Source organism: Microbacterium jejuense (assembly GCF_039544225.1).
In the GTDB taxonomy this organism is placed as follows: domain Bacteria; phylum Actinomycetota; class Actinomycetes; order Actinomycetales; family Microbacteriaceae; genus Microbacterium; species Microbacterium jejuense.
On sequence record NZ_BAABLG010000009.1, the window covers coordinates 1 to 111,794 of the forward strand.

At 70.6% G+C, this 111,794-nt stretch carries 113 protein-coding genes and 2 tRNA genes (1 of these 115 running past the window's edge); 45 read left to right on the forward strand and 70 right to left on the reverse strand.

Going from position 1 to position 111,794, the window contains the following annotated elements:
- Positions 1–649 (forward strand): nuclease-related domain-containing protein (locus ABEA46_RS15805; RefSeq protein WP_345545773.1); only part of this gene is annotated, 649 nt, incomplete at its 5' end.
- Positions 650–782: 133 nt separating this feature from the next.
- On the opposite strand, the gene ABEA46_RS15810 is transcribed toward ABEA46_RS15805, so the two are convergent.
- Positions 783–962, reverse strand: a complete 180-nt coding sequence (locus ABEA46_RS15810) for a MerR family transcriptional regulator (RefSeq protein ID WP_292873499.1) — start codon at positions 960–962, stop codon at positions 783–785.
- Between the two features lie 117 nt (positions 963–1,079).
- On the opposite strand from ABEA46_RS15810, the gene ABEA46_RS15815 reads away from it, so the two are divergent.
- Positions 1,080–1,724 carry a hypothetical protein gene (locus tag ABEA46_RS15815; protein ID WP_345545778.1) on the forward strand — a complete coding sequence of 215 codons (645 nt, stop codon included), beginning with the start codon at positions 1,080–1,082 and terminating at the stop codon, positions 1,722–1,724.
- Positions 1,725–2,103: 379 nt separating this feature from the next.
- On the opposite strand, the gene ABEA46_RS15820 is transcribed toward ABEA46_RS15815, so the two are convergent.
- From ABEA46_RS15820 to ABEA46_RS15845, 6 genes are all read right to left on the reverse strand, one after another.
- Positions 2,104–2,730 carry a hypothetical protein gene (locus tag ABEA46_RS15820; protein WP_345545779.1) on the reverse strand — a complete coding sequence of 209 codons (627 nt, stop codon included), beginning with the start codon at positions 2,728–2,730 and terminating at the stop codon, positions 2,104–2,106.
- 232 nt (positions 2,731–2,962) lie between these two features.
- Positions 2,963–3,391 (reverse strand): nitroreductase family deazaflavin-dependent oxidoreductase, encoded by a 429-nt coding sequence (locus tag ABEA46_RS15825; protein ID WP_345545781.1) that lies wholly within the window; start codon positions 3,389–3,391, stop codon positions 2,963–2,965.
- A 73-nt stretch (positions 3,392–3,464) separates the two neighbouring features.
- On the reverse strand, positions 3,465–4,388 hold the full coding sequence (locus ABEA46_RS15830; protein WP_345545783.1) for a S1C family serine protease: 924 nt from the start codon (positions 4,386–4,388) through the stop codon (positions 3,465–3,467).
- Positions 4,389–4,466: 78 nt separating this feature from the next.
- Entirely contained in the window at positions 4,467–4,832 is a 366-nt protein-coding gene (locus ABEA46_RS15835; protein WP_345545785.1) for a cupin domain-containing protein, read from the reverse strand.
- Positions 4,833–4,850: 18 nt separating this feature from the next.
- Positions 4,851–5,294 carry a hypothetical protein gene (locus ABEA46_RS15840; RefSeq protein WP_345545787.1) on the reverse strand — a complete coding sequence of 148 codons (444 nt, stop codon included), beginning with the start codon at positions 5,292–5,294 and terminating at the stop codon, positions 4,851–4,853.
- Between the two features lie 104 nt (positions 5,295–5,398).
- On the reverse strand, positions 5,399–5,896 hold the full coding sequence (locus tag ABEA46_RS15845) for a GNAT family N-acetyltransferase (RefSeq protein WP_345545789.1): 498 nt from the start codon (positions 5,894–5,896) through the stop codon (positions 5,399–5,401).
- Positions 5,897–5,912: 16 nt separating this feature from the next.
- On the opposite strand from ABEA46_RS15845, the gene ABEA46_RS15850 reads away from it, so the two are divergent.
- Positions 5,913–6,482 (forward strand): helix-turn-helix domain-containing protein, encoded by a 570-nt coding sequence (locus ABEA46_RS15850; RefSeq protein WP_345545791.1) that lies wholly within the window; start codon positions 5,913–5,915, stop codon positions 6,480–6,482.
- A gap of 4 nt (positions 6,483–6,486) precedes the next feature.
- Here ABEA46_RS15850 and ABEA46_RS15855 read toward each other — a convergent pair whose 3' ends face one another.
- From ABEA46_RS15855 to ABEA46_RS15870, 4 genes are all read right to left on the reverse strand, one after another.
- On the reverse strand, positions 6,487–9,876 hold the full coding sequence (locus tag ABEA46_RS15855; protein ID WP_345545793.1) for an error-prone DNA polymerase: 3,390 nt from the start codon (positions 9,874–9,876) through the stop codon (positions 6,487–6,489).
- Positions 9,877–9,888: 12 nt separating this feature from the next.
- Positions 9,889–11,565, reverse strand: a complete 1,677-nt coding sequence (locus tag ABEA46_RS15860) for a Y-family DNA polymerase (RefSeq protein ID WP_345545795.1) — start codon at positions 11,563–11,565, stop codon at positions 9,889–9,891.
- A gap of 1 nt (position 11,566) precedes the next feature.
- The gene (locus tag ABEA46_RS15865) at positions 11,567–12,289 is read right to left on the reverse strand and encodes a hypothetical protein (protein ID WP_345545797.1); all 723 of its coding nucleotides are present in this window, start codon (positions 12,287–12,289) and stop codon (positions 11,567–11,569) included.
- 69 nt (positions 12,290–12,358) lie between these two features.
- Positions 12,359–13,318, reverse strand: coding sequence for an EamA family transporter (locus tag ABEA46_RS15870; RefSeq protein WP_345545799.1), 960 nt, complete (start codon positions 13,316–13,318; stop codon positions 12,359–12,361).
- 40 nt (positions 13,319–13,358) lie between these two features.
- On the opposite strand from ABEA46_RS15870, the gene ABEA46_RS15875 reads away from it, so the two are divergent.
- Positions 13,359–13,892 carry a MarR family winged helix-turn-helix transcriptional regulator gene (locus tag ABEA46_RS15875; RefSeq protein ID WP_345545801.1) on the forward strand — a complete coding sequence of 178 codons (534 nt, stop codon included), beginning with the start codon at positions 13,359–13,361 and terminating at the stop codon, positions 13,890–13,892.
- Between the two features lie 16 nt (positions 13,893–13,908).
- On the opposite strand, the gene ABEA46_RS15880 is transcribed toward ABEA46_RS15875, so the two are convergent.
- The 3 genes from ABEA46_RS15880 to ABEA46_RS15890 all read right to left on the reverse strand — a co-directional run bounded on the left by ABEA46_RS15880 (position 13,909) and on the right by ABEA46_RS15890 (position 16,615).
- On the reverse strand, positions 13,909–14,406 hold the full coding sequence (locus tag ABEA46_RS15880; RefSeq protein ID WP_345545803.1) for an HNH endonuclease: 498 nt from the start codon (positions 14,404–14,406) through the stop codon (positions 13,909–13,911).
- 348 nt (positions 14,407–14,754) lie between these two features.
- Positions 14,755–15,663 (reverse strand): M23 family metallopeptidase, encoded by a 909-nt coding sequence (locus ABEA46_RS15885; RefSeq protein ID WP_345545805.1) that lies wholly within the window; start codon positions 15,661–15,663, stop codon positions 14,755–14,757.
- A 250-nt stretch (positions 15,664–15,913) separates the two neighbouring features.
- On the reverse strand, positions 15,914–16,615 hold the full coding sequence (locus tag ABEA46_RS15890) for an iron-dependent transcriptional repressor DtxR (protein WP_345545806.1): 702 nt from the start codon (positions 16,613–16,615) through the stop codon (positions 15,914–15,916).
- 129 nt (positions 16,616–16,744) lie between these two features.
- Here ABEA46_RS15890 and serC point away from each other — a divergent pair, with 129 nt between their 5' ends.
- Positions 16,745–17,860: a phosphoserine transaminase gene (serC, locus tag ABEA46_RS15895; protein WP_345545807.1), complete on the forward strand. Its 1,116-nt coding sequence runs from the start codon at positions 16,745–16,747 to the stop codon at positions 17,858–17,860.
- Positions 17,861–17,974: 114 nt separating this feature from the next.
- Here the strand turns inward: serC and ABEA46_RS15900 are convergent, their stop codons facing one another.
- The gene (locus ABEA46_RS15900; RefSeq protein WP_345545809.1) at positions 17,975–18,631 is read right to left on the reverse strand and encodes a TetR/AcrR family transcriptional regulator; all 657 of its coding nucleotides are present in this window, start codon (positions 18,629–18,631) and stop codon (positions 17,975–17,977) included.
- 213 nt (positions 18,632–18,844) lie between these two features.
- Between ABEA46_RS15900 and ABEA46_RS15905 the strand changes: the two genes are divergently transcribed.
- From ABEA46_RS15905 to ABEA46_RS15930, 6 genes are all read left to right on the forward strand, one after another.
- Positions 18,845–20,506 carry an ABC transporter substrate-binding protein gene (locus tag ABEA46_RS15905; RefSeq protein WP_345545810.1) on the forward strand — a complete coding sequence of 554 codons (1,662 nt, stop codon included), beginning with the start codon at positions 18,845–18,847 and terminating at the stop codon, positions 20,504–20,506.
- A gap of 112 nt (positions 20,507–20,618) precedes the next feature.
- Positions 20,619–21,545 (forward strand): ABC transporter ATP-binding protein, encoded by a 927-nt coding sequence (locus tag ABEA46_RS15910; protein ID WP_345545811.1) that lies wholly within the window; start codon positions 20,619–20,621, stop codon positions 21,543–21,545.
- Positions 21,542–22,360 carry an ABC transporter ATP-binding protein gene (locus ABEA46_RS15915; protein WP_345545812.1) on the forward strand — a complete coding sequence of 273 codons (819 nt, stop codon included), beginning with the start codon at positions 21,542–21,544 and terminating at the stop codon, positions 22,358–22,360. The genes ABEA46_RS15910 and ABEA46_RS15915 overlap by 4 nt, the downstream gene beginning before the upstream one ends.
- Positions 22,357–23,340 carry an ABC transporter permease gene (locus ABEA46_RS15920; RefSeq protein ID WP_345545814.1) on the forward strand — a complete coding sequence of 328 codons (984 nt, stop codon included), beginning with the start codon at positions 22,357–22,359 and terminating at the stop codon, positions 23,338–23,340. Before ABEA46_RS15915 ends, ABEA46_RS15920 begins: the two co-directional genes overlap by 4 nt.
- Position 23,341: 1 nt before the next feature.
- Positions 23,342–24,409, forward strand: coding sequence for an ABC transporter permease (locus tag ABEA46_RS15925; RefSeq protein ID WP_345545816.1), 1,068 nt, complete (start codon positions 23,342–23,344; stop codon positions 24,407–24,409).
- A 152-nt stretch (positions 24,410–24,561) separates the two neighbouring features.
- A complete protein-coding gene (locus tag ABEA46_RS15930) occupies positions 24,562–26,886 on the forward strand; it encodes an exo-beta-d-1,3/1,6-glucosidase (RefSeq protein WP_345545818.1) in 2,325 nt (774 codons plus the stop codon).
- A gap of 100 nt (positions 26,887–26,986) precedes the next feature.
- On the opposite strand, the gene ABEA46_RS15935 is transcribed toward ABEA46_RS15930, so the two are convergent.
- Positions 26,987–27,898: a DUF3027 domain-containing protein gene (locus ABEA46_RS15935; RefSeq protein ID WP_345545819.1), complete on the reverse strand. Its 912-nt coding sequence runs from the start codon at positions 27,896–27,898 to the stop codon at positions 26,987–26,989.
- Positions 27,882–28,265, reverse strand: coding sequence for a cold-shock protein (locus ABEA46_RS15940; RefSeq protein ID WP_191172373.1), 384 nt, complete (start codon positions 28,263–28,265; stop codon positions 27,882–27,884). Before ABEA46_RS15940 ends, ABEA46_RS15935 begins: the two co-directional genes overlap by 17 nt.
- A gap of 187 nt (positions 28,266–28,452) precedes the next feature.
- Between ABEA46_RS15940 and ABEA46_RS15945 the strand changes: the two genes are divergently transcribed.
- Genes ABEA46_RS15945 through ABEA46_RS15955 form a run of 3 tightly spaced genes read left to right on the forward strand, consistent with a single transcriptional unit; the run spans position 28,453 to position 32,154 of the window.
- A complete protein-coding gene (locus tag ABEA46_RS15945) occupies positions 28,453–28,716 on the forward strand; it encodes a multidrug ABC transporter ATPase (protein WP_345545823.1) in 264 nt (87 codons plus the stop codon).
- 3 nt (positions 28,717–28,719) lie between these two features.
- Positions 28,720–30,444 (forward strand): helicase-associated domain-containing protein, encoded by a 1,725-nt coding sequence (locus ABEA46_RS15950; protein WP_345545825.1) that lies wholly within the window; start codon positions 28,720–28,722, stop codon positions 30,442–30,444.
- Positions 30,445–30,495: 51 nt separating this feature from the next.
- Entirely contained in the window at positions 30,496–32,154 is a 1,659-nt protein-coding gene (locus ABEA46_RS15955) for a DNA repair helicase XPB (RefSeq protein ID WP_345545826.1), read from the forward strand.
- Between the two features lie 29 nt (positions 32,155–32,183).
- Here ABEA46_RS15955 and ABEA46_RS15960 read toward each other — a convergent pair whose 3' ends face one another.
- Positions 32,184–32,636 (reverse strand): Clp protease N-terminal domain-containing protein, encoded by a 453-nt coding sequence (locus ABEA46_RS15960; RefSeq protein WP_345545827.1) that lies wholly within the window; start codon positions 32,634–32,636, stop codon positions 32,184–32,186.
- Entirely contained in the window at positions 32,629–32,844 is a 216-nt protein-coding gene (locus ABEA46_RS15965) for a helix-turn-helix domain-containing protein (protein WP_345545829.1), read from the reverse strand. Before ABEA46_RS15965 ends, ABEA46_RS15960 begins: the two co-directional genes overlap by 8 nt.
- Positions 32,845–32,945: 101 nt before the next feature.
- On the opposite strand from ABEA46_RS15965, the gene ABEA46_RS15970 reads away from it, so the two are divergent.
- Positions 32,946–33,311, forward strand: coding sequence for a VOC family protein (locus ABEA46_RS15970; RefSeq protein WP_345545830.1), 366 nt, complete (start codon positions 32,946–32,948; stop codon positions 33,309–33,311).
- 49 nt (positions 33,312–33,360) lie between these two features.
- On the opposite strand, the gene ABEA46_RS15975 is transcribed toward ABEA46_RS15970, so the two are convergent.
- The gene (locus ABEA46_RS15975; protein ID WP_345545832.1) at positions 33,361–33,777 is read right to left on the reverse strand and encodes a hypothetical protein; all 417 of its coding nucleotides are present in this window, start codon (positions 33,775–33,777) and stop codon (positions 33,361–33,363) included.
- A gap of 61 nt (positions 33,778–33,838) precedes the next feature.
- On the opposite strand from ABEA46_RS15975, the gene ABEA46_RS15980 reads away from it, so the two are divergent.
- Complete coding sequence (locus ABEA46_RS15980) at positions 33,839–34,387, forward strand: TetR/AcrR family transcriptional regulator (RefSeq protein WP_345545834.1); 549 nt, start codon at positions 33,839–33,841, stop codon at positions 34,385–34,387.
- A 32-nt stretch (positions 34,388–34,419) separates the two neighbouring features.
- Here ABEA46_RS15980 and ABEA46_RS15985 read toward each other — a convergent pair whose 3' ends face one another.
- From ABEA46_RS15985 to folE, 4 genes are all read right to left on the reverse strand, one after another.
- Positions 34,420–35,127 carry a pyrimidine reductase family protein gene (locus ABEA46_RS15985; protein ID WP_345545836.1) on the reverse strand — a complete coding sequence of 236 codons (708 nt, stop codon included), beginning with the start codon at positions 35,125–35,127 and terminating at the stop codon, positions 34,420–34,422.
- Position 35,128: 1 nt separating this feature from the next.
- Positions 35,129–35,944 carry a dihydropteroate synthase gene (gene folP, locus ABEA46_RS15990; protein ID WP_345546112.1) on the reverse strand — a complete coding sequence of 272 codons (816 nt, stop codon included), beginning with the start codon at positions 35,942–35,944 and terminating at the stop codon, positions 35,129–35,131.
- A gap of 83 nt (positions 35,945–36,027) precedes the next feature.
- Positions 36,028–37,248: an NAD(P)/FAD-dependent oxidoreductase gene (locus ABEA46_RS15995; RefSeq protein WP_345545837.1), complete on the reverse strand. Its 1,221-nt coding sequence runs from the start codon at positions 37,246–37,248 to the stop codon at positions 36,028–36,030.
- 28 nt (positions 37,249–37,276) lie between these two features.
- Complete coding sequence (gene folE, locus ABEA46_RS16000; protein WP_345545838.1) at positions 37,277–37,873, reverse strand: GTP cyclohydrolase I; 597 nt, start codon at positions 37,871–37,873, stop codon at positions 37,277–37,279.
- Between the two features lie 118 nt (positions 37,874–37,991).
- Here folE and ABEA46_RS16005 point away from each other — a divergent pair, with 118 nt between their 5' ends.
- From ABEA46_RS16005 to ABEA46_RS16020, 4 genes are all read left to right on the forward strand, one after another.
- Complete coding sequence (locus tag ABEA46_RS16005; protein ID WP_345545840.1) at positions 37,992–38,678, forward strand: helix-turn-helix transcriptional regulator; 687 nt, start codon at positions 37,992–37,994, stop codon at positions 38,676–38,678.
- Positions 38,679–38,742: 64 nt separating this feature from the next.
- On the forward strand, positions 38,743–39,435 hold the full coding sequence (locus ABEA46_RS16010; protein ID WP_018172550.1) for a response regulator transcription factor: 693 nt from the start codon (positions 38,743–38,745) through the stop codon (positions 39,433–39,435).
- 154 nt (positions 39,436–39,589) lie between these two features.
- Complete coding sequence (locus ABEA46_RS16015; RefSeq protein ID WP_345545844.1) at positions 39,590–41,227, forward strand: sensor histidine kinase; 1,638 nt, start codon at positions 39,590–39,592, stop codon at positions 41,225–41,227.
- A 155-nt stretch (positions 41,228–41,382) separates the two neighbouring features.
- Entirely contained in the window at positions 41,383–41,670 is a 288-nt protein-coding gene (locus ABEA46_RS16020; RefSeq protein ID WP_345545846.1) for a WXG100 family type VII secretion target, read from the forward strand.
- Between the two features lie 74 nt (positions 41,671–41,744).
- On the opposite strand, the gene groL is transcribed toward ABEA46_RS16020, so the two are convergent.
- From groL to ABEA46_RS16045, 5 genes are all read right to left on the reverse strand, one after another.
- Complete coding sequence (gene groL / locus ABEA46_RS16025) at positions 41,745–43,364, reverse strand: chaperonin GroEL (protein ID WP_345545848.1); 1,620 nt, start codon at positions 43,362–43,364, stop codon at positions 41,745–41,747.
- A gap of 185 nt (positions 43,365–43,549) precedes the next feature.
- On the reverse strand, positions 43,550–43,750 hold the full coding sequence (locus ABEA46_RS16030) for a cold-shock protein (protein ID WP_045298154.1): 201 nt from the start codon (positions 43,748–43,750) through the stop codon (positions 43,550–43,552).
- A gap of 132 nt (positions 43,751–43,882) precedes the next feature.
- Complete coding sequence (locus ABEA46_RS16035) at positions 43,883–44,452, reverse strand: LytR C-terminal domain-containing protein (protein ID WP_345545851.1); 570 nt, start codon at positions 44,450–44,452, stop codon at positions 43,883–43,885.
- 85 nt (positions 44,453–44,537) lie between these two features.
- Positions 44,538–44,786, reverse strand: coding sequence for a DUF3263 domain-containing protein (locus ABEA46_RS16040; protein ID WP_345545852.1), 249 nt, complete (start codon positions 44,784–44,786; stop codon positions 44,538–44,540).
- 9 nt (positions 44,787–44,795) lie between these two features.
- Entirely contained in the window at positions 44,796–45,797 is a 1,002-nt protein-coding gene (locus ABEA46_RS16045; RefSeq protein WP_345545853.1) for a DUF2332 family protein, read from the reverse strand.
- Between the two features lie 105 nt (positions 45,798–45,902).
- Between ABEA46_RS16045 and msrB the strand changes: the two genes are divergently transcribed.
- Together msrB and ABEA46_RS16055 are read left to right on the forward strand one after the other, a co-directional pair.
- Positions 45,903–46,307 carry a peptide-methionine (R)-S-oxide reductase MsrB gene (gene msrB / locus ABEA46_RS16050; protein WP_345545855.1) on the forward strand — a complete coding sequence of 135 codons (405 nt, stop codon included), beginning with the start codon at positions 45,903–45,905 and terminating at the stop codon, positions 46,305–46,307.
- Positions 46,307–46,843 carry a nitroreductase family protein gene (locus ABEA46_RS16055; RefSeq protein WP_345545858.1) on the forward strand — a complete coding sequence of 179 codons (537 nt, stop codon included), beginning with the start codon at positions 46,307–46,309 and terminating at the stop codon, positions 46,841–46,843. Before msrB ends, ABEA46_RS16055 begins: the two co-directional genes overlap by 1 nt.
- A gap of 19 nt (positions 46,844–46,862) precedes the next feature.
- Here the strand turns inward: ABEA46_RS16055 and aceE are convergent, their stop codons facing one another.
- The 5 genes from aceE to uraD all read right to left on the reverse strand — a co-directional run bounded on the left by aceE (position 46,863) and on the right by uraD (position 53,015).
- Positions 46,863–49,583: a pyruvate dehydrogenase (acetyl-transferring), homodimeric type gene (gene aceE, locus ABEA46_RS16060; RefSeq protein WP_345545859.1), complete on the reverse strand. Its 2,721-nt coding sequence runs from the start codon at positions 49,581–49,583 to the stop codon at positions 46,863–46,865.
- Positions 49,584–49,647: 64 nt separating this feature from the next.
- Entirely contained in the window at positions 49,648–51,204 is a 1,557-nt protein-coding gene (locus tag ABEA46_RS16065) for a nucleobase:cation symporter-2 family protein (RefSeq protein ID WP_345545860.1), read from the reverse strand.
- 88 nt (positions 51,205–51,292) lie between these two features.
- Positions 51,293–52,195 carry a factor-independent urate hydroxylase gene (gene pucL / locus ABEA46_RS16070; RefSeq protein ID WP_345545862.1) on the reverse strand — a complete coding sequence of 301 codons (903 nt, stop codon included), beginning with the start codon at positions 52,193–52,195 and terminating at the stop codon, positions 51,293–51,295.
- Positions 52,195–52,521 carry a hydroxyisourate hydrolase gene (uraH, locus tag ABEA46_RS16075; RefSeq protein WP_345545864.1) on the reverse strand — a complete coding sequence of 109 codons (327 nt, stop codon included), beginning with the start codon at positions 52,519–52,521 and terminating at the stop codon, positions 52,195–52,197. Before uraH ends, pucL begins: the two co-directional genes overlap by 1 nt.
- On the reverse strand, positions 52,518–53,015 hold the full coding sequence (gene uraD / locus ABEA46_RS16080) for a 2-oxo-4-hydroxy-4-carboxy-5-ureidoimidazoline decarboxylase (protein ID WP_345545866.1): 498 nt from the start codon (positions 53,013–53,015) through the stop codon (positions 52,518–52,520). Before uraD ends, uraH begins: the two co-directional genes overlap by 4 nt.
- A gap of 101 nt (positions 53,016–53,116) precedes the next feature.
- Here uraD and ABEA46_RS16085 point away from each other — a divergent pair, with 101 nt between their 5' ends.
- The gene (locus ABEA46_RS16085; RefSeq protein WP_345545867.1) at positions 53,117–53,896 is read left to right on the forward strand and encodes an SDR family oxidoreductase; all 780 of its coding nucleotides are present in this window, start codon (positions 53,117–53,119) and stop codon (positions 53,894–53,896) included.
- 124 nt (positions 53,897–54,020) lie between these two features.
- Here the strand turns inward: ABEA46_RS16085 and bcp are convergent, their stop codons facing one another.
- From bcp to ABEA46_RS16140, 11 genes are all read right to left on the reverse strand, one after another.
- Complete coding sequence (gene bcp, locus ABEA46_RS16090; protein WP_345545869.1) at positions 54,021–54,494, reverse strand: thioredoxin-dependent thiol peroxidase; 474 nt, start codon at positions 54,492–54,494, stop codon at positions 54,021–54,023.
- Positions 54,495–54,536: 42 nt separating this feature from the next.
- On the reverse strand, positions 54,537–55,451 hold the full coding sequence (locus ABEA46_RS16095; RefSeq protein ID WP_345545871.1) for an HpcH/HpaI aldolase/citrate lyase family protein: 915 nt from the start codon (positions 55,449–55,451) through the stop codon (positions 54,537–54,539).
- A 55-nt stretch (positions 55,452–55,506) separates the two neighbouring features.
- Positions 55,507–56,859 carry an allantoinase AllB gene (gene allB, locus ABEA46_RS16100; RefSeq protein ID WP_345545873.1) on the reverse strand — a complete coding sequence of 451 codons (1,353 nt, stop codon included), beginning with the start codon at positions 56,857–56,859 and terminating at the stop codon, positions 55,507–55,509.
- A complete protein-coding gene (locus ABEA46_RS16105) occupies positions 56,856–58,025 on the reverse strand; it encodes a glycerate kinase (RefSeq protein WP_345545875.1) in 1,170 nt (389 codons plus the stop codon). The genes allB and ABEA46_RS16105 overlap by 4 nt, the downstream gene beginning before the upstream one ends.
- 22 nt (positions 58,026–58,047) lie before the next feature.
- The gene (gene gcl, locus ABEA46_RS16110; protein ID WP_345545877.1) at positions 58,048–59,841 is read right to left on the reverse strand and encodes a glyoxylate carboligase; all 1,794 of its coding nucleotides are present in this window, start codon (positions 59,839–59,841) and stop codon (positions 58,048–58,050) included.
- A 21-nt stretch (positions 59,842–59,862) separates the two neighbouring features.
- Positions 59,863–60,741: a 2-hydroxy-3-oxopropionate reductase gene (locus ABEA46_RS16115; RefSeq protein WP_345545879.1), complete on the reverse strand. Its 879-nt coding sequence runs from the start codon at positions 60,739–60,741 to the stop codon at positions 59,863–59,865.
- Positions 60,742–60,809: 68 nt separating this feature from the next.
- Complete coding sequence (locus ABEA46_RS16120) at positions 60,810–61,634, reverse strand: hydroxypyruvate isomerase family protein (protein ID WP_345545881.1); 825 nt, start codon at positions 61,632–61,634, stop codon at positions 60,810–60,812.
- 184 nt (positions 61,635–61,818) lie between these two features.
- Complete coding sequence (locus ABEA46_RS16125) at positions 61,819–62,631, reverse strand: bifunctional allantoicase/(S)-ureidoglycine aminohydrolase (protein WP_345545883.1); 813 nt, start codon at positions 62,629–62,631, stop codon at positions 61,819–61,821.
- Entirely contained in the window at positions 62,628–63,917 is a 1,290-nt protein-coding gene (locus tag ABEA46_RS16130; protein ID WP_345545885.1) for a DUF6986 family protein, read from the reverse strand. Before ABEA46_RS16130 ends, ABEA46_RS16125 begins: the two co-directional genes overlap by 4 nt.
- Entirely contained in the window at positions 63,914–65,518 is a 1,605-nt protein-coding gene (aceB, locus tag ABEA46_RS16135) for a malate synthase A (protein ID WP_345545887.1), read from the reverse strand. The genes ABEA46_RS16130 and aceB overlap by 4 nt, the downstream gene beginning before the upstream one ends.
- 26 nt (positions 65,519–65,544) lie before the next feature.
- Positions 65,545–66,981: an NAD-dependent malic enzyme gene (locus tag ABEA46_RS16140; protein ID WP_345545889.1), complete on the reverse strand. Its 1,437-nt coding sequence runs from the start codon at positions 66,979–66,981 to the stop codon at positions 65,545–65,547.
- Between the two features lie 187 nt (positions 66,982–67,168).
- Between ABEA46_RS16140 and ABEA46_RS16145 the strand changes: the two genes are divergently transcribed.
- Complete coding sequence (locus tag ABEA46_RS16145; protein WP_345545891.1) at positions 67,169–67,927, forward strand: IclR family transcriptional regulator; 759 nt, start codon at positions 67,169–67,171, stop codon at positions 67,925–67,927.
- A gap of 21 nt (positions 67,928–67,948) precedes the next feature.
- On the opposite strand, the gene ABEA46_RS16150 is transcribed toward ABEA46_RS16145, so the two are convergent.
- Positions 67,949–68,914, reverse strand: a complete 966-nt coding sequence (locus tag ABEA46_RS16150) for a DMT family transporter (protein WP_345545893.1) — start codon at positions 68,912–68,914, stop codon at positions 67,949–67,951.
- Positions 68,915–68,994: 80 nt separating this feature from the next.
- Here ABEA46_RS16150 and ABEA46_RS16155 point away from each other — a divergent pair, with 80 nt between their 5' ends.
- The 3 genes from ABEA46_RS16155 (at position 68,995) to ABEA46_RS16165 (ending at position 70,912) form a co-directional block, all read left to right on the forward strand.
- Positions 68,995–69,654: a hypothetical protein gene (locus ABEA46_RS16155; RefSeq protein ID WP_345545895.1), complete on the forward strand. Its 660-nt coding sequence runs from the start codon at positions 68,995–68,997 to the stop codon at positions 69,652–69,654.
- 45 nt (positions 69,655–69,699) lie between these two features.
- A complete protein-coding gene (locus tag ABEA46_RS16160; protein ID WP_345545896.1) occupies positions 69,700–69,975 on the forward strand; it encodes a hypothetical protein in 276 nt (91 codons plus the stop codon).
- Positions 69,976–70,510: 535 nt separating this feature from the next.
- Positions 70,511–70,912: a hypothetical protein gene (locus ABEA46_RS16165; RefSeq protein WP_345545898.1), complete on the forward strand. Its 402-nt coding sequence runs from the start codon at positions 70,511–70,513 to the stop codon at positions 70,910–70,912.
- Positions 70,913–70,966: 54 nt separating this feature from the next.
- Here the strand turns inward: ABEA46_RS16165 and ABEA46_RS16170 are convergent, their stop codons facing one another.
- From ABEA46_RS16170 to ABEA46_RS16180, 3 genes are all read right to left on the reverse strand, one after another.
- Positions 70,967–71,170 carry a hypothetical protein gene (locus tag ABEA46_RS16170; RefSeq protein WP_345545899.1) on the reverse strand — a complete coding sequence of 68 codons (204 nt, stop codon included), beginning with the start codon at positions 71,168–71,170 and terminating at the stop codon, positions 70,967–70,969.
- Between the two features lie 215 nt (positions 71,171–71,385).
- Positions 71,386–71,461 (reverse strand) — tRNA-Thr (locus ABEA46_RS16175).
- A gap of 57 nt (positions 71,462–71,518) precedes the next feature.
- On the reverse strand, positions 71,519–72,469 hold the full coding sequence (locus ABEA46_RS16180) for a DsbA family protein (protein WP_345545900.1): 951 nt from the start codon (positions 72,467–72,469) through the stop codon (positions 71,519–71,521).
- A 227-nt stretch (positions 72,470–72,696) separates the two neighbouring features.
- Between ABEA46_RS16180 and ABEA46_RS16185 the strand changes: the two genes are divergently transcribed.
- A complete protein-coding gene (locus ABEA46_RS16185) occupies positions 72,697–73,800 on the forward strand; it encodes an ABC transporter ATP-binding protein (protein WP_345545901.1) in 1,104 nt (367 codons plus the stop codon).
- 86 nt (positions 73,801–73,886) lie between these two features.
- Positions 73,887–75,197 (forward strand): DUF4032 domain-containing protein, encoded by a 1,311-nt coding sequence (locus tag ABEA46_RS16190; RefSeq protein ID WP_345545902.1) that lies wholly within the window; start codon positions 73,887–73,889, stop codon positions 75,195–75,197.
- Between the two features lie 54 nt (positions 75,198–75,251).
- Here the strand turns inward: ABEA46_RS16190 and ABEA46_RS16195 are convergent, their stop codons facing one another.
- From ABEA46_RS16195 to cysS, 3 genes are read right to left on the reverse strand one after another with little or no spacing between them, the layout of a single operon-like run.
- Entirely contained in the window at positions 75,252–75,896 is a 645-nt protein-coding gene (locus ABEA46_RS16195; RefSeq protein WP_345545904.1) for an NAD(P)-dependent oxidoreductase, read from the reverse strand.
- Positions 75,897–75,924: 28 nt separating this feature from the next.
- The gene (gene rlmB, locus ABEA46_RS16200; protein WP_345545906.1) at positions 75,925–76,929 is read right to left on the reverse strand and encodes a 23S rRNA (guanosine(2251)-2'-O)-methyltransferase RlmB; all 1,005 of its coding nucleotides are present in this window, start codon (positions 76,927–76,929) and stop codon (positions 75,925–75,927) included.
- Positions 76,922–78,349: a cysteine--tRNA ligase gene (gene cysS / locus ABEA46_RS16205; protein WP_345545907.1), complete on the reverse strand. Its 1,428-nt coding sequence runs from the start codon at positions 78,347–78,349 to the stop codon at positions 76,922–76,924. Before cysS ends, rlmB begins: the two co-directional genes overlap by 8 nt.
- Before the next feature lie 71 nt (positions 78,350–78,420).
- Between cysS and ABEA46_RS16210 the strand changes: the two genes are divergently transcribed.
- Positions 78,421–79,350 carry a DMT family transporter gene (locus tag ABEA46_RS16210; RefSeq protein WP_345545908.1) on the forward strand — a complete coding sequence of 310 codons (930 nt, stop codon included), beginning with the start codon at positions 78,421–78,423 and terminating at the stop codon, positions 79,348–79,350.
- A 54-nt stretch (positions 79,351–79,404) separates the two neighbouring features.
- The gene (locus ABEA46_RS16215) at positions 79,405–79,872 is read left to right on the forward strand and encodes a GNAT family N-acetyltransferase (RefSeq protein WP_345545909.1); all 468 of its coding nucleotides are present in this window, start codon (positions 79,405–79,407) and stop codon (positions 79,870–79,872) included.
- 4 nt (positions 79,873–79,876) lie between these two features.
- Here ABEA46_RS16215 and ispD read toward each other — a convergent pair whose 3' ends face one another.
- Positions 79,877–81,046, reverse strand: coding sequence for a 2-C-methyl-D-erythritol 4-phosphate cytidylyltransferase (ispD, locus tag ABEA46_RS16220; RefSeq protein WP_345546114.1), 1,170 nt, complete (start codon positions 81,044–81,046; stop codon positions 79,877–79,879).
- 117 nt (positions 81,047–81,163) lie between these two features.
- Complete coding sequence (locus ABEA46_RS16225) at positions 81,164–81,646, reverse strand: CarD family transcriptional regulator (protein ID WP_018172589.1); 483 nt, start codon at positions 81,644–81,646, stop codon at positions 81,164–81,166.
- A gap of 161 nt (positions 81,647–81,807) precedes the next feature.
- Here ABEA46_RS16225 and ABEA46_RS16230 point away from each other — a divergent pair, with 161 nt between their 5' ends.
- Complete coding sequence (locus ABEA46_RS16230) at positions 81,808–82,275, forward strand: DNA modification methylase (protein ID WP_345545912.1); 468 nt, start codon at positions 81,808–81,810, stop codon at positions 82,273–82,275.
- Between the two features lie 97 nt (positions 82,276–82,372).
- Here ABEA46_RS16230 and ABEA46_RS16235 read toward each other — a convergent pair whose 3' ends face one another.
- Positions 82,373–83,056, reverse strand: a complete 684-nt coding sequence (locus ABEA46_RS16235) for a response regulator transcription factor (protein ID WP_191172435.1) — start codon at positions 83,054–83,056, stop codon at positions 82,373–82,375.
- Positions 83,053–84,369 (reverse strand): sensor histidine kinase, encoded by a 1,317-nt coding sequence (locus tag ABEA46_RS16240; protein WP_345545915.1) that lies wholly within the window; start codon positions 84,367–84,369, stop codon positions 83,053–83,055. The genes ABEA46_RS16235 and ABEA46_RS16240 overlap by 4 nt, the downstream gene beginning before the upstream one ends.
- A 167-nt stretch (positions 84,370–84,536) precedes the next feature.
- On the opposite strand from ABEA46_RS16240, the gene phoU reads away from it, so the two are divergent.
- A complete protein-coding gene (gene phoU, locus ABEA46_RS16245; protein WP_345545917.1) occupies positions 84,537–85,217 on the forward strand; it encodes a phosphate signaling complex protein PhoU in 681 nt (226 codons plus the stop codon).
- 100 nt (positions 85,218–85,317) lie between these two features.
- Here the strand turns inward: phoU and ABEA46_RS16250 are convergent, their stop codons facing one another.
- Entirely contained in the window at positions 85,318–86,067 is a 750-nt protein-coding gene (locus ABEA46_RS16250; RefSeq protein WP_345545919.1) for a phosphoglyceromutase, read from the reverse strand.
- Between the two features lie 63 nt (positions 86,068–86,130).
- On the opposite strand from ABEA46_RS16250, the gene ABEA46_RS16255 reads away from it, so the two are divergent.
- Positions 86,131–86,967 carry a class I SAM-dependent methyltransferase gene (locus tag ABEA46_RS16255; protein WP_345545921.1) on the forward strand — a complete coding sequence of 279 codons (837 nt, stop codon included), beginning with the start codon at positions 86,131–86,133 and terminating at the stop codon, positions 86,965–86,967.
- Positions 86,968–87,020: 53 nt separating this feature from the next.
- Here ABEA46_RS16255 and ABEA46_RS16260 read toward each other — a convergent pair whose 3' ends face one another.
- The 4 genes from ABEA46_RS16260 to ABEA46_RS16275 form a co-directional block, all read right to left on the reverse strand.
- Entirely contained in the window at positions 87,021–88,133 is a 1,113-nt protein-coding gene (locus ABEA46_RS16260; RefSeq protein WP_345545923.1) for an FUSC family protein, read from the reverse strand.
- A 7-nt stretch (positions 88,134–88,140) separates the two neighbouring features.
- Entirely contained in the window at positions 88,141–89,247 is a 1,107-nt protein-coding gene (gene ygfZ / locus ABEA46_RS16265; protein ID WP_345545925.1) for a CAF17-like 4Fe-4S cluster assembly/insertion protein YgfZ, read from the reverse strand.
- Positions 89,247–89,849 carry a nitrobindin family protein gene (locus tag ABEA46_RS16270; RefSeq protein ID WP_345545926.1) on the reverse strand — a complete coding sequence of 201 codons (603 nt, stop codon included), beginning with the start codon at positions 89,847–89,849 and terminating at the stop codon, positions 89,247–89,249. The genes ygfZ and ABEA46_RS16270 overlap by 1 nt, the downstream gene beginning before the upstream one ends.
- Positions 89,850–90,001: 152 nt before the next feature.
- Complete coding sequence (locus ABEA46_RS16275; RefSeq protein WP_345545928.1) at positions 90,002–90,292, reverse strand: hypothetical protein; 291 nt, start codon at positions 90,290–90,292, stop codon at positions 90,002–90,004.
- 130 nt (positions 90,293–90,422) lie between these two features.
- On the opposite strand from ABEA46_RS16275, the gene ABEA46_RS16280 reads away from it, so the two are divergent.
- The 7 genes from ABEA46_RS16280 (at position 90,423) to pstB (ending at position 98,677) form a co-directional block, all read left to right on the forward strand.
- A complete protein-coding gene (locus tag ABEA46_RS16280; RefSeq protein WP_345545930.1) occupies positions 90,423–91,121 on the forward strand; it encodes a response regulator transcription factor in 699 nt (232 codons plus the stop codon).
- A 90-nt stretch (positions 91,122–91,211) separates the two neighbouring features.
- Positions 91,212–93,377 carry an RNA degradosome polyphosphate kinase gene (locus tag ABEA46_RS16285; protein ID WP_345545932.1) on the forward strand — a complete coding sequence of 722 codons (2,166 nt, stop codon included), beginning with the start codon at positions 91,212–91,214 and terminating at the stop codon, positions 93,375–93,377.
- Positions 93,374–94,312: an NUDIX hydrolase gene (locus tag ABEA46_RS16290; protein ID WP_345545934.1), complete on the forward strand. Its 939-nt coding sequence runs from the start codon at positions 93,374–93,376 to the stop codon at positions 94,310–94,312. Before ABEA46_RS16285 ends, ABEA46_RS16290 begins: the two co-directional genes overlap by 4 nt.
- Before the next feature lie 160 nt (positions 94,313–94,472).
- Positions 94,473–95,603, forward strand: coding sequence for a phosphate ABC transporter substrate-binding protein PstS (locus tag ABEA46_RS16295; protein ID WP_345545935.1), 1,131 nt, complete (start codon positions 94,473–94,475; stop codon positions 95,601–95,603).
- Between the two features lie 152 nt (positions 95,604–95,755).
- Positions 95,756–96,775: a phosphate ABC transporter permease subunit PstC gene (pstC, locus tag ABEA46_RS16300; protein ID WP_345545937.1), complete on the forward strand. Its 1,020-nt coding sequence runs from the start codon at positions 95,756–95,758 to the stop codon at positions 96,773–96,775.
- The gene (gene pstA, locus ABEA46_RS16305; protein ID WP_345545938.1) at positions 96,772–97,878 is read left to right on the forward strand and encodes a phosphate ABC transporter permease PstA; all 1,107 of its coding nucleotides are present in this window, start codon (positions 96,772–96,774) and stop codon (positions 97,876–97,878) included. Before pstC ends, pstA begins: the two co-directional genes overlap by 4 nt.
- A gap of 19 nt (positions 97,879–97,897) precedes the next feature.
- Complete coding sequence (gene pstB / locus ABEA46_RS16310; RefSeq protein WP_345545940.1) at positions 97,898–98,677, forward strand: phosphate ABC transporter ATP-binding protein PstB; 780 nt, start codon at positions 97,898–97,900, stop codon at positions 98,675–98,677.
- Positions 98,678–98,751: 74 nt separating this feature from the next.
- Here the strand turns inward: pstB and ABEA46_RS16315 are convergent, their stop codons facing one another.
- The 8 genes from ABEA46_RS16315 to ABEA46_RS16350 all read right to left on the reverse strand — a co-directional run bounded on the left by ABEA46_RS16315 (position 98,752) and on the right by ABEA46_RS16350 (position 105,292).
- Positions 98,752–99,639, reverse strand: coding sequence for an aminodeoxychorismate lyase (locus ABEA46_RS16315; RefSeq protein ID WP_345545941.1), 888 nt, complete (start codon positions 99,637–99,639; stop codon positions 98,752–98,754).
- A 182-nt stretch (positions 99,640–99,821) separates the two neighbouring features.
- Positions 99,822–100,460, reverse strand: coding sequence for a DNA-directed RNA polymerase subunit beta (locus tag ABEA46_RS16320; protein WP_345545942.1), 639 nt, complete (start codon positions 100,458–100,460; stop codon positions 99,822–99,824).
- 86 nt (positions 100,461–100,546) lie between these two features.
- Entirely contained in the window at positions 100,547–100,954 is a 408-nt protein-coding gene (locus tag ABEA46_RS16325; protein WP_345545943.1) for a VOC family protein, read from the reverse strand.
- A 63-nt stretch (positions 100,955–101,017) separates the two neighbouring features.
- Positions 101,018–101,365: a helix-turn-helix transcriptional regulator gene (locus ABEA46_RS16330; protein ID WP_345546116.1), complete on the reverse strand. Its 348-nt coding sequence runs from the start codon at positions 101,363–101,365 to the stop codon at positions 101,018–101,020.
- A gap of 98 nt (positions 101,366–101,463) precedes the next feature.
- Positions 101,464–102,081, reverse strand: coding sequence for an anti-sigma factor domain-containing protein (locus tag ABEA46_RS16335; RefSeq protein WP_345545945.1), 618 nt, complete (start codon positions 102,079–102,081; stop codon positions 101,464–101,466).
- Positions 102,082–102,143: 62 nt separating this feature from the next.
- Positions 102,144–102,929 (reverse strand): anti-sigma factor, encoded by a 786-nt coding sequence (locus ABEA46_RS16340; RefSeq protein ID WP_345545946.1) that lies wholly within the window; start codon positions 102,927–102,929, stop codon positions 102,144–102,146.
- Positions 102,929–103,531: an ECF RNA polymerase sigma factor SigK gene (gene sigK / locus ABEA46_RS16345; RefSeq protein WP_345545947.1), complete on the reverse strand. Its 603-nt coding sequence runs from the start codon at positions 103,529–103,531 to the stop codon at positions 102,929–102,931. The genes ABEA46_RS16340 and sigK overlap by 1 nt, the downstream gene beginning before the upstream one ends.
- Before the next feature lie 30 nt (positions 103,532–103,561).
- Positions 103,562–105,292: a cytochrome c biogenesis protein CcdA gene (locus tag ABEA46_RS16350; RefSeq protein ID WP_345545948.1), complete on the reverse strand. Its 1,731-nt coding sequence runs from the start codon at positions 105,290–105,292 to the stop codon at positions 103,562–103,564.
- A gap of 209 nt (positions 105,293–105,501) precedes the next feature.
- Between ABEA46_RS16350 and ABEA46_RS16355 the strand changes: the two genes are divergently transcribed.
- From ABEA46_RS16355 to ABEA46_RS16365, 3 genes are all read left to right on the forward strand, one after another.
- On the forward strand, positions 105,502–106,167 hold the full coding sequence (locus ABEA46_RS16355; RefSeq protein ID WP_345545949.1) for a fasciclin domain-containing protein: 666 nt from the start codon (positions 105,502–105,504) through the stop codon (positions 106,165–106,167).
- A 183-nt stretch (positions 106,168–106,350) separates the two neighbouring features.
- Positions 106,351–107,673: a serine/threonine-protein kinase gene (locus ABEA46_RS16360; RefSeq protein ID WP_345545950.1), complete on the forward strand. Its 1,323-nt coding sequence runs from the start codon at positions 106,351–106,353 to the stop codon at positions 107,671–107,673.
- Positions 107,674–107,745: 72 nt separating this feature from the next.
- A tRNA-Lys gene (locus ABEA46_RS16365) sits at positions 107,746–107,818 on the forward strand.
- A gap of 46 nt (positions 107,819–107,864) precedes the next feature.
- Here ABEA46_RS16365 and ABEA46_RS16370 read toward each other — a convergent pair.
- Positions 107,865–108,740: a CPBP family intramembrane glutamic endopeptidase gene (locus ABEA46_RS16370; RefSeq protein WP_345545951.1), complete on the reverse strand. Its 876-nt coding sequence runs from the start codon at positions 108,738–108,740 to the stop codon at positions 107,865–107,867.
- Positions 108,741–108,885: 145 nt separating this feature from the next.
- Between ABEA46_RS16370 and ABEA46_RS16375 the strand changes: the two genes are divergently transcribed.
- Positions 108,886–111,794 carry the 5' portion of a nitrate reductase subunit alpha gene (locus ABEA46_RS16375; protein WP_345545952.1) on the forward strand. The gene runs 796 nt beyond the window's last position, so 2,909 of the gene's 3,705 nt are visible here — the first part of the coding sequence; the start codon lies at positions 108,886–108,888; its stop codon lies beyond the right edge, outside the window.

Below are 111,794 nucleotides of genomic sequence, written 5' to 3' on the forward strand. Positions count from 1 at the left end.
GGTACGGCTTGGTCACTGGGACATCCTTCCAGAGAGGACGAATCCTCAAAGTTCAGACGTCAACCAAACCCGGGGCAGTCCCGACCATCCGAAGCTCGGCGGGTTTATCCTCGCGCTCACCGATGACCCGCAGAGCACCAAAGCGTGGGAACGCGGCGCCATCGGTGAAGAGGTCCTGGCGCGGCGTCTCGCCGACCTGCCCGACACCTTCCGGGTCCTGCATGACCGTCGCATCCGAGGCACTCGAGCGAACATCGACCACATTGTGATTGGCCCGACTGGCGTCTGGGTGATCGACGCGAAGAGGTACGTGGGCAAGCGTCCCGTTCTGCAGGTGGAAGGCGGCATCATCCGACCGCGCGTCGAGACTCTGCATATCGGCGGACGAGACCGCACCAAGCTGATCCAAGGCGTGCAGTCCCAGCTCGAACGAGTGACTGCGGCCCTCGGAGAGGCAGCGCCTCCGGTAACTGGCGTGCTGTGCTTTCTCGAAGCCGACTGGCCATGGATCGGCGGCTCCTTCAGTGTCGATGGCGTCCATGTTCTCTGGCCGCGCCTGCTGGTCCAACGCATGACGGACGCGCCACCGCAGCCCATCGACGTCGACCTCATCCACACCCAACTGGCCAGCGCCTTCCCCAGCGCGTAGTGCGGCCACCGGGGCTGGAGTCAGCGCTTTGAGCAAGCCCGACGAGGGAGGGCCCCGGCTGACCCGTGCTTGGGATCACGCCGTGCGCGCCGGCTGCCCGCACCATTGGGCTGCACCGCGCGTTGCGGGGCGGTCAGGCGTCGACGCCGAAGGCGCGCAGCAGCGGGACGCGCGGGATCATCCGACGCGGGCCGAGTTGGACCGTGGGGATGGTCCCGTTCTCGATGCCGAGCTTGATCGTGCGGTAGTCGACGCCGACGAGCTTCGCGGCATCCTTCATCGTCAGAGCCAGGCAATCCTGTGATCGGTTCATCACCCTTCCTTCCTTTGAGCCAGCAGTGTCAGTCTTACTTCGTCGCAAAGTACCACGCCTGAGCCAAGATCGACAGTCTTCTTCGCGATTCGGCGTAGACCTGGAATAGTGGGCTTCATGGCAGACGTCAAGGCGTATGACTTCAGCGACGAACGCGTTGACCTCGGCAGCGGGGTGACGCTGCCGAAGTCCTGGCGCGCGCGTGTGTCGGGCGAGCAGGGCGTGCCCGGCACGATCACTGTCCGCGTGGAGTGGGATGCCAGGCTCGGACGCACCGCCGTCGTGTTCGCCGCCCTCGAGCGCGAAGCAGAGGGCGTCGACATCACCAGCCAGGTGCTCCGCGAAGTGCGAACGCACTGGATCATGACGATGTCAGCTCTCGATGCCGTCACCGTCGACGTCGGCACCGCGGAGGGCGACAAGCTCGACCGCATCCCGGTGCGCGGCTATCTCAGTCGCGTACTGGCGCAGAAGGAGCGCGAGCCCCTTGAGTCGCTCCACACCGCGATCGCCGTCTATCGCGTCGCGACAGCAATCAGCTTTCCGCCGCTGAAGCTCGTCGCCGACACTCTCCAGATCAGCCAGAGCACCGCGACCCGCCTCATGAGCCGCGCACGCGACTCGGGGCTGGCTCCAGACATTCGCATTCAGGAACCCCGTCGGGCGCCGGCGGTAGACCCATACAATCCGGGCGGGCCATTCGGCCCAGCGGCGCCTCACGCTGGGCCGACTCAGCCCGGAGGTCCGTCGATCGGACTCTGAGCCGCCCCGCCGACGCCTCCGCTTGGCGGGCAGTCCGGGGCCAGCGACGTCAGATCCTGTCGAGAGCAGAATGCTCAGTAGTAGCGCTATTTGGCGACTTCTGTTCTGCAATGTGCTCATTTGACTTGCGTCGCCCTACGTCTCGACTTCGACGCCCGCGGAGCCGTCCCCTCGGGCGCCCGCGATCGCTGGTTTTCCGGGGATTCTTGCCCGCATTTTGACCGCAAACGGTTTGCCGCAACCTGCTTTCAGCGGTCGCTCAATGTTGTCCCGGTCCTGCAGAATCCGCGTAATTCCGCGGTTCTTGCCGGTATGGGTTCGATTGAGCATTATGCTCAGTCGTGTTCGAGTCCCTCCAGGGGCTTCGTGCTTCTCTGCCTCAGATCTTGACGGGGAAGGTGAGCATGATGATGACCCCCACAACACCCACCACGATCCCCAGGCCGAGCAGGACGCGACGGATCCAGGGGGCGGCATCGCGCTGTGACATAGCGGTCAGGAACAGGACCAGTGCGAACAGCACGGTCAGCAGCGAGTAGTTGTCGCCGCGCTGGTTGTTCTCCAGCGCCTGCTCGAACTTGGCATCGGCAGTGGCCGCCAGCTCCACGGCTTCGTCGGTACCCGGTGGGACGTACTCATCGAGCACGAACGGGCCACGTTCGGTGCGACCGCCAGCCTCCCAGGCGCTGAAGGCGACAGCGAACTCCGGGGTGAAGCGCTCTTCGATGAACACCCGAAGTTCGTCGTTGCCGGCTTCTTCAGCGAGCACCCACTGGGTGAACATCGACAGGTCGTACAGCCGCGCGTCCCGCGCCTGCCCCTCCGCGGCTGTCGCCTGGATGCGGGCACTGGAAGCCTGGCTGAACGCGATCGACATCTCGCCGCCCCACTTGGAGGCCTCGAACCCGCACCACGCGGTGAGCACCGCAGTGACAGACAGCACGAACACCGTCACGATGTCGAGGATCCGGCTCTCGCGGTGTGGCGCTGTGCTGCTGTCTGACATCCGATCCCCGCTTCCCTCGACCAAAGCTCGCGTTCGGCTCAGTCTTGCGGACGAGGGCCGCGCACGGCGAGCGCTTGTGGAGCGCCTCGGCGACCGCGATACTGTCACGGCTGCGAGAACACGGCGGAACATCGGGCAGCCCTCGACACATACGCGCGATGCGCGATGCGCGAGCGGCCGTCTCCGACCGCTCGCGCATCTCATCTCGCAGATCGGCTGCCCGGCGGTGCGACTAGGCGCGGCGCAGCTGCAGCACGGGGATCGTGCGGATGCCCCGCGTCTTCACCTCGTACTCGCCGAAACTGGGGTACCGGCGCACCTGCTCGGCGTAGATCCGGTCGCGATCGGCGCCGCGGACCTCGCTGACCGTGACGGGGTACCGTTCCTCGCCGACCTCGACGCTCCCCGTGCCGGCATCGCGCAGGTTGTAGTACCAGGCAGGATTGGTGGGGGCGCCGCCCAGGGTCGCGAACACGTAGATGCTGTCGGGATCGGACTCGTCGGCGAGGTACATGACCGGGGTCACGTGCTCGTTGCCGCTCTTGCGTCCGCGATGGTGCATGAGCACGATCGGGGCGCCTTCGAAGTAGCCGCCGACCTTGCCCTTGTTCGCGCGGAACTGCGCGATCGTGTTCGCATTCCAGTCGTCGTGGTCTGACACTGCGCGTCCTCCGTGGTTGTGGGGTGGGGTTCACCGAGCGTAGCCAGCCCGGCAGGGGGAAGGATCGTCCGCGTCACCCGACGCGCAGCTCCTCGGGCTCGACGACGACGTCGACGAGTGCGCCGTTGCGCCAGACCGTCATCTCCATGCGGCGCCCGATGGCCCCTTCGACCATGCGCCGCTGCAGTGCGGTCGGATTCGCGATCTGCACGCCGTCGAGCGACAGCACGATGTCGCCTACGCGTGCGCCGGCGGCGGCCGCGGGGCTGTTCGGCACGACAGAGACCACCTGCATCCCGACCTGGGATCCGGCCTTGACGGCCACGTCCGGCCCGAGCGGCACCGTCGAGCCCGCGATGCCCAGCCACGCCCGCCGTACGCGGCCCGTGGTGCGCAGCGCATCGATGATCTCGCGGGTCGTCGCGTTGATGGGCACGGCCAGGCCCAGCCCGACTCCGGCGACGGCCGTGTTGACGCCGACCATGCGTCCCGCGCTGTCGGCGAGCACTCCGCCGCTGTTGCCCGGGTTGAGGGCGGCATCGGTCTGGATCACCTCGTCGATGACGCGTCCCGACCGCGTGGGCAGCGAACGTCCGAGCGCCGACACGATCCCCGCGGTCACACTGCCCGACAGGCCCCGGGGGTTTCCGAGCGCCACGACGAGCTGCCCGACACCGAGGGTGGCGGCATCCCCCATCGTCACCGGCGGGGGTGTCGCCCCGTCCGCGCGCAGGACGGCGAGGTCCGAAAGCGGATCGGCGCCCGCGACGGATGCCGCGGCGACGGTGCCGTCGGGGAACGCGAGCTCGACCCCCACGGCGCCCTCGACGACGTGCGCGCTCGTGAGGAGATGGCCGTCCGGTGTGATCACCGCGGCGCTGCCCGCACCGGCGCCCTGCCGCGTGCGCACGCTCACCGCCGCCACCGAGGGCAGCACCGTCTGCGCGACGCGCATCACGGTCGAGGAGTAGGCGTCGAGAGCCTCGTGATCGTCCACGCACCCAGTGTCGCGCCGCCACGGGCGGCCGGGGCAGAGTTCGCGCACGGCGGACGGAGCGACTGGGCCGCTGCGGAATCAGTCCAGCTCGCGCAGCGGCGAGGTCATGCCGCCTCCCGCGTCGCCGGTGTTGACCGTGCCCTTCGGCTCGAAGAGGATCGCATGCACTTCGGCGTCGGCCTTCGGGCAGTGCTCGACGCCCTTCGGCACCACGAAGACGTCGTTCGGTCCGAGGACGACGTCGCCGTCGCGCAGTTGGATGGTGAGCTCACCCCGCACGACCAGGAACAGCTCGTCGGTGTCGGGATGGGTGTGCCACACGAATTCGCCCTGCAGCTTCACCACCTTGACGTCGTAGTCGTTGACGCTGGTCAGCCGATGCGGCTGCCAGTGCTCGGCGATCAGCGAGAGAGCAGCATCGACATTGCGCACACCATCGGCCATGCCGTCATCGTAGATCCCTCAGCTGCCGTACCAGTCGCCCGTGTTCACCCCGGGGCGATGGTGCATCCTGCCCCCGTCGATGGGGGCGGTCTCGTGGCCCACCAGCTCCTGCAGCCACAGCGGCCGATCATCGATCGCAACCGACCCCGCCCCTGTCGTGAAGTACGCGATGATCGGCGGGCTCACGACGAACGCCGCCGCGAACGAGCCGGCGTCGCGGACGCCGACCACGGCGACACGGGCGTGCAGGTCGCGCATCAGGGCGGCGAACGCCGATGGGTCATCGAGGATCGGCGCCCTCGGCGCGACAGGCAGCTGCGCACACACCTCGTCGAGGAGGTTCTGACGCTGCACCGCGGCCAGCCGGGCGAATGCGGCAGCGTACGCCTTGTCGGCGACGCTGACCGGCACGTTCCCCAGCGCATAGGCGTATCGCGCGATCTGCTCGTCGTCGCTGATCACGCGGGGAGTGTGTCGCCGCTTCACGGTTCCTCCTGCTGGTGAGCGCCAGAGTACGCCTCGGGCGGCCTCCTCGACAGGCGTCGAGCGCACTCCGTGAGCAGGTGTCATCTCTCGAGCGCGAGTTCCAGGATCACGAGGTCGAGCCGCTCGTCGAACTTGGTCCCAATCTGGCGCAGCAGGCCGGCGCGGGTGAAGCCGAAGCGTTCGTGCAAGCGGATCGAGGCGGTGTTGCCGGACTCGATGTCGGCGATCATGACGCGCAGACCTGCGTCGCGCGCCAGGTCGATGAGCTCTCCGAGCAGGAGCGCGCCGAGGCCCTGACCCTGGAACGCCTCGTCGACATAGATCGAATCCTCGACGGTGAAGCGATACCCAGACTTGAACCGCCACGGCCCGTAGGCCGCGTAGCCGGCCACGACGCCGTCGACATCGGCGACGATGACGGGATGCCCCGCCGCACGATGATCGGCCAGCCACTGCTCGCGGTCACGGCGGTCGACTACGTGATCCGTCCAGATCGCCCGCGAATGCTCGATCGCGTGGTTGTGGATGGCGAGGATGGCGTCGAGGTCGCTGTCGTCGGCGTGTCTGATGGTGGCCACACAATATAGTAGACAGATGTCGCAGATATCAGCCAACTCGGAGGATGCGGATGTCGGCGCCGCCGTCCGCAGCGCACGCGAGCGACGCGGCTGGTCGGGCAGCGAACTGGCGTCCGCATCCGGCGTGTCCCGCGCGATGATCGACCGCATCGAACGTGGGGCGAGCAGCCCGACGGCCACGCTGCTCGGCAGGCTCGCCGCCGCCCTCGGACTGACGATCTCGAACCTGCTCAGCAGACCGGCGGCGCCCGAGAGCGGCGTGCTCCGCGACGGCGACCGCCCGACCTGGACGGACCCGGCGACCGGCTACCGCCGCCGCCAGGTCGCGGCGACCCCGGCCTTCCCGGTCGACGTGACCGAGGTGACGCTGCCGCCGCACGCGCGGGTCACGTACCCTGCCGCGACGTACGCCTTCAGCCGCCACCTCGTGTGGGTCTGCGCCGGCACGCTGACCTTCCACGAAGGCGGCGTCGTGCACCGGCTGTCCGCCGGCGACCGGCTCATCCTGGGTGAGGTCGCAGAGTGCACCTATGAGAACGAGGGCGACGACGACTGCACCTACTCGGTGGTCGTGGCCCCCGCCTGACGCCTCACCGGAAGTCCCGGGCCCGATGCTCCACGCCGACGCGGAGGTCTTCGAAAGCATCGGCGACGAGGTTCGTCACGCCCTCGACCGAGCGTTCCAGCAGCCCGCGCACGATGAGCGCGGGCGAATCGCGCACGATGCGCCGATAGCGGTTCCAGACGCCGATCGAGCACACGATGTTGACGAGGCCGTGCTCGTCTTCGAGGTTGATGAAAGTGATCCCGGATGCCGTCGCCGGACGCTGCCGGTGCGTCACGAGTCCGGCCACCTCGACCCGGCGACCGGGCTCGTGCGAGCGCAGCTCGCGCGAGGTCAGGACCCCCCGGGCGTCGAGGCTGGAACGGTAGTGCGTCAGCGGGTGGTCGTCGGTCGAGATGCCGGTTGCCCACAGATCCGCAGCGAGCCGCTCGTAGCTCGTGGGGTCGGGGAACAGCGGCGGCTGCACCGCGATGAGCGAGTCGGGCAGGAACTCGGGGCGATCCTGCGCGGCAGCCCCCGCCATCCAGATCGCCTCGCGCCGGCTGACACCGAGGCACTCGAACGCCCCCGCCGTCGCGAGCGCCTCGATCTGCGCCGCGGTGATGCTGGTGCGCCGCACCAGGTCGCGCAGGTCGCGGAACTCTCCCCCGGCATCCCGCGCGGCGACGATGCGCTGCGCGACAGTCGCGCCGATGCCCTTCACCCCGGCCAGTCCCAGGCGCACCGCGAACCCGCCGTCACGACGGTGCGCCGCCGACTCGTCCGGGGCGCCGAGCTCGAACGTCCCGACCGGCGGCTGGTCGCGCTGCAGGCACGAGTCGAGACCGGGGGGATGCTCCGCACCCACCGGCTCGAGCACCGCCTCGACCCCCGAGGCGTGCAGGTCGGGACGGCGCACCTCGACGCCGTGCCGCCGTGCGTCGGCGGCGAGGGTGGCCGGCGAGTAGAAGCCCATCGGCTGCGCCCGCAGCAGGCCGGCCAGGAACGCGCCCGGGTAGTGGAGCTTGATCCATGAGCTCGCGTACACGAGCAGCGCGAACGACAGCGAATGCGATTCGGCGAACCCGAAGTTCGCGAACGCCTGGATCTTGGCGTAGATCGCGTCGGCGTCCTCGCCGACGAGGCCGTGCGAGGCCATCCCGGCGTACAGCTTCTTCTTCAGCGAATCGATGCGCTCGACCCCGCGCTTGGACCCCATCGCCCGGCGCAGCAGGTCGGCGTCCTCGCCGGTGAGTCCGCCCACGGCCATGCCCATCTGCATGAGCTGCTCCTGGAACACCGGGATGCCGAGCGTGCGCTCCAGCACCGGCTCGAGCTTCGGGTGCGCGTAGGTGACGGGCTCCTGCCCGAGCTTGCGCTTGACGAACGGGTGCACCGCGCCGCCCTGGATCGGCCCGGGACGGATGAGCGCGATCTCGATCACGAGGTCGTAGAACCGTCGCGGCTGCAGGCGCGGCAGCAGCCCCATCTGCGCGCGGGACTCCACCTGGAACACCCCGATCGAGTCGGCGCGGCACAGCATGTCGTAGACCGCCTTCTCCTCCTTGGGGATGGTCGACAGCTCCCAGTCCTCGCCCGTCGAGGCGCGGATCATGTCGAAGCAGTACTGCAGGGCCGCCAGCATCCCGAGCCCCAGCAGGTCGAACTTGACCAGCCCCATCCAGGCGGCGTCGTCCTTGTCCCACTGGATCACAGTGCGGTTCTCCATGCGGGCATGCTCGATCGGCACGACCTCGCCCACCGGCCGGTCGGTGAGCACCATGCCGCCGGAATGGATGCCGAGATGCCGAGGGGCCTTCAGCAGCTCGCTTGCGAACTCCAGCACCTGATCGGGGATGTCGTGCCCGGCACCGGTTTCGAGCAGCGCACCCCAGCCCTCGATCTGCTTCGACCACGCATCCTGCTGACCCGGGGAATGGCCGAGCGCCTTCGCCATGTCGCGGACCGCGTTCTTGGGCCGGTACTGGATGACGTTCGCGACCTGCGCGGCGCGGTCGCGGCCGTACTCCTTGTAGACCCACTGGATCACCTCTTCACGGCGGTCGGAGTCGAAGTCGACGTCGATGTCGGGCTCCTCCTCGCGCAGGCTCGAGAGGAACCGCTCGAACGGCAGGTCGTACCCGATCGCGTCGACGGCCGTGATGTCGAGCAGGTAGCAGATGGCGCTGTTGGCCGCGGAGCCGCGCCCTTGGCAGAGGATGCCCCGGCCGCGGGCGAACTGCACGATGCCGTGGACGATGAGGAAGTAGCCGGGGAAGTCCTTCATCTCGATGACCCCGAGCTCCTTCTCGATGCGCGCCCGGTTCTCTTCTGTGAGGTTCGGGTACTTGCGCGGCACGGCCTCCCAGACCAGGTGCCGCAGCCACGACATCGGCGTGTGTCCCTCGGGCACCTTCTGCTTCGGCAGTGCCGGCTTCGCCTTGCGAAGCGGGAACTCCAGCTCGTCGGCGAGCGTCACGGTGCGGGCGACGGCGTCGGGGAACCGCACGAACCGCTCCGCCATCTCTGCCCCCGACCGCAGGTGCGCGCCGGCGTGGGCGGGCAGCCAGCCGTCGAGCTCGTCGAGCCCGCGGTTCGCGCGGACCGCCGCGACCGCGGCCGCCAGCAGCTGCCGCTTCGGTACGGCGTAGTGCACGTTGTTGGTGGCCAGCAGCGGCAGTCCGCGTTCCCGCGCGAGCCCGGCCAGCACGTCGTTGTCGCGCGAGTCGAGCGGGTTGCCGTGATCGATGAGCTCGACGTGCACGGCGTCCCGGCCGAACAGCGTCACGAGCCGGTCGAGCTCGCTCGCCGCCGCGTCGGGGCTGACGGCCAGCGCGCGCCGCACCGCCCCCTTGCGACACCCGGTGAGCACGGCCCACTGGCCATCGGCCTGTGCCGCCAGCTCGTCGAGGTCGTAGACCGGACGCCCCTTCTCGGCCCCCTGCAGCTGGGCGTGTGTGATCGCGCCGGCCAGCCGGTGGTACCCCTCCTCACCACGCGCGAGCACCAGCAGATGAGCGCCGACCGGGTCGGCCTCGCCGTTCTGCGGCTTCGGCAGCTCGAGCGAGAGCTCCGCCCCGAACACGGTCTTCAGCTGCAGCGCCTCGGCGGCCTCGGCGAAGCGCACGATGCCGTAGAACCCGTCGTGGTCGGTCACCGCCAGGGCATGCAGCCCCAGACGCTCGGCCTCTTCTGCCAGCTCTTCGGGCGAGGACGCACCGTCCAGGAACGAGTACGACGAGTGCGCGTGCAGCTCGGCGTACGGGATCGCATCGGCCGGCCGCTCGATCTCGGGAGCGACATACGGTCCGCGCTTGTGCGACCATGCCGGGCTGTCGCCGCCGTCTGCCCCCACCGGCGGCGCGTCCGGGCGGCGACGTCCCGACAGCACGCGCTCCATCTCGGACCACGGCACCCCGGGATTGTTGAAGCCCATCAGCCCGGCTCCCTAGTCATATGCCGCCTCCGCGGTCCAGGCGTCGCCGTCGCACACCAGCAGCCACGCGCCGCCGTCGGCGTCGACTACCTGGAAACGGTGCGCACGACGTGCGCGGGCGGCATCCCATCCCCGCTCGACCACCGGCCATGGTCCTGCCCATGCCTCGATCGCGCGCCGCCGCCCGCTCTCGGTGAGGAACGCGGGCACCGCCGACACCGCGCCCCGCTCGTCGACGTCGACGAGCTCGCCGCCGAGCGCCCGCACGTCGACCGGCACCGGGTCGGCGAACACCGTCGTCGGCAGCGGGTCGGGCAGGCTCCCGGGCCACGGCCGTGCGCGCTGCGCCGCGAGCCCGCCCGCACCCCCGGCTCCAGGGGCGCGCGTGCCGGCCCGCCGGTCGCGGGCGTCCTTGTCTCCCCACGGCACGAGCACCTGCCGCTCGGCCAGCCACCGGCCGCCGCCGATCACCGGCGTGAGCACGCCACGGTGCCCCAGCATCGCCTGCACGCGCGACAGCGCATGGTGCACGCGCTGCTCGGGACCGCCGCCGAACAGCGCCGGAGCGTGGTGGGATGCCGCCTCCACCGCTTCGGGAGAGATCCGCACCAGCGCCACGCCGCTGCGCAGTCCGCCCCCCGCGGAGCCGCCGGCATCCCCCGACCCGACATCCTCGGCGAGCTGCCAGCGCACCCGGTCGACGATCGCCGGCGCATCGAAGGATCCGGGATGCAGCCACACCCGCTCGCTGCGCTCCCCCCGATCGCCGACGAGCTCGACGCGCAGCTCGGTGCACACGAGGTCCACCGCGCCGAGTCCCGCGACGAAGTCGTCGGCGGTCACCCGCATCGCGAACGCCACCTGGTCGGCGATCTCGAGCGGCGGCTCGAACGCGACCTCGCGCTGCAGCTCAGGCGGCGGGGTCCGCGGCTGCACCGGCCGGGAGTCACGGCCCGCGGCGAGGGCGTGGAGCCTCACACCCCGCTCGCCGAACCGCTCGCGCACCCGGTCGGGGTCCATCTCGGCGAACCCGCCCAGCGTCTGCACGCCCAGCCGCGCCAGCAGGCCGACGAGATCCCCTGCCCCCTCCTTGCCGACCCCACCCGCCGCCGCGTCGAGGACGGCGACCGACAGCGGCGCGAGGAACCCCGCCGCGCCCCCGGCCGGCACCACGAACACCGGATCTGCCGCGCTCGTGCCGCCGCGCGCCGCCTGCTCGGCCGTGAACGGCCCGTCGGCGATCCCCGCCCGCACCCCGTCGACCCCCTGGTCGCGCAGCACGTCGAGCAGCACCCGGGCGGCCGCGACCTCGCCGCCGTAGTACCGCGCCGGGCCCCGCGCGCGCAGTGCGCACAGCCCCGGCCGCACCAGCTGCACCCCCGGCGCCCGTTCTTCGATCAACGACACCACCGGCGCGAACGCCCGATGATCGCGCGCCTCATCGGCGGCCACCACGGTGAGCCCGGGGCAGCGTGCCTGCGCGTCGCGCCGCCGCTGCCCGCGGCGCACGCCGTCCGCACGCGCCGAAGGCGAGCACGCGACGACGAGGTTGCGTTCCACGACGGCGAGAGGACGCCGCACCCCCGGCGCGTCCGACTCCACGCCCGCGCCGGCTTCGCGCGCGATCGCCGTGACCGGCCAGTCGGGGAACCACAGCACGAGGCTCCGGACGGGCGTCACCGGCGTCATGTCACCCCACCGCCCTGGCCAGAGCGACGTCGTCTGCGACCTGCCGCAGCGGCTCGACCGCCCGCATCCGCTCGGGCACGGCCGACACCTGCCCCGAAGAATCCGGGAGCATCACGCGCGTCCGTCGCGACCGTGGCCAGCGGCGGCTCGACGAGGTGATCGTCATCTCGCGGCCGGAGAGATAGCCGTGGCCTCGGCCCACGCCCTCCCACGCCGGCTCGCCCACCTCGAGCACCGCCTCTGCCTGCGGCCACGGCCCCTGCACGAGGAGCACGGCTCCCCGATCCCGCAGTCGGGCCGCGAGACGGGCGATCTCGCCGTCGGCGGCGCGCCCGGTCGGCCGCACCGCGACCACCGGCAGCACCTCGGCCACGGTCGAGGTCACCGCGAGCCACCGCGCACCGGGGTCGGGGATGAGCACGAGGCGCGCCAGGTCGACCCCCAGGCCTTCGGCCGCCTCGGCACCGAGGCGCGGCATGCCGATCACGCCGCACCAGGAGCCGGACTGCGACGGCTGGGCGAGCAGTGCCAGCAGCACCGACGTCGAACGCGGCAGGGAGTAGGCGGCGCCCGGCCGCAGCCCCCCACCGGGGAGCAGCGAGGCCAGCGCCGGCAGCACCGGCAACACCGGAGCGTCCAGCCGGCGCCCCTGCACGCGTTCGAGCTGGGCGCGCAGTGTCGCGACGGCGCCTGCCGAATCAGTGAGCTGCACGATCGCCCCCATACTTCATGTTAGAACGGATGTTCTAGCATTTCAATCGATGGGAACGAGGCTACCCTGCACTTCCGACAGTTATGTTCGAGGATCCTTCGCGCGGATCATCCCACGAGCGACGCCGTCGTCGCGATGCGCGCGAACCCTCCCGCCTGCAGCACGAGCGAAAACCGTCAACCCAGCGGTTCGGCGCGGAGACGCCGCGCCGAGCGCGATCCCCGACAGCACGAGCCCGACGCCGACGACCTGCGGCACGCCGAACGCCTCCCCCGCGATGACGACGCCCAGCACGACGCCGGTGACCGGATTGAGCAGCCCGACCACGCCCACCACTCCGGGAGAGAGGCGACGCAGCCCGGAGAACCACGCGACGTAGGCCAGGGCCGTGGCCACGAGGGTCAGGTACGCGAAGCCGATCGCCGACGGCGCCGTGAGCACGGGCGGCGCCCCCTCGGCGAGCACTGCGACCGGCAGCAGCACGATCGACCCGCCGATCAGCTGCCACGCGGTCATCGGCAGCGCGGGCACGTCCGAGCCCCATCGCGCGGTCAGCACGAAGCCGATCGACGAGGCGACCATGGCCCCCAGCGAGGCCGCGACGCCCCAGACGTCGGCCCCGTCCGCATCGAACCCGAGCATCACCACGACGCCCGCGAGCCCGACGACCGCGCCGACGACGGCCGCGGCGCGCGGCCTGCGGTGCAGCAGCAGCCACGCGAACAGCAGCATGCAGGCGGCGGAGGTCGACATCAGCGTCGCCGCAAGGCTCGACGGCAGCCGTTGTCCGGCGATGTAGACGAGCACGAAGAACCCGCCGACGTTCAGAGTGCCGAGCACGAGCGATCGCCACCACCACGATCCCCGCGGCAGACGTCGCGCGAGCAGCAGCACGATCAGCCCGGCCGGCAGGGCCCGCAGCACGCCGCCCCACAGCGGCGCATCGGCCGGGAGCAGCTGCCTGGTCACGACATATCCGCTGCCCCACGCGATCGGTGCGATCGCCGTGATCAGGATCCAGCGCAGTCGTTTATCTTCCATGGAAGACACTTTATCTTACGGGGAAGATAAGCTGGCCGGCATGCCCCTTGCGAACACCTCCGACCCCGAACCGGGGGATGCGTCCGCCGACAGGGTCGCCGAGATCCAGCGCGAGTGGCGCCGCGAGCGCCCCGACCTCGATCCCTCACCGCAGGGGGTGATCGGACGCCTGCACCGGATCGCGCTCATCCTCACCGAGCAGCTGGTCGCCGTCTACGAGGAGTTCGGACTCAGCGAGGGCGAGTTCGACGTGCTCGCCACCCTCCGGCGCGCCGGTGCACCGTACGAACGGGCCGCGGGCGAGCTCGCCGAACACACCCTCGTCACCACCGGTGGCCTCACCAAACGGGTCGACCGGCTGCAAGCCCGGGGCCTGGTGGAGCGGCGGGCCGAGGCATCCGACGCGCGAAAGCGGCTCGTGCGCCTCACCGACGACGGAGTGGAGCTCATCGACCGTGCGATCGCCGCCCACCTGGCCAACGAGCACCGGATCCTCGGCGAGCTCGGCGCCGCCGACGCCGCCGCACTCGAGCCCGTCCTGACCCGGTGGCTGCGCGTCCTCGACGGCGGCTGACCGCGACCGGGCGGCCTCACGCCGCGAGCGTCAGATACGGCTCCCAGCGCGGGTCGGTGCGCTCGGTGCCGCGCACCGTCCACTGCGCCCCGCGCGGCGGACGCGGTGTGAACCGCAGCTCCCAGTCCATCTCTTGCGGCGTGCGGTCGCCCTTGACGTTGTTGCAGCGCAGGCAGCACGCGACGAGGTTCTCCCACGAGTCCGCGCCGCCGCGGGAGCGGGGCAGCACATGGTCGATCGTCGAGGCCGACTTGCCGCAGTACGCGCAGTGGTGGCTGTCGCGCCGCAGCACTCCTCGCCGCGTCACCGGGATGTGGCGTCCTCCCGGCACCCGCACGTAGCGCGTGAGGATGATCACCGCCGGGCGTTCATACGCGCGTCTGGTGCCCCACACCGGATCGGCCTCGGTGTGTTCGATCACGGTCGCCTTCTCGTTCATGACGAGCACGAGGGCTCTCTTGAACGACACGACCGCGAGCGGCTCGTAACCTGCATTCAGCACCAGTGTGCGCATTGATCATCCTCTCGAACGGCCGGAACGGCTTTCCGGTGATTCGAATCACATGACGATCAAGGGCGGACGGGCATGAAAAAAGGCGCTGTCTACAGACAGCGCCCTGGCGCCACGGCAATGCCGCGGCATCCACTCGTGCAATGCCGAAGGACGAGGCGTCCAAGCGCATCCATGGTTCGGATGCGAGGTGTGCAGCCCATCGGCTCCCTCCGCTCTCTCAGCGTCGGGATCAGGCTAACGCACCCAGCAGACAGCGGGGCGATGCGGATCGTGAACGCCGCGTGGCGTGTCGACGAACGGATGCCCCGCGCCGAGGGCGCGGGGCATCCGTCCTGCTGTGCTGCGGGATCAGCCGGCGTTGGCCTGAAGCCACGCCCACGGGTCGACGACCGAGCCGTTGATGTGGATCTCGAAGTGCGTGTGGCAGGCGGTCGAGCTGCCGGTGCTGCCGACCAGGCCGATCAGCTGACCGGCCTCGACAGACTGGCCGACCGCCACCTGGCGCGAGCCGTACGTCATGTGACCGTACAGCGAGTTGACCCGCTGACCGCCCAGGACGTGATCGATCGAGACGGCGACGCCGTAGCCGCCGTAGCTCTCCTGCGAGACCTTGACGACACCGGCCGCCGTGGCGTAGACGGGCTGACCGCAGGACGCGAGCAGGTCGACGCCCTGGTGGTAGCCCGAGTCCCAGAGGCCGCGGCCCTTCTTGAAGTTGGTGAGCGGCCAGCGCACCTCGCCGGTGCCGGGCGACGTGAGGGCGATGTTGGCGCCGATCGATGCCGTCGACGCACGCTTGGCCGCCTCGCGGGCACGCTCGGCGGCAGCCTCGGCCGCCTTCTTCTTCTCGATCTCTTCGGCGGTGGTCGCCGAGTAGCTGTCGCGGGCCAGCTCTTCGCTGGTGGAATCGGATGCCACCACGAACGTCTGCGCGTCGTCCATCGCCATCTGCTGCAGCGTCAGCGGCTCTTCGCCGCTCTTCGCGGCGCCGGCCGCGAAGGCGGGCAGGGCGACCGTCGCGACGAGGCCGCCCACCATGCTCAGGATGACGAGGCTGCGCAGCGGCTTGGCGATGCGCCCCTTCTTCGCGGCGGGGCGTGCGGATGCGGATGCCGTCGCGGGGGGTGCGGACTTCACGGGCGCGACGGCGCCACGCGATCGTCTCGCGGGAGCGGTCTTGCGTGCGCGCGCACGACGGGTCTGATTCGTCGCGTCGTGCTCGGGTCCGTTCGCGGGCGACTCGATCTCTTCAGCCAAACTGTCCTCCGGCGCCTCTGCGCCGGGGCGCCTGGCTCGTCGGGTTGCGTGAGGGCGGACGCGTCGGGACACGTCACGCGATTTCGCACCGCGGGGACGACGAGCCGGTGAGGCGATCCACGCGGGGTCCGGTCGGCGGGCTTCTCGCCTGGTGGACTTTTCGAGGCTACCCGAAGGTCACGATTCTGTCACGCTACACGCCTGGCAAACCGCTGGATGCCGTTTTCCGACCGGGCGGCATCCTCCGCGATCAGCGCGCTTCGTCCACGAGGAAGATGTGCGACGCGACCTCTACCGGGAGCTCGAGACCCTCGTCACTGCCCTGCATCTGCACGAGCACGTAGCCCTCGTTGAAGCGGTAGTCGCCGATGGCGCCCGGCACGACGCCGGCGCCCTTCAGCTGCTGCAGCAGCTCGGGGTCGACCTGGGCCGGCTCGGCGAGGCGGCGCACGGTGCCCGTGATCGGCTCGCCGGCGTCGTTCAGGCGACGGACCAGACCCACGACGCCCTGCTCGAACTGCGTCGCCGGCACATCGCCGAGCTGGTCGAGACCCGGGATCGGGTTGCCGTACGGCGACTCGGTGGGGTGGCCGAGCAGCTCGACCAGGCGACGCTCGACCTGCTCGCTCATGACGTGCTCCCAGCGGCAGGCCTCGTCGTGCACGTAGGCCCAGTCCAGCCCGATGACATCCGACAGCAGTCGCTCGGCGAGACGGTGCTTGCGCATGACGTCGACGGCCTTCTGGCGGCCGGCGTCGGTGAGCTCGAGGGTGCGGTCCTCCGACACGACGACGAGGCCGTCGCGCTCCATGCGGCCGATGGTCTGCGACACCGTGGGGCCCGAGTGGCCCAGGCGCTCCGAGATCCGTGCGCGCAGGGGGACGATGTTCTCCTCTTCGAGCTCGAGGATCGTACGCAGGTACATCTCGGTGGTGTCGATCAGGTCGGTCATCGCGGTGTCCTCAGTTCTCAAGGGGCAAAGGCCAGCCTATCCTCTGCCCCCGCACCCGAGGCCCGTGCGAGGGCCGTCGCGGCCCGTCACGCGGTCGGCGGCCGCGTGAGGCGTCTCTAGAATCGATCCATGGCGCACATCGAGCTTCCCCGAGAGATCCTGCCCGCCGACGGACGCTTCGGGTGCGGGCCGTCGAAGATCATCCCCGCGCACCTCGAGGCCCTCGCCGGGCGCGGCGCGGCCCTCATGGGCACGTCGCATCGCCAGGCCCCCGTCAAGGACCTCGTCGGCAGCGTCCGCGCGGGGCTGCGCGAACTGTTCCGCGCCCCCGCCGGCTACGAGGTCATCCTCGGCAACGGCGGCTCGACCGCGTTCTGGGACGCCGCGTCGTTCGGCCTCATCGACAAGCGTGCGCAGAACCTCGTGTTCGGCGAGTTTGGCGGAAAGTTCGCCAAGGCCGCCGGCGCCCCCTGGCTCGAGGCTCCCGATGTGCGCGAGGTCGCCGCCGGCACCCGCACCGTCGCCGAGGCCGTCGAGGGCGTCGACGTCTACGCGTGGCCCCACAACGAGACCTCGACCGGAGTGTCGGCACCCGTGCAGCGTGTGCACGGCGATGACGGCGCACTCACGGTCATCGACGCCACGAGCGCGGCAGGCGGCATCGACTTCTCGGTGCACGAGGCTGACGTCTACTACTTCGCGCCGCAGAAGAACCTCGGCTCGGACGGCGGCCTGTGGTTCGCGGTGGTCTCGCCCGCCGCGATCGAGCGCATCGAGCGCATCGCCGCTTCGGGCCGCTACATCCCCGAGTTCCTCAGCCTCAAGCAGGCCGTCGACAACTCGCGCCTGAACCAGACGCTCAACACCCCCGCGCTCGCGACGCTGTTCCTCCTCGACGAGCAGGTGTCGTGGATCAACGGCAACGGCGGACTGCAGTGGGCCGACGAGCGCACGCGCGAGTCGTCGCAGGCGCTGTACGACTGGGCCGAGGCATCCTCCTTCGCGACGCCCTTCGTCGCCGACGCCGCCGACCGCTCCCCCGTCGTCGTCACGATCGACTTCGACGAGTCGGTCGACGCGGCCGCCGTAGCGAAGAGCCTGCGTGCCAACGGCATCGTCGACACCGAGCCGTACCGCAAGCTCGGCCGCAACCAGCTGCGCATCGCGACCTTCGTCTCGATCGAGCCCGACGACGTGCGCCAGCTGATCCGCTGCATCGACTACACCGTCGAGCGCCTGGGCTGACGCTCTCGCACGCCTGAGAAGAGTGGATGCCGGGGCCCCGGCTGGGCCCACGCGGCCAGAGTCTCCGCTCGACGCGTCAGCGGCGAGTGGAGTGGCCGTGGGGACCGCTCTTCTTCAGTTGTGCGCGCTCGAGGCCGGTTCGGCCAGCGGGGACGGCTGCGGCGAGAGCACGGCCGACACGATCGCCTCGATCGCGAACTCGGATGCGCGCGCGAGGTCGACGGCGGTCGGATCGAGCAGCCACTGCACCTGCAGACCGTCCATGACGGCGAGGATGCTGGCGCACGCGAGATCGACGGTCGCCGGCTCCGTGATGCCGCGCTCGGCGCACACCACTTCGAAGGCGTGGGCGACTTCGGCGCGCAGCGTGCGGTAGCGCTTCTCGAAGAACGGGCGGCCGGGGTGGCCATCGGTCACCGATTCGGCCGACAGCACGGCGTACGCCTGCACGATCCCCGCGCGATGGGCGTTGACGAACGCGGTGCGCACCAGGTGGCGGAACAGCGGCATCCCGTCGGGGATGTGCTGCCCTTCGAGATCGGCGACATCGGTGTCGTCGCGATGCTGGAGCACCTCGATGAGGAGCTGGTCCTTCGACCCGAAGTGGTGAAGGATCCCGGCGTGGGTCATCCCGACCTGGTCGGCGATGTCTTGGAGCGTGCCGGCGGCGAAGCCCTTGCTGCCGAATGTCTCGACGGCCGCATCGAGGATGTCGCGCCGGCGGGCGAGGGTCTCGGGCCGCGAGCGCGGCTGCCGTCGCTGACCTGTCATCGTCGACTCCCCCCTTCGTTTCCGGGCCTCTCGCCCGTGAGTCCTGGCACCGGAATCGGCGTCTGCGAGTCTACGCATGACGAGTCCCGGGGCCTCCGCAGAAGCCTACTTGCAAAAGTTACTTACTTGATTGTAAGTTGATCCGGCAATCACCTCTCGACGTCGTGGTCGAACCTCCGAACACGACGTCGTGCACACATCGAAGGAGTAGCAATGAGGCTCAGAACCTCCCTCGTCGCCGTAGGCCTCGCCGCGGCGATCACGTTGACGGGCTGCGCGGCCGGCAACAGCGGCGACAGCGACAAGCCCGAGGCCGGCGCGTCGCTGACCATCGCCAAGCCGGACGGTCCGATCACCACCGAGGGCAACAACCCCTGGGTGGGCGACTCGTCGGCGCTGAAGCTCGGTTACGCCAACGTGATCTACGAACCCCTCGGGATCGTGAACCTCGCCGACCCCAGCTCGGACGTCGTGCCGTGGCTCGCGTCGGAGATCACCTGGGCCGACGACTACACGTCGGTGCAGCTGAAGGCGCGCGAAGGCGTGAAGTGGAACGACGGCGAGGACTTCACCGCCGACGACATCGCGTTCACCTTCAACCTGATCAAGGACAACAAAGCACTCGACACCAAGGCGCTCGGGATCACCGACGTCGCCACCGACGGCGATGTCGTCACCCTGACGTTCGCGAACCCGATGTTCGTCAAGCAGGACAAGGTCCTGCACACGCTCATCGTGCCCGAGCACGTCTGGAAGGACGTCGACGACCCGACGACGTTCAGCGACGACGACGCCGTCGGGACCGGGCCCTACACGCTGAAGAACTTCTCGTCGCAGTCGGTCGAGATGACCGCTCGCGACGACTACTGGGGCGGCGAGCTGGCCGTGCCGACACTGTTCTACGTCTCGTACGCCGACAACACGGCTCTGACCACCGCGATGGCCAACGGCGACGCGGACTGGGCGCAGGCCTGGATCTCGAACGTCCAGTCGGCCTTCGTCGACAAGGACAAGGAGCACAACGTCTACTGGCCGGCTCCGGGTCTGGGCATCGACACGATGTTCGTGAACACCACCACGAAGCCGTTCGACGACGTCGCGTTCCGCAAGGCCGTGAACATGGTCGTCGACCGTGCCAAGCACCAGGAGATCGCCCGCGAGGGCGGCGTGCCCGAGCTCACCTCGGTCACCGGTCTGCCCTCGGGCGCGGGTGACGCGTTCATCTCGGACGAGTTCCAGGGCAAGGAGTACAAGGTGGACGTCGACGGCGCCAAGAAGGTGCTGAGCGACGCCGGCTACACGTGGGACGGCGACAAGCTCGTCGACCCGTCGGGCACGCCGGTGACCTTCACGCTCTCGGTGCCGCAGGGCTGGAACGACTACGTGACGGGCATCAGCCTGATCTCGGACTCGGTCAAGGCGCTCGGTGTCGACGCGGCAGTGGACACGCCGGACTCCGACACCTGGTGGGCTGCCAAGCAGGAGGGCGACTTCCAGGCGGTCCTGCACTGGACCGACGGTGGCGCGACGCCGTACGACCTGTACAGCGACCAGATGGACGGCCGCTTCCTTAAGCCGATCGGTGAGGCTGCCGACTACAACTTCGGCCGCTTCGACAACGCCGACGCGACCGCGGCGCTGGCCGACTACGCATCGACGACCGACCCGGCCGAGCGCGACGCGGCCCTGGAGAAGATCGAGCAGATCTTCGTCGACCAGGTGCCGGCGATGCCCATCGGAACGCGCCCGTCGATCGCCGAGTACAACACGCGCAACTACGTCGGCTGGCCGAGCGAGGACGACCCGTACGTCCCCGCCGACCCGACGCAGCCGACCGCTGTGCTCATCTTCACGAAGCTCAAGCCCGCCAGCTGAGCTGATCCGAAACGGCAGGGGCTGGGCCCTCATGGCTCAGCCCCTGCTTCTCTCTGGTCGTCCTCCCCCGCCGACCGCCCCACCCTGCACCTGAATCCCGAACAATCGAGACATGACCGAAGACGTTCTGCTGACGATCTCCGACTTCAGCGTCACCTACGACGTCGACCCGCCCGTCGAGGCGGTGCGCGACGTGTCGCTGCAGCTGAAGCGCGGTGAGATCCTGGGCCTGGCCGGCGAATCCGGTTCCGGCAAGACCACGCTGGCCTACGGCATCCAGCGCCTCCTCAAGCCCCCGGCCGTCATCACCGGCGGCTCCGCACTCTTCCGCGACGCCTCCGGCGAGCTCATCGACATCGGCGCTCTGACCGACGACGAGATGCGCCGCTTCCGCTGGGACAAGGCCTCGATGGTCTTCCAGGGCGCCATGAACGCACTCAACCCTGTCATCAACATCGGCCGCCAGCTCGGCGACGTGTTCGTCGCGCACCGGCCCGAGATGTCGCGCGCCGAGCGCACGCGCCGATGCGGCGATCTGCTCGACATGGTGGGCGTCGGCCGCGACCGGCTGAAGTCGTTCCCCCACGAGCTGTCGGGCGGCATGCGCCAGCGCGTCATGATCGCGATGGCACTGGCGCTGCACCCGCAGCTCATGATCATGGACGAGCCCACGACCGCGCTGGACGTGCTGGTGCAGCGCGAGATCCTGCGGCAGATCTCGGACCTGCGCCGCGAGTTCGGCTTCTCGGTCGTCTTCATCACCCACGACCTCCCCCTGCTGCTGGAGATCTCGGACCGCATCGCCGTCATGCGTCACGGCCGCATCGTCGAGCTCGACACCGCTGCGAACATCTACCGCGACCCGCAGCACGAGTACACGCGCCGGCTGCTCTCGTCGTTCCCGAGCCTCACCGGCGAGCGCGGCGACTTCGTGCGCGGCTCGGCGAGCGATGCGGATACCGCACCCCCGGCATCCCCGTCCGCCGACGCCGCATCGACCGACGCATCCGCCGACGCCGAGACGGAGGTTCCGGCATGACGACCCTCGAATTCCGCCACGTGTCCAAGCGCTACCGCGTGCGCGGCGCCGGCAAGATGCTGGCCCTCGACGACGTGAGCTTCGCGCTGCACAGCGGCCAGACCATCGCCCTGGTGGGCCAGTCCGGCAGCGGCAAGTCGACGATCGCGAAGATCATCACGCAGCTCGAGCGCCAGACCGAGGGCGACGTGCTTCTCGACGGCGTGCCGATCCCCCGCCGCGGCCGTGCCCTGCGCCGCTACCGCCAGCAGGTGCGCATGGTCTTCCAGGACCCGTTCGCCTCGCTCAACCCGTACCACACGATCCGTCACCACATCGAGCGCCCGCTGCGCCTCGACAAGATCGTGCCCGCGGCAGAGATCGAGGCGGAGGTGCGCCGTCTGCTCGAGCGCGTGCGCCTGGATCCCGACGCCACGATCGACCGTCGCCCGCACGAGCTGTCCGGCGGCCAGCGCCAGCGTGTCGCCATCGCCCGTGCCCTCGCGTCGCGCCCGAGCCTTCTGATCGCCGACGAGCCCGTCTCGATGCTCGACGTCTCGATCCGCCTCGGTGTCCTGAACCTGCTCGCCGACCTGCAGCGCGAGTCGAACCTGGGCGTGCTCTACATCACGCACGACCTCGCCACGGCGCGTCACTTCAGTGACGAGATCATGGTGCTCAACCGCGGCAAGGTCGTCGAGCGGGGTCCCGCCGACGACGTGATCCTGAACCCGCAGGACGACTACACGCGGCAGCTGCGCAACGCCTCCCCCGATCCCGACCGCCACTTCGGCGGCCACGACAAGGCCGCCGCCACCGAAGGAGTCTCAGCATGAGGTTCTGGCTGCGACGCACCGTCTTCTACCTGTTCACGGCCTGGGCCGCGATCACGATCAACTTCCTGCTGCCGCGCATGATGAAGGGCGACCCGGTCTCGGCGTACCTCGCCAAGAACCAGGGCAAGATCAGCCCCGAGGCCGCCGACGCGCTGCGCACGCTGTTCGGACTCGATCAGAACAAGTCGCTCTGGGAGCAGTACCTCGATTACTGGAAGCTCCTGTTCAGCGGCGACCTCGGCCGGTCGTTCTCGCACGGCCTGAGCCCGGTGACGGATGTGATCGCCAGCGCCCTCCCCTGGACGATCGGCCTCGTCGGTCTCGCGACGATCATCTCGTTCGTGCTCGGCACCGCAGTCGGCGCCTGGATCGGCTGGCGGCGCGGCCGCGCGACCGACGGCATCATCCCGGTCGCGACGTTCTTCTCGACGGTCCCCTACTTCTGGATGGGCCTCATCGCGATCGCGATCTTCTCGTCGACGCTGAAGTGGTTCCCGGCGTCCCACGCCTACGGCAAGGGCACGCAGCCCGGCTTCACCCCCGAGTTCATCGGCGAGGTCGTCTACTACGGCGCGCTGCCGGCCATCACGATCGTGATCGCCTCGCTCGGCGGCTGGATCCTCGGCATGCGCAACATGATGATCACGGTCCTCGACGAGGACTACGTCACTGTCGCGCAGGCCAAGGGGCTCTCGAACCGCACAGTGGTCACGACCTATGCGGCGCGCAATGCGATGCTGCCTCAGCTGTCGAGCTTCGCGCTCGCGCTCGGCTTCATCGTCGGAGGCACGCTCGTCATGGAGCTCGTGTTCTCGTACCCGGGCATCGGCAAGCTGCTGCTGGACGCCACCAATGCGAAGGACTACCCGCTCATGCAGGGCGTCTTCCTCGTGATCACCCTGGCGGTGCTCGTCGCGAACATCATCGCCGACATCGCCTACGTCATCCTCGACCCGCGCGCCCGCCAGATGGAGGCCTGACATGACCGTCCCCACCACCACCGAGCTGACGACGGCACCCGAGCAGCACGCCCCCAGCACTGAGACGATGGCGACAGCCGCACGCGCGCCGAAAGGACCCTCGGGTCCGTCGACGCTCGCGCGCATCGGCTCGTCGTTCGCGATGTTCCGCAACCGCAAGTCACTGACCGGTCTCATCATCCTGGGCGTCTTCGTCCTGATGGCCGTGTTCGCCGACGTCATCGCTCCGTACGGCCCGCTCGACAAGGACTACACGGCGCTCAAGCAGCCGCCGTCGTGGCAGCACCTGTTCGGCACCAGCCACATGGGCGAGGACATCTTCAGCCAGATCGTCTACGGCACGCGCGGCGTGCTCATCGTCGGCTTCCTCTCGGCGATCCTGGCGACGATCATCGCGGTGGCCATCGGCGTCACCGCCGGCATCGTCACCGGCTGGAAGAGCGAGGCGCTGTCGGCGCTCACCAACGTGTTCCTGGTGCTGCCCGGCCTGCCCCTGATGATCATCATCGCCTCGCAGTTCGACGATCCGAGCCTGCTGCTGATCGCGGCGGTGCTCGCCCTCACCGGCTGGGCGTGGGGCGCCCGCGTGCTGCGCGCCCAGACGATGTCGCTGCGCAACCGCGACTTCGTGCAGGCCGCCCGCGCGAACGGCGAGCCGCTCGGCCGCATCATCACCGTCGAGATGCTCCCCAACCTCATGGCGATCATCGCGTCGAGCTTCGTCGGCACGGTGACCGCGGCCATCCTGGGCCTCACGACTCTCGCGTTCATCGGCGTCATCCCGATCACCAACCTCAACTGGGGCACGATCCTGTTCTGGGCGCAGCAGAACGGCGCCTTCCCCGACTACTGGTGGTGGTACGTCCCCGCCGGCCTGTGCATCGCCCTCCTCGGCATGTCGCTGTCGCTGATCAACTTCGGCATCGACGAGTACGTCAACCCGCGCCTGCGGTCCGCCGGCGAGCGTGCCCGCGCCATGCGCAAGAAGGGCATCAAGGTGTCCAGCGCCGTCACCGCGGTGCGTCCCGTCACCGCCGCCCAGAAGCCCGCCGGCACGAAGGACTCCTGAGGCCGGCATCCGTTCCCGTTCCTGATCCTGCGGTGCGGCGGCCGACGCCGCCGCACCCGGACCGACATCCGCCCGTCGCCGTCCGCGACCCGCACGCCACCATCGCCGCACACCGCGACACCATCGCCCCGGCGATCGCTAGGAGAGACCCCGTGACCCTCACCGCCGCAGAGACCCTGCCTTACCAGGACTCGAGCCTTCCCATCCCGACACGCGTCGCCGATCTCGTCGCGCGCATGACGGCGGAGGAGAAGGTCGGCCAGATGCTGCAGCTCGATGCCCGCGAAGACCTCGTCGACATCGTCCACGCCAAGCACGCGGGCTCGATCCTGCACACCTCGCCGGAGCGGCTCGAAGAAGCCCACCGGCTGACCGCGCAGACACGGCTGGGCATACCGCTGCTGGTCGGCGAGGACTGCATCCACGGGCATTCCTTCTGGGAGGGTGCGACGATCTTCCCGACGCAGCTCGGCATGGCCGGGTCGTGGGACGCGGGCCTCGTGGAGCGCGCGGCGCGCGCCACCGCCATCGAGGTCGCCGCCACCGGCATCCACTGGACCTTCTCTCCGGTGCTGTGCATCAGCCGCGACCTGCGCTGGGGCCGCGTCGACGAGACGTTCGGCGAGGATCCGCACCTCATCGGCGAGCTCGCCTCTGCGATGGTGCGCGGGTACCAGGGCGACGGGCTCGACGACAAGCGCGCGATCCTGGCGACCGCCAAGCACTTCGCCGGATACTCCGAGACCCAGGGCGGACGCGACGCCAGCGAGGCCGACATCTCGCAGCGCAAGCTGCGCTCGTGGTTCCTGCCGCCGTTCGAGCGCGTCGCGAAGGAGGGATGCCGCACCTTCATGCTCGGGTACCAGAGCACCGACGGCGTGCCGATCACGCTGAACGAGTGGCTGCTCACCGACGTGCTGCGCGGCGAGTGGGGTTACACCGGCACCCTCATCACCGACTGGGACAACGTCGGACGCATGGTGTGGGAGCAGCGTGTCCAGCCCGACTACACGCACGCCGCTGCCGCCGCGGTCAAGGCCGGCAACGACATGATCATGACGACCCCGCGCTTCTACGAGGGCGCCCTCGACGCGATCGAGCGCGGCATGCTCGACGAGGGCGAACTGGACGCCGCGGTCGCCCGCATCCTGACCCTCAAGTTCGAACTCGGCCTGTTCGAGGACCCGCGTCACCCCGACCGCGTGCGCATCGCCGCCGAGATCGCGACCGCCGAGCACCACGCCCTCAACCTCGACCTCACGAGGCGCTCCCTGGTGCTGCTGCACAACGACGGCCTGCTGCCGCTGGACGGCGGATTCACGGCGGATGCCGGCGGCCGGGCGTTCCCGGGCGTCGCCGGCGCGCGTCGCGTGGCGGTCATCGGCCCCCTCGCCGACGACGCCCAGACGCAGCTCGGCGACTGGGCCGGCGGCTCGGGTCAGGCCGGATGGCTCGACGGCCAGCCGCGCGACATGATCACCACGGTGCTCGATGGGTTCCGCTCGTTCGCACCGGCCGACTGGACGATCACCCACGCCCGCGGCGCCGACGTGCTGACCCTCGAAGAGGACCCCGCGGGCGCCTTCTTCCCCGACGGGCAGCCGCGTCCGCAGATCGTCGTGCCCTCGGCACCGGACGAGGCGCTGATCGCCGAGGCCGTGGCCGCCGCGCAGGCCGCCGATGTCGCGGTCGTCGTCGTGGGCGACGTCATCGAGCTTGTCGGCGAGGGACGCTCGACCGCCACCCTCGACCTGATCGGCGGCCAGATCGCGCTGATCGACGCCCTCGCCGAGGCGGGGACGCCGTTCGTGATCGTGCTGATGGCCTCGAAGCCGCTCGTGCTCCCCGCGTCGGCCCAGCGCGCCGCGGCTGTCGTGTGGGCCGCCTCGCCGGGCATGGAGGGCGGCCGCGCCATCGCCGAGCTCGCCCTCGGGCTCATCGAGCCGGCCGGACGCCTGCCGCTCTCGTTCGCCCGCCACGTCGGCCAGCTGCCGATCTACTACAACCAGATCCGCGGCCAGCACGGGGACCGCTACGCCGACCTGACCCAGGCGCCCGCGTGGGCCTTCGGCGAGGGCCTGTCGTACACGACGGTCGAGTACGACAGGCTGCGCATCGTCGACACGGAGCTCGCGCCCGACGACACCGTGCGCGCCACGATCGAGCTGCGCAACACGGGCACCCGCCCGGCGCACGAGATCGTGCAGGTGTATGTGCGCGACACCGTCACGTCCGTCAGCTGGGCCGACAAGGAGCTCAAGGCCTTCCGCCACGTCGACGTCGAGCCCGGCCAGATCGTCACCGTCGAGCTGTCGGTCCCGGTCACGGACTGCACGATCGTGGATGCCGCCGGCCGGCGCATCGTAGAACCCGGCGAGTTCGAGCTGCTCGTCGGTCCGTCCTCACGCGACGACGCGCTGCGCAGCGCCGGATTCCGCGTGACCGCGCCGGACCTGAAGGCATCCCCCCGGTCCTGACGGCACGGCGAAAGGGCGGTCCTCCACGCGCTGCGGGCGCGGAGGACCGCCCTTTTCGGCAGTCTGTGACCGGGTTCCGGTCGAAGGTGCGGCTCGGCCTTCAGCGGCGCGAGTCGTCCTCGTCGTCGTCGGATTCGTCCTCGTCGTCGGAATCGTCCTCGTCGTCGGAATCGTCCTCGTCGTCCGACTCATCGTCGTCGTCCGAGTCATCGTCGTCGTCCGAGTCGTCCTCGTCGTCCGAGTCGTCCTCGTCGTCCGAGTCGTCCTCGTCGTCGGAGTCGTCCTCGTCGTCCGAGTCGTCCTCGTCCGCAGCGTCGGCGGACGCGTCGAGCACGTCGATGTCGACACCGTCGACGTCGCCGGCGTGAAGGATGGGCGAACCGTCGTCGTCGAAGTCCGCGGCGTCGAGGTCGTCGACGTCGTCGAGGTCCTCGGCATCCTCGTCCTCACCCTCGTCGTCGGCATGCGCGGCCTCGGCGAGTGCCGCCTGGGCGGCGTGGTACTCGGCCAGACGCACGGCCCACGGCACCCAGTCCGGGGCGAGCAGCGCACCGTCGCCGGGGAGCAGCTCGACCTCGAGCACGGTGGGCTCGGAGCCCTCGACGCGGGCGAGGCTCACGGTCCAGAACCATCCCGGGTAGCCCGGAAGCCGGTTCGCGAACCGCAGCGACACGACGCCGTCCGGTTCGACCCGGTAGTCGGCGGGCTCGCCGATCGACGCTTCGGCGGTGATCTCACGGAGCGCGGCCAGAGCGAGGTCGTGCGCCTCGAAGAGCGACGGGTCGGGCTCCACCACGACGACCTCGGCGGATTCCTCGACCTCGACCTCGACCTCGGCGTCGCTCTCGACCGCGTCTTCGACGAGGTCCACGAGCAGCGCGTCGAGCACGCCGGCCTCGACCTCGACCACGTCGATGTCTACCTCGACGACCTCGGTCGCCTCGGCGGGCGCTTCCGCCACGACGGAGTCATCGGGCACGGGAGCGTCGATCGGATCAGGCGTCGAGCTCATCGGCCACCTTGCGCAGAACCGCCGCGACCTTGCTCGCGTGCGCACCGCTGGGGTAGCGGCCGCGACGCAGGTCGCCGCCGATGCCGTCGAGCAGCTTGACGAGGTCCTCGATGATGATCGCCATGTCGTCCGCGGGCTTGCGCGAGCGCTTCGCGAGACTCACCGGGGCGTCGAGCACGCGCACCGACAGCGCCTGCGGGCCGCGCTTGCCGTCGGCGACGCCGAACTCGAGCCGCGTCCCCGTCTTGGGCGCGGGCGTACCGGCAGGCAGGGCGGTGGCGTGCAGGAAGACGTCCTGGCCGTCGTCCGTGGAGATGAAGCCGAACCCCTTCTCCTCGTCGTAGAACCTGACCTTGCCGGTGGGCATCGAGAACCTCGCTGAATCGGGCGCCGCGCGGCGTACCGCGGGCGAAACAGTGCATGACGAAAGCGGAGGAAGGTGTTCCCCCACCCCCACAGCCTAGTCGTACGGGGTGCGCACGGCACCGCCGCGACCCCGAGATCGCGGCGCCGGAGGGGCGGAAGCGTCGACGCCGACGGGTAGGCTGGAGAGGATGAGCACGAAACCCTCCGGCGACGTCCCCGTCCGCCGCATCGACCGCATCCTGGCCTTCATGTCGCTCGGTCTGCTTGCGCTCTCGATCCTGTGCTTCTTCGCGATCATGATCGCCTCCTCCGCGGGCGCCAAGATGGACACCGGCATCTGGCCCGTGGTGGGCGTGCTGGTCTACTTCGCACCGATCGTCGCCTTCGCGATGCTGCTCGCCGTGCTCATCATGAGCTTCGTGCGGAGGGCACGGGCGAACCGAGGGGGCTGACGCGTGGGCTCCGACGCGCGCACGCTCGCGACGCGGCTCGCCGAACAGGACGACGCCGCGCTCGCTGAGACGCTCGCGGCCCGGAGCATCTCGCCCCACGCCGCCTGGCATGACTTCTTCGATGCCGCCGAGAGCCTGCTCGATCCCGCGCAGCTCGATCGCGCGCTGACCCGCCTCGATCGCGCCGAGCTGATCGGGCTCGCCGCCGGTTCGGCGGTCCCGGGCGGCGAGGCCGCGCTGCTGGCACTGACCGACCAGGACGACGCGCCGTACGACGCGGTGGCGGACCGGATCGCGGCGGTGGCGGCATCCCGCCCCGACGCGTTCGTCGCGACGGCCGCGCCCGCCGAACCACTCGCCGCAGAGCCGCATGCGGCGGCCGCCGCAGCCGAGCGCGCCTTCACCACCGCCGGCTCGCTCGCCGACGTGCTGCTGGCCTGCCTGCACACGCCGCTCGGCCGCACCGGTGCCGGTGCGGTGAGCGCGGTGGACCGCCGCAGGCTCATGGATGCCGGCGCCATCGCCGCCCCCGACGACCTCGAGGATCTGCTGGGCTCGGCGGCCGACGCGGGTCTCGCCGTCGCCCGCGAGCGCGAGTGGGTGGTGACCACGGCAGGCGAGTCATGGCTGCAGACCACGACGCCTCAGCGCTGGGAGACCGTCGCCGAGGGTCTGCGCGCCGGCCTGCCCCGCGGCATCCGCACCCCCGACGGCGGGTTCGCGGCGCCCGCGACCTGGCCGGATGCCTACCCTCTCGACGACGACTGGCCCGAGCGCGCTCAGCGCCTGCGGCGCATCGGCACGCGCTGGGGCCTGTTCGACCCCGACGAGTCCTCCCCTGCCGAGTTCGCGTGGACGACAGTGCTGCGCACCGGCGGACGAGCGGATGCCGCCACGATGGCGCCGTTCCTGCCGGCCGAGATCGACCGCGTCTACCTGCAGGCCGACCTCACCGCGATCGCACCCGGCCCCCTCGCCCCTGCGCTCGACCTGCGCCTGCGCTCCCTCGCCCTGCGCGAATCGCGCGCGCAGGCCTCGACGTACCGCTTCACCGCCGAGTCGCTCGGCGCGGGCATGGGCGAGGGCGAGACCGCCGCGTCGATGCGGGAGTTCCTCGCGCAGCTGTCGCTGACCGGCATCCCCCAGCCGCTCGAATACCTCATCCAGAGCACCGCGTCCCGCCACGGGCTGGTGCGCGTGCGCGCCGACGACACGACAGGTCGCACCCGCGTCGACAGCGCCGACGAGGACCTGCTCGACACGATGGCCGTCGACCAGGCGCTGCGCCCGCTCGGGCTCGTCGGCGACGGCGGTGGGCTGTCGTCACGGGTCGCGCGCGACGCCGTGTACTGGACCCTCGCCGACGCCCGGTACCCGGTCATCGCGCTCGACGCGGCCGGGAACCCCGAACCCATCCACCGCCGTGCCGCCGCGACGTCGTCCGAGCCCGGCGCGACCCCCGCGCAGGCCTACGAGCGCCTGCTCGCGACGCTGCGCCGCAGCCACACCGCCGGCGGCGAGGCCGGCTGGCTCGAGCGCGAACTGGAGCAGGCGGTGCGCGCCCGCGCCGAGATCGTTGTGGTCGTGCGCATGCCCGACGGCACCGAGCGCGCGCTGACACTGGAGGCGTCGGGTCTCGGCGGCGGACGCCTGCGCGGCCGCGACCGCGCCGCCGACATCGAGCGCACGCTCCCGGTGTCGAGCATCGTGAGCGTCCGCGCGGCGTGAACGCCGGGCACGCGGATCCGGTCTCGGCGCACGCCGGTAGACTCGTACGTTATGGCTGACGGACCCCTCATCGTCCAGAGCGACCGCACGGTGCTGCTCGAAGTCGCGCATCCCGATGCCGAGAGTGCGCGCCACGAGCTCGCCATCTTCGCCGAGCTGGAGCGCGCCCCCGAGCACATCCACACGTATCGCATCACGCGGCTGGGGCTGTGGAACGCCCGCGCGGCCGGCCACGACGCCCCGGACATGCTCGCGACGCTCGACCGGTGGTCGCGCTTCCCGGTGCCGCCGTCGGTCTCGATCGACATCGCCGAGACTGTCGGCCGCTACGGCCGCCTCGTCATCGAGCGCACCCCGGTCGCCGAGGACGGCACGGGCGGCGAGCTGATCCTGCGGTCGACGGATGCCGCGGTGCTGGCGGAGGTGTCGAAGAACAAGCGCATCCAGCCGCTGCTGATCGGCCGTCCCTCCCCCGACGCCTTCGTCGTCGACGCGTGGGCGCGCGGCCAGATCAAGCAGGAGCTGCTCAAGATCGGCTGGCCTGCCGAAGACCTCGCGGGTTACACGCCCGGCACCCCGCATCCCATCGACCTCGAAGAGGACGGCTGGACGCTGCGGCCGTACCAGCGCCACGCGGTGGACATCTTCACCGACGGCGGCTCGGGCGTCGTGGTGCTGCCCTGTGGCGCCGGCAAGACGCTGGTCGGCGCGGCCGCGATGGCCGAGACCAAGACCACGACGCTCATCCTCGTGACGAACACCGTCAGCGCCCGGCAGTGGCGCGACGAGCTGCTCAAGCGCACGTCGCTCACTCCTGAAGAGATCGGCGAGTACTCAGGCCAGAGCAAAGAGATCAAGCCCGTCACGATCGCGACGTACCAGATCCTCACCGCGAAGCGGAAGGGCCAGTACGCCCACCTCGCGCTGCTCGACGCGCTCGACTGGGGCCTCATCGTGTACGACGAAGTACACCTGCTGCCCGCGCCGGTGTTCAAGCTGACCGCCGACCTGCAGGCGCGCCGCCGCCTCGGGCTCACCGCGACGCTCGTGCGCGAGGACGGCCGCGAGGGCGACGTCTTCAGCCTCATCGGGCCCAAGAGGTTCGATGCGCCGTGGAAGGAGATCGAGGCCCAAGGGTTCATCTCTCCGGCGGTCTGCTACGAGGTGCGGGTCGACCTGCCCGCGTACGACCGCCTGGAGTATGCCGCGGCCGCCGACGACGAGCGCTACCGCCTCGCCGCCACCGCGCCGGCGAAGATCGGCGTCGTCAAGCAGCTGGTCGAGCGCCACGAGGGTGAGCGGATCCTCATCATCGGCCAGTATCTCGACCAGATCGACGTGCTGTCCGAGGCGCTGAACGCCCCGAAGATCACCGGGCAGACCCCGGTCGACGAGCGCGAGCAGCTGTACCAGGCGTTCCGCGTCGGCGAGATCTCGGTGCTCGTGGTGTCGAAGGTCGCGAACTTCTCGATCGATCTGCCCGAGGCATCCGTCGCCATCCAGGTGTCGGGCTCGTTCGGATCCCGCCAGGAGGAGGCGCAGCGTCTCGGCCGCCTGCTGCGCCCGAAGCAGTCGAACCACACCGCGAGCTTCTACACGCTCATCGCCCGCGACACCGTGGACCAGGACTTCGCGCAGAACCGCCAGCGGTTCCTCGCCGAGCAGGGGTACGCCTACACGATCCTCGACGCCCACTCCCTGGCGGCGTAGCCGTCGGGGAGGGGATGCCGCCCCCGGCGTCAGAGTCGGGCGCGCAGCTCGTCGGGCGTGACCTCGAGGGCCTCGATGAGGGCCGCCGCGGGGTCGGGCGCGTCGCGATCGAGCAGGGCGAGCATCATGTGCCGCGTCGTGATGGTGCGGGACTTCTCGCCGGCCGCCTTCGCCAGCGACTGCTGGAGAACTGCCTTCGCCCCGGACGTCAGCGCGACGCGCGACGACGCGGCCGCGTTCACAGGGGTCGCCCCGAACTCGCCGAGGTCCAGTCCGATCGCGGCCAGCGCGGTCTGATCGAGCCGGTCGGCGGCCGCGCGCGCGGACGCGGCGTCGACGCCGACACGGGCGGCCAGTGCGTCGTCCTCCAGCACCGCGATCAGCAGGTGCTCGGAGCCGACCCGCCGGTCGCCGCGGCGACGGGCCTCGTAGGTCGCGTCCTCGACGGCCGTTCGGGCCGTTCGTGCGAATCTCTCAAACACCGCTGTCTCTCTTTCCGTACTTCGCGTGGACCGACTGACGCGTGACGCCGAGGGCGTCGCCGATCTGCTCCCAGGACCACCCGGCCTTGCGCGCCTCGGCGACGTGCACGGCCTCGACCCGCTCGGCGAGCCGGTGCAGAGCGCCGACCGCACGAAGGCCCGTCGCGGGGTCGGTCGTTCGGAGGTGCTCCGGATCGAATGAGGTCATGTTGTCAGTTTGAACTGACAGACGAGGTTTGTCAACTCAAACTGACACGGCTGCGGCGACCACCCCTGGCCGGTGTCGGAGGCAGCCGGTAGACCTGACTCATGCCCCAGAACAACCGGATCGACCTCGTCGAGCTCCCCGCAGCCGATGCCGCCGCACTGTCGGCGGCCCGCACGTTCTACGAGTCGGCCTTCGGGTGGACCTTCACGGCGTACGGCGACGCCTACGCCGACACCGCGGACAGCGGCGTCACCCTGGGCCTCAACGGCTCCGCCGACCCGACGCAGCAGCGCGCGGCGCTCACCGTGCTCTTCGTCGACGACCTCGAAGCCACGAAGGAGCGCGTGATCGCGGCGGGTGCCGCCATCCGGCACGACATCTACCCCTTCCCGGGCGGCCGGCGATTCCACTTCGTCGACCCCGCGGGCAATGAGATCGCGGCCTGGTCGCACGATCCCGCGCAGTGACGACGAGTGGATGCCGCGACCTCCCCACGGGGGCGGGTCGCGGCATCCCTCACTCGGCGATGGTCGCGACGATGCACACCGCGAGAGATCCGAAGAACACCACCGGCGCGAACAGCGCGTGGAATGTGACGCGCCACCCCAGCCGCCCCTTCAGCGCGACCCGCACGGCGCGCCAGTAGTCGCGCGCACCCGGCTCCGACTCGCCGGTGACGACTCGGGCGCGGCGGACCATCATGGCGTCTCCGAAGCCGATGAAGACGAGGAGGATCGCGAAGCCGGCCCACGCCCACACGACGGCGCCGGTCGCCACGAACGCTGTCCACGGCACGAGGAACCCGACCATCATGATCGCGTGCGTCAGCACGAGGCCGGCATCGCGCCCTCGCGCGTGCCGCACCCACGACACCAGGAGCGACGCCCCCACCGCCGCCTGGATCACCCAGGCGAGGATCACCGCGTATCCCATGGCGCACACCATACTACGTTCGTAGTGCCGTGTCACTATGAACGTAGTGTAGGGTCGGGCCATGGCAGCCACCCGCGACCGAGCGCTCGCCGCCGCTGTCACCCTCGTCGGCGAGCAGGGCGTCCGCGCATTGACGCATGCCCGCGTCGACACGCAGGCCGGGCTGCCGAAAGGCTCCACCTCGAACTGGTTCCGTACCCGCGACGCCCTCGTCGCGGGAGTGCTGGTGTGGATCGCCGAGCAGGAGCGCGCAGACCTCCTCGCAGCGATGGGACCCGCGCAGACAGCCGGCGACGTCGTCGACGCGCTGACCGGCCTGCTCTCCGACGCGACCGGGCCGCACGCCGCGCGTACGCGGGCCCGCTACGCGCTCTTCCTCGAGACCGCCGCTTCGCCCGACGTCGGCCCCTCCGTGCGGGCGCAGCGCTCGCTGTTCGAGGACTGGACGAGGGAACAGCTCGTGCGGCTCGGCGCGCCAGAACCGGACGCCGGAGCCCGCGCGCTCCTGGCGATGAGCGCCGGGATCATCGTGAACCGCCTGACCGTCGCGCCCGACGCGCCGATCCGCCCCACCGTCGAGCTCGCGGTGCGGGCTGCGCTGATCCCCTGACGCGACGGGGCCGAGCGCGACGTCTGCGTGGCTCAGCCCGCGGCGTAGCGGAGGAAAGCGAAGCCCTCGTCGTCGGTGACGACGCCGGCGAGTGCGAAGCGTCGGTCGCCCTCGGCCACGCCCTGCACGATGCGGCCCGCCTCTCCGCCGACGAACCGTGGGGCGATGGTGACGCACACCTCGTCCACCAGTCCCCCGGCGAGGAGCGCGCCGAACAGGTGCGGGCCGCCCTCGCACAGTACCTGCGTCCAGCCGCGCCGGGCGAACGCGTCGAGCATCATGCCGAGGTCGACCGTGTCGGTGCCGCACGCCATCACGGTGGCCACCGGCTCGAAGACGGCGCCGCGAGCGTTGGCGGCGGCATCCGTCGTCACCACGACCGGGCGCCGCATGGCCTCGGCGAAGACCGGATCACCCGGGTCGAGGTGAAGCTGGCCGCTCACGACCGCGAGCGCCGGCTGGTCCTCCATCCCCCGGGAACGGCGCCACTCGACGTCGTCGGCGCTGACCCGCACGCCGCCGTAACCCTCGGCGCGCACGGTGCCGGCACCGACGAGCACCACGTCGGCCATCGCCCGCAGCACCTGCATGAGCGCGCGGTCGGTGGGGCCGCCCAGCGCGCCGCTGCGGCCGCCGAGGGTCCCCGCGCCGTCTGCGGACGACACGAAGTTCATGCGCACGCGCGAACCGTCGCGACCGTGCAGCGCGTAGGCGTCGAACAGCTCGGAGCGCGTGGGCATGTCAGTCGTTCCCCTCCGGACGGGTGTTGTGCAGCTCGTACACGGGATCGCGCCAGCCGAGGATCGCCTCGACCATGCGCATCGCGTCGACGGTCTCGCGCACATTGTGGGCGCGGACGATGCGCGCACCGTGCAGCGCGCAGTAGACGGCAGCCGCGAGGGACCCGGCCAGCCGGTCGCCGCGTTCCCGGTCGAGCGTCTCGCCCACGAAGTCCTTGTTCGACAGCGCGACCAGCAGCGGCGAGCCCAGGGCGACGAGCTCGTCGAGCCGCCGCGTGAGCTCGAGCGTCTGGCGCGTGTTCTTGTTGAGGTCGTGACCGGGATCGAGCACGATGCGCTCGGGCGGCACGCCGCGCTGCAGGGCGAGGTCGCGCCGCGATGCCAGGAACCCCGCGATATCGCCGATCACGTCGTCGTAGCGCGGGAGGGGATGCTGCGTCCGGGGCGCGGCGAGGCTGTGGGCGATCACGACCCCGGCCTCGCCCGCGGCGACGACGTCCGCCATCGCCGGATCGTGCAGCCCCGTCGTGTCGTTGATGATCGCGGCGCCCGCCTCGATCGCGGCAGCGGCGACCGCGGGATGGAAGGTGTCGACGCTCACCCGGGTGATCGGCGCGAGCTCGCGCACGACCGGCACAACGCGGGCGATCTCGTCCTCGACGCGCACCGGCGGGCCCGGTGCGAACTTCACTCCCCCGACATCGACGATCTCGGCGCCCGCCTCGACGGCCGCGACGCCCGCCGCCACCGCCGCGTCGAGCGCGAACGTCGCACCGCGATCGTAGAACGAGTCGGGCGTGCGGTTGACGATCGCCATCACGGCGATGTGCCGCGACAGGTCGAGCGCCCCGCCGGGTACTTCGAGCAGGCAGCCCTCGAGCGCGGTGCCGCTCAGCACCGTCACGGCACCAGCTCCGTGAGCGACACCGCGGGATCCCTCAGTCGGTCGGGGTCGATCCGCGCGCCCGAGCGGATCAGCGCCTGCACATCCTCGTTGACGTCCCACACATTGACGTTCATACCGGCCACCACCCGCCCGTCGTCGGTCCAGAACGCGATGAACTCGCGCGTCGCCAGGTCGCCGCGGACGACGAGCTCGGCGTCCGTCATCAGCGGCGCGTACCCGGACAGCTCCATCCCGAGGTCGTACTGGTCGGTGTAGAAGTACGGGATGTCGTCGAAGGATGCCGGCAGCCCGAGCATCGACCGCGCCGCGACCTTTCCCGCGTTCAGGGCGTTGGCCCAGTGCTCGCTGCGCAGGTGGCGCTGCAGCACAGGGTGGAACGCATTCGCGACGTCGCCGGCGGCGAACACGTCGGGTGCGCTCGTGCGCAGAGCGGCGTCGACCAGGATGCCGTTCTCGATCTCGAGCCCCGCGGCCTCGGCGAGCGCGGTGTTCGGCACCGCCCCGACCCCCACCAGCACCAGGTCGGCGGCGAGCGTCTCGCCGTCGACGACGACACCCTCGGCCCGTTCGTCCCCGATGATCCGGTCGACGCCGACCGAGGTGCGCAGGTCGACGCCGTGCTCCAGGTGCAGGCGTCGGAACACCTCGCCCATCTCGGGGCCCAGTGCCGCGGCCAGCGGCACCGCGTCGCGCTCGAGGATCGCGACCTCGTTGCCGAGCCCCCGCGCGGTGGCGGCGACCTCCATGCCGATCCAGCCGGCGCCGATCACCGCGAGCCGCGTGCCACCGTCCCGCAGACGTGCGGCGAGCGCGTCGGAGTCGTCGAGCCGGCGCAGCGTCATGACCCCGGGCAGGTCGTGGCCCGGGAGCGGGATCATCCGCGGGGTCGCCCCGGTGGCCAGCAGCACCGCGTCGTACGGCACGCGTTCGCCGTCTTCGAGGTGCACTGCGTGCGCCGCCGGGTCGAGCGACGTCGCGGCGACCCCTGTCACCAGGCGGATGCCATGCTCGGCGTACCAGTCCGCGGGGTGCAGGATGACGGCGTCGAGGCCCTCGCTGCCGCCGAGATACCCCTTCGACAACGGCGGCCGCTGATACGGCGCATGCGCCTCGCCCGCCACGACGGTGATGTCGCCGTCGAACCCCTCGTCACGCAGCGCCTCGGCGGCCGTGCCGCCGGCGAGTCCTCCGCCGATGATCAGCAGGTGGGTCATGACGACTCCTCTCTTCCGGCGACGGCGCTCAGGCCGTCGGTCCGGTGAAGCGGGCCCGCAGTTCGCGGTCCTGCGCGATCTCGCCGCGGAACGCAGTGGTGGTCGTGGTCGCGGACGCCGCCTGCACGCCCCGCACCGTCATGCACAGGTGTTCGGCCTCGATGACGACGCCGACGCCGCGGGGCGCGAGCGCATCGTCGAGCGTGCGGGCGATCTGCATCGTGAGCGCTTCCTGCACCTGGAGTCCGCGGGCGTGATGCGCGACGACGCGGGCGAGCTTGGACAGCCCGACGAGCCGCTCGCCGGGCAAGTACCCGACGACGGCCCTGCCGCGGAACGGCAGCAGGTGATGCCGGCAGAGCGACACGAAGGGGATGTCGCGCACGACGACCGGCTCGTCGTAGCCGTCCTCGTTGGCGAACGTCGTCATCTCGAACGGCTCGGGAGTGAGCATCTCGATGAACGCGTCGGCCACGCGCCGCGGCGTCTCGACGAGGTCGCCGGCGTCGGGATCGTGCCCCAGGGCCGCGAGCAGGTCGGCGACCGCCGTCATCGCGCGGTCCCGATCGAAGGGCGCCTCGTCGGGGAGAGCGTGCAGCGCGGTCGCCTGAGCGGTGGTCGACATGTCGTAGCTCCTTCGCGTGCCCGGGACGGCGGTCGTGCCTGCGGTGGACTCTGAGCCCGACGCTAGAACCGGCGATTTCTTTTGTCAAGGTTTTTGATTTTAGAGGTACACTCACCACGTGGGCACCTCATCGCCGCTCCCTCCGACACCGAACCGTGCCGGAGCCATCGCCGCGCTGGTCGACCCGCAACGCCGCGACCTCTACCGTCTGGCCACCGAGCGCGCCGTCAGCCGCGACGACGCCGCCGACACCCTCGGCATCCCTCGCAGCACGGCGGCGCTCAACCTCGACAGGCTCGTGGATGCCGGCCTGCTGACCGTCTCGTACGTCCGGCGCTCCGGGCGCACCGGCCCGGGCGCCGGGCGCCCCGCCAAGCTGTACCGCGCAACGGCGGCAGAGGTGGCGGCCACCATCCCGGAGCGCCACTACGAACTCGTGGGCGATCTGCTCGCCGCCGCGGCCGAGCAGGCGGATGAGACCGGCATGCCGGTCCGCGAGGCCCTCGCGGCCGAGGCGTTCGCCGCCGGCGCCGCGATCGGGGCCGGCGCCCAGAGCCTGGAAGACGCCCTCGCGGTGTGCGGATACGCGCCCCGGGACCCGCGGTCCGGGGGCGCGGCATCCACGGATCTCGTGCTGGAGAACTGCCCGTTCCACGCGCTCGCCGGCCGCCACACCGCCCTCATCTGCGGTGCGAATCTGGAGCTCGTACGGGGCCTCGCGGCCGCGACCGACGACGAGCGCACCCCGGTGCTCTCGCCCGCCGTCGGCCGCTGCTGCGTCGAGATCCGCACGTCGGCGCCCTGATCGATTTCTCAGGCGTGTCGCCGATATCCAGGCGCGGCATGGATTCCGCCGACATAATGGGCCCATGACCGCACCGCGCATCCTCGTCGTGGACGACGAACCGAACATCCGCGACCTGCTGATCACCAGCCTGCGATTCGCCGGGTTCCAGGTCCGGGCCGTCTCGAACGGCGCCCAGACGATCTCGGCGGTGCTCGAGGAGGAACCGGACCTCATCATCCTCGACGTGATGCTCCCCGACATGAACGGGTTCAGCGTCACCAAGCGGCTCCGCGGCGCCGGCTACACCGCGCCGATCCTGTTCCTCACCGCCAAGGACGAGACCGAGGACAAGATCACCGGCCTCAACGCGGGCGGCGACGACTACGTCACCAAGCCCTTCAGCCTGGACGAGATCGTGGCCCGCATCCAGGCCATCCTGCGTCGCACGATGCAGGCCGACGAGGAGTCGGTCATCCGCGCCGGCGAGCTCACGATGGACCAGGACACGCATGACGTGCAGGTCGGCGACGTCAGCATCGATCTGAGCCCGACGGAGTTCAAGCTCCTGCGCTACCTCATGCTCAACCCCAACCGCGTGCTGTCGAAGGCGCAGATCCTCGACCATGTGTGGGAGTACGACTTCAACGGCGACGCCGGCATCGTCGAGAGCTACATCTCGTACCTGCGCCGCAAGATCGATCCGCACTCGACCGAGCCGCTCATCCAGACCAAGCGCGGCTTCGGCTACATGCTCAAGGCCGGCAAGACCGCGTAGCCGGTCGTTCACGACGAGCAGGGGGACCGACCTGGCGCAGAAGCCTGACGCGATCACCCGGTGGTGGCGCGGAATCAGTCTTCGCGCGAAGGTCACCGGGGTCACTGTCGCGCTCCTGGGCATCGGGCTGATCGCCGCGGGCGTCGGCACGGCCGTGTTCCTGCGCAACTCGCTGATCGACGGCGTCGAGACGCAGCTGATCGCCCTGGGGCGCACCGAGGCCGGCGCGCCGCTCTTCGACTTCTCGCTCGTGGACGGCGGGCTCTCCGTGACGCCGAAAGAGAACCCGGTCTCGGTCGACTACTTCGTCGCGATCTACGATCCGGCGCGCGACGAAGACAATCTGCTCGCCCTCGGCGGCGGCCGCGCGGGCAATCCGCAGCCCGCCGTGCCGCAGACCCTGACGCTGACCGATGCGCAGACGTACGAGCTCGATCCGTTCGAGCTGTCGTCGGCCGACGGGGATGCGGCCTTCCTCGGGGTGAAGTCCAACCAGCAGTACCAGGACGGCGGCCTGTACTACCCCCAGCTCGTCGCGGTCCCGCTCGCGGGCGTCAACCGCACGATCGCGCAGTACCTCGGGATCTACTCGATCCTGGCGCTCGTGATCCTCATCGCGGGGGCGTTCGCCACCCGGTTCCTGGTGACGCTGACCTTCCGCAGCCTCGGGCAGGTCGAGTCCACGGCCGACGCCATCGCGGCAGGGGACCTCACGCAGCGCATGACCGACATCGAGCCCAAGACGACCGAGGTCGGACGCCTCAAGACCGCGATCAACGCGATGCTCGACCGCGTCGACGGCGCCCTCTCGCAGCGCGATGCGACGGTCAGGCAGATGCGCCGATTCATCGGCGACGCGAGCCACGAGCTGCGTACGCCGCTGGTCACGGTGCGCGGCTACGCCGAGCTGTACCGCATGGGCGCCGTGCGCGGCGACGAAGAGGTCGCACAGTCGATGGAGCGCATCGAGAAGGAGGCGATCCGCATGGGCGTGCTGGTCGAGGACCTCCTCGCCCTCGCGCGCCTGGACGAGCGCCGCGACGTCGTGATCGTGCCGGTCGACCTGCGCCCGGTCGCGAGGGATGCCGCACTCGACGTCCGCGCGGCCGCGCCGATGCGTCCGATCACGGTGCTCGACACGACGCTCATCGACCCCGAGCCGGCGCGCGAGACCGCGGCGACGACGACCCCCGAGGGCAAACCCCGCGGCACGCCGCCGTCGGCCATCTCCCGCGCCGGCGCGACGCTGTCGATGCTGCGCCGCCGGCCCAAGCCGCTCCCGGCGACAGCCGGCAACGACACCGGCGATCTGCCGCCCCTCGTCCCCGAACCCGAACCCGTCGCTCCGGTCGGAGCGCTCGTCCCGGTCGTACTGGGCGACGAGAACCGCATCCGCCAGGTCGTGACGAACCTGCTGGGCAACGCCCGCCGCTACTCCGCCGAGGACTCCCCCATCGACCTGCGGGTCGGCGTGGACGCCGGCAGCCGCATGGGATGGATCGAGATCGCCGACCACGGCGAGGGCGTGCCCGACCAGATCAAGGAGAAGATCTTCCAGCGGTTCTGGCGCGCCGACACGTCGCGCACCCGCGAGACGGGCGGTTCGGGCCTGGGCCTGTCGATCGTCGCGTCGATCGTCGAGGCGCTGCACGGCACCGTCGAGGTCATCGACACCCCCGGTGGTGGCGCCACCTTCCGCGTGTCGTTCCCGCTGGCAGACGCCCGCGAGGCCGCTGACCACGCGTCGATCCCGACGCAGCCGCTGCAGCGACCCACCGATCTCCCCCGCTGACGTCAGCCTCCTCCCCAGCCGGAGACGGCTGGCGTGTTGTGCACAGAAGCGGCCGATGGCGACGGATGCCGCCTCCCCGCCCGGTGTCGACGCCTAGCGTGGCGGGCACAGCGGGTGCGGCATCCGGTCCCCCGCCCTCACAGTCAGGAGTTCCCATGGCCGTCTTCGCCGTCGACAGCGATTCGATCCTCACCTCGACCACCGCGGTGCGCGGCACCATCGACCGGCTGCAGGCCGAGTCGAACGCGATGCTCGCGCAGCTGACGCAGCTGCAATCGTCGTGGACGGGATCGGCGTCGGCCGCATTCGCGGGCGTCGTCGAGCAGTGGCGCGGCACGCAGCGGCAGGTCGAGGAGTCGCTCGCGAGCATCAACGCGGCGCTCGCGGCGGCAGGTCGCCAGTACGCCGACACCGAGCTCGCGACGACGAGCCTGTTCCGCTGACCCCCCCCCCCCCCCCCCCCGGAGACGACGAAGGCCCCTCCGTGAGGAGGGGCCTTCGTTTCATGCGGGTGGGCTCAGAAGTCCATGCCACCGGTCGGGTCGCCGGCCGGAGCCGCGATCTTCTCGGGCTTGTCGGCGACGACGGCCTCGGTCGTGAGGAACAGGCCGGCGATCGACGCGGCGTTCTGCAGCGCCGAACGGGTCACCTTGGCGGGGTCGATGATGCCCTGGGCGAACATGTCGCCGTACTCGCCGGTGGCGGCGTTCAGACCGCTGCCGCTCGGGAGCTCCGACACCTTGTTCGCGACGACGCCCGGCTCCAGGCCGGCGTTGAGGGCGATCTGCTTGAGCGGGGCCTCGATCGCGACGCGCACGATGTTGGCACCGGTCGCCTCGTCACCCGACAGCTCGAGGGCGTCGAGCGCCTTCTTGCCGGACTGGATGAGCGCGACGCCACCGCCGGGGACGATGCCCTCCTCGACGGCCGCCTTCGCGTTGCGCACGGCGTCCTCGATGCGGTGCTTGCGCTCCTTGAGCTCGACCTCGGTGGCCGCGCCCGCCTTGATGACGGCGACGCCGCCGGCGAGCTTGGCGAGGCGCTCCTGGAGCTTCTCGCGGTCGTAGTCGCTGTCGGTGTTGTCGATCTCGCGGCGGATCTGGGTCACGCGACCCTCGATCTGCGCAGCGTCGCCGGCACCCTCGACGATCGTGGTCTCGTCCTTGGTGACGATGACCTTGCGCGCACGGCCGAGCAGGTCGAGGGTGGCGTTCTCGAGCTTGAGACCGACCTCCTCGGTGATGACCTGGCCGCCCGTGAGGATCGCGATGTCCTGCAGCTGCGCCTTGCGACGGTCGCCGAAGCCGGGGGCCTTGACGGCGACCGACTTGAAGATGCCGCGGATCTTGTTGAGCACGAGCGTCGCGAGAGCCTCGCCCTCGACGTCCTCGGCGATGATGACGAGCTCCTTGCCGTCCTGGATCACCTTGTCGACGACGGGCAGAAGGTCCTTGATGTTCGAGATCTTCTGGTTCGCGATGAGGATGTACGGGTCCTCGAAGACAGCCTCCTGGCGGTCCGGGTCCGTGACGAAGTAGGGGTTGATGTAGCCCTTGTCGAAGCGCATGCCCTCGGTGAGCTCGAGCTCGGTGCCGAAGGTCTGCGACTCCTCGACGGTGACGACGCCCTCCTTGCCCACCTTGTCGATGGCCTCGGCGATGAGCTGGCCGATCTCGGGGTCGGCGGCCGAGATCGACGCGGTGGCGGCGATCTCCTCCTTGGACTCGACCTCCTTGGCGGACTCGAGCAGCTCGGCGGTGATGGCCGCGACGGCCTTCTCGATGCCCTTCTTGAGCGAGATGGGGTCGGCGCCGGCCGCGACGTTGCGCAGGCCCTCGCGCACGAGCGCCTGGGCGAGGACGGTCGCGGTGGTGGTGCCGTCACCGGCGACGTCGTCGGTCTTCTTGGCGACCTCCTTGACGAGCTCCGCACCGATCTTCTCGTACGGGTCGTCCAGCTCGATCTCCTTGGCGATCGAGACACCGTCGTTCGTGATCGTGGGGGCGCCCCACTTCTTCTCGAGCACGACGTTGCGACCGCGCGGGCCGAGCGTCACCTTGACGGCGTCGGCCAGGGTGTTCAGGCCGCGCTCGAGGCCACGACGGGCCTCCTCGTCGAAAGCGATGATCTTTGCCATGTGTGTGTCGTCCCTCCGGAACGTTGGCTGGGGGTGTTAGCACTCAACTTACGCGAGTGCTAAATCATTCTGGCACTCGACCCTATCGAGTGCAAGCCGTGGGGAAGGACGCCGAAACGCACGGAAACGGGATGCCGCAGCATCCCGTTCCCGGATCGTTCAGCGCATCGCGCGCGCGGAGGGCGTCAGACGACGCGCACCGACTCGGCCTGCGGCCCCTTCTGCCCGGAGCCGACCGTGAACTCCACGGTCTGCCCCTCTTCGAGCACACGGAAGCCCGACATGTCGATGTTCGAGTAGTGGACGAAGACGTCCTGGCCGTCGGCGACGGTGATGAAGCCGAATCCCTTCTCGGCGTTGAACCATTTCACGGTGCCCTGGGTCATGCGTGTCTCCTGTAGCCGGCGGTGCAGGGCTTCATCGTATGCAGGCGCGTGGGCGAGCCCGCTCCGATTCGTCACTTGTTGACACGCAGGCACACAAGTGTTTACCGGCGCGAAACACGGGCCGGCCGGGCCTCAGGGAGCAGGCGTCGCGGACTGGCCGGCGGCGGTGCGGTCGAGGCCGATCACGATGGTGAGCTGCTTCACGTCCGGCGACGGCGGGGGGTAGGCGTCGCTCTGCTCGGTCTCCGCGCCGCCGATGGCCTCGGCGAGACCCTTCGCCGCGGCCTCGTCCGCAGGATCCGTGTAGAAGACGGTGGTCGTCGGGAAGTCCTGCGAGCCCGCGCTGGAGGCGATCACGCTGTCGGCGGGCCAGCCGGCGTTGACCACGGTGTCCTTCAGCTGCGTCGCAAGCCCCTCCTCGGGCGTCGCGTTGAGGATGCTGACCTCGTAGCTCGTGTCCTTGACCGGTGTCACCTCGGGCGCCACGCTCGCCGACGCGGTCGGCGTGGGAGCGAGATCGATGCGGCCCGACGCGATCAGGGTGCCGAAGATGCCGATGGCGATCAGCACGACGGTCGCGAGAGCGGCCCACAGCAGCACGACCCAGCCGCGCATGCGGGGGTTCTCGGCCCGATGGGCTCCGACCCGGTCCGTGTCCGGCAGGTCGTCGAAGCGATCCTGGGGATAGCGGGAGGTCGGCACCCGTCGATGTTACCCGGCCCCGGCTGTGCGTCCGGTCCGCGACAGACCGGTGTGGCGGACCCGGTCCCGGGCGGCCCGCCGCGGGTCAGCGGGCGTCGGCGGCGTGCAGCGCGCGCTCGTGCACGCGCGCGTCGCGCAGGCGGCGCAGGCGCTTGACCAGCATCGGGTCGTGCTCCTGGGCGTCGGTGGTGTCGATGAGCCGGCCGAGCAGCTGGTAGTACCTCGCCGGCGACAGGCCGAGCTCGGCGCGGATCGCCTCCTCCTTCGCTCCCGCATGGCGGCGCCATTCGGCCTCGAAGTCGAGGAGGGCGCGGTCGCGGTCGGTCAGAGGCACACCGCAACGCTAGCCCGCGGCATCCACCGTCGCGTCGTCCGACGCGCGCCAGCGCACGAATCCGCCGAGGGGATCGACCGCCGCGAGCGCCTCGCCGTCGCGCGCGAGCACGAAGCCGTCCCGCATGCCGGGGTCGGCGCTGTGAAGTCCGGGTGGATCGATCGTGATCCACACCGCGTCGAGAGCACGGATCGCCGCGATCAGCCGCCCGCGCCCGGCACGGTCGATGTGGGGCAGCACGCCCGGCGTCGTGACGACGAGCGTCGCGTCGCGTGGCGCGCGGGCGGCCAGCGCGTGCAGCACGGCGGGGTCGGTGGCATCGCCCGCGACCAGCAGCGGCGGATCGGCGGCCGCGATGTCGAGCGCGGCGACGATGCGGTCCGCGCGCCCCGCTTCGCCGGGCCACACCAGGCTCGTGAGGAATCGGCGGTCGCCCGCGTCGGCGGCGTCGAGCGGCTGCAGGTCGATGCCCGCGCGCCACACCACGTGCGGCAGCCGCAGCGACGGATCCCCCGCTGCGTCGCACTCGAGCACGACCGTCGACGTCCCGGCGTCGGGGTCGAGCACTGTCGTGCCGACCGGGCTGCGGTAGCGATACGAGTATCGGTCCGGGTACAGGCACAGCCCCGCGCTCGCACCGACCTCGAGCAGGGCGATCGGCCCCTCGACGCCGGCGAGCGCGGGCAGCAGCGCCGCGCACCGCTGCGGCTCATTGGTCTGCAGCCGGCGGAGGGATGCCTCGGCCACCACCTCGTCGGCATGATCGCGCACCCAGGCGGCCCACACCGGGAACCGCTGCTCGGGAGCGCCGAGCATGCGGGTGATGGCGAACACGAGCGGCGGCTGGCGGCGCGTGGCGGGGATGAGGGCGAGGATGCCGGCCAGATCCGCGTCACCGGCGACGCCGTCGGCCCACTCGGCGTAGAGCTCCGAGCGTCCCGGCGCCTCCTCACGGGCGAACCGTGCGTAGCGCTCGACCACGGCCGCCGTCTCGTCCGGGGGTGCCTCCATCCCGTCATCCTCTCATCGCGCATCGGGACGACCCCGCGCGCCGTCTGCTGGGGTTGAATGGAAGCTGCAGCGCACGTGCCCCGATCGCCGTGCCGAGGAGGACCCATGACCTACGCCGTTGACAAGAGCGACGAGCAGTGGCGCGCAGAGCTCTCGCCCGACCAGTACGCCGTGCTCCGCCAGGCGGGCACCGAGCGGCCGTGGACCGGTGAGCTGCTCGACGAGAGCCGCGCGGGCCTCTACACGTGCGCGGCGTGCGGCGCCGAGCTGTTCCAGAGCGGCACGAAGTTCGACTCGCACTGCGGGTGGCCGAGCTTCTACGAGTCGGTGCGTCCCGAGGCCGTGCAGCTGATCGAGGACGACAGCCACGGCATGGTGCGCACCGAGGTGCGCTGCGCCAACTGCGGCTCGCACCTGGGCCACGTCTTCCCCGACGGCTTCGGCACGCCCACCGGCGACCGCTACTGCATGAATTCGCTGTCGCTGCAGTTCACCCCCGACGAGGCATGATGGCCGGCGCGCTGGACGCGGCGCTCGCGCGCCGCTCGTGGTCGAAGGTCACCCACGAGGCTCCGCCGCACGACGAGCTGCTGCGGCTCGTCGCCGCGGCGGGACGCGTCGCCGACCACTCGTCGCTGCACCCGTGGCGGCTGATCGAGCTGCGCGGCGACGACCGCGAGCGGCTCGGGCGCGCCATCAACAAGGCGGACGGACACAAGGGCTCGTCGTCCAAGCCGCTGCGCGCGCCGCTGCTCATCGCGGTGGTCGCGAGCTACCGCAAGAGCCACAAGGTGCCGCGCTGGGAGCAGGAGGCCGTCGCCTCGGGCGTCGCACACCTGCTGAGCCTGCTGCTGGACGAGGCGGGCTGGGGCGTCATCTGGCGCACCGGCCACTACACGCGTGCCAAGGCGGTGGCCAAGGCCCACGGGCTGAAGAAGAACGAGGAGCTGCTCGGCTGGCTGTACGTCGGCGGCAAGCCGAAGAGCTCCCGCCCGGAACGGCGCAAGACCGTCGACGCGCGGGAGTTCGTCTCTCAGCTGCCCTGACCCGGAGCCCCGCGACCCGTCACGAGTCGCCGCCGGCGGTGCCGGTGGTGCCGGCCGTGACATCCAGCAGCCGGTACCGGGCGATCGCCTGGGCGGCGGCATCCTGAGCCACCTCGCCCCGGCGCGCGAGCAGCTCGAGGGTCCGCACGACGATCGAGTGCACGTCGTTCTTGAAGAACCGGCGAGCGGCGGCGCGGGTGTCCGAGAAGCCGAAGCCGTCCGCGCCGAGCGACGCGAAGTCGTTCGGCAGGAACTGCCGGATCTGGTCGGGCAGCGCCTTCGTGTAGTCGCTGACGGCCACGATCGGGCCCGTGGACTCCGCCAGCTTAGCCGTCACGTACGGCGTGCGCGCGGGCGTCCCGGGGTGCAGGAACCCCTCCTCCTCGGCGGCGACCGCGTCGCGGCGCAGCTCGATCCACGACGTCACGGACCACACGTCGGCGTCGACGCCCCAGTCCTCGGCGAGGATCCGCTGCGCCTCGATCGCCCACGGCACCGACACGCCCGACGCGAGGATGTGCGAAGGGATGCCGGATCCCGAGCGCGGCGAGACGCGATGGATGCCGCGCACGATGCCGTCCACGTCCACGTCCGCCGGCTCCGCCGGCTGCACGATCGGCTCGTTGTAGAGCGTGAGGTAGTACATGACGTTCGGGTCGGGGTGGACGCCGCCGTACATGCGCTCCAGCCCCGAGCGGACGATGTGCCCGATCTCGTAGCCGTACGCCGGGTCGTATGTGACGACCGCGGGGTTCGTCGACGCGAGGATCGGCGAGTGGCCGTCGGCGTGCTGCAGGCCCTCACCGGTGAGCGTCGTGCGACCCGCCGTCGCCCCGATGATGAAGCCGCGCGTCATCTGGTCGGCGGCGGCCCAGAACGAGTCGCCGGTGCGCTGGAACCCGAACATCGAATAGAACACGTAGACCGGGATGAGCGGCTCGCCGTGGGTGGCGTACGCCGTGCCGGTCGAGGTGAACGCCGCGACCGAGCCCGCCTCGTTGATGCCGGCGTGCAGGATCTGCCCGGCAGGGCTCTCTTTGTAGGCCAGCAGCAGCTCGCGGTCGACCGAGGTGTAGTGCTGCCCGTTCGGGTTGTAGATCTTCGCCGACGGGAAGAACGAGTCCATGCCGAACGTGCGCGCCTCGTCGGGGATGATCGGCACGATGCGCGAGCCGATGCCCTTGTCTCTCATGAGGTCGCGCAGCAGACGCACGAACGACATCGTGGTGGCCGCCTGCTGCGTGCCCGACCCGCGCCGGGCGACCTGGTAGGCGGCCTCGCCCGGAAGCTCCAGTGCGGTGTGCGCGGTGCGCCGCTCGGGCACGGAGCCCCCGAGCGCACGGCGGCGATCGAGCAGATAGCGGATCTCGGGCGCGTCCGCACCCGGGTGGTAGTACGGCGGGCGGTAGGGGTCGGCCTCGAGCTGCTCGTCGGTGACGGGGATGCGGAGCAGGTCGCGGAAGGACTTCAGGTCGGCCGGCGTCAGCTTCTTCATCTGGTGTGTCGCATTGCGCCCCTCGAAGTTGGCGCCGAGACCGTAGCCCTTGACGGTCTTCACGAGGATGACCGTCGGCTGCCCCCGGTGGTCGGTGGCCGCCTGGTAGGCCGCGTAGACCTTGCGGTAGTCGTGACCGCCGCGCTTGAGGTTCCAGATCTGCTCGTCGCTGTAGTCCTGCACCAGGTGCGCGGTGCGCTCGTCGCGCCCGAAGAAGTGCTCGCGGATGTAGGCGCCGTTCTCGGCCTTGTAGGTCTGGTAGTCGCCGTCGGGCGTGACGTTCATGAGGTCGACGAGCGCGCCGTCGCGGTCGCGCGTGAGCAGGTCGTCCCACTCGCGGCCCCAGATGACCTTGATCACGTTCCAGCCCGCGCCGCGGAAGAAGGCCTCGAGCTCCTGCACGATCTTGCCGTTGCCGCGCACCGGGCCGTCCAGGCGCTGCAGGTTGCAGTTGACCACGAAGGTCAGGTTGTCGAGCCTGTCGTTGGCGGCCAGCTGCAGCAGTCCGCGGCTCTCGGGCTCGTCCATCTCGCCGTCGCCGAGGAACGCCCACACGTGCTGGTCGGAGGTGTCCTTGATGCCGCGGTTGTGCAGGTACCGGTTGGTCTGCGCCTGGTAGATCGCGTTCATCGGGCCGATGCCCATCGACACCGTCGGGAACTCCCAGAACTCCGGCATCAGCCGCGGGTGCGGGTACGAGCTCAGGGCGTGGCCGGCCCTGGACTTCTCCTGGCGGAAGCCGTCGAGGTCGTCCTCGCCGAGGCGCCCCTCCAGGAACGCGCGGGCGTACATGCCGGGCGACGCATGGCCCTGGAAGAAGACCTGGTCGCCGCCGCCCGGGTGGTCCTTGCCGCGGAAGAAGTGGTTGAAGCCGACCTCGTACAGCGTCGCCGCGCCGGCGAAGGTCGAGATGTGACCGCCGACGCCGATGTCGGAGCGCTGGGCGCGGTGCACCATCACCGCGGCGTTCCAGCGCAGGAAGGCCCGGTAGCGACGCTCGACCTGCTCGTCGCCGGGGAAAGCGGGCTCCTGGTCGGCGGGGATCGTGTTGACGTAGTCGGTGGTCGTGACCGGCGGCAGGCCGGCGCTGCGCACCCCCGCCCGTTGCACGATGCTGCGGACGATCTGCTGCCCGCGCGCCGTGCCGCGGGCGTCGATCAGCGCGTCGAGGGACTCGACCCACTCCGCGGTCTCTTCGGGATCGATGTCGACCGCGGCCTCCGCGGTTCCGGTGGTGGCGCTCATGGCGCTCCTCTCCTGCAGGGCGGGGGCGGGATCCGGTCGGATCCCGCCCCCGCGTGAGATGTGCTCAGTGGTCGCCGGCGGCGTTCTGCTTGTGCGCCGCGGCACGTGCCGGGCGGATCACCGGCTGCGAGCCCGTCGGGATGATCTGCACCTCGTTGCCGTCGGCGGCGATCAGCTTGCCACCCAGGTAATGGTCGCCGTCCTCCAGGGCCGCCAGCTCCTCTTCGCGCACCATGCGCGGTGGCGCGGCGACGAAGACCGACTGCCCCTGCGAGTTGCCCCACGTGATGTGGTTGAACAGGATGTTCAGCAGGATCGCGACGATCGCCGCCGAGCTGATGCCCGAGTGGAAGATCGTGACGAACCAGTCCGGGAACGCCTCGTAGATCGTGGGGGCCACGACCGGCAGCATCCCGACGCCGATCGAGGCCGCGACGATGATGAGGTTCATGTTGTCGCGGTACTCGACCTTCGAGAGGGTCCGGATGCCGGAGGCCGCCACCGTGCCGAACAGCACGATGCCCGCACCGCCGAGCACCGACATCGGCACCGCGGCGACGACGCGCCCGAGGATCGGCAGCAGGCCGAGGACGACGAGGATGCCGCCGCCCGCGGTGACCACGAACCGGCTCCTGACCTTCGTGATGGCGACCAGGCCGACGTTCTGGGCGAAAGCGCTCTGGGTGAACGAGTTGAACACCGGCGAGATGAGGCTGGAGAGCATGTCGGCGCGCAGGCCGTTTCCGATGCGCCGGGAGTCGACCTTCGCGCCGACGATCTCGCCGACGGCGAGGATGTCGGCCGTCGTCTCGGTGAGGATGACGAGCACCACGATGAGCATCGACACGATGCCCGCGATGTTGAAGGTCGGCATGCCGAACGCGAACGGCGTCGGGAACGCGAAGATCGGCCCCTCGAGCACCTTCGAGAAGTCGGCCATGCCGAACGGGATCGCGATGATCGTGCCGATGACGATGGCCAGCAGGATCGACAGGCGCGAGATCGCGGCGTTGCCGACCTTCGAGAGGATCAGCACGATCAGCAGCGTCGCGAACGCCAGCCCGATGTGCGCCATGCTGCCGTAGTCGGGTGCGGCGCGGTTGCCGCCCATGATCCAGTTGGCCGCGACCGGCAGCAGCGACAGGCCGATCATCGTGATGACCGAGCCGGTGACGACGGGCGGGAAGAACCGGATGATCTTCGAGAACACCGGGGTGATCAGCAGGCCTATCGCCGCCGAGACGAGCACGGCCCCGAACACCGCGGTGATCCCGCCGCCGTCGGTCACGATGGCCGTCATGGTCGCGACGCTCGCGAACGACACGCCCTGGACGAGCGGCAGCTGCGCGCCGAACCACGGGATGCCGATCGTCTGCAGCAGGGTCGCGAGTCCGCCGACGAACAGGCACGATGCGATGAGCAGGCCGATGTCGGCGGAGCTCATTCCGGCGGCCGCGCCGATGATCAGCGGCGGTGCGATGATGCCGCCGTACATGGTCAGGACGTGCTGGAACCCGAACGCGATCGACGTCCCGATCGGGAGCTTCTCGTCCTCGGGACGGATCTCTTTGGCTGACGCCTTCGCGGCGTCCTTCTGTGCGGTCTTGCGCGCAGCAGTCATGTGCTGACCTCCTCGTCAGGCAATGAAGAAAAGAATGGATGTCGCGGGCCGGGCCTCTTCGCCCGGCCCGCGTGCCGGTCCCTGTTCGTCAGCAGAAGCCGGCGACGCCGGTCCAGGCCGGGTGGTTCGCCTCGATGCCGTCCCGCAGCACCGTCGCCTCGATGAGGCCGTACGGGCGGTCGGCGGCGTAGAAGACCTCGTTGGGGTTGTCGAGGCCGAACGGGGCGAGGTCGACGACGAAGTGATGCAGGTTGGGCATCGAGAACTTGATCTCGTCGATCTCAGGGTGGGCCTCCAGCACGCGCCGGCCCATCTCGAACAGCGTCTGCTGCAGGGCCAGCGAGTGGGTCTGCGCGAACGCCTCGAGCAGCAGGCGGCGCACGTCGGCGAAGGTCTCGTCGAAGTCGAGGTCGATGCGGTTGTAGCGCCACTTGGTGGTCACCGAGGTCGCGAGGATGCGGTCGTTCGTCTCGACGAGGGTCGTGTACCGGTCGCGCGGGAACCCGTGGAACTCCGAGCCTGTCGACTTCAGCACGGCGAGGTCGTGCAGTCCCGAGATGACTGTCGCGTCGTCACCGTCGAAGGTCACGACGGTCGAGCGCGTCTCGGTGCCGCCGCGGACGAACGCGTGGTCGTGCTCCTGGCCGTCGACCGGGATGCGGCTCCACGTGTACTGCTCGGCCTCCCAGCGCCCGCCGTCGACCCAGTCGAACTCGCCGGTGAAATGGCGGCCGAGGCGCAGCAGGAAGTCCTCGGGGGCGCCGACGCCGTCGCGCGCGAACGCGTACACGGTGTTCTTCTGCGTGTCGGTCGCGACGACCTTCGAGTTGTCGCCCTCGGTGTGGGCGGACGTGAAGTCGCCGCGCAGCTGCGAGGTGACGTTGAGATCGGTGATCTCGTGGCGCGGGGTGTCGCGGTCGATCCGGACGAGGCGGACCTCGGCCTTGCCGTACTGGTTCGCCCCGAGGACGATCGTGCTCTCTGACATCATCAATTCCCTCTGTATGTGGAGTATGAGAACGGACTGATGAGTAGCGGTACGTGATAGTGCTGCTCGGAGTCGGCGACCGAGAAGTCGATCGACACGACGGGATAGAAGGTGTCGCGGCCCGTGCCGGCGAAGTACTCGCCGACGGCGAAGGTGAGCCGGTAGGTCCCTGCCTCGAGGTGTTCGGGGCCGAGGTCCTTGACCCGGCCGGCGTCGTCGGTGACACCGGTCGCGATCGCGGCGCCGTCCCCTCGGGTGAGCGCGACGGCGACCCCGCGGGCGGGACCTCCGAGTGCGGCATCCAGGATGTGCGTCGTGATCTGGCTCATGAGCCGAGGATTCCTTCCAGTCGGAGGACGGCGATCTGTCGCAGCTGGTCGGCCACGACAGGGATCTCCTCCTCTTCGGTGTGCGTCAGCCGCTGCCGCAGGGCGCCGAGGATCTCCTCGGCGCTGCGGCCGGCGGCCCGGATCAGGAAGACGCGCTCGAACTTGTCCTCGTAGGCGCGGTTCCCGGCGGCGAGGGCCGAGGCGACATCGTCGCCCTGGACCCCGAGTCCCGCCTGCTCCGAACGCGACAGCGTCGCCTCTGCGCTCCCCCCGCTCGCGCGCTCCCCGATGCGGGGGTGGTGCGCGAGAGCACCGTCGATCTCGGTGACCGTCCAGGGTGACGCGGCTGTGCGCGCCACCTCGACTGCCTCCTCCACGTTGGAGTAGGGACGGCCCGCGACCACGGCGTCGATCCAGCGATCGATGTCGACACACGGCCGCACGAGTGCTCTCGCGGCGTCTGCGTCGATCCGGTTGAATGCTTCAAGCTCCACTGCTTGTCCTTCGCTCTTCCGTAATGCGAAATCTTCTTTCCATTACATGAGATATCGTCTCCCTCAGAGCTCGCGTTGTCAACCCTTCGGAAGGAAATCGGATGCCCCAGCCCGCTGAATCCGCGCCGCCACCGGTCGCCGCACGCGTCGCCGTCGTCACGGGTGCGGGCACCGGCATCGGGCGCGCCGTCGCCCGCGCGTTCCTCGACGACGGCTGGGCTGTCGTGCTGACCGGGCGCACCGCCGCGACGCTCGAGGAGGCGGCGGCGCAGCATCCGCTCTCACTCTGCGTCAGAGCCGACGTGACAGTCCCCACCGACGTCGACGCGCTGTTCACGGCGGCCGTGGAACGGTTCGGCCGCGTCGACACGGTGTTCAACAACGCCGGCGTGCCCGGTCCGCAGGGCGCGGTCGACGAACTCGCCCTCGACGCCTGGCGGCACACCCTCGATGTCAACGTCACGGGAGCCATGCTCGTCGCCGGCGCCGCCGTGCGCATCATGAAGGCGCAGTCACCCCAGGGCGGCCGGATCATCAACAACGGCTCGATCGCGGCGCACCGGCCGCGCCCGCGCACGGTCGCCTACGCCGTCTCGAAGCACGCCGTGACGGGCCTCACGCGCGCGATCGCGCTCGACGGCCGCCCCTACGGCATCACGTGCGGGCAGATCGACATCGGCAACGCGGCGACGGCGCTGCTGAGCGACCTCGGCCACGGCGGCGGGCACGTGCAGCCCGACGGATCGCTCAAGATCGAGCCGACGTTCGACGTCGCCGAGGCGGCGCGCGCGGTCGTGTTCATGGCGTCGCTGCCGCCGAATGCCGTGATCGGCAGCGTCACACTCACCGCCGCCGGCATGCCGTACGACGGGCGCGGCTGAGCGGCGGAGTCGTCGTTGTTCGACGAGACCGGGGAGTCCAGCCGAGACCAAGGGCGTCATCCTCGGTCTCGCCCAGAATCCCCGGTCTCGGCAACAGGATCCCCGGTCTCGGCGGGGCGAAGCGTCAGGCCGCGAGCTGCTCGCGCAGGCGCGCGACGTGGCCGTTGGGGTCGACGCGGTACTCGGCCGACTCGATCGTGCCGTCGGCCGCGAGCACGAACGTCGAGCGGATGAGCCCGACGCGCTCCTCGCCGTTCACGACCTTCGTGCCCCACGCACCCCACGCCTCGGCGACCGCGTGGTCGGCGTCCGACAGCAGCGGGAACGACAGCTGCTCGGCCTCGGCCCATTCGGCCAGGCGCTCCACGGTGTCGGGCGAGATGCCGACGACCGCGACGCCCGCCGCCTGCAGCGACGCGAGGTTGTCGCGGAAGTCGCACGCCTCGGTGGTGCACCCGGGCGTGAATGCGGCCGGGTAGAAGTACACGACGAGCCGGCGGCCCGCGAAGTCCTCGGGTCGCACGAGGGCGCCGGTGGCGTCCGAGAGCGCGAAGCCCGGGTTGGTGTCGCCTGCGGAGAGGTGGATGCCGTCAGCCATGCGAGTGTCCTTTCGAAGGGTGTGCGCGGTCCGGGGCCGGGCTCACGAGGTGGGGTGCACCCCGAACGCGAGCGCCAGCTTCTCGATCTTCTGCGCCCGGCCGAGGCGGGGCAAGTCGCTGCCGTCGCGGACGACGCGACCGCGGCCCTCGAAGTCCTCGAGGAAGTCCAGCGCCCACAGCACCTCGCTCGGCGTGGGGCAGATGACCTCGTTGATGACGGGCGCCTGCTCGGCGGCGAGGCACAGCTTGCCGGTCATGCCCATCGACACCGTGATGCCGGACTGCTCGCGCAGGGTGGGCATGCTGTTGCCCACGGTCGGCCCGTCGATCGGGCCGGGCAGGTTGCCGACGCGGCTGGCGACCACGAGCCGCGCGCGCGGGTAGGCCATGGCCTCGGCGTCTGCGCTCATGCCGGTGTCGCGGCGGAAGTCGCCACTGCCGAACGCGAGGCGGAACGCGCCGCGCGCACGGGCGATATGCGCGGCATCCTCCATCCCGATGGCCGACTCGATGAGCGCGACGACCGGCACGTTGCCGCCGAGGCGGTCGAACGAGCTCGTCACCTGCGCCGGCGACTCGGTCTTGGCGAGCATGATGCCCAGGAGCGACGGGATGCCGGCCAGTGCCGCCAGGTCATCGGCCCAGAACGGGCTGGCGGCGTCGTTCACGCGCACCCACGCGCGGCCTCCGCCGCGCAGCCAGTCGACGACGTCCTGCCGCGCCTGCGGCTTGTTGCTGGGGTCGACCGCATCCTCGATGTCGAGCACGACGGCGTCGGCACGCGAGTCGGCCATGTCGTCGAACGTGTCGGCGCGCGTGCCGGGGACCAGCAGCCACGACCGGGCGATCGACGCGTCGACGGGGCGGTGCCGCGGCGCACGTGTCGCGATCACGCTGCGGAGGTCGTCCTCGGGATCGAGGACTTCGGGGCCACTGCTGTACGGGTCTGCGGACATCTCACTCTTCTTCCGAACATCTGGGGGCGCGGTCACGCGGACCGGCGGGTGGATCTCAGGCCGCGCCGCGGCGGATCAGGCGTCCGCGCGGCTCGGCGAAGTCGACGCGCTCACCGCGCAGGAACGTCTCGCGCACCACACCCGACAGCGCCTTGCCGTCGTAGGGGGTGAGCGGGTTCTTGTGGTGCAGCTTGTTCACGTCGACCACGTACGCGCTGTCGGGGGCGAACACCGACATGTCGGCGTCGAACCCCAGCGCGAGCTTTCCCTTGCGGGTGAGTCCGGCGAGGGCCGCCGGACGCGCCGACATCCATTCCACCACGGTCTCAAGCGGGATGCCTCGCGTACGCGCTTCGGACCACACCAGCGACAGGCCCAGCTGCAGGGATGCGACGCCGCCCCAGGCGACCGCGAAATCGCCGTTCTCGAGGTCCTTGAGGTCCAGCGTCGACGGCGAGTGGTCGCTGACGATGCAGTCGATCGTGCCGTCGACGAGCCCCTGCCACAGCAGCTCGCGGTTGGACGCCTCGCGGATGGGCGGGCAGCACTTGAACGCGGTCGCGCCGTTGGGGATCTCTTCGGCCAGGAGCGTCAGGTAGTGCGGGCACGTCTCGACGGTGAGGCGCACGCCGTCGCGCTTGGCGCTGGCGATCATCGGCAGCGCGTCCGACGACGACAGGTGCAGGATGTGGGCGCGGGCGCCGGTCCAGCGGGCGCGCTCGATGACCTCGGCGATCGCGATGTTCTCGGCTCCGCGCGGGCGTGACGCGAGGAAGCGGTCGTAGTGGTCGCCCTCGGCCGACGGCGCACGATCGATGGCGCGCGAGTCCTCGGCGTGGACGATGAGCAGCGAGTCGAAGCTCGCGAGCTCCGCCATGTCGCGCTCCATCTCATCGGCCTCGAGGTGCGGGAACTCGTCGACGCCGGAGTGCAGCAGGAAGCACTTGAAGCCGAACACGCCGTCGTCGTGGAGCGCGCGCAGGTCGCCGGTGTTGCCGGGGATCGCCCCGCCCCAGAAGCCCACATCGACGAACGCCTGGTCCTTCGCGACGCTGCGCTTGAGCTCGAGCGCCTCGACGTTGACCGTCGGCGGGATGCTGTTCAGGGGCATGTCGATGATGGTGGTGACGCCGCCCGCGGCGGCGGCCTTGGTCGCCGAGGCGAAGCCCTCCCACTCGGTCCGGCCGGGCTCGTTGACGTGCACGTGCGAGTCGACCAGACCGGGCAGCAGCGTCTCGTCGTCCTGCAGCGTGATGATCTCTCGACCCTGCAGGTCGTGGCCGAGCGGCTCGATGGCGACGATCACGCCGTCGGTGATGCCGATCTCGCGGGCGGCGAAGCCGGCGGTGGTGAGGATGCGCTCACCACGCACGACGAGGTCGTATTCGGGGGTCTGGTTCTCGCTCATGAGGTGGTGCTTTCGGTGAGGGGTTCTGCCCGGACGGCGTCGGTGCCGTCCGGGAGGTCTGCTGCCAGCTCGGCGCCGATGTCGCGGAGCAGCCGCGCGGCGTCGCGCATGCTGATCTCGGGATCGGGCTCGCGCGCGGCGAGGGCGTAGGTGCGGACGAAGCCGGCCGCGCGCAGCCGGTCGTCGTCGAGGGTGGTGCGTCCGCAGACGGCGACGACGGGGACGGATGCCTCTGCCGCCGCGATCGCGACGCCCACGGGCGTCTTGCCGCCGAGGGACTGCTCGTCGATGCCGCCCTCGCCGGTGACGACGAGGTCCGCGCCGGCGAGGCTCTCGCGCAGGCCGGTGAAGTCGAGGACGACGTCGATGCCGCTGCGGCGCTCGGCGCCGAGGGCGGCGACCGCCGCGAAGCCGACGCCTCCGGCCGCGCCGGCCCCGGGTGCATCGGCGGCGTCCGGCACGCCGAACGCGTCGGCGACCAAGGCCGCATAGTGCGCGAGCGCGGCATCCAGCTGGGCGACGTCGTCGGGCGTCGCGCCCTTCTGCGGTCCGAACACGGCGGCGGCCCCGTTCGCTCCGAGCAGCGGGTTGTCGACGTCGCTGGCGAGGGTGATGGATGCCTCGGCCAGCCGAGGATCGAGGGCCGAGGCATCCACTGTCACAAGTCGCGCGAGAGCGGCGCCGCCCCCCGGAAGCACCGCCCCCGCGCCGTCGAGGAGCCGCAGGCCGAGCGCCTGCAGCATGCCGGCACCGCCGTCGGTGCCGGCGCTGCCGCCGACGCCGAGCACGATACGCCGCGCACCGGCGTCGAGGGCCGCGGCGATCAGCTCGCCGGTGCCGCGGCTGGTCGCACCCCGCGCATCGCGGACGGCGCCGGGCAGGACGGCGAGCCCGGACGCGAGGGCCATCTCGATGACCGCCTCGTCGCCCCGCAGTCCCCATTCCGCCGAGACCGGCTCGCCGGTGGGTCCGGTGACGACGGCGGTGCGGCGTGCGAAGCCGGCGCCGATAGCGGCGTCGAGCGTGCCCTCTCCCCCGTCGGCGACCGGCACCAGCTCGACCTCGGCATCCGGGCGCACGGCCCGGATGCCGTCGGCGACGGCGCGCGCCACCCCGGACGCGTCCAAGGAGCCCTTGAACTTGTCGGGGGCGATGACGATCCTCATGTTCGGCCTTCGGTGAGGGAGTTCAGTCGACCAGAGCGTAGACCGCCGCGGGGGCGTCCTCGCCCTTCTCGGCGAGATCCTCGAACTCGACCATGTTGTCGAGCTCGGTGCCCATCGCGATGTTGGTCACGCGTTCGAGGATCACCTCGACGACGACAGGCACCTGGAACTCGTCCTTGAGCCGCTCGGCCTCGGCGAAGGCCGCGGGCAGGTCCTCGGGGCGCTCGACGCGCAGCGCCTTGCAGCCCAGGCCCTCGGCGACCTTGACGTGGTCGACGCCGTACCCGTGCGCGACACTGTCGGTGTCGTACGGGGTGTTGATGTTGTCGAAGGCGAGCGAGACTTCGAAGTCCATCTCGAAACCGCGCTGCGACTGGCGGATGAGGCCCAGGTAGCTGTTGTTCACGACGACGTGGATGTACGGCAGCTTGTGCTGAGCGCCCACCGCGAGCTCCTCGATCATGAACTGGAAGTCGTAGTCGCCGGACAGTGCCACCACGGGCTCGCCCGGCTTGCCACGCACCACGCCGAGGGCCGCAGGACCCGTCCAGCCCAGGGGTCCCGCCTGACCGGCGTTGATCCACCTGCGAGGGCCGTATACGTGCAGCAGCTGCGCGCCGGCGATCTGCGACAGGCCGATCGTGGTGACGTAGGTCGTCTCGCGCGGGAAGGCCAGCACCATCTCCTGGTACACGCGGTGCGGCTTCATCGGCACGTTGTCGAAGTTGGTCTTGCGCTGCAGCGTGGCCTTGCGGATGCGGCAGTCCTCCGCCCAGCCGAGGTACGACGGCAGGGAGCCCGCGGCCCGGCGCTCGCGCGCGACCTCGAGGATCGCGTCGAGGAAGAGCCCGGCATCCGAGACGACGCTGTAGTCGGGCGCGAACACACGGCCGATCTGCGTGGGCTCGATGTCGACGTGCACGAACGTGCGGCCCTTGCGGTACAGGTCGAGGCCGCCGGTGTGGCGGTTCGCCCAGCGGTTGCCGACGCCCAACACGAAGTCCGACTCGAGGAAGCTGGCATTGCCGTAGCGCTGCGAGGTCTGGATGCCGACCATGCCGGCCGCCAGCGGGTGATCGTCGGCGATCGAGCCCCACCCCATGAGCGTGGGCACGACCGGCACGCCCAGCAGCTCCGCCAGTTCGACCAGCCGCTCCGACGCACCGGCGTTGATGACGCCGCCGCCCGAGATGATGAGCGGGTGCTCGGCCGCGGTCAGCAGGTCGAGCACCTTCTCGGCCTGCGCGCGGGTCGCGGCCGGCTTCGCGATCGGCAGCGGCTCGTACGTGTCGATGTCGAACTCGATCTCGGTCATCTGCACGTCGAACGGCAGGTCGATCAGCACCGGACCGGGACGCCCTTGCCGCATCACCTGGAACGCCGTCTGGAAGGCGCCCGGGATCTGGCCGGCCTCGAGCACTGTCTTCGCGAACTTCGTGACCGGCTTCGCGATCGATGCGATGTCGACGGCCTGGAAGTCCTCCTTGTCGAGCTTGGCGACCGGCGCCTGACCGGTGATGCACAGCATCGGGATCGAGTCGGCGATCGCGGCGTACAGACCGGTGATCATGTCGGTGCCCGCGGGGCCCGACGTGCCCAGGCACACGCCGATGCGGCCGTCGCCGGTGCGGCTGTAGCCGTCGGCCATGTGCGAGGCGCCCTCGACATGGCGGGCGAGGGTGTGACGGATGCCGCCGTGGGCGCGCATCGCGGAGTAGAGCGGGTTGATCGCGGCCCCGGGCAGTCCGAACGCCTCGGTGGCGCCCTCTCTGATCAGGATCTGCACGATGGCGTCGACGGCACGCATGCGAGTCATGGGGGTTCTCCTAGCAGTGGGTCAGTCGCGGCCGGACAGCTCTGCGGTGAGCTTGAACAGGCCCGAGTGGTCGAGTCCGCCGTCGCCGCGCGCGACCAGCGAGGTGACGAACTGAGCGACCGCCGAGCCGAGCGGGACGGTGATGCCGGCCCGGCGTGCGGCCGCGGTGACGATGCCCAGATCCTTGTTGTGGAGGGCGAGCCGGAAGCCGGGGGCGAAGTCGCGGTTCCGCATCTTCTGCCCCTTCTGGTCGAGGACCTTCGATCCGGCGAGACCGCCGCCGAGAACCGTGAGGGCGGCGTCGGTGTCGACGCCGTAGGCCTCGAGGAACACGACGGCCTCGGCGAGCGCCTGGATGTTGACGGCGACGATGAGCTGGTTGGCCGCCTTGACGGTCTGGCCGGCGCCCGCGGGTCCCACGTGCACGATCGTCTTGCCGATGGCGTTGAGGACGGGCTCGGCCTTCGCGAAGTCCTCTGCGGTGCCGCCGACCATGATCGACAGCACGGCGTCGATGGCGCCCTGCTCGCCGCCCGAGACGGGGGCGTCGACCACGCCGAAGCCCGCGGCGACGGCCTCGTCGGCCAGCTCCTTGGCGACGTCGGGGCGGATCGACGAGTTGTCGATCCACAGCGCGCCGGGCTTCGCGTTCGCGAACACGCCGTCCTCGCCGCGGACGACGCCCGCGACGTCCGGCGAGTCGGGCACCATCGTGATGATGACGTCGGCGTCCGTGACGGCCTCGGCGATGCTGCCGGCGCCGCGCCCGCCCGCCGCGACGAGGGCGTCGACCGGGCCCCGGCTGCGGTTGTATCCGGTGACGGTGTACCCGGCGGTGACGAGGTTCTTGGCCATGGGCAGGCCCATGATCCCGAGACCGATGACTGCGACGTTGCTCATTGTTCTGGTCCTTGCGTATCGAAAGAGAAGTGGATGCCGGCGGCCCGTGGTGCTCGGATGCTCACCCGTCAGCGGGCGGCGGCGTAGCCGCGCTCGGCGACGGGGAGCCACGCGAACGGGTCGGCGGCGTCGGTCTTGTACTCCAGACCGACGACGCCGGCGTAGCCGAGCGCCTGCGCGTCGGAGATCCACTGCCCGAGCGGCAGGTCCCCGGTGCCGGGCTCACCGCGGCCGGGGGCGTCGGCGATCTGGATGTGGCCGAAGTCGGCGGCGTGGCCCGCGATGACGGCGGGCACGTCGTCGCCGCCTGCGGCGAGGTGGTAGTAGTCGGCGAGCAGGCGCACGTTGTCGATGCCGTGCTCGGCACGGACGCGGTCGATGATCGCGAGCGCGTCGGCGGCCGTCTTGAGCGGGTAGGCGGGCGTGCCGCTCACCGGCTCCAGCAGGACGATGCCGTCGAGCTCCGCGACCGCACGGCCGGCGGCGGCGAGGTTGCGCACCGCGAGGTCGTCCTGCGCCGCCGGGTCGACGCCTTCCAGGCGGTTGCCGTAGAGGGCGTTGAAGGCCTTGGTGCCGAGGCGCCGGCCGATCTCGACCACGACGCCGATGTTGGCGGCGAACTCGTCTTCGCGGCCGATCCATGACACCAGCCCCCGGTCGCCGCCCGGCATGTCGCCGGCGAAGAAGTTGAGGCCGGTGAGCTGCGCGCCGGCGTCTTCGACGGCCGCGACGAACGCGTCGACGTCGGCGGTGGCCGGCACCGCCTCGGCGAACGGCCACCAGAACTCGACGGCGTCGAACCCGGCGGCCTTGGCGGCGGCCGGACGCTCGTGCAGCGGCAGCTGCGTGAGCATGATCGAGCAGTTCACCGTGTAGCGGGTCGTGTCGCTCATGAGACTTCCTTGTCAGTTCTGAGTGATTCCGAATCGTGGAATCTAAGTTCTGCGATATGAAAAGAGTAGAACACATCGTGGATGCCGTCAACCCTCGGATGCGGCATCCCCCACGGGCTCCCACTGCCGGCGAACGCCGAACGGGCGGGCACCCGAAGGCGCCCGCCCGTTCGTCCCCGCCGGATCAGGTGAGGCGGATCTGGCGGTTCATGTCCTTGTAGAGGAGGTAGCGGAACGGCTCGGGGCCGCCCGCGTAGCAGGCCTGCGGGCAGAACGCGCGCAGCAGCATGTAGTCGCCCGCCTCGCACTCGACCCAGTCGTCGTTGAGGCGGTAGACGGCCTTGCCCTGCAGCACGAACAGGCCGTGCTCCATGACGTGCGTCTCGGCGAACGGGATCGATCCGCCGGGCTGGAAGGTCACGATGTTGACCTGCATGTCATGGGCCATGTCGCTCGCGTCCGAGAAGCGCGTCGTCGCCCACACCCCGTCGGTGTCGGGCATCGCGACAGGCTCGATGTCCTGGTCCCGCGTGACGAAGGATGCCGGGGCCGGCACGCCCTCGAGCCACTCGTACGCCTTGCGGATCCAGTGGAAGCTCGTGCGCTCGGAGCCGCGGTTGGCGAGCGACCACTCCGCGCCCGGTGCGAGGAAGGCGTAGCCGCCCTCGCCGAGCACGTGCTCCTCGCCGTCGAGCGCGAGCGTCAGCTCGCCGGCGGTGACGAAGACGACACCCTCGACGCCGGCTTCGGGTTCCGGCTTGGCGGCGCCGCCGCCGGGGGCGATCTCGACGATCAGCTGCGAGAACGTCGTCGCCGAGCTCGGCGTCGGCCGCGCGAGGATCCACGCCCGGGTGTCGGTGAAGCCCGGCAGGCTCGACGTGACGATGTCGCGCAGCACGCCCTTCGGGATGAAGGTGTACGCGAGCTTGACGACGGCCCTGTCGGTAAGCAGGTCGGACTGGGGCGGCAGTCCGCCCTGCGGGGTGTAGTAGCTCATGCGGGCTCCTCGGTCGTGACGGATGTCGTGGCCAGTTTCGGGTGTGCGAGGGCAGTGAGGGCCGCGCGGTCGATGCCGGCGGCATCCTGGACCTCCGCCTCGGTCACCGCACCGCAGGCGATGCCGCGCAGCACGAACGCGGCCAGCGCGCGCGCCGTCGCCGGCTCGTCCATCACCGCGCTCTCGACGCGGTGGACGTAGTCGCGCAGCCGCGTCGTCGCCGACGCGAGCCCCTCACGGTAGAACAGCGTGTTCGCCACGAAGCGGGGCACCAGCTGCGCCGGGTGCAGGTCCCAGCCCTGGTAGTAGCCGCGCTCGAGCGACCGGCGCGTGAGACGGGCGCTCAGCGCCCAGGCGGCGCGCACCGCATCGTCGTCGCCCACCGGGAGGATGTTGGTCGAACCGTCCGACAGGCGCACACCGGTCTGCGCGGCCGCGACCTGCATCACGTTCTTGGCGTGGTCGGCGGCCGGGTGCTCCATCGACTGGTATGCCGCTGCGATCCCGAGCGATGCGCTGTAGTCGTACGTGCCGTAGTGCAGGCCGCTCACGCGCCCCTCGGCGGCGTGAATGGCCGCGGCCAGCGGCGACGTGCCGTCGGGGCCGACGATGAGCTGCGGCGTCTCGACCTGCACCTCGAAGCGGAGGCGGCCCGGGGTGAGCCCGTAGTGCTCCTCGAAGCGGTGGCAGATGTGCGCCATCGCCTCGACCTGCGCGACGGTCGTGACCTTCGGCAGAGTGAGCACAAGGCCGTCGGGCAGCTCCCCCGCGTCGAGCAGGGTCGTGAGGAACAGATCGAGCGAGCGGATGCCGCGTGCCCGGGTCGGCTCCTCGAAGCACTTGAACCGGATGCCGATGAAGGCGGGGGCGAGACGTGCGTCCACGGCGGCGATGATCTGCTCGGCGGCGCGGCGCACGTCGGCGTCCTCGGCCTCGTCACCCCGGTCGCCGTAGCCGTCCTCGAAGTCCAGACGCAGGTCCTCGATCGGCTCGGTGCGCAGCTTCGCCTCGACGAGGCTCGCGACGTCGGCCGCGAACTCCTCGGGCACGCCGAGCTCGCGCACGACCGCCGACATGCCGCCCAGGTCCAGGGCCGCGGCGAGCGCGGTCGCCCCCCATGCGGCCGGCAGCGTCGGCGCGTACCGGTCGGCCGGCACGTACACGGTGTGCACGGGCTGGCGCGACCCGTCGTCGCCCGGGAACCGCTCGGCCAGCAGCCGGTCCGTCGCGGCGAGGAACCGGTCGAGCTCGGCGAGGTCGCCGGGCGCGAGCAGCCGCTCGGTCATCGCGCGACCACCAGGTCGTACGCCGGGGTGGTGAGGAAGTCGGTGTACTCCTCCGACAGGCAGATGTCGGCAACGAGGTCGGCTGCAGGCCGGTAGTACCGCCCGAACTGGTCGTCGCCCACCTCGCCCTTCAGCCGCGCGGTCTCCTCATCGAGCAGGCGGCCCACGAGCTCGCGCGTCACGGTCTCGCCGCTGTCGGCGAGCACGACGCCGTTGCGGATCTGCTGCCACACCTGCGACCGCGAGATCTCGGCGGTGGCGGCATCCTCCATGAGGTTGTGGATGGCGACCGCGCCGTTGCCCGACAGCCACACCGCGATGTACGCGATCGCGACGTAGAGGTTCGTGCGCAGACCTGTCTCGGTGACGGCGCCGGGGGCCGACGCGACGTCGAGCAGCTGGCCGGCGGTGACGTCGACCTCGGGACGCTGGCGGTCGAGCTGGTTCGGCTTGTCGCCCAGCACGGCGTCGAACACCGCACGGCAGATCGGCACCAGGTCGGGGTGGGCGACCCACGAGCCGTCGAAGCCGTCGTTCGCCTCGCGCGTCTTGTCGGCGCGCACCTTCTCGAACGCGGCCTCGGTGACCTCGGGCTCGCGGCGGTTCGGGATGAAGGCGGCCATGCCGCCCATCGCGAACGCTCCGCGGCGGTGGCACGTCTTGACCAGCAGCTCGGTGTACGCGCGCATGAACGGCGCGGTCATCGACACGTCGGCGCGATCGGGCAGCACGAAGGACTCCCCCGCGTCGCGGAAGTACTTCACGATGCTGAACAGGTAGTCCCAGCGACCGGCGTTCAGGCCCGCCGCGTGATCGCGCAGCTCGTAGAGGATCTCGTCCATCTCGAACGCCGCCGGGATCGTCTCGATGAGCACGGTCGCGCGGATCGTCCCCTGGGGGATGCCGAGCGCGTCCTGCGCGAACACGAACACGTCGTTCCACAGACGCGCCTCGAGGTGGCTCTCGGTCTTGGGCAGGTAGTAGTACGGGCCCTGGCCGTTCTCGAGGAGCTGCCGCGCGGTGTGGAAGAAGTGCAGGCCGAAGTCGACGAAAGCGCCGACGGCGTCGCGGCCGTTCACCTCGACGTGCTTCTCGTCCATGTGCCAGCCGCGCGGGCGCGCCACCACGACGGCGAGAGGGGCATCCTCCCGCAGCGCGTAGACCTTGCCCTCCGGCGACGTGTACGCGAGCGTGCCCCGTGCGGCGTCGCGCAGCGTGAGCAGCGCGTCGACGACGTTGAACCACGTCGGCGTCGAGGCGTCCTCGAGGTCGGCGAGCCACACCTTGGCGCCGGAGTTGAGGGCGTTGATCGCCATCTTGGCCGGCGAGGCCGGGCCGGTGATCTCGACACGGCGATCCTGCAGGGCCGCCGGCGCCGGCGCGACGGTCCAGTCGCCGGCACGGATGTCGGCGGTCTCGGGCAGGAAGTCGAGCCGGCCGGTGCGCGCGACCTCGTCGCGGCGGACGCGGCGCGCGGCGAGCAGCTCGTCGCGGCGAGCGGCGAACCGCTCGTGCAGCTGCTCGACGAACGCGAGCGCCTCGGGCGTGAGGATCTCGTCGGCGCGCTCCGGAACCTCGGCGGAACGGACGTGGATGGTCATGGGGGGCTCCTCTCAGGGGCGGGTCGTCAGGCGGCGGTGCGCTCGAGGTCGTCGGCGTCGGCGGCCGCCGCGATGGGCGTCTCTCCGCGTGCGGCCGCGGCCACCGCGGCGGCGACGTCACCGGCGACCTGCGGGTCGAACACGCTCGGGATGATGTAGCTCGCGTGCAGCTCGTCGTCCGACACGCGCTTCGCGATGGCGTCGGCTGCCGCGACGAGCATGGCCGGCGTGATCTCGACGGCGTGGGCGTCCAGCAGTCCGCGGAAGAACCCGGGGAAGGCCAGCACGTTGTTGATCTGGTTCGGGAAGTCGCTGCGACCGGTGGCGACGACCGCCGCGTGGCGGGCCGCCAGCACCGGGTCGATCTCGGGGTCGGGGTTGGCCATCGCGAACACGATCGCGCCCTGGGCCATGCTCGTGACCTCGGCCTCGCCGATCACGTCGGGCGCCGAGACGCCGATGAACACGTCGGCGCCGACCAGGGCATCGGCGAGGCTCCCCGTGACGCCCTCGGCGTTCGTGTTCGCTGCGAGCCAGCGACGGTGCTCGTCGCCGTACCGCTCGCCGGCGTGGATGATGCCCGCACGCCCGGCGGCCACGATGTGCCGCGCGCCCTCGGCCTTGAGCAGCTGGATGATCGCAGAACCGGCCGCGCCGACCCCCGACACGACGATGCGCACGTCGGCGAGCTGCTTGCCGACGACGCGCAGCGCGTTGTGCAGCGCCGCGAGCGTGACGATGGCGGTGCCGTGCTGGTCGTCGTGGAACACCGGGATGTCGAGCTCGTCGCGCAGGCGGGCCTCGATCTCGAAGCAGCGCGGCGCCGCGATGTCTTCGAGGTTGACGCCGCCGTAGACGGGGGCGATGGCCTTGACGATCTTGACGATCTCATCGGTGTCCTGCGTGTCGAGGCACACCGGCCAGGCGTCGACGTCGGCGAACTGCTTGAACAGCGCGGCCTTGCCCTCCATGACCGGCAGTGCCGCGGCGGGGCCGATGTTGCCGAGTCCGAGCACGGCGGACCCGTCGGTCACGACGGCGATCGTGTTCCGCTTGACGGTGAGGTTGCGGGCGTCCTCAGGACGCTCGGCGATCGCGAGGCACACCCGGGCGACGCCCGGCGTGTAGGCGCGCGACAGGTCGTCGCGGTTTCGCAGCGGCACCTTCGGCACGATCTCCAGCTTGCCACCGAGGTGCATCAGGAAGGTGCGGTCGCTGGTGTGCAGCACCGAGACACCTGCGAGGGCGGCGAGCACCTCCTGCACCTGCGTGCCGTGATCGGCGTTCGTGGTGTTGCAGGTGACGTCGACGACCAGGGCGTCCGGCCGGGACTCGACCACATCGAGCGCGGTGACGGCGGCGCCGGCACGGCCGACGGCGGCGGCGAGCTCCGCGGTGGAGCTGACGCTCGCGGGGGCCTGCACGCGCAGCGTGATCGAGTAGCCGGGGCTGGGGTTCGCCATTGATCCTCCTCGTTCGCTCGACCACTTCCGCGGATCGAGAACTTGTTTCCGTATTATGGATAGTAGTTTCTGTCACGCGGAAAAGCAATCGCGGAATCGGATGCCGCGACCCCGCGTCGCACGTGCTTGCGGCATCCCTCTTCCGTATCGTGGAGGCAGACCGCAACGGAGTGGAAAGGTTGGCGACATGGCCGAGAAGGCGTCCGGAGGTGTGCAGTCCGTCGAGCGCGTGTTCGAGCTGCTCGAGCTGATCACCGACGCGGACGGCGAGGTGACTCTCAGCGAGCTCGCCGCGTCGACCGAACTGCCGCTGCCGACGATCCACCGCCTGCTGCGCACGCTCGTGGGCATGGGGTACGTCCGGCAGCTGCCGAACCGCCGCTACGCCCTCGGCCCGCGCCTGATCCGCCTGGGCGAAGGCGCGAGCAAGCAGCTGGGAGCGATCGCCCGCCCGCAACTGGCCCGCCTGGTCGACGCGCTGGGCGAGACCGCCAACATGGCCGTCCTCGACTCCGACATGGTCGTCTACGTCGGCCAGGTGCCGTCGAAGCACTCGATGCGCATGTTCACCGAGGTCGGTCGTCACGCCCACACGCACGCGACCGGCGTCGGCAAGGCGATCCTCGCGACGCTGGACGACGAGGTCGTGCGCGGGATCGTCGGACGCGTCGGGATGCCGACCGCCACCCCGATGGCCATCGGCGATGTCGACTCGCTCCTGGCCGAGCTCGACCGCATCCGCCAGCGCGGCTACTCGATCGACGAGCAGGAGCAGGAGATCGGCGTCCGCTGCTTCGCGGTCGCCGTGCCGAATGCCCCCACCCCGACCGCCATCTCGGTGTCGGGTCCGGTCTCGCGCGTCGACGACGCGTTCGCTGAGCGCGCGATCCCGCTCCTCACCGATGCCGCCCAGGTGCTCTCGAAGGAGCTCGGCGACGCCGCCTGACCGCTCCGCGCGGGCCCGGCGTCAGCGCTCCCGGCGCGTCCACCGCCACGGCACGGCCGCGACCACGACCGACAGGATCGCCAGCGACGACATCAGCAGCGACTGCCAGAGCGACGGCGCCGCCGCGGTCGGCCACAGCGCGTCGATGATCACCGACGTGATGACCTGGCCGACGACGGTCCCGAGGCCGAGCAGCAGCACGCCCGTGTATGGCACGAGCGCCGCGGCCAGGAAGATGTACGCCACGCCGATGATGCCGCCGAAGTACAGCCACGGCTCGGTCGGATAGACAGTCGGCGGCGGTCCGACGACGACGGAGTGCGCGAGCTCGGCCACTCCGAGCACGAGCGTGCCGCCGATGAAGTTCACGAGCGTCGCCGTCAGCGGCGTACCGACCCGTTGGCGCAGGCGCCCGTTCACCGCAGACTGCCACGCGATCCCGGCGCCGACCAGGAACGGCAGCACGATGAGCACCGGCGGAGCGTGCACACCGCCGGCGAGCGACACCGCCGCCGCCAGCATCGCGAGCGCTCCCCCGGCCAGACGTGCGGGAGTCACCGCGACGATGCCGGCGGGTCCGATCCCCGACCGGTCCAGCAGCAGGCCGCTGACGGTCTGACCGGCGACGACGCCGACCGTGAACAGCGCGACGCCGATGATGCCGACCGCGAGCGATTGCGTGGCCACCGAGAGCGCGCCCGCGACGCCGCCGCACAGCATCCACATCGGGATGCCGCGACGCCCGTCCTCGTCCCTCCGCCGCACCCCGGCGACGAGAGCCGCGAACCCGCGCCGCCCTTGTGGGATGAGCAGCGACAGCACGACGAGGACCACGAGTCCTGAGCCGAAGGAGATGACCGCGGCGGTGAATCCGTCGCCCAGGCGAGCGCCGAGCTGGCCGTTGATACGTGCCTGGATCGCGGTCAGGATGCCGATGACGGCGGCCGCGCCGATGCCCAGCCAGGCGGGGAGTCGGCGGGAGGTCACCGATCAATCATGCCTTGCCGGGACGTGCCCACCCGTCGCTCGTCACCGCCGCCGCGCACGCCGCCGAGTTACCCTGGAACGTGCCCCTCAGCTCGCGGACCCGAACACTCCTCACGTGGCTTCCCGCCACGGTGCTCGTGCTGATCATCGCCGGCGTCGTGGTCGCATCGCTCGCGATCCAGGGGTCGTGGTGGACTCAGGATCGCCCCGCCGCCTCCGACGACCAGCGCGCGTCGGACGGTTCGAGCATGCTCACCGACACCGGCTTCGACTACGTCAACGTCTCGGGCACGTTCAAGATGCGCATCGGCGAGGGCGCCCTGTCGGCGAGTGAGCTCGGACTCGCCGCGGACGGTGAGAAGTCGGCCGACTTCCGGCGGCCGGTGCGCGCGGTGATCGCGGCGGGCGACGAGCTGTACGTGCTCGACGACGTCACCGCCCTGACCGCGGCCGGTCAGGGCGACGTGCTCGCGTCGGTCACGTTCGTCCCCGACACCGCGAACAACTGGACGGGTGCCATCGACTACCTGCGTTCGCTGGCCCCGGACTTCGGATGGGATGCCGCGCAGCTCGATCCGCTCACGGAACAGCTCGGCGAATTCAACCGCACCGGCACCGAGGACACCTTCTCGGCGCAGATCGGCCCGTCCGAGGGGACCGCGAGGATCACGGGAGACATCACGTTCGACCGCGCCTCCGGCGCGACGTTGGTCACGATCACGTTCGAGCCCGGCGCCTGAGCGGGTCGCCCGGCGTCGTGGCCTGCGCTCCGTAGAGTGGAGGGCATGCTGATCGGCCGCATCCGTCCCGTCGAGACCCGCACCGTCGAGGTGCAGGGCGAATCCCTCGCAGCCCTGCGCTCCGCCGTCGACGCGCAGCTGCCGGCCGGATGGGTCATCACCGACGTGCCCGCGGCCATGCCGAAGGGCTCTCAGCTGCTGACCTCGACGGCGAGCATGGCCCGCCGCGACGGCGTCGAGCAGATCGAGGCCGACGACCAGGCCGCGCTGGAGGCGAAGGTGCCCGAGGGCTGGCAGCTGCTGGGCGTCTTCGAGGTCTGAGCACCCGGGTCCGAGCACCTCGCGCATCACGAAGTCGATGGTGGCGGCTACAGGACTTGAACCTGCAACCCCCGTTTATGAGGTGAGCGTTCCCTGAGGTTCCCGAAAGTTCCTCTGATCAGGCTCGAAGCCGTCGCGCTTGGCGATCGCTACGCCCTCATGTTCCCGGGGTATCCCGCGCAAAACTAGGAGTAAACCCCGGATTCGTGGCAAGTGAACGAGGTCGTCGGCTACGCCGAGATCGCGGATATGGCACAGGTAAGCCGCCAGGCTGCCCGCGCCTGGGCAGACAACCCGACGTTCCCGCCGGCAGTCATCGAGACTGCCCAGGGTCCGCTTAGGGCAAAGGACGCGGTACAGGCTTGGCTCGAGAACCGCAACACACGCCGGCGCAAGCTGGTGAGCGCCTAGCGCTAGAAACGCCGCAACCACGAACCCCCTTCACGGTTGCACCGACGCCCCACGGTTCACGGATCGTGGGGCGTCGGTCCGTGAGTCGCGGGGTGTGGCCGCATCCACGCGTACGCTTCTGCGCATGGATGGCGAACGGCTCAGCAAGGCGAAGCTGCTAAGCATCGAGCTCGACGCGATCTGCTCCCGCAACCGCTACACCGACGACCCGGCGCCCGTGATCGCCGAGCTGCGCGCGACGGCCGGGAAGCGAACCGACGTCCTCGCCGAGGCGGCGGGTATCTTCGCCGGTTACTTCGACAGCGAGTACACGCGCGTGCTGTGCGACGCGCTGCGCGCCGAGATCGACGGCATCGGACGGTGGCTGCAGGTCGGGCGGGAACGGCGCGGGCGTGGCAGCCACGCGGGCGGCCGTGGGCCCCTGACTGACCCGGCGGCTACCACGCATCAGGCGTCAGGCATGATGCACGTCCCCAAGTCGCCGGGCCAAGCTCGTCGGCGCCTCGGGATAGATCGGCGAGCTTGACTGAAGCGTAGGCCCGCCGAGGCATCCGCGATAGAGGGGTGGGTTGAACGCGGGTCAGTTGCGCGTGTCGGGTGGCTGTGAAGGGACGTCGGTCGGCTTCGCGCCGCGGATCCGGTCTTCTTCGTCGGCGCGGGCTTGGGTCTCCGCGGTGGGCACGTACTTGTGCCAGTGCATGCCGGTGGCTTCCGCCCACCGTTTGTCGCGTGCGGCGCGTTGCTGGTCGGGTGTCTGTTCGTTGGGTGGGTGATGCTTGTTCATCTTCGGACCGTACGCGCATCACATGTACGCGTTCACAGGTCCACGACCAACACAGCACGATCCGACAACGGACAACCCGGCGCCGCGAGCGGCACACCCGAAGTGCCATACGCTCAGCGGCGCCGGGTCTAAGCTCCGCTGGCGTCGTGGGGGTGAGCCAGCGATCCCTGCGGGAATCATAGTCGGGGCGATTTCTGCGTCTGATCTGCTGTTCTTGGTGCCGGCTACAGGACTTGAACCTGCAACCCCCGTATTACAAGTACGGTGCGCTACCAATTGCGCCAAGCCGGCAGAGCGTCCAGTCTAGCGGCGCCCGTTCACGCGCCCGTCATCGCGGGCACGGCACGATCACGGCACCGGCGTGACCGTGGGAGTCGGCGTCGCCTTGTAGTACGAGTCGCTGGCGACCGTCAGGACGAACTGCGCGAACTCCTTGGGGTCGTCGATCTTGCCGACGTACTGCGTGCCGTTGACGAGGATCATCGGGGTCGCGGTGAGCGCGACGCCGCCGGTGTCGGGCAGCTCGTGCAGCGCCTGCTCGGTCGCGGTCTTGACCCACGACGTGTAGGACTGCGACTCGATGCAGCCGCGCACGGCCTTCGGCCCGTCGACGCCCACGGCCTGCGCGAGGTCGGCGAGCTCGGTGTCGCTCAAGCCGTCCGAATCGACGTCGGGCTGCTGCGTGAGCAGCGCGTTGTTGAACGCGAAGAAGTAGTCGGGCGAGTTCTGGGCGACGCACGCGGCGGCGCCGGCGGCGCGCAGCGAGTACTTCGTGCCGTTCGACTTCGCCGTGAGCATCGCGACCGGGTAGTACGTGAGCGTCGCGGCGCCGGTGTCGACCCACTTCGACAGCTGCTTGACGTTGGCGACCTGGAAGTCGCGGGAGCCGGTCGACAGGTAGTCGACGTACACGCGGATGTCGACGGCCGGAGCCTCGGTGGGCGTCGGCGTCGGCGTCGGCTCCGTCTCGGTCACGGCAGGGTCGCCGGTGGGAGCAGGAGTGGCATCGGCGGCCGAGGCGCCGTTCTCGGTCGAGGGCACACCGGTGCCGGTCACGCCCGTGACGACGAACCCGCCCGACACGTTGGACGGATCGGCCGTGGGCTTCGAGGCGCTGGACGACACCGTCCAGGTCACGACGACGGCGATCACGGCGATGAACGCGACGCCCAGTGTGGCGAGCGTCGTCCGCCGGATGACTCGGGCGCGCGACTGGCGCGCCTTCACCTGCTGCGCCTTCTCACGCACGGCGTCGCGGCGCTCGCTGGACGCGGCGTTCGGTGACTCGTCGCTCGACATGGAACCTCTCGGGGGCGGGAAATCAGCGGGACCGCACGGGAAAGCGGTCGTCCACGATGCTAGTCAGCCACCCTGGGAAATGCCCAGACGCAACCTCCGTGCGCGGTGTGTCATCCCGCCGTGGCATACTGTTCCGAGCGCCCGATGACGGGCGTGCGGGAAAGCCCCCGCTCATTCCATCACTACGGATCGTCCGGCACGTACCTGCCGGTGAAGGAGAAGAGAACATGGCGTCCGTCACGTTTGACAACGCAACCCGCCTGTACCCCGGGGGCACGCGCCCCGCGGTCGACAAGCTGAACCTCGAGGTCGCCGACGGCGAGTTCCTGGTCCTCGTCGGCCCGTCGGGCTGTGGCAAGTCCACCTCGCTGCGCATGCTGGCCGGCCTCGAAGAGGTCAACTCGGGCCGCATCCTCATCGGCGACCGCGACGTCACAGACGTCCCGCCGAAGGACCGCGACATCGCGATGGTGTTCCAGAACTACGCGCTGTACCCGCACATGACCGTCGCCGAGAACATGGGCTTCGCCCTGAAGATCGCCGGCGTCGGCAAGGAGGAGCGCGCCGCTCGCGTCCTCGAGGCCGCCAAGCTCCTCGACCTCGAGGAGTACCTGACCCGCAAGCCGAAGGCCCTCTCGGGTGGTCAGCGTCAGCGTGTCGCCATGGGCCGCGCGATCGTCCGTCAGCCGCAGGTGTTCCTCATGGACGAGCCGCTGTCGAACCTCGACGCCAAGCTCCGTGTCCAGACCCGCACGCAGATCGCGTCGCTGCAGCGCCGCCTCGGCGTCACCACCGTCTACGTCACGCACGACCAGACCGAGGCCCTCACCATGGGTGACCGCATCGCGGTCCTCAAGGACGGTCTCCTGCAGCAGGTCGGCACCCCGCGCGACCTGTACGAGAAGCCGAACAACGTGTTCGTCGCCGGCTTCATCGGCTCGCCCGCCATGAACCTGTTCCCGGCCAGCCTGGTCGAGGGCGGCGTGCAGTTCGGCGACCGCGTCGTCGGCGTCGAGGCCGATGTGCTCGGCAAGGCCCACGGCTCGGACGTCACCATCGGTGTGCGCCCCGAGGACATCCAGGTCGCCCCCGAGGACGGCAAGGGTCTCACGGTCACGGTCGACCTCGTCGAGGAGCTCGGCGCGGACGGCTACCTGTACGGCCACGCGGACGTCGACGGCAAGCGCACCGACATCGTCGCGCGCGTCGACGGCCGTCGTCACCCGAACGCGGGCGACAAGGTCACGCTGGCCCCGGTCCCCGGTCACGTGCACGTCTTCGACATCGAGTCGGGCGAGCGCCTCACCGACAAGGCCATCGCTTCGGCGTAAGCAGTTCCTTCGCGACGGCGCGGGCGGGAGTCATCCCCCCGCGCCGTCGTGCTGTTCCCGCCCAGCCCGAGTGTGACGGAGGTCGCGTGTCCGACGCGTTGAGCATCACCGCGAGCAGTGTCGATCCCGGCCTGCTCACGCTGCCGTGGTCGACACCGCTGGGCGAGTGGCCGTCGAGCCACATCGTCTTCCTCCCCAAGGGCATCTCGCGCCACCTGGTGCGTTTCGCCAACCTGTCGGGCCGCGTCGTCGCGATCAAAGAGACGACCGAGGCGATGGCCCGCCGCGAGTACGACATGCTCGGCAACCTCGCCCGGCTCGACGTGCCCTGCGTCGAGCGCGTCGCGGTGATCGCGGGGCGCACGGATGCCGACGGCAATCCGCTCCCTGCCGCGCTCGTCACCGCGCACCTGAAGTTCTCGCTCCCCTACCGGGCGCTGTTCACCCAGGTGCTGCGCCCCGACACCGCCACACGCCTCGTGGACGCGCTGGCACTGCTGCTCGTGCGCCTGCACAACGTCGGGTTCTTCTGGGGCGACGTGTCGCTGTCCAACACGCTGTTCCGCCGCGATGCCGGAGCCTTCGCGGCGTACCTGGTCGACGCCGAGACCGGCGAGCTGCACGAGAGCGGCCTGACGCCCGGTCAGCGTGCGCACGACCTCGACGTCGCGCGCACCAACATCGCCGGCGAGATCATGGACCTCGAAGCCGGCGGCCGCCTGGAAGGCGGCGTCGATGCCATCGCGATCGCCGACGGCATCGTGTCGGCGTACCACTCGCTGTGGGCGGCCCTGACCGACGAGGAGACGTTCCGCGCCGACGAGGCGTGGCGCCTCACCAAGCGCGTGCAGCGCCTCAACGATCTGGGCTTCGACATCGGCGAGATGTCGATCCAGACGACCGCGGACGGCACGCGTGTCTCGATCCAGCCGAAGGTGGTGGATGCCGGGCACCACCAGCGCCGGCTGCTCCGGTTGACCGGCCTCGACGTCGAAGAGAACCAGGCTCGCCGGCTCCTCAACGACCTCGACGAGTTCCGCGTCCGCGTGTCACGCCTGGGCGACGACGAGGAGATGGCCGCGCACGAGTGGCTGACCCGCGTGTTCGAGCCCGTCGTCAAGGCCATCCCCTGGGACCTGCGCGCCAAGCTGGAGCCCGCAGAGGTCTTCCACCAGCTGCTCGAGCACCGCTGGTACCTGTCGCAGGCGAAGGGCAAGTCGGTGCCGCTGGCCGAGGCCCTGTCGAGCTACATCGACAACGTGCTGCGCCACCGCAGGGACGAGGCGACCCTGATGGGTCCGCCCACCGAGACGGTGTCGCTGCCGGTCATCACCTCGTCGACCCCCGTCATCGACGACGACGAGGACGACGACATCGACTGGCGCGACCTGGTCTGAACGGTCGAGTCCCGGCCGCCGGCATCCTGCCCACCGCCGGCCGGGGACCTCGCGTCAGTAGCCGACGGTGAAGCGGCTGCGCGGATGCTGCGGGTGCTCGATCTCGTCAACCACCGCGACAGCCAGATCGGGGCCGGAGATGAACGACTCGCCCTCGGCGTCGGTGACGACCACGTCGCCGCCCTTGCGGTAATCGCCGGTGCGCTCCCCCGGGTTCCAGGCGCCGAAGCCGCCCGCCGGGTGGATGTAGAACCAGTCGACGGTGTCGGCCGAGAGCGCCTGCAGGTCTTCGAGGACGCCGAGCGCTTCGAGCGCCTCGGGCCGGTAGTCCGCCGAGAAGGTCGGCAGATCGACCAGGCGCTGACCGCCTTCGGCGACCAGGCTGCCGCCGGCGCCGCCGATGACGCCGATCCGCACGCCCTCGGGAAGCACCGAGACGAGGGCCGCGATGTTCGGACGGACCAGCCCCTCCATGTCACCGCGCGGGGCGACGGCCGAGACCACCACGTCGACCCCCTCGAGCTGTGCGAGCAGCCCGGGCACATCGGTGAGAGACCCCTCGATGTACACGGCGCCGGGCTGGCGCTCGCTGGGGATGCGGCGCGCGATCGACAGCACGCTGTGCCCGCGGTTCACCGCCTCGGCGACGATGTGGCGGCCGGCATACCCGGAGCCTCCGATGACGGCGATGCGTGCCATGTGCGTGTGCCTTTCGACGGGTTCGGAATCAGGCCAGTTCCGCGCTGCGCAGCGACGAGACCTGGTACAGGGCGACGGATGCCGCGATGCCCGCGTTCAGCGACTCGGTCGCCGACGAGATCGGGATCGACACGATCTGGTCGCACGTCTCGGTGACCAGGCGCGACAGCCCCTTGCCCTCCGAGCCGACGACGATAACGACGGGGCGGTCGGCGAGCTCGAGAGCCGGCAGCGACACGTCGCCGCCGCCGTCCAGGCCGAGCACGAACACGCCCTGCTTCTTGAACTCCTTGAGCGTCGTGGTGAGGTTCGGCGCGACGGCGACCGGGATGCGCGCGGCCGCGCCGGCGCTGGTCTTCCAGGCGGCCGAGTTGACGCCCGCCGAACGGCGCTGCGGCACGATCACGCCGTGCCCGCCGAACGCGGCGGTCGAGCGGATGATGGCGCCCAGGTTGCGCGGGTCGGTGATGCCGTCGAGGGCGATCAGCAGCGGCACCTGATCGCGGTCGATGATCTGCTCCAGCAGGTCCTGCGGGTGCGCGTACTCGTACGGCGGCACCTTGAGCGCGACGCCCTGGTGCACGCCGTCGAAGCCGGCCATGCGGTCGAGCTCGGGACGCGTGACCTCGAGCACCGGGATCCCGCGGTGGCTCGCGATCGACAGCATCTCTTTGACGCGGTCGTCCATCTCGACCCGTTGCGCGATGTAGAACGCGGTGGCCGGGATCTTCGCGCGCAGCGCCTCGAGCACCGAGTTGCGGCCGGTGACCGTCTCGGTGTCGTCGCCCGCCTTGGACTTGCCCGACCGGTTCGGGTTCGAGCCCTGCGGCTTCTGGCCGGGCTTGCCCTTGCCGCCCGCGGCCGCATAGCGCTCGGCCGCGGCCTTGCGCTTGCCGGCGACGTGCCAGGCACGGTCCTCGGCCTTGGGGGTCGGACCGCGCCCCTCGAGGGACTTGCGGCCGTTGCCGCCGGTGCCCTTCAGGGCACCCTTCTTCTTGCTGTTGCCCGCGCCGGGGCGTCCTGGCTTAGCCATCGCTGTAACTCCAGTGTGTTCCGTCTGCTGAATCTTCGAGGGCGATGCCGGCCGCCGCGATCGCGTCGCGGATGCGGTCGGCCGCCGCCCAGTCCTTCGCCGCGCGTGCATCGGCACGCTGGGCGATCATGGTCTTCACGAGCGTGTCGAGAGCGGATGCCGCCACCGAGGCGCCCGTCGCTCGCCACTGCGGATCGAGAGGGTCGATCCCGAGGATGCCTGTCATCACCGCGACGTCTGCGAACGCACGCAGCGCCGCGTCACGATCCCCGGCGTCGAGCGCCGTGTTGCCGTCGCGCACGGTCTCGTGCAGCACCGCGAGCGCCTGCGGCACGCCCAGGTCGTCGTCGAGGGCGGCCGCGAAACGGGCCGGCACGACGGCATCCACCGTCACGTCGTCGACATCGTCGCGCAGCGTGCGTACGGCGCGCTCGAGGAACGTGCGGATGCGGTCGATCGCGGCCTCGGCCTCGTCGAACGTCGACGCGGTGATGTCTAGGCTCGACCGGTAGTGCGCGGCGGCGAGCGCGTAGCGGATGACGAGCGGGTCGCGCTCGCGCAGCACGTCCTCGGCGAGGATGAAGTTGAAGAGCGACTTCGACATCTTCTGTCCGGCGACCGTGACGAGGCCGTTGTGCACCCAGTACTGCGCGAAGCCGTCGCCGGCAGCCGTGGACTGGGCCAGCTCGTTCTCGTGGTGCGGGAAGCGCAGGTCGAGGCCGCCGCCGTGGATGTCGAACTCGGCGCCGAGGTAGCGCCGCGACATCGCGGAGCACTCGATGTGCCATCCCGGTCGCCCCTCGCCCCACGGCGACTCCCAGCGCGCGGATGCGGGCTCGTCGGCCTTGCCGCCCTTCCACAGGGCGAAGTCGTGCGGGTCGCGCTTGCCGCGCGGGTCGGCGTCTGCCGCGGGCTCCATGGCATCGAGCGACTGGTTCGTCAGCGAGCCGTAGTCCAGCCACGAGCGCACGTCGAAGTACACATCCCCGGCAGCCTCGGACGCCGCGTCGGCGGGGTACGCGTGGCCCGCGTCGATGAGGCGCTGGATCAGCTCCTGCATCTGCGGGATGGATGCCGTCGCCCGAGGCTCGTACGTCGGCGCGAGGATCCCGATCGCGGTGTACGCCCGCGTGAACTCCTGCTCCATGCGGTACGCCAGGGCCCACCACGGCTCGCCGTCGGTGGCGTTCGCGAGGACCTTGTCGTCGATGTCGGTGACGTTGCGCACGAAGGTGACGCGCCCGTGCCGATGCGTAAGCCAGCGGCGCAGGAGGTCGAAGCTCAGCGCGCCCCGCAGATGCCCGATGTGGGGTCCGGATTGGACGGTCGGCCCGCACACGTAGATCGTGACGTTCCCGGGGTCGAGCGGCACGAAGTCGCGCAGGGCCTGCGCCTTGGTGTCATAGAGCTGAACCGTCACTGCACCAGCCTACCGGCGCGCCCCTGGGAACCAGCGGGCCGTGACCGCCACGCGCCTGGTAGAACTTGACCGTGCTGCACGTGCTCGCCGTCCTCGCCGCCGCGCTGCTGTTCGGCACGACCGGCACCTCGCAGGCGCTCGGCCCCGACGGCACGACGCCGCTGTCCATCGGCGTCATGCGCATGGTCATCGGCGGCACGGGGCTCGCCCTCATCGCGTTCACGCTCGCGGCGCGCCATGCCCGGCGCAGCCCCGGGGCATCCCGCCCCCGGCTGACCGCCCGCCCGCTGCTGCTCATGGTGCTGACCGGCGCGTGCCTGGCGATCTACCAGCCGCTGTTCTTCCTCGGCACGGCGCGCAACGGCGTCGCCGTCGGCACCGTGGTCGCCCTCGGCTCGGCGCCGATCCTCGCGGGCCTGCTGGAATGGGCGCTGACACGGCGGATGCCGAGCCCGACATGGATGGGCGCCACCGGACTCGCGACCCTGGGCGTGGTGCTGCTGGGGTTCGGCGGCGAGGCGGGGAGCGCGGGCGGGACGGACGCGCTGGGGCTGCTCGGGTCGATCGGCGCCGGCGCCTCGTTCGCGATCATCGCCAACGCCCAGCGGCGCCTGCTCGACGCCGGCTGGGATCCGTTCACCGTCGTCGGCGCCATGGGCGCCAGCTCAGCGGTGCTGTGCGTCTTCGCGATCCCCTTCGTCGACCTGTCGTGGCTCGGCACCGCAACGGGACTCACGATGGCGCTGTGGCTGGGGCTCGGCACCATCGCCATCGCGTACGTGCTGTTCACGTGGGGACTCAGCGGCCTGACCGCCGCGACGGCGGCGACGCTGACGCTCGGCGAACCGCTGACCGCCGGCATCCTGGGCATCGTCGTGCTGGGCGAGCAGCTCTCGGCGCTCGCGGTCGTCGGGCTCGCGGTGCTCGCGGCGGGCCTCGCCCTCCTGGCGTGGGGATCGCGGACGCCGCGGGATCCCGAGCCGTTCGCCGTCGAGGCGTGACCGCGAAAGCCGCGAAACAGCCCCGCAATCGAGCCGTGTCACACTGATCGTGACATGCAGAGCACCATCGAGATCCGTCCCGACGACCTGACCGGCGAGGACACGCGTGGCCTGGTCGCCTTCCACCTCGCCGCGCTCGTCGGCACCGCACCGCCCGAGAGCATCCACGCGCTCGACGTCGACGCGCTGCGCCGACCCGGCATCACGGTGTGGTCGGCGTGGATCGACGACAGCATCGCCGGGATCGCGGCGCTGCGGGAACTCGACGCGGAGCGCGGCGAGATCAAGTCCATGCGTGTGGGTGACGGCTTCCGCGGCGCCGGCGTCGGCCGCGCGCTCCTCGACCACGTCGTCGCCGCGGCGCGCGAGCGCGGCATGACGAGCCTGTGGCTCGAGACCGGCATCACCGACGACTTCGCCGCCGCACACCGCCTGTACGAGAGCGCGGGCTTCGGCGACTGCGGAGCGTTCCAGGGCTACCGGCCCGACCCGAACTCGCGGTTCATGACGCGCACGATCTGACCGCTCACACCGGGACGACGAGGGCGACGGCGAACGCCGACACGCCCTCGGTGCGACCCGTGAACCCCAGCCCGTCGGTCGTCGTGGCCGAGACCGACACGGCCGCACCGCCGAGCGCGTCCGACAGCGCGCGCTCCGCCTCCACCCGCCGCGCCGCGAATCGCGGGCGATTCGCCTGCACCTGCACCGACACATTGCCCACGCGCCAGCCGGACTCCCGCAGCAGCACGGTCGTCCGGGTCAGAAAGGCGTCCGCGTGCGCCCCGGCATACTCGGGGTGATCGGTGCCGAAGTGGGTGCCGATGTCGCCGAGGCCGGCCGCCGCCAGCAGAGCGTCGACGATCGCGTGGGCGACGGCATCCCCGTCGGAATGCCCGGACAGCGCCTGTTCGCCCGGCCACTCCAGCCCCGCGAGCCACAGTGTGCCTCCGCCCCCGAACGCGTGCACATCGGTGCCGACGCCCACCCGCGGCAGCGCGACGGCGGACGAAGCGCCGAGCAGGTGCCGGGCGCGGTCCAGATCCGCGGCGGTCGTGATCTTGAAGCCGAGTGGATGCCCCGGCACGGCCGCCACGGTGTGCCCGGCCGCGGCGACCAGGGCGGCGTCGTCGGTGAAGTCCTCGGTGGCAGCCGCGTATGCCGCGTCGAGCACTCGGCGACGGAAGCCCTGCGGCGTCTGCGCGGCCGCCAGCTCGGCCCGGTCGACGGCGGCGACGATCTCGTCGCCCGCCACCCGCTTGATCGTGTCGATGACCGGGAGCACCGGGATGACACCGTCCGCGCCGGCGTCGATCGCGCCGATCACGCGCGAGAAGACCTCGGGCGGCGTGAGCGCGCGGGCCGCGTCGTGCACCAGCACGATCTCGACATCGCCCCACAGCGCCCCCAGGCCTGCCGCCACGGAGTCCTGGCGGGTCGGCCCGCCGGTGACGACCGACACGAGGTCGGCGCGATCGCCCGCGGCGACCAGGGCTTCGGTGCGGGCGTCGCCCTCACGCCCCTCCGGCGCGACGATCACGACCTGCGCCTCGGGCGCCGCGAACACGCCGTCCAGCGCGTGCCGCAGGATGCTGTGCCGATCGATGCCCACGAACGCCTTGGGACCTCCGGCCCCGAGGCGGGTGCCGGATCCGGCAGCCACGACGACGATGCCGACACGCGGAACGGGAAGCATGCTCACCCGTTCACGCTATCGCGCCGGGCCGCCTCGGCCCCCGTCGCAGCGGCATCCCGGACCTCTCCCGGACACAGTGAAACGGCGCCCCCTGCCGGGGGCGCCGTTTCAGAAGTCTCAGCTTGCGAGGACCTCGTCGAGGATCACGCTGGCCTGCTCCTCGTCGGTCTTCTCAGCGAGCGCCAGCTCGGAGATGAGGATCTGCTTGGCCTTGGCCAGCATGCGCTTCTCACCGGCCGAGAGTCCGCGATCCTGATCGCGGCGCCAGAGGTCGCGCACGACCTCGCTGACCTTGATGACGTCACCGGAGGCGAGCTTCTCCAGGTTGGCCTTGTACCGGCGGGACCAGTTCGTGGGCTCTTCCGTGAAGGGCGCGCGCAGCACCTCGAAGACCCTGTCGAGGCCTTCCTTGCCGATGACGTCGCGAACCCCGACAAGGTCGACGTTCTCTGCGGGTACTTCGATGATGAGATCACCCTGCGTGACGTTGAGCTTCAGGTACTTCTTCGTCTCGCCCTTGATGATCCGGTCTTTGACCTCGATGATCGTTGCCGCCCCGTGGTGGGGGTAGACGACCGTCTCGCCAACCTCAAAAAGCATGGAGTTATGTCCTTTCGGCAACCTCCAGGATACCACAGGAGAAATACGCTAAGGTTCTCCGCCCCCGGGGCGGATCGGCCCTCACGCACGGCGGGGGTGCTCCGCGCGAGCCCGCGCGAACCCCTAGACTTACGGGGTACCGAATCGTCCTGGGAGGATCTGTGAACCGCCGCCTCATCGCGTCGCTGGCCGTCGGGGCCGCGCTCGTGCTCACGACCACCGGCTGCAGCATGATCTCGCCGCAGGCGACGACGATCCCCTACTCGGCCGCCGAAGGCACCAACGTGCACGGCTCCGGCCCCCTCGAGGTGCGCAACGCGCTCATCGTCGCCAACGAGGACGGCACCGCCGGCAACTTCGTGGCGGCGATCGTCAACGACACCGAGGACTCGCACACCCTGAACGTCGAGTTCGGCGAAGGCGGCCCGACCGTCACCGTGCGCGTACCGGCGAACTCCACCGTGAGCCTCGGCTCCGACGAAGAGGAGCCGCTCGAGATCGACGGCTTCGAAGGCCTTCCGGGCACCGACATCACCGCGTTCTTCCAGTCCGGCGACAGCGAGGGCGTCCTCGCCTCGGTACCGGTGCTCGATGGTTCGCTGGACTACCTGTCGGCACTGGCACCCTGATCCTGCGGCGGTGTCGGTCCGCGGACCCGGCACCCCCTTCTCCGAACGAACAGAACGGGGCGCGTCCGATGACGCGCCCCGTTCCGTGTCTCGTCGGTCAGCCCTCGAAGCGGTAGCCCAGGCCGCGCACCGTCACGAGCATCTCGGGCGAACCCGGGTTCTGCTCGATGCGCGAGCGGATGCGCTTGATGTGGACGTCGAGGGTCTTCGTGTCGCCGAAGTAGTCGCTCCCCCACACGCGATCGATCAGCTGGCCGCGCGTGAGCACACGCCCGGCGTTGCGCATCAGCACCTCGAGCAGCTCGAATTCCTTGAGCGGCATGTTGATCTCGTCGCCGTCGACCGCCACCGTGTGCCGGTCGATGTCGAGCACGACGCGCCCGCCTTCGAGGACGCGGTCCTCGAGGTCGGCATCGATCTGCGAGAAGCGGCGCAGCACCGCGCGCATGCGGGCCAGCAGCTCGCGAGCCGAGTAGGGCTTGGTGACGTAGTCGTCGGCGCCGAGCTCGAGGCCCACCACGATGTCGACCTCGGAGTCCTTGGCCGTCAGCATGATGATCGGCACGGCCGATGTGGTGCGGATCTGCCGGCACACCTCGGTGCCCGGCATCCCCGGGAGCATGAGGTCGAGCAGCACGATGTCGGCGCCGCGGTCGCGGAACGCGACAAGAGCCGACGGGCCGTCCTCGGCGATCTCGACCTCGTAGCCCTCGCGGCGCAGCAGGTAGGCGAGCGGGTCGGCGAGGTCAGGCTCGTCCTCGACGATCAGGACGCGGGTCATGCGGGTTCTCCATTCGCAGCAGGTTCGGCAGCAGGCTCGGCGGCCGGTGCGGTCTTCCGCGGCGCCGACTTCTTCTGGGGCTGTGATGCCGCCGCGACAGGCGCAGGCGCTGCCTGGACCTCGGGGACGACGGGGCGCTTCTTCTTGCGGCCGCGCTTCGGCGCGGGCTCTGCGGCCGGTGCGGCCGACTCGGGCAGCCGGATCGTGAACGTCGAACCGCGGCCGGGGCGCGACCACAGGCGCACCTCGCCACCGTGGCGCTGCACGGCGTGCTTGACGATCGACAGGCCCAGACCGCTGCCGCCGGTGCGCCGCGCACGCGCGGGGTCGGCGCGGTAGAACCGCTCGAACACGCGGTCCTGGTCGCCCTCGGCGATGCCGATGCCGCGGTCGGTGACGGTGATCTCGACGACGCCCTCGACGGCCTTGATGCCGATGCCGACGCTCGACCCGCGGGGCGAGTAGGCGATCGCGTTGGCGACCAGGTTGCCGACAGCTTCGCTCAGCACCTGCGCGTCGCCGTGGACGTACAGGCCGCGGCTGCCGCCGCGCACCACCTCGACCCCGGCGGAATCCGCCTGGATCGCGTGGGCGTCCAGTGCCGAGGCCACGACCTCGTCGATCGACACGTCCCGCTGCGGCAGCTGGTCGGAGGCCTGCAGGCGCGAGAGATTCATGATGCGCGAGGTCAGCAGCGCCAGTCGCGACGCCTCGGCCTGCAGCCGTGCGGCGAAGATGCGCACCTGCGGCGGGTCGTCGGCCGCGGACTCGATCGCCTCGGCGAGCAGGCTCACCGCGCCGACGGGCGTCTTGAGCTCGTGACTGGTGTTGGCCACGAAGTCGCGGCGCATCTCTTCGACGCGCTCGCGCTCGGTGATGTCACGCAGCACCAGCAGCGTGAGCCGCGGCGAGATGCGCGTCGCGCGCACGGCGACCAGGCGCGGCTCGGCCGGGAGCGCCCCGCGGCGCAGACGCATGGTCTCGGTGGCCGTCGTGCCGGAAGCACCGCCCTCACCGGTGCGTACGCCGCGCGCGAGGGTGCGCAGCTCGTCGGTCGGCAGCGTGCCGCCCTCGACGAGCTCGAACGGCACGGCGGCCGACGACGCGGCAAGCACCGTGAACGACGTGTCGACGACGACGGCGGCGTCGTCCATGCCGTGCAGCACCTCGCGTACGCCGTCGGGCACGTCGACGCTCGTCTCCATGCGCGCACGGTCGCGGGCGCGCAGCGCGGCGACGATGACGGCAGACACCGATCCGCCGACGATGACCCCCACGAGAAGGGCGAGCAGCGTGAGCTGCGTGGAGTCCATGCGTCCCAGCGTACGGGCACGCCCGGGGCCCGATCCGCCGTGAGTCCCTCCGGTGCTGCACGTGCCGGGCAGTGTTCACCACCGCGGCACCGTCCGTTAACCTTCTCTGACGAGAATCGCCGAGGCTGCGGGCGGACGCCTGCCCGAAACCCGAAAGGTGCATCGCAATGCGCGAAGTCTTCCACCAGTCGCTCGAGGACGTGCAGGGGCGTCTCGTCGAGATCGCGGAGCTCGTCACGGTGGCGATCGACAAGGCGACGCGGGCGTTCGGCACGAGCGACGTGGCCCTGGCCGAAGAGGTCATCGAGGCCGATGCCGTCATCGACGAGCGGGCCGTCGAGCTCGACGAGCTCGCGATCGAGATCCTCGCCCGGCAGCAGCCGGTGGCCCGCGACCTGCGCATCGTGGTGAGCGCGCTGCGCATGAGCGCGTCGCTGGAGCGCATGGGCGACATCGCCGAGCACATCGCCCAGCTGACGCGCATGCGCTTCCCCGAGCGCGCGATCCCCAAGGGCCTGAAGTCGACCTTCCTGAAGATGGGCGAACTCGACGTCGAGGTGGCGCGCCAGCTCACCGAGCTGCTGCGCACGCAGGACGAGTCGCTCATCGACACGATCCGCAACGCCGACGACGGACTCGACGAGCTCCACCTGTCGGTCTTCGAGAAGGTGCTCAGCGACAGCTGGCAGGGCGAGGCGGCGGCGACGGTCGACGCCACGCTGGCCAGCCGCTACCACGAGCGTTTCGCCGACCACGCCGTCTCTGTCGCCAAGAAGGTGCTCTACCTGTCGACGGGCGACTGGACGACGACCACCGACACGATCACCGTCGTCACGCCCGAGCAGTAGACCCGTCGCACGGCGCAGTCGGGGGGCTGTCGCCGACGGTGCGACGACACAGAAGAGCGGATGCCCCGCAGGGGGGCATCCGCTCTTCGTCTGCGTCTGATCAGGCCTTGCCCTGGTTCGCGACCGCGGCGGCACCGGCGGCGGCGGCCTCGGGGTCGAGGTACTCGCCCGGGCCGAGCGGCTGGAGGTTCTCGTCGAGGCGGTAGACGAGCGGGATGCCGGTGGGGATGTTGAGCTCGGCGATGTCGGCGTCGCTGATGCCATCGAGGTGCTTCACCAGGCCGCGCAGCGAGTTGCCGTGGGCGGTCACGAGCACGGTCTTACCGGCCTTCAGGTCGGGGACGATGTCGCTGTGCCAGTACGGCAGCATGCGGTCGATGACGATCTTGAGCGACTCGGTGTCGGGCACCTCGCCGTCGATGCCGACGTAGCGAGGGTCGCCGACCTGGCTGTACTGGTCGTCGGCGGCCAGCGGCGGCGGCGGCACGTCGAACGAGCGACGCCACAGCATGAACTGCTCGTTGCCGAACTCTTCGAGGGTCTGCGCCTTGTCCTTGCCCTGCAGGGCGCCGTAATGGCGCTCGTTGAGACGCCACGAGCGCTTGACCGGGATCCACAGGCGGTCGGCGGCGTCCAGCGCGATGTCCGCGGTCTGGATCGCACGGCTGAGCACCGAGGTGTGCAGGACGTCGGGCAGGATGCCGGACTCGGCCAGCAGCTCGCCGCCGCGCTGGGCCTCGGCCTTGCCCTGCTCGGTGAGCCGGACGTCGACCCAGCCCGTGAACTGGTTGGTCTTGTTCCACTCGCTCTGGCCGTGTCGGAGGAGGATGAGCGTATAGGGCGCGGTCATGGGCTCCATGTTATCGGCGCACGGCGGCACGGCCCCCTGGCATGACGCTGGCATCATGGAGGGATGGCGCGCGGACCGGTCGGACAGATCACGCGCGGCACCACCGGCACCAACCGGCTGCGCCGCATCGACCGGTGGATCGCGCGGCACCCCGCGCTGCGGCGCGCCGCCGATCCGCTCGTGGTCGATCTCGGCTACGGTGCGAGCGGCGTCACCGCATTCGAGCTGTTCGCCCGCCTGTCGCGCACACGGCCCGACGTCGAGGTGCTCGGGTTGGAGATCGATCCGGCTCGCGTGACCCGCGCGAACGCGCAGCTGGAACTGGTGCGCGCCGGCACGACGACGTTCGCCGCCCACTCGCGGGTGTCCTTCGCCCGCGGCGGCTTCGAGGTGCCGGTGCCCGGCGGCCGGCGCCCCGCGATCGTGCGCGCGATGAACGTGCTGCGGCAGTACGACGAGTCCGAGGTCGCCGCCGCGTGGGCGACGATGACGGCGCGCCTCGCGCCGGGCGGGCTGCTCGTGGAGGGCACGTGCGACGAGATCGGACGCATCGCGACGTGGGTGGCGATCGGCCCCGACGGCGCGCCCCAGTCGCTCACCGTGTCGCTGCGGCTCACGGGGCTGGAGCATCCCTCGATCGCCGCCGAGCGCCTGCCCAAAGCCCTCATCCACCGGAACGTGCCCGGCGAGCGCGTCCACGCGTTCCTTGCGGCGCTCGACGCGGAATGGGACCGTGCGGCGAGCGTCTCGCCCTTCGGCCCTGTCCACCGCTGGCGCACCGCCCTCGCTGCCGTCCAGGCCGCCGGCTGGCCCCTCGCGGAGCGCTCGCGCTGGCGCCTGGGCGAGGTCACCGTCCCCTGGAGCGCCGTCGCCCCGGGGGATGCCGGCGCCTCCGGCTGAGCGACGGCCGCGGGTGCGGCATCCACTCCCCGCGATCGGTGCCGGGCGACGGTCTAGACGCGCGGCAGGATGGCCCGGGCCTGGTCGCCGGGGAGCCCCGTCGCGGTGAGCAGGTCGACCGCGAGCGGACGCAGCGCCGTCACGAGGTTCAGCTCGCTCTGCGATCCGCCGGGGAGGATCGCGGCGGGGTCCAGACGCGCGGCCACCGCACGCACTGCCTCGCGGGCCGCGGGCTGCATCGAGATGTCGTCGAGGCTCTCGCCGACCAGCGCCGCGGCTCGCATCAGCTCCGACAGCAGCTCGGCGGGCACCGGGCGTCGCTCGCCGTCGTCGCACAGGTACACGGCGCGGCGGGCGACGACGCGCAGATTGCGCGTCGCGAAATCCATCGCCTGCAGCACCGTGTGGTGGCGGCGCAGCTCGGCCCGCTGCGGCCGCAGCCAGGGTGAGAACCCGGCGACGGCGAGTCCGGAGTCCAGCGACGCGCGCCACTCGTCGATGCGCGGCGCGATCGCGCGCGCCTTCTCCAGGCCCCGGGTGGCGCGCATCGCGTCGCCTCGGCGCAGCGCCTGCGCGATCGTGCGGGCGGCGTCGTCGGCCGCCGCGAACACGGCGTGACCGTCGCGGGCCTCTTCGCGGCGGGGATTGCGCGGGATCAGCGCCGTCACGACGAGGGCGGCGACACCGCCGATGATGCCGTCGATGAGGCGGGAGAACGGCTGCGACGCCGGAAGCGACATCACGATCGACGCCTGGATGCCGGCCATGATCGCGAACGGCGGATACGGCGACAGGAACCGGGCCACGAACAGTGTCGCCGCGAGCGCCAGCGCGAGCTGCCACCACCCCGGTCCGACCACGACGACGAAGCCCTCGGCGACGAGGATGCCGACCAGCATCCCGATCACGGTCTCGAGCACGCGGCGCGGCCGTGCGTCGCGGACGAGACCCAGGCTCGAGATCGTGACGGTGGCCGCCAGCAGCGGGGCAGGATGCCCCACCACGTAGTGCGCGAAGGCCCAGGCCGCGGTGGCGGCCACCACGATCTGCACGATCGCGATCGCGGAGCCGCGCACGCGCGACACCTGCGGACGCAGGTCGAGCCGCGAGCGCCAGCCCGTCGGCACCACCTGCGTGATCGGGGTGGTCTCGCCGTCGCCGCTCACGGGCGGCCTATTGCGCCGCCTGGCGCCGGCCGAGCCGTGGGAGCCGCGGCACGTTCGCCGTCCGTCCGGCGTCCGGCGGCACGACGACCTCCTGCGCCGCCGCGACGGGGCCGTCGGCGGTGTCGACGGTGAGCGCCGCATCGACCGGGGCCGACCGTCGCACCACGGCGAGTGCGATCGGTCCCTCTTCGTAGTGCAGCGCCGCCGAGGTCACGGTTCCGACCTCGTCGTCTCCGATGCGGACGACAGCGCCGTGCTCGGGCAGCACGCTGCCCGAACCGTCGAGCTGCAGCGCGACGAGGCGGCGCGGCGGATGCCCGAGGTTGTGCACCTTGGCGATGGTCTCCTGGCCGCGGTAGCAGCCCTTGTCGAGGTGCACGGCGGTGCGCAGCCAGTCCAGCTCGTGCGGCAGGGCCCGCTCGTCCACGTCGGCCGACCACCGCGGACGCCACGCGGCCACACGCAGCGCATCGACCGCCGCGAGCCCCGCGAGCTGCACGTCGCCGCGAGTGGCGGCATCTGCGATCCGGGCCTCTTCGTCACGTGTGACGATCGCCTCGGCCCAGTCGCGCTCGAGGCCGGGGTGCGGGTCGACGGCGGCATACGCCCAGCCGCCAGGGGCGACGCCGGGCCACGGGTCGCGCCAGACGAGCGCCATGCCGGCGGGCGCGGCCGCCGAGACGACGCCCTCGAGAGCCGCGGCGGTGCCGCCGATCACGGCGTACTCGCCGGCGATGCGCGGGTCCACCCGCAGGCGGAACCGCATCTTGCGCAGCCAGTCGTACAGCCCCGCGGCGTCGGCGGCGTCGGCGATCAGCCACGTCGTCTGTCCGTCGTCGAGGACGGATGCCGCATGCTCGACGTGCCCCTGCGGGTCGAGGATCAGCAGCTCGGTGCCGACGCCGGGCTGCAGCCGTGCGAGAGCCTGCGACGACAGCGAGTCCAGCCATGACAGGCGGTCCTCGCCGGGCACCGCGATCACGACGCGGTCGGCGCGCGGGGCGACGGCGCTCCCGGCGGCGAGCCGGCGCTGCTCGACGAGGGGGCTGCCCACGTGCTGGAGTCCCGAGTCGTCCACCACGGCGCCGGGGACGGCGGCGAAGACGTCGCCCATCAGTCGGCCTTGGCCAGGCGCGCCGACGCGTGGGCGCCGAGCTCGAAGCCCAGCGCCGCGATGTCCCACGCCCACAGCAGATGGTTGTCGACCAGACCGTACATGCGGGTCGCGGCGGCGTACGCCTTGGCGCCGGCCGGACGCACGACGGCATCGGTCGCGATGTCGATGCGGGGACCCTTGATCTGACCCAGGTACAGCTCGCTCACGCCGTCGGCGTGCACGAGCGCGACCTCCAGGTCGAAGCCGCCGTCGGCGTTGCGGAGCTGCTCGATGTCGTCGGCGGTGCGCACGACGGGCGGTGCGAGCGGAGGCAGCAGACCGGGGCCGGCATCGGCGTCGGTCGCGGTGCGCGCGAGGCGCCAGAAGCCGAGTTCGGCCACCAGCCGCGTGCGCTTGTCGGGATCGGCGGGATCGTCGATCCATGCCTCGGCGGAGTAGTTCAGGAAGTCGCCGCCGTCATGGCTGAAGCTCACGCGGTGCGTGAACTCGCCGGTGTAGGCGTGGTCGCCGTAGTCGATCACGCCGGTGCCCTCCCAGACACCGAGGAGCCACGACAGCGGGACGAGCTCCGCAGGCAGGTCGGTCGGGATCTCGAGCACGACGCGACCCGTCAGCGCTGGCCGCGGTACAGGTTCTTGACGACCACCACGGAGACGAACACGATCGACAGCGATGCGAGTCCGAGCAGGCCCACGAAGAACAGTTCGAGCGCGACGGTATCCATGTCGTGAAGTCTAACCGGGAGCCGGGCTCATCCGGGTACGAGCGCGGCCAGTCCGAACCCGAGGCTGATGACGCCCATCACGAGGGCGGCCCCCAGGACGCTCGCGGCGACGCGCTCGGTGAACCCCGACGCCCGCCCCGACCACAGCTGCACGGCGAACGCGGCGATGAGGCATCCGCCCAGCCCGACGCCCAGCCACGCGGCGCGCCAGTCCGGCGACGAGAAGATACCGATCGCGATCGCGATCAGCGCGGCGAAGGCCCACACGGCGATCAGCCCGCCGAGCGTGCGGCGGGGGGCGAGTTCTGGCACGGCCACAAGGCCCATCATCCCGCATCGCCGGCGGCGGCGCATCCGCGCACCGGATGACACTCCGGCGAAACCACGGTGCGCACGCGCTCTACACTGGGGTTCGCGGCGTGCCCCCGCACGCCGGGAAGGCGATCCTTTGGCTCAGCTCCTGGTTCTCAGTTCCACGCACGGCGGCGGTCCCGTCCTGCCCGCGCTCGAACTGCTGAGCCACCGCGTGCGCCAGATCCCCGCCGAGCCCGCGCAGCTGGTGAACGCGCCGAGCGCGGACATCATCCTCGTCGACGCCCGTGTCGACCTCGTCGGCGCCAAATCGCTCTGCAAGATCCTCAACACCACCGGCCTCGACGCGCCGCTGCTGCTGGTGGTCACCGAGGGCGGCCTCACCGCGGTGTCGCCGGACTGGGGTGTCGACGACGTCATCCTGATGACCGCCGGCCCCGCCGAGGTCGACGCGCGCATCCGGCTCGCGGTCGGCCGGCAGTCCGCCGAGCAGGTGTCGACGCGCGTGCAGACCTCGGGCATCACGATCGACGAGTCCTCGTACTCGGCCAAGGTGCACGGCAAGCCGCTCGACCTCACCTACAAGGAGTTCCAGCTCCTCCACTTCTTCGCCACCCATCCCTCGCGCGTCTTCACGCGGGAGCAGCTGCTCAGCGAGGTGTGGGGCTACGACTACTTCGGCGGCACGCGCACCGTCGATGTGCACGTGCGGCGGCTGCGCGCCAAACTGGGCGACCTCGAGCAGCTCATCGGCACGGTGCGCAACGTCGGCTACCGCTTCAACGTGTACGAGGACGAGCCCGAACCCGCCCCGCGCGAGAAGACCGACGCGTAGCACCGGACAGTGGCGGGGCGCGGGATGCCGCATCCCGGCGTTCGCGGACTCGTTCACACTCCGGTCACATGACCCTGCAATGATGAGGGGATGATCGAACCCGAGGTGCTCGACACCGGCCTGGGAGATGCGGACGACGACGACTTCGACATGTCGGAGGAGTTCGACTCCCAGCTGCCGGACCACCGCTACCTGGACCGCGAGCTGAGCTGGCTCGCCTTCAACCAGCGCGTGCTCGAGCTCGCCGAAGACGCCAACCTCCCTGTGCTCGAACGCGCGAACTTCCTCGCGATCTTCGCGAGCAACCTCGACGAGTTCTTCATGGTGCGCGTCGCCGGCCTCAAGCGCCGCATCATGACGGGCCTGGCCGTTCCGACCAACGTGGGCACCTCCCCTATGGACGTGCTCACCGAGATCTCGGCCGAGGCGCACCGGCTGCAGCTGCGTCACGCGAACGCGTGGATGACCCTGGTGCAGCCGGCGCTGGCGGATGCCGGCATCCAGGTGGTCTCATACGAATCGCTGGACGCCGACGAGCGCGCGCAGCTGTACGAGTACTTCCAGGCGCAGGTCTTCCCGGTGCTGATGCCGCTCGCGGTCGATCCGGCGCACCCGTTCCCCTACATCTCGGGGCTCTCGCTGAACCTCGCGATCCGCATCCGCAACGCCCGCACCGGGCGCCAGGAGTTCGCGCGCCTCAAGGTTCCGCCGATGCTCCCCCGGTTCGTCGAGCTGCCCCCGGCGGAAGGCACTGTACGCTACCTGCCCCTCGAAGACCTCATCTCCAACCATCTGGACGACCTGTTCCCCGGCATGGAGGTGCTGGACCACCACGCGTTCCGCCTCACCCGCAACGAGGACGTGGTGATCGAGGAGGACGAGACCGAGAACCTGATCCAGGCGCTCGAGGCCGAGCTGCTGCGGCGCCGCTTCGGTCCGCCGATCCGGCTCGAGATCACCGACGACATGGACGACGTCACCCTCGACCTCGTCATCAAAGAGCTCGACATCACCGAGCAGGAGGTCTACCGCCTCCCCGGACCGCTCGACCTGCGCGGGCTGTTCGATCTGTCGCGCATCGACCGGCCCGACCTTCACTTCAAGCCGCACGTCCCCACCACTGCGCTGGCGTTCCAGCCGGGCGACAACAACGAACGCGCCGACATCTTCGCCGCGATCCGCAAGGGCGATGTGCTCGTGCACCACCCGTACGAGTCGTTCGCGACGAGCGTGCAGGCCTTCCTCGAGCAGGCCGCCAAGGACCCGCACGTGCTCGCCATCAAGCAGACGCTGTACCGCACGTCCGGCGACAGCCCCATCGTCGAGGCCCTGATCAACGCCGCCGAAGCCGGCAAGCAGGTGCTGGCCCTGGTCGAGATCAAGGCCCGCTTCGACGAGGCGAACAACATCGTGTGGGCCCGCAAGCTCGAGAAGGCCGGCGTGCACGTCGTGTACGGCCTCGTGGGCCTCAAGACCCACTGCAAGCTGGCGCTCGTCATCCGCGAGGAAGGCGGCGTGCTGCGCAGCTACAGCCACGTCGGCACGGGCAACTACAACCCGAAGACCAGCCGCATCTACGAGGACTTCGGCCTGTTCACCGCCGACGACCAGGTGGGTCGCGACCTCACGCGCCTGTTCAACGAACTCAGCGGCTACGCGATCGAGAAGAAGTTCAAGCGACTGCTCGTCGCCCCGCTGCACCTGCGCAAGGGCCTGCTGCGCCTCATCGACAAAGAGCGGCGCAATGCGGTGGCCGGACGTCCCGCGAGCGTGCGCATCAAGGTCAACTCGATGGTCGACGAGCAGATCATCGACGCGCTGTACCGTGCCAGCCAGGCGGGCGTGAAGATCGAGGTGTGGGTGCGCGGCATCTGCTCGCTCAAGCCCGGAGTCGAGGGCATGAGCGAGAACATCACCGTCCGCTCGATCCTCGGCCGCTACCTCGAGCACTCGCGGATCTTCTCGTTCGGCGGCGACGGCGAGCCGGTGGTCTACATCGGCAGCGCCGACATGATGCACCGCAACCTCGACCGCCGCGTCGAGGCGCTGGTGCGCGTGTCGTCGCCGGCGCATGTCAAGGAGCTCGAGGACCTCTTCACGCTCGCGATGAGCGACACGACCAGTTCGTGGCATCTCGGCGCCGACGGCGAATGGGTCCGGCACAACACCGCCGAGGACGGCAGGCTGCTGCTGGATATCCAGGACCGCACCATGACCAACGTGCAACGCCGCCGGCGGGCACGCGCGGTGCGATGACCGAGACCGCGGTGTACGCGGCAGGGGGCGTGGTGTGGCGCGTCGTCGACGGCAAGCTGCGCGTGCTCCTGATCCACCGCACCAAGTACCGGGACGTCACACTGCCCAAGGGCAAGGTCGATCCCGGTGAGATGCTCGCCGAGACGGCGGTGCGCGAGATCCACGAAGAGACCGGCATCCATGTCGCCCTCGGCGTGCCGATCGGCGTCTCGCGGTACCGCCTGCCGAGCAAGCGCACCAAGATCGTGCACTACTGGGCCGCTGAGGCGACCGACGACGCGATCCGCGCGAGCGCGTTCGTGCCGAACAAAGAGATCGCGGCGATCGAGTGGGTGACGCCCAAGAAGGCGATCGCGCGCCTGAGCTACCCGGTCGACGTCGAGATCATCGAGAACTTCCTGCGGCTGGTCGACGAGGGCGTGCTGCGCACCTTCCCCATCGTGGCGCTGCGGCACGCGAAGGCGCTCCCCCGTGAGGAATGGGAGGGGAAGGATGCCGCCCGCCCGTTGACTCCGCGCGGTCGCCGGCAGGCGCGCGCCATCGTCGGTCCGCTGCGGGCGTTCGGTGTGCGCCGGATCGTCTCGAGCCCGGCGACCCGGTGCGTGAAGACGGTCGCGCCGCTGGCCGAGGTGCTGGGCCGAAAGGTCGACACGTCGAAGCTCATCAGCCAGGACGCGTGGGAGGACGGGCGGTCCGACGCGCGCGCGGTCATCGGCGAGCGCGTCCGGTCGCGCAAGTCCGCCGTGCTGTGCAGCCACGGCCCGGTGCTGCCCGACATCCTGAGCGAGCTCGCACTGGCCACAGGGACGCTCCGGGGCTCGTATCTCGGCAGTGCCTCGGCGCTCGAGCCGGGGGCGTTCTCGGTCGTGCACCTGTCGGTCGAGAACCCGGGCTCGGGCATCGTCACGATCGAGACCCACGAGCCGAAGTTCTGACGGCGCCCCGGCACACCTCCTCCCGTTCACCTTCCGTTCACCCGCACAGCGCAGTCTCTTAAGAGTCCGAGCCTACGTTTCAGAGCGAACCCCGCACCGGGCTTCGTACCCGCAGGCCTGCACCAGGCCTCATTTCCCTGACACGTGAAGGATTCACACAGTGAAGATCTCTCGCATCGCCCAGGCGGGCGCTGTCGCCGCTATCGCGGCCCTCGCCCTCGCCGGCTGCGCCTCGAACACCGACACCCCGAGCGACACCCCGGCCGCCAGCGAGTCCGCCGCGGACTCGGGCGTCACGGTCGAGCTCGACTCGAGCCTCACGGGCACGATCACCTCCGGTGGCTCCAGCGCCCAGGGCAACGCGCAGGCCGCCTGGACGACGGCGTACAACGCGACAGTCGGCGGCGTCACCATCAACTACGACAAGTCGCAGGGCTCCGGCGGCGGCGTCACCAACTTCCTCAGCGGCGCGTACGACTTCGCCGGCTCGGACTCGCCGCTGTCGGCAGACGAGACCACGCAGTCGGAGGCTCTGTGCACCGAGGGCGGCGTCAACATCCCCGTCTACCTCGACGGCGTCTCGATCATCTACAACATCGACGGTGTCGACAGCCTGAAGCTGAGCGGCGAGACGATCGCGAAGATCTTCAACCTGCAGATCACCGACTGGTCCGACCCCGCCATCACCGCCGACAACGGCACCGCTCTGCCGGCCGGCCCGATCACCACGGTCGCCCGTTCGGACGGCTCCGGCACGACGGCCAACTTCACCAACTACCTCGTCGGCACGCAGGCCGAGTCGTGGCCGTACGAGGCCGGCAAGAACTGGCCGGTCGCGGGCAACGTCTCGCTCCAGAAGGGCGGCTCGGGCGTCGTCGACACCGTCAAGGCGGGCTCGGGCACGATCGGCTACGCCGACCACTCGGCCATCGGCGACCTGAACGCGGCCGACATCGTGGTCGACGACACCGCGATCCCGTTCAGCGCCGAGGCCGTTGCGAAGACCTTCGAGGTCGCCGCGGTCGACGCCTCCAACGGCGTCGAGGGCGACCTGTCGAAGAAGTTCGACTACTCGAAGCTCACCACCGAGACCTACCCCATCCCGCTCGTCTCGTACGCCATCACGTGCACGACGTTCCAGGACGAGGCGCAGGCGGAGCTGACCAAGTCGTACCTCGGCTTCGTCGCCAGCTCGCTCGGCCAGCAGGTCGCTGCCAAGAACGCCGGTTCGGCCGCACTGCCGGACTCGATCCTCGAAGAGGCGCAGAAGACCATCGACGCCATCAAGTGATCCATGTCGGTCCGCCCGCCCAGGCGATCCCTGGGCGGGCGGGCTGAATACCGTCTCCGACACGCTCGGCGGCGGTATTGAGCCGCCCCGACCTCACGTAGCACCCCGGAAACCCGACAGGAGCTCCTCCATGCGACACCGACGGACCCGTCATGGCTGACGCGATCAGCCCGCCCGCGCCCGCCGCGTCACGCCGCAAATCGACCCGTCGCGCCAGCGACACGGTGTTCCTCGGCCTCTCGGCCACGTCTGCCGTCTCGATCATGGTGATCCTCGCCGGCGTCGCCATCTTCCTCATCATCCAGGGGTTGCCGGCGATCACCGCGAACTGGTCCGAGAACGCGGACCTCAGCTCCATCCAGAACCCCGCGCAGGTCCCGTGGACGAGCTTCTGGGAGTATGTCGGCCCGCTCCTGTGGGGCAGCATCTTCTCGGCGCTCATCGCGATGGTGCTGGGCGCTCCGGTCGCCATCGGCATCGCGCTGTTCATCTCGCACTACGCCCCCCGCCGCATCGCGGGTGCGCTCGGCTACATCGTCGACCTGCTCGCCGCGGTCCCCTCGATCGTGTTCGGTCTCTGGGGCATCGCGGTCATGCGCCCCTTCCTGCTGCCGCTCTCGGACTTCCTGGGCCAGTACTTCGGCTGGATCCCGCTCTTCGCAGGTCCCGTGTCGTCCACCGGATCCACGATGCTCGCCGGTGGCGTCGTGCTGGCCGTCATGATCCTCCCGATCGTCACGTCGATCACCCGCGAGATCTTCCTGCAGACGCCGCGCCTGCACGAAGAGGCCGCGCTGGCCCTCGGCGCGACGCGCTGGGAGATGATCCGCCTGTCGGTCCTGCCCTACGCGCGCAGCGGCATGATCTCCGCCACACTCCTGGGCCTCGGGCGGGCGCTGGGCGAGACGATGGCCATCGCGCTCATCATCTCGCCGTCGCTGCTGTACTCGGTCCGCATCCTCACCGACGGCTACAACTCGCAGACGATCGCAGCGAACATCGCGCTGAACTTCCCGGTCGCCACCGAGATCCAGCGCTCCGCGCTCATCGGCACCGGCCTGATGCTCTTCGTCATCTCGTTCGCGGTGAACATGGTCGCCCGGTACATCATCGGCGCGCAGGGTCCGAAGCCGACGCGCAAGCGCCGCCGCAAGGAAGGAAAGGTCGCATGACGTCGACCATGACCCCCTCGGCCCCACCGGTCCGGCAGCAGCCCATGCGGCTCACGAGCGGCCACCTCCCGCGGTTCATCGAGCCGATCCTGCTGGTCGGCGTGGCGGTCCTCGTCGGCCTCGTGATGTTCGTCCTCACGCAGAGCCTCAGCATCCCGATCTGGCTCGTCCTGACCGCGGTGCTGTACCTCATCGCGATCGGCGTCGGCGCGTCGATCGTCGAAGGGCGACGGAAGGCCACGGATCGCGTCGTGCGCGGCGTGGTCACGGCGTTCTTCGTGCTGGCGGTCGCACCGCTGATCTCGACGCTGTGGACCGTCATCGCCAAGGGCGCCGAGGTCGTCAACTGGCAGTTCATCACCTCGGTCACCGAGTCGACGTTCAACCCCGAGACGCTCGAGGTCACGAGCACGCCGGGCGCGCTCCAGGCCATCGTGGGAACGCTCATCATCACCGGCATCGCGGCGCTCATCTCGGTGCCCATCGGCATCCTCACCGCGGTCTACCTGACCGAGTACGCCCTCCCGACCAACCCGCTGCGTCGCACCATCACCTTCCTCGTGGACGTGATGACGGGCATCCCGTCGATCGTCGCCGGTCTGTTCGCGTTCTCGCTGTTCAGCCTCATCGTCGGCCCCAAGGCCTTCAGCGGCTTCTCGGCGTCGATCGCCCTGTGCGTGCTGATGATCCCGATCGTCGTCCGCTCGACCGAGGAGATGATCCGTCTGGTCCCCGCGGACCTGCGCGAGGCGTCGCTGGCCCTGGGCGTGCCGAAGTCGGCCACGATCCTCAAAGTCGTGCTGCGCACCGCGGCGAGCGGCATCGTCACGGGCGTCGTGCTCGCCGTGGCCCGCGTCGTCGGAGAGACGGCGCCCATCTTCATCGCCGCGAGCTTCACCGACAACTTCAACGCCAACCCGTTCTCTGGCCCCATGCAGACCCTGCCGGTGATGGCGTACACGGCCTACAGTTTCCCCTCGAAGGACATCGACGCATCGCAGGCGCAGGCGTGGGGCGCAGCGCTCCTGCTGGTGATCCTCGTCGTCATCTTCAACCTCATCGCCCGGATCATCGCGAAGCTCTTCGCGCCGAAGACCCGTTAGTACGAAAGGCCGCCCACAGGTGTCCAAAAGCATCGAAGTCAACGACCTCAACGTCTACTACAGCGACTTCCTCGCCGTCGAAGGCGTCTCGCTGTACATCGAGCCGCGCAGCGTCACGGCCTTCATCGGCCCGTCGGGCTGTGGCAAGTCGACGTTCCTGCGCACGCTCAACCGCATGCACGAAGTGATCCCCGGCGGCCGGGTCGAGGGCGAGGTGATGATCGACGGCGACAACCTGTACGGCGCGAACGTCGATCCCGTGCTCGTGCGCCGCCAGGTGGGCATGGTGTTCCAGCGTCCGAACCCCTTCCCCACGATGTCGATCAAAGAGAACGTGCTGGCAGGCGTGAAGCTCAACAACAAGCGCATCTCGAAGTCGGACGCCGACGCGCTCGTCGAGCAGTCGCTGCGCGGCGCCAACCTCTGGAACGAGGTCAAGGACCGCCTCGACAAGCCCGGCGGCGGCCTGTCCGGCGGCCAGCAGCAGCGTCTGTGCATCGCGCGCGCCATCGCCGTGTCGCCCGAGGTGATCCTCATGGACGAGCCCTGCTCGGCGCTCGACCCGATCTCGACCTACGCGATCGAGGAGCTCATCGGCGAACTGAAGAACACCTACACCGTCGTCATCGTCACGCACAACATGCAGCAGGCGTCGCGCGTGAGCGACAAGACGGCGTTCTTCAACATCGCCGGCACCGGCAAGCCGGGCAAGCTCATCGAGTACGACGACACCTCCACGATCTTCACGACCCCGTCGGTGCAGGCGACCGAGGACTACGTCTCGGGCCGCTTCGGGTGATCGCGGCCGCGCTGTGACACGAAGCCCTCGCCGCCCGGCGAGGGCTTCGCCGTTGCGGGCTCAGTGCTGTCGACTCAGTCGCGCGGGCTCAGCAGGTAGCGATTGATGGATGCCGTCAGCCCGGCGTCGAGCGGAACCTCGACACCGTCGATCGCGGTGATGGGCGCGGCCAGGCGCACGCTGGACACCAGCCAGGCGGCATCCACATCCTTCAGCGCTCGCGTCGGAAGGGTCGCGTAACCGGTCTCGAAGCCCTCGGACTCGAGGTGCGCGAACAGGCTCAGCTGGGTCGTGCCGTGCAGGATGCCGGCGCCCGGTGCCGGGGTGACGAAGCGGCCGTCGATGCGGACGATGAGCGACGCGGTCGGCGCCTCGAGCACGAACCCGTCGGAGGTCACGAAGATCGCGTCGTCGGCGCCGCGCCGGTGCGCCTCGCGGATGGCAGCCATGTTGACCGCGTACGACAGCGTCTTGGCCCCCAGCAGCAGCCAGGGTGCGGCCGCGGGCGTGTCGATCCCGTATCCGCGGTCGAGCGTCACCACCCGGATGCCCTGTTCGCGGGCGGCCGTGTTGTCGGCTGCCGCAGCGGCGGTCGTCCACGCCGTCGGTGCCGGGCCGTGCTCGACGCCGCGGCTCAGGATGAGCTTGATCACGCCCTCCCCCTGCTGCGGCGCATGCGCGGCGGCGATCGCCACGGCCCGACGCCACTGCTCCAGGTTCGGCGCGGGAAGGTCGCAGATCGCCGCGGAGTGGGCGAGGCGCTCGAGGTGCGCCTGCGTCTCCTGCGGGTGACCGTCGACGACCCCGATGGACTCGAAGATCCCGTCGCCCCGCTGCGTGCTCAGCTCGCCGACGCTGAGCGCCGGGGCCGACGGGTCGATCGTGCGGAACGTGTCGTCGAAGTCCGAGCGTGGATCGTCGGATGCCGCGGGCTCGATCACGAGCGCGAATCGCAGTGCCATGCCCCGAGCCTAGGCGGTCGGGAATGCGGAGCCCCGCGTCTCGGTTACACTGGATCGGCCGGGCCGCAGTAACCCCGGGCTCCATCTTTTGCCGCTACGAGCGGCACCGCGCCGAGAGGCGTTCTGCGGCCCGGCACTTTGCTGCCCGGGCGTCTTCTCGCCTGACGTGCGGGGTGGATGCCTCAGCTCAGCGCGTCGCGGCGCCACAGGCCGGCGCACGCCGACAGGTCGGCTGCGTAGTCCGACAGGCGCAGCGCCCGCGTGGTGAACGCCGATGCGCGGTCGGGCTCGGTGCGCTCGTAGTCGTCGGCCACGTGCGTCGCGCCGGAGGCCTGCACGCGGCAGAACGCCGCCGCCCGGTCCAGCGCGACGGCGAAGTCGCCCTCGAACAGTCCGCGCAGGATCATGTCGACGAGCGCGACGAGCTCCTCGGGCCCGGCGGGGGACGGAGCGCCCGCCACGACGTCGTCGGCCGAGGCGAGCTCGGCACGGCCGCGCTCGTAGAGGAGCGCGGCCGTGCGCGGGTCGTCGTGGATCATGAGCTGCACGAGGTACAGCCGCCACAGCGCGCCGGGAAGGCTGCGCGACGGCGATCGCGACCACAGCTCGGCGATGTCGTCGATGCCGTGCTCGTCGGTGAACGCGACGAGCCGGTCGACGGTGGCGCCGTCCGGGTCCGCTCGCACCCGCGCCAGCAGGGCGTGCGCGGTGGTGTGCGCGACACGCGAGACCTCGGCGGGGTCCTCGGCAGAGAACGTCCGGTCGAAGAGTTCGGCCGGCCGGCGGACGGGTTTGTGGAACTCACGGGACGAATCGCTCATTCCGTCCAGGCTACCGGCCGCCACGAGCACGCGTTCCTGCTCGAGCTGCATCGCCGCGATCCACGGCAGGCACATGTCGGCGCCGCTCAGACCTGGTTGATGCGGATGTGGTTGCCCGCCGGGTCGCGGAACGCGGCGTCGCGCGGACCCCATCCCTGCTCCTTGGGCTCCTGCAGCACCTCGGCGCCCGACGAGCGCAGCTTCTCGAACGTGGCGTCGAGATCGGTCGTCGTGAAGACGTAGGGGCCGGGGCCCGAACCCTTGACCACGAGACGCAGCAGGGCGTCGCCGTCGTCGGGCGAGCGGCCGGCGGTGGGGTCCGAGACGACCAGCGACAGGCCGGGCTGGCCGGGGAACCCGAAGCTCACCCAGCGGTGACCGTCGTACGAGACGTCGTTGACGACCTCGAGGCCGAGTCCGTCGCGGTAGAAGGGGATGGCGGCGTCGACGTCGTCGACGGTGATGGGGCTGTATGCGAGTGCGATGTTCGTCATGCGTGCCACGCTACGGACGCGGGGCGCCGCATGCTTCTCCGATCCTGCTCGGTTCGCACCCGATCAGACGTAGCGCGTCGGCCGCGTCAGGATCCTCGCGACGCACAGCGGCATCGCCTCTGCCGCATCGTGCGGCCTGGAACGGTACGAGCTCGGCGACTCGCCCACGATCTCGCTGAACGTCGAGCTGAACGATCCGAGCGACGTGGCCCCGACGGCGGTGCACGCGTCGGTCACCGACACGCCGTCGCGCAGCAGCGCCATCGCGCGCTCGATGCGTCGCGTCATGAGGTATGCGTACGGCGTCTCGCCATAGGCGGCTTTGAACTCGCGCGAGAAGTGCGCCGGCGACATGAGAGCCTTCGCGGCCATCGTGGGCACGTCCAGGGGCTGCGCGTAGTCGCGGTCCATCAGATCGCGGGCGCGGCGCAGATGCACGAGCGTCTGCGTCGTCTGCGACGGCGAGGTCTTCTGCGAGACGGATGCCACGGCCCCAGGCTACCGAAGCGTCAGTCCGTCGGGATCTGGGCGATCGTGTCGCCGAGCGGGCGGTCTGCCGTGTCGCCGGCGCGCTCCAGGGTCACGATGACGGTCTCGGCGGGCTTCCAGTCGTCGACCACGAGGGTCGCCCCGCCGGCGGCGTCGACCTCGAGCGTGCCCACCTCGACCGGATCGCCGTCGCGCAGCACCCACACGGCGAGCGTCTCGCCGTCCTCGACAGGGGGCACCCGCTGGGTGACGAGCACCAGATCGGCACCCTCGTCCGACCAGTGGGCGGTCGCGATGCCCCCGCCCGCGACGGCGACGGTGGCCGACGCCGCGTCGGCCGCCCCCTGGACGTCGGCAAGCGCGGCGACCTGCGGCGACACGTGCACGCGCTCGTTGATCGTCGCGACGACGAACCCGACCCCGGTGAGGACGACGAGGGATGCCGCGAACCCGCCGATCACCCGCCCCCAGTTGCGGCGGCTCTGCGCCTGAACCGCGACGGTGTCCGTCGTCGGGCCGTAGCCCGGTATCGGCGCGGCGGCGGCCGCTTCCGCGGCCGGCAGGTCGGGAAGCGGCGGAATGAGCGATTCGACGCCCTGATCTGCGGCATCCATCTCGCGCCCCCCGTCCCCCGTCACCCTTCCAGCATGCCGCACGGGGCTCCCGAGTGGCTGGGAGGACGCCTTGTCCGGTGGCGTGGTCAGGACGTGGGGATCATCACGATCGGCTCGGACGAGGGCTGCCCGGTCGGCGAGCCGCCCTGCGGTTCGACGGTGACCGCGATCGTGTCGCCCGGCTGCATCGTGCCCTCCAGCAGTGCGGTGGTGGTCTGCGTCGACGACTCGAACGTGCCCGCGGCGATGGCCGCTCCGTCGCGGACGAACCAGAGCTCGAAGCTCTCGTCCTGGGCGATGGGCGGCATGGTGTCCGACACCAGCACGACCTTTCCGACCGACTCCGACCAGTGGGCGGTCGCCGTGCCGCCGTCGGTGACGTCCGCCGTCGCAGACTGCGCGTCGGGCGCGTCCTCGATCTGCTGCAGCGCGATCACGGCGGCCGGACGGTTCAGGTAGGCGCTGATCATCGCCGCGCCGACCCCGAGGGCGACCAGCAGCACGACCGATGCGGCGAGCGCCAGCAGGCCGCGGGTCCAGCGTCGCCGACTCGTCGGCTCGGGTGCGTCCGTCGAGAGCGGCGCCTCGGCGGCAGGGGCGCCCTCCGCAGGGCTGTCGTCCGCGAGGCTGTCGTCCGCGGGGAGCTGCGGCGTCGAGGCCAGCTGCGACAGCAGCGTCGCGCGGAGCTCCGGCGGCGGGGCGGTCTCGGGGACGGCCTCGGCGAGCACCGCGGCGGTCGCCGCATCCGCGCGCACCAGGTGCTCCCATTCGGGGTGCTCACGGCGCGCGGCCTCGAAAGCATCGCGGTCCGCGGGTGACAGCGCATCGAGCGCGGCGCCGGCGGCGAGCTCTGCGAACTCCTGTTCGTCCATCACGCGATCACCCCCATCTCGGTCCGCAGCCGCGACAACCCGTCACGCATCCTCGTCTTGATCGTCCCCAGCGGCGCCCCCACGAGCACCGCGATCTCGCTCTGACTGTAACCCCCGTAATACGCGAGGGTCAGCGCCTCCCGCTGGGCATCGGGCAGGGTCGACAGCGCGGCCGCGACCCGCTTCCCCTCGATCCGCAGCTCCACCTGTTCGGCCACCCCGTCATGCGGGACGTCGAGGTCGCGGAACCCCGCACGCACGTCGCGATCCGTGCTCGCCTGCGAAGCCCTCACCCGATCGACAGCCCTGCGGTGGGCGATCGTGAGAACCCACGTGCGTCCCTGCCCTCTGTTCGGAGCGAACCGGGATGCGGATTGCCACACTTCCAGGAACACCTCCTGCAGCACCTCTTCGCTCTGCGCGCGATCGACGAGGACGCGCAGGATCAGACCGAACACGCGAGGCGACAGCGCGTCGTAGAGGTCTCCGAACGCCGCCTCGTCGCCGCCCGCGACGCGCTGGAGCAGCTCGGCGATGCGGTCGACGGGTGTCGCGCCGTCCTCGGGCACGTCGATCCCGTCGATCACCATGTCCACCAGCATGCCCCATGACCTCCCGCGCGGACGCTCCGCTCACCCGAAGGTGAACGAGTACACCTCGACGCCCGGCGACACCTCGACGTCGAGGACATGCGCGCCGGTGTCCGGGACCTGCGCGACCGGATACGAGCGCGGCGTGCCCGACACGCGCACCGTCTGCGTCGTGCCGTCGTCCAGACGCACCCGCACGTCTCCCTCGCCGGCCAGCACCATGCGCACGTCTTCGGCGTGGAAGCGGAGGCGGATGCTGCCGGTGTCGCTCCCGGACGGCGTCGCGTACTGGGTCTCGATGCGCCAGGTGCCGGCCAGCGCGAACGTGTCGTCCGGTTGGGCGTCGCCGACCGCGTACGCGTGATCGCCGGCCCGGTAACTGCCGTCGCCCCCGTAGTTCACGTCCTTGGCAGAGCCGAGGAACGTCTCACGGGTCCGGGTGCCGGCCTGCGGAGTGTCGTCGGCGACCTCGGTCGGATCCGGCAGTGCGACCTCGGGGTCCGCATCCTTCAGCAGTTCACGGATGAGCTTCTCGGTCGCCTCGTAGTTGCCCTCGCCGAAGGCGATGTGGCGCACGATCCCGTCGGCGTCGATCAGGTAGTGCGCGGGCCAGTACCGATTGCGGTACTTCGTCCACGTGGCCAGGTCGTTGTCGAGCGCGACCGGGTACGCGATCCCGAAGTCCCGCGCGCCGGCCGCGACGTTGCCGGCATCCTTCTCGAACGCGTACTCGGGAGAGTGGATGCCGATGACCCGCAGCCCCGCGCTGCGATACGCCGCATCCCACGCCACCACATGGGGGATGCTCCGCTGACAGTTGATGCACGAGTACGCCCAGAAGTCGATGAGCACGACCTTCCCGCGAAGATCGGCGAGGTCGACGGCCGCGCCGCCCGGCGTGTTCAGCCAGGACTCGATACCGCGGATGGACGGTGCCGAGCCGCACGACTCCAGCTCCGGCGCCCCGTTGGTGCACTTGTCGAGGTCCTTGTTCTCGTCGGTGACGAGACCGCCGAGGTCCAGCGCCCGCCGTGCCTCGGGATTGTCGGTGAGCCCACGCTGCACTTCGGCGGTGTAGTCGGGCACGAGGCGCTGCAGGGCTTGCGGCACGTTGAACACCAGGCCCACGGCGAGGGCGAGCATCGCGATGCCGGCGGCGATCCGCAGGCCGCGCTCGCGGCGCCGGAACGCGCGGATGCGCTCCACGAGACCACGGCCGGCGAGGGCGAAGAACAACAGCGGGACGGCGACGCCCACGGCGAACGACACCGTCAGCACGACAGTCCCCGCGTCGATGCGGCCCGTCGATCCCGCGACGATGATGGCCGCGAGCACCGGTCCCGCGCAGGGGACGAACACCGTGCCGAGCGCCAGACCGACGCCGAAGCCGCTGCCGCGGTTGGTCACCTCGCTGCGTCGCGCGAGCTTCTGGAACGGCCGCTCGAGCACACGCTCGAACCGGGGGACGAGGAGGCCGACGCCGATGAGCACCAGCACCGCGATGCCCGCCCATCGCAGCACGTCCTGCGGCAGACCGAGCGCCCCCAGGACGAGCGAGCCGAGCAGGGTCACCAGCGTGAAGCTCGTGATGAGCCCCGCGATCACCAGATAGGGCCGCGCCCGGGATGCAGGGACGACGCAGTCCGACGTCTCGGCGCCGAACCGGGCCGACTGCGCCCCGCCGGTGAGGAAGATGACCGGCAGCACCGGGAGGATGCACGGCGAGATCCCCGTGATGAGCCCGCCCAGCAGACCGATGATGACCAATTGCATGTGTCCCCCTCGTGCGCGTCGACCTCTGTTCGCACCCGAGCGCGTTTCGGATTGGTGTCCACCCGCCGAGGGGTGGATTCCGTCGCCGGCCGCAAGAAGGTGCAATCCGATCCCCGCGCGCCTCCGAACAGTCCGTGTAGCCGCTCCTGCGGCGCGCTCCCTCGGGGGCCACACGAAGCGGTCGCACCGGCCGCGAAGAGGAGGAAGACATGTCTCGCATCACTGGGAAGCGCGTCTCGGCCGGGCTTGCCCTGGCGATCGCCGCGACCTTCGCGTTGTCCGCCTGTTCCATGGGCGGATCGACGGCGGAACCCTCGACCGACGCCTCGAGCCCCGCGATGGAGGCGAGCGAGCAGCCCATGGCCACCGCCGACCCCGCCGCCGACCTCGTCGGCCCCGGCTGCGCCGCCTATGCCGAAGCCGTCCCGGACGGCGACGGCTCGATCGAAGGCATGTCGGGCGATCCCGTCGCGGTCGCGGCATCCAACAACCCGATGCTGACGACGCTCACCGCGGCGGTCAGCGGACAGCTGAACCCCGACGTGAACCTCGTCGACACGCTCAACGGCGACGAGTTCACGGTGTTCGCACCCGTCGACGACGCGTTCGCGAAGATCGACCCCGCCACGATCGAGTCGCTGAAGACCGACTCGGCGACCCTGACCTCGATCCTGACCTACCACGTGATCCCCGGGCGGATCGAGCCCGCTGACATCGCCGGCACGCACACCACCGTGCAGGGCGCCGATCTCGAGGTCACCGGCAGCGGCGACTCGTGGATGGTCAACGACGCCAACGTCATCTGCGGAGGCGTGCAGACCGCGAACGCCACCGTGTACCTCATCGATTCGGTCCTGATGCCTCCGGCACAGTGACCGGCTCCCGGTTCCGGCCGGGTAAGGGGGGCGGAGAGGCCGCCGACGCCTGCGGAAGGGGTCGGCGGCCTCGTCGCTGCCTCACGTCGGCGCTCGCGTCAAGGGGTCTGACCCCATCGCGTCGCGGGTCTAACGTGGACTGCGTCCGGGCGGGCTCCCGATCCTGCGCGGACGGGGAGCATCATGACTGACCTACGCGAGTCGCCGGCGTTGTCGACCGGCGCCGTCGTCGGCGAGCGGTACCTGCTGCGCGAACTCATCGGCGAGGGCGGCATGGCACGGGTGTACCGTGCCGACGATCTGCACCTGGGGCGGACTGTCGCCGTCAAGATCTTCCAGGGCTCGGGAGACGACGTCGGCTCGGTCGAGCGCGCGCACTCCGAGACCCTGCTGCTCGCCTCGGTGAACCACCACGCCCTCGTCACCGTGTTCGACGCCCATGTGGCCGCCGACGAGCTCAGCTACCTCGTCATGGAGCACGTCGACGGCGTGACCCTCCGGGAGCTGCTGCGGCGCGGCCGGCTCGACGCCGGCGCGGCGGCATCCATCGGCATCGATCTCGCCGAAGGACTCCACATCGTCCACGGGGCGGGGATCGTGCACCGCGACATCAAGCCGTCCAACGTCCTGCTCACCCGGTCGACCATGCCGGGCGGCGCGTGGCGCGCGAAGCTGGCCGACTTCGGGATCGCCCACCTGCGCGACACGACGCGCCTGACGACCCCGGGCCTCCTCGTGGGCACCGCCGCCTACCTCGCCCCGGAGCAGGCCCGCGGCGCGCCGCCGGCGCCGCCCGCCGACGTGTACGCGTTCGGGCTGGTGATGATCGAGGCGCTCACCGGCGAGCGCCCGTTCGCGCACGCCGAGGGCATCGGCACCGTGATGGCACGCCTCGCGGGACCGCCCGCCATCCCCGAGGACGTTCCCGAGGCGTGGCGGGGGCTGCTGCGCGGCATGACCGCCATCCGCCCCGATGATCGGCCGACCGCGCTCGAGGTCGGTGCGGCTCTCTCGGCGATGGCCGCGCCGCCGGCGACCGCCCGTACCGAGGACGAGCCGACGGCGCCCCTCACCGCGCCCTCCCCGGCCCTCGCCCCGACCGCCGTGCTCCCGCTCGTCCCCCCGGGTGTCACCGGGAGGGGGGATGCCGGGGCCACCGCGCTCACCGGCAGTGCGGCGCGCACGCGCTCACGCCGCCGCCGGGTCGCGGGACTCGCGGGCGCGGGGATCGCCGTCGTCGCGGCCCTTGCCGGCGCACTGTGGCTGTCGTCCCTGCCGGCCGGGACGCCAGCGCCCGAGCCGACAGGACCGGTCCTGCAGGAGCAGCCGTCACCGCCTCCCCCGACTCCGGCGGACCAGAGCGGCGACCCCGACGAAGAGTCCGGCAACAGCGGCCCCGGCAACAACAACGGGAACGGGAACGGCAACGGACCGGGGAGCAACTCCGGGAACGGGAACGGCAACGGACCGGGGAGCAACTCCGGGAACGGCAACGGGGACGAATGACGCTGAGCACCGTGAGCACGCGGGCACACCGGACAAGCAGTCGTTGCAAGACAAGTAGGCTGGAGCCTGCGAGGGCCTCTAGCTCAGTCGGTAGAGCATCGGACTTTTAATCCGCGGGTCGTGGGTTCGAGCCCCACGGGGCCCACTCGAAACCAGACGGCCGAACCCATTCGCGGGTTCGGCCGTCTGCTTCACGACGCGACGGCTGTCGCGCGGCGGCCGGGGCGGGCGATGATCCGGCCGTTGCGATGCGCCCAGACCATCAGCGCGGTCGTCACGATCGAACAGGCGGCGATCGCGATCAGGCTCGCCTCGGGGCCGAAAGCGCCGCCGGTGAGCCAGACGGGTCCTTCGGTCACCGCGGTGACGAGCGCGCCGTGCGCATCGGACCCCGAGGTGACGGTGCCGAAGACGGCCACGAGCGCCACATTCCAGCCCAGGTGCAGCCCGATGGGCAGCCACAGCGACCCGGTGGCGACGAAGGCGGCCCCGAGCATGAGCCCCGCCTCGACCGCGATCGACACGGCGCCCCAGAGCGTCGCTCCGGGGTTCAGCAGGTGGAGGAGCCCGAACAGCGCCGCCGAGCCGGCGAGCGCGATCCACGTGCCGAACGCGCGCTGCAGCAGGCGCAGGACGACGCCCCGGAACAGCACCTCTTCGGCGACCGCCACGGCGCACATCATGCCGACGACGGTGAGCGCTCCTGCCGGCGTGCCTGCGCCGGTGATCTGGTAGCCGCCGAACAGGGCGAGGACGCCGATCGTGACAGCGGCGAGGCCCAGGCCGCCGAGCACCCCGGCCAGGAGCGGCCGCGTTCGCGGCCGGACGAGCTCTGCGACCGCCCGCCGCTCGAGGCGACCGACGATCCACGAGTAGAGCCACAGCAGGAGCACGGCGAGCGCCGGCCCGACGACCAGCGCGGCCAGCGGACCGGCGAGGGCCGAGGCGACGGCGTTGACGGCGAGCATCGCCGCCGTGAACGTCGTGACGAGGATCGCCGCGATCCCGACCGTGCGCGAACGCGAGCGGGCCGGCGCGGGAACAGGCGTCGATTCAGTGGATGTCATGGCGGTCACGCTAGGGAGCCGGTCGGCTCGCCGTCGTCACCCCTGAGTACCGATTCCGGATAGCTCCACGGGGGCATCCCCGTGGGCCCGATTCTCACGGCCCGCCTCTGGCGCGTTCGCCGGACGGTTCGCTAGGGTCCGAGACATGACGCCCCAGATCGGTGTGGACGGTCCGGCTTCCGACGCGCTTCTCGCGGCGGGGAGATTCTTCACCAAGTGGGACGAGACCGACGATCATCGGGCCGCGTTCCTCAAGGGCGGCCGTGAGGGCGACGTCTTCTACCGCGACCGGTGGAGCCACGACAAGGTGGTCCGCTCGACACACGGCGTGAACTGCACCGGGTCGTGCTCGTGGAAGGTGTACGTCAAGGACGGCATCATCACGTGGGAGGCGCAAGAGACCGACTATCCGAGCGTCGGTCCCGATCGCCCCGAATACGAGCCCCGCGGTTGCCCCCGCGGGGCTGCGTTCTCTTGGTACACCTACTCCCCCACCCGCGTGCGCTACCCGTACGTCCGTGGCGTGCTGCTGGACGCCTACCGCTCCGCGAAGGCGCGCGGCAAGGACCCCGTCGAGGCCTTCCACGAGGTCACGACCGATCCCGGCGTGCGCAGCCGCTACCAGCTGGCGCGCGGCAAGGGCGGGCTGGTGCGCGCGAGCTGGCAGGAGGCGGTCGAGCTCGTCGCCGCCGGCTATGTGCACACCATCAAGGAGTACGGCCCCGACCGGGTGTCGGGATTCTCGCCGATCCCCGCGATGTCGATGGTGTCGCACTGCATCGGCACCCGCTTCACGCAGCTGATCGGCGGCGTGATGACCTCGTTCTACGACTGGTACGCCGACCTGCCGGTCGCGAGCCCGCAGGTGTTCGGCGACCAGACCGACGTGCCCGAGTCGGGTGACTGGTGGGATGCCACCTACCTCATGATGTGGGGCTCCAACGTCCCCGTCACCCGCACGCCCGACGCGCACTGGATGGCCGAGGTGCGCTACCGCGGCACGAAGGTCGTGACCGTCAGCCCCGACTATGCCGACAACACGAAGTTCGCCGACGAGTGGCTGCCATGCCAGGCCGGCACCGACGCAGCGCTCGCGATGGCGATGGGCCACGTCGTGCTGAAGGAGAACTACGTCGATCGGCGCGTGCCCTTCTTCGCGGACTTCTCACGTCAGTACACCGACCTGCCTCACCTCGTGCGGCTGGTCGAGCGCGACGGCGCCTTCGTCCCCGGCGCCTTCCTGACATCGAAGGATCTCGGCGGCGACACCGCAGAGGACGAGTGGAAGACGGTGGTGCTGGATGCCGCGAACGGCCAGCCGCGCGTCCCCAACGGGTCGATGGGCTTCCGTTACGCGCCGTCCGGCGAAGGCCGCTGGAACCTCGACCTCGAGGGAGTGGAGCCGGCGCTGTCGGTGAGCGACCTCCCCGCGGGCACTGCGACCGAGAAGGCCGAGGTGCTGCTCCCCCGGTTCGACTCGGCCGACGGCGAGGGCGGCGTCCTGCACCGCGGGGTCCCGGCCACGCGGGTGGACGGCATCCTCGTCACCACCGTGCTCGACCTGATGCTCGCGCAGTACGGCGTGGGCCGTGAGGGACTTCCCGGCGAGTGGCCCACGGACTACGACGACGCCGACTCGCCGTACACGCCGGCATGGCAGGAAGAGATCACGGGCGTGCCGGCGCAGGCGGCCATCCGCATCGCGCGCGAGTTCGCGGCGAACTCGGCCGAGTCGCAGGGCCGGTCGATGATCATCATGGGCGCCGGCATCTGCCAGTGGTTCCACGGGGATGCCACCTACCGGGCGATCCTGGCGCTCCTGATCCTCACCGGCGCGATGGGGCGCAACGGCGGCGGCTGGGCGCACTACGTCGGCCAGGAGAAGTGCCGCCCCATCACCGGCTGGCTGTCGCTCGCGAACGCCCTGGACTGGAGCCGTCCGCCGCGCACCATGATCGGCACGGCGTACTGGTACATGCACACCGACCAGTGGCGCTTCGACGGCTACTCGGCCGACGCGCTCGCCTCGCCGCTGGCCGAGGGCAATCTCACCGGCATGCACACCGCCGACACCATCGCGCAGTCCGCGCGGCTCGGCTGGATGCCGTTCTACCCGCAGTTCGGTGTGAACCCGCTCGATCTGGCCGACCGGGCCGACGAAGCGGTGGCCTCCGGCGAGGCGGCGGATGCGGCATCCTACGTCGTCTCGCAGCTCGAGTCGGGTGAGCTGCGGCCCGCCATCTCCGACATCGACGCGCCCGAGAACTGGCCGCGCCTGCTGACGCTGTGGCGCTCGAACCTCATGGGATCCAGCGCGAAGGGCAACGAGTACTTCCTCAAGTACCTGCTGGGCACCCACAGCAACGTGATGGCCACGGACGAGGCCAGCGTCCGCCCGAACGACGTGAAGTGGCGGGACCGGATCCCCGAGGGCAAGCTCGACCTGCTGGTCTCGGCGGACTTCCGCATGACGTCCACCACCCTGCTGTCGGACGTCGTGTTCCCCGCGGCCACCTGGTACGAGAAGCATGACCTGTCCTCGACCGACATGCACCCGTTCGTGCACGCGTTCACCCCGGCGATCGACCCGCCGTGGGAGGCCAAGAGCGACTTCGAGCTCTTCCACGCGATCGCCACCGAGTTCTCGGCGCAGGCGCGCACGCACCTCGGCACGCGGCGCGACCTGGTGTCGGTGCCCATGCAGCACGACACCCCCGGCGAGACGGCGCAGCCCGGCGGCGAGGTCCGCGACTGGTCGCGCGGCGACGCGACGGGCATCCCCGGAAGGACGATGCCGCAGTTCACCGTGGTCGAACGGGACTACACGGCGATCGCCGACAAGCTCGGGGCCGTCGGGCCGCTCGCCGACACCCTCGGCTTCACGACCAAGGCGGTGACGTACGACCTGACGCACGAGGTCGAGGTGCTGGCGCAGAAGACCGGTGTCATGCTCGGCGGCGCCGCCGACGGGCGCCCCGCCCTCGACACCGACGTCAAGCTCGCCGAGGCGATCCTGGCGTTCTCGGGCACCACGAACGGCGAACTCGCGGCGCA

Coding starts and splice junctions, on each gene's coding strand:
- ABEA46_RS15810 (WP_292873499.1), bottom strand. CDS start 962: ATGAACCGATCACAGGATTGCCTGGCTCTGACGATGAAGGATGCCGCG.
- ABEA46_RS15815 (WP_345545778.1), top strand. CDS start 1,080: ATGGCAGACGTCAAGGCGTATGACTTCAGCGACGAACGCGTTGACCTC.
- ABEA46_RS15820 (WP_345545779.1), bottom strand. CDS start 2,730: ATGTCAGACAGCAGCACAGCGCCACACCGCGAGAGCCGGATCCTCGAC.
- ABEA46_RS15835 (WP_345545785.1), bottom strand. CDS start 4,832: ATGGCCGATGGTGTGCGCAATGTCGATGCTGCTCTCTCGCTGATCGCC.
- ABEA46_RS15850 (WP_345545791.1), top strand. CDS start 5,913: ATGTCGCAGATATCAGCCAACTCGGAGGATGCGGATGTCGGCGCCGCC.
- ABEA46_RS15855 (WP_345545793.1), bottom strand. CDS start 9,876: ATGGGCTTCAACAATCCCGGGGTGCCGTGGTCCGAGATGGAGCGCGTG.
- ABEA46_RS15860 (WP_345545795.1), bottom strand. CDS start 11,565: ATGACGCCGGTGACGCCCGTCCGGAGCCTCGTGCTGTGGTTCCCCGAC.
- ABEA46_RS15865 (WP_345545797.1), bottom strand. CDS start 12,289: ATGGGGGCGATCGTGCAGCTCACTGATTCGGCAGGCGCCGTCGCGACA.
- ABEA46_RS15870 (WP_345545799.1), bottom strand. CDS start 13,318: ATGGAAGATAAACGACTGCGCTGGATCCTGATCACGGCGATCGCACCG.
- ABEA46_RS15875 (WP_345545801.1), top strand. CDS start 13,359: ATGCCCCTTGCGAACACCTCCGACCCCGAACCGGGGGATGCGTCCGCC.
- ABEA46_RS15880 (WP_345545803.1), bottom strand. CDS start 14,406: ATGCGCACACTGGTGCTGAATGCAGGTTACGAGCCGCTCGCGGTCGTG.
- ABEA46_RS15890 (WP_345545806.1), bottom strand. CDS start 16,615: ATGACCGACCTGATCGACACCACCGAGATGTACCTGCGTACGATCCTC.
- serC (WP_345545807.1), top strand. CDS start 16,745: ATGGCGCACATCGAGCTTCCCCGAGAGATCCTGCCCGCCGACGGACGC.
- ABEA46_RS15900 (WP_345545809.1), bottom strand. CDS start 18,631: ATGACAGGTCAGCGACGGCAGCCGCGCTCGCGGCCCGAGACCCTCGCC.
- ABEA46_RS15905 (WP_345545810.1), top strand. CDS start 18,845: ATGAGGCTCAGAACCTCCCTCGTCGCCGTAGGCCTCGCCGCGGCGATC.
- ABEA46_RS15910 (WP_345545811.1), top strand. CDS start 20,619: ATGACCGAAGACGTTCTGCTGACGATCTCCGACTTCAGCGTCACCTAC.
- ABEA46_RS15915 (WP_345545812.1), top strand. CDS start 21,542: ATGACGACCCTCGAATTCCGCCACGTGTCCAAGCGCTACCGCGTGCGC.
- ABEA46_RS15920 (WP_345545814.1), top strand. CDS start 22,357: ATGAGGTTCTGGCTGCGACGCACCGTCTTCTACCTGTTCACGGCCTGG.
- ABEA46_RS15925 (WP_345545816.1), top strand. CDS start 23,342: ATGACCGTCCCCACCACCACCGAGCTGACGACGGCACCCGAGCAGCAC.
- ABEA46_RS15935 (WP_345545819.1), bottom strand. CDS start 27,898: ATGAGCTCGACGCCTGATCCGATCGACGCTCCCGTGCCCGATGACTCC.
- ABEA46_RS15940 (WP_191172373.1), bottom strand. CDS start 28,265: ATGCCCACCGGCAAGGTCAGGTTCTACGACGAGGAGAAGGGGTTCGGC.
- ABEA46_RS15945 (WP_345545823.1), top strand. CDS start 28,453: ATGAGCACGAAACCCTCCGGCGACGTCCCCGTCCGCCGCATCGACCGC.
- ABEA46_RS15955 (WP_345545826.1), top strand. CDS start 30,496: ATGGCTGACGGACCCCTCATCGTCCAGAGCGACCGCACGGTGCTGCTC.
- ABEA46_RS15965 (WP_345545829.1), bottom strand. CDS start 32,844: ATGACCTCATTCGATCCGGAGCACCTCCGAACGACCGACCCCGCGACG.
- ABEA46_RS15970 (WP_345545830.1), top strand. CDS start 32,946: ATGCCCCAGAACAACCGGATCGACCTCGTCGAGCTCCCCGCAGCCGAT.
- ABEA46_RS15975 (WP_345545832.1), bottom strand. CDS start 33,777: ATGGGATACGCGGTGATCCTCGCCTGGGTGATCCAGGCGGCGGTGGGG.
- ABEA46_RS15980 (WP_345545834.1), top strand. CDS start 33,839: ATGGCAGCCACCCGCGACCGAGCGCTCGCCGCCGCTGTCACCCTCGTC.
- ABEA46_RS15985 (WP_345545836.1), bottom strand. CDS start 35,127: ATGCCCACGCGCTCCGAGCTGTTCGACGCCTACGCGCTGCACGGTCGC.
- folP (WP_345546112.1), bottom strand. CDS start 35,944: ATGGCGATCGTCAACCGCACGCCCGACTCGTTCTACGATCGCGGTGCG.
- ABEA46_RS15995 (WP_345545837.1), bottom strand. CDS start 37,248: ATGACCCACCTGCTGATCATCGGCGGAGGACTCGCCGGCGGCACGGCC.
- folE (WP_345545838.1), bottom strand. CDS start 37,873: ATGTCGACCACCGCTCAGGCGACCGCGCTGCACGCTCTCCCCGACGAG.
- ABEA46_RS16010 (WP_018172550.1), top strand. CDS start 38,743: ATGACCGCACCGCGCATCCTCGTCGTGGACGACGAACCGAACATCCGC.
- ABEA46_RS16020 (WP_345545846.1), top strand. CDS start 41,383: ATGGCCGTCTTCGCCGTCGACAGCGATTCGATCCTCACCTCGACCACC.
- groL (WP_345545848.1), bottom strand. CDS start 43,364: ATGGCAAAGATCATCGCTTTCGACGAGGAGGCCCGTCGTGGCCTCGAG.
- ABEA46_RS16030 (WP_045298154.1), bottom strand. CDS start 43,750: ATGACCCAGGGCACCGTGAAATGGTTCAACGCCGAGAAGGGATTCGGC.
- ABEA46_RS16045 (WP_345545853.1), bottom strand. CDS start 45,797: ATGGAGGCACCCCCGGACGAGACGGCGGCCGTGGTCGAGCGCTACGCA.
- msrB (WP_345545855.1), top strand. CDS start 45,903: ATGACCTACGCCGTTGACAAGAGCGACGAGCAGTGGCGCGCAGAGCTC.
- ABEA46_RS16055 (WP_345545858.1), top strand. CDS start 46,307: ATGGCCGGCGCGCTGGACGCGGCGCTCGCGCGCCGCTCGTGGTCGAAG.
- aceE (WP_345545859.1), bottom strand. CDS start 49,583: ATGAGCGCCACCACCGGAACCGCGGAGGCCGCGGTCGACATCGATCCC.
- ABEA46_RS16065 (WP_345545860.1), bottom strand. CDS start 51,204: ATGACTGCTGCGCGCAAGACCGCACAGAAGGACGCCGCGAAGGCGTCA.
- pucL (WP_345545862.1), bottom strand. CDS start 52,195: ATGATGTCAGAGAGCACGATCGTCCTCGGGGCGAACCAGTACGGCAAG.
- uraH (WP_345545864.1), bottom strand. CDS start 52,521: ATGAGCCAGATCACGACGCACATCCTGGATGCCGCACTCGGAGGTCCC.
- ABEA46_RS16085 (WP_345545867.1), top strand. CDS start 53,117: ATGCCCCAGCCCGCTGAATCCGCGCCGCCACCGGTCGCCGCACGCGTC.
- bcp (WP_345545869.1), bottom strand. CDS start 54,494: ATGGCTGACGGCATCCACCTCTCCGCAGGCGACACCAACCCGGGCTTC.
- ABEA46_RS16095 (WP_345545871.1), bottom strand. CDS start 55,451: ATGTCCGCAGACCCGTACAGCAGTGGCCCCGAAGTCCTCGATCCCGAG.
- allB (WP_345545873.1), bottom strand. CDS start 56,859: ATGAGCGAGAACCAGACCCCCGAATACGACCTCGTCGTGCGTGGTGAG.
- ABEA46_RS16105 (WP_345545875.1), bottom strand. CDS start 58,025: ATGAGGATCGTCATCGCCCCCGACAAGTTCAAGGGCTCCTTGGACGCG.
- gcl (WP_345545877.1), bottom strand. CDS start 59,841: ATGACTCGCATGCGTGCCGTCGACGCCATCGTGCAGATCCTGATCAGA.
- ABEA46_RS16115 (WP_345545879.1), bottom strand. CDS start 60,741: ATGAGCAACGTCGCAGTCATCGGTCTCGGGATCATGGGCCTGCCCATG.
- ABEA46_RS16120 (WP_345545881.1), bottom strand. CDS start 61,634: ATGAGCGACACGACCCGCTACACGGTGAACTGCTCGATCATGCTCACG.
- ABEA46_RS16125 (WP_345545883.1), bottom strand. CDS start 62,631: ATGAGCTACTACACCCCGCAGGGCGGACTGCCGCCCCAGTCCGACCTG.
- ABEA46_RS16130 (WP_345545885.1), bottom strand. CDS start 63,917: ATGACCGAGCGGCTGCTCGCGCCCGGCGACCTCGCCGAGCTCGACCGG.
- aceB (WP_345545887.1), bottom strand. CDS start 65,518: ATGACCATCCACGTCCGTTCCGCCGAGGTTCCGGAGCGCGCCGACGAG.
- ABEA46_RS16140 (WP_345545889.1), bottom strand. CDS start 66,981: ATGGCGAACCCCAGCCCCGGCTACTCGATCACGCTGCGCGTGCAGGCC.
- ABEA46_RS16145 (WP_345545891.1), top strand. CDS start 67,169: ATGGCCGAGAAGGCGTCCGGAGGTGTGCAGTCCGTCGAGCGCGTGTTC.
- ABEA46_RS16160 (WP_345545896.1), top strand. CDS start 69,700: ATGCTGATCGGCCGCATCCGTCCCGTCGAGACCCGCACCGTCGAGGTG.
- ABEA46_RS16165 (WP_345545898.1), top strand. CDS start 70,511: ATGGATGGCGAACGGCTCAGCAAGGCGAAGCTGCTAAGCATCGAGCTC.
- ABEA46_RS16170 (WP_345545899.1), bottom strand. CDS start 71,170: ATGAACAAGCATCACCCACCCAACGAACAGACACCCGACCAGCAACGC.
- ABEA46_RS16180 (WP_345545900.1), bottom strand. CDS start 72,469: ATGTCGAGCGACGAGTCACCGAACGCCGCGTCCAGCGAGCGCCGCGAC.
- ABEA46_RS16185 (WP_345545901.1), top strand. CDS start 72,697: ATGGCGTCCGTCACGTTTGACAACGCAACCCGCCTGTACCCCGGGGGC.
- ABEA46_RS16195 (WP_345545904.1), bottom strand. CDS start 75,896: ATGGCACGCATCGCCGTCATCGGAGGCTCCGGGTATGCCGGCCGCCAC.
- rlmB (WP_345545906.1), bottom strand. CDS start 76,929: ATGGCTAAGCCAGGACGCCCCGGCGCGGGCAACAGCAAGAAGAAGGGT.
- ABEA46_RS16215 (WP_345545909.1), top strand. CDS start 79,405: ATGCAGAGCACCATCGAGATCCGTCCCGACGACCTGACCGGCGAGGAC.
- ispD (WP_345546114.1), bottom strand. CDS start 81,046: ATGCTTCCCGTTCCGCGTGTCGGCATCGTCGTCGTGGCTGCCGGATCC.
- ABEA46_RS16225 (WP_018172589.1), bottom strand. CDS start 81,646: ATGCTTTTTGAGGTTGGCGAGACGGTCGTCTACCCCCACCACGGGGCG.
- ABEA46_RS16235 (WP_191172435.1), bottom strand. CDS start 83,056: ATGACCCGCGTCCTGATCGTCGAGGACGAGCCTGACCTCGCCGACCCG.
- ABEA46_RS16240 (WP_345545915.1), bottom strand. CDS start 84,369: ATGGACTCCACGCAGCTCACGCTGCTCGCCCTTCTCGTGGGGGTCATC.
- phoU (WP_345545917.1), top strand. CDS start 84,537: ATGCGCGAAGTCTTCCACCAGTCGCTCGAGGACGTGCAGGGGCGTCTC.
- ABEA46_RS16250 (WP_345545919.1), bottom strand. CDS start 86,067: ATGACCGCGCCCTATACGCTCATCCTCCTCCGACACGGCCAGAGCGAG.
- ABEA46_RS16255 (WP_345545921.1), top strand. CDS start 86,131: ATGGCGCGCGGACCGGTCGGACAGATCACGCGCGGCACCACCGGCACC.
- ygfZ (WP_345545925.1), bottom strand. CDS start 89,247: ATGGGCGACGTCTTCGCCGCCGTCCCCGGCGCCGTGGTGGACGACTCG.
- ABEA46_RS16285 (WP_345545932.1), top strand. CDS start 91,212: ATGATCGAACCCGAGGTGCTCGACACCGGCCTGGGAGATGCGGACGAC.
- ABEA46_RS16290 (WP_345545934.1), top strand. CDS start 93,374: ATGACCGAGACCGCGGTGTACGCGGCAGGGGGCGTGGTGTGGCGCGTC.
- pstC (WP_345545937.1), top strand. CDS start 95,756: ATGGCTGACGCGATCAGCCCGCCCGCGCCCGCCGCGTCACGCCGCAAA.
- pstA (WP_345545938.1), top strand. CDS start 96,772: ATGACGTCGACCATGACCCCCTCGGCCCCACCGGTCCGGCAGCAGCCC.
- ABEA46_RS16315 (WP_345545941.1), bottom strand. CDS start 99,639: ATGGCACTGCGATTCGCGCTCGTGATCGAGCCCGCGGCATCCGACGAT.
- ABEA46_RS16320 (WP_345545942.1), bottom strand. CDS start 100,460: ATGAGCGATTCGTCCCGTGAGTTCCACAAACCCGTCCGCCGGCCGGCC.
- ABEA46_RS16325 (WP_345545943.1), bottom strand. CDS start 100,954: ATGACGAACATCGCACTCGCATACAGCCCCATCACCGTCGACGACGTC.
- ABEA46_RS16330 (WP_345546116.1), bottom strand. CDS start 101,365: ATGGACCGCGACTACGCGCAGCCCCTGGACGTGCCCACGATGGCCGCG.
- ABEA46_RS16340 (WP_345545946.1), bottom strand. CDS start 102,929: ATGGACGAACAGGAGTTCGCAGAGCTCGCCGCCGGCGCCGCGCTCGAT.
- sigK (WP_345545947.1), bottom strand. CDS start 103,531: ATGCTGGTGGACATGGTGATCGACGGGATCGACGTGCCCGAGGACGGC.
- ABEA46_RS16350 (WP_345545948.1), bottom strand. CDS start 105,292: ATGCAATTGGTCATCATCGGTCTGCTGGGCGGGCTCATCACGGGGATC.
- ABEA46_RS16355 (WP_345545949.1), top strand. CDS start 105,502: ATGTCTCGCATCACTGGGAAGCGCGTCTCGGCCGGGCTTGCCCTGGCG.
- ABEA46_RS16360 (WP_345545950.1), top strand. CDS start 106,351: ATGACTGACCTACGCGAGTCGCCGGCGTTGTCGACCGGCGCCGTCGTC.
- ABEA46_RS16370 (WP_345545951.1), bottom strand. CDS start 108,740: ATGACATCCACTGAATCGACGCCTGTTCCCGCGCCGGCCCGCTCGCGT.